This window comes from Winogradskyella schleiferi, assembly GCF_013394655.1.
Classification (GTDB): domain Bacteria; phylum Bacteroidota; class Bacteroidia; order Flavobacteriales; family Flavobacteriaceae; genus Winogradskyella; species Winogradskyella schleiferi.
The window spans coordinates 1326446-1441788 of the sequence record NZ_CP053351.1 but is presented as its reverse complement, the minus strand read 5'-3'; the positions used below and the strand labels follow the sequence as shown (position 1 = coordinate 1441788).

Annotated in this window: 109 protein-coding genes (1 of these 109 cut by a window edge); 52 read left to right on the top strand and 57 right to left on the bottom strand. The window is 34.2% G+C overall.

The genetic code is table 11. The features are described from left to right. Window positions 1-189 precede the first annotated feature (189 nt). Entirely contained in the window at window positions 190-2025 is a 1836-nt protein-coding gene (locus HM990_RS06260; protein WP_178988107.1) for a Xaa-Pro dipeptidyl-peptidase, read from the top strand. 61 nt (window positions 2026-2086) lie between these two features. Here HM990_RS06260 and HM990_RS06255 read toward each other — a convergent pair whose 3' ends face one another. Beyond that, the gene (locus HM990_RS06255; RefSeq protein ID WP_178988106.1) at window positions 2087-2728 is read right to left on the bottom strand and encodes a protein-L-isoaspartate(D-aspartate) O-methyltransferase; all 642 of its coding nucleotides are present in this window, start codon (window positions 2726-2728) and stop codon (window positions 2087-2089) included. Window positions 2729-3085: 357 nt separating this feature from the next. Here HM990_RS06255 and HM990_RS06250 point away from each other — a divergent pair, with 357 nt between their 5' ends. The 9 genes from HM990_RS06250 to miaA all read left to right on the top strand — a co-directional run bounded on the left by HM990_RS06250 (window position 3086) and on the right by miaA (window position 12839). Beyond that, entirely contained in the window at window positions 3086-4045 is a 960-nt protein-coding gene (locus tag HM990_RS06250; protein WP_178988105.1) for a Gfo/Idh/MocA family protein, read from the top strand. Between the two features lie 110 nt (window positions 4046-4155). Next, window positions 4156-5046, top strand: coding sequence for a 3-hydroxyacyl-CoA dehydrogenase family protein (locus HM990_RS06245; RefSeq protein WP_178988104.1), 891 nt, complete (start codon window positions 4156-4158; stop codon window positions 5044-5046). Window positions 5047-5112: 66 nt separating this feature from the next. After that, on the top strand, window positions 5113-5484 hold the full coding sequence (locus HM990_RS06240) for a four helix bundle protein (protein ID WP_178988103.1): 372 nt from the start codon (window positions 5113-5115) through the stop codon (window positions 5482-5484). A 64-nt stretch (window positions 5485-5548) separates the two neighbouring features. Then, window positions 5549-6787 carry a DUF1015 domain-containing protein gene (locus HM990_RS06235; protein WP_178988102.1) on the top strand — a complete coding sequence of 413 codons (1239 nt, stop codon included), beginning with the start codon at window positions 5549-5551 and terminating at the stop codon, window positions 6785-6787. A gap of 69 nt (window positions 6788-6856) precedes the next feature. Next, entirely contained in the window at window positions 6857-7510 is a 654-nt protein-coding gene (locus HM990_RS06230) for a YggS family pyridoxal phosphate-dependent enzyme (RefSeq protein WP_178988101.1), read from the top strand. Between the two features lie 210 nt (window positions 7511-7720). Continuing rightward, window positions 7721-9085, top strand: coding sequence for an exonuclease domain-containing protein (locus HM990_RS06225; protein ID WP_178991869.1), 1365 nt, complete (start codon window positions 7721-7723; stop codon window positions 9083-9085). A gap of 6 nt (window positions 9086-9091) precedes the next feature. Then, window positions 9092-11038, top strand: a complete 1947-nt coding sequence (locus tag HM990_RS06220) for a DUF3857 domain-containing protein (RefSeq protein ID WP_178988100.1) — start codon at window positions 9092-9094, stop codon at window positions 11036-11038. 24 nt (window positions 11039-11062) lie between these two features. Beyond that, the gene (locus tag HM990_RS06215; protein WP_178988099.1) at window positions 11063-11941 is read left to right on the top strand and encodes an ion transporter; all 879 of its coding nucleotides are present in this window, start codon (window positions 11063-11065) and stop codon (window positions 11939-11941) included. After that, window positions 11934-12839 (top strand): tRNA (adenosine(37)-N6)-dimethylallyltransferase MiaA, encoded by a 906-nt coding sequence (gene miaA / locus HM990_RS06210; RefSeq protein ID WP_178988098.1) that lies wholly within the window; start codon window positions 11934-11936, stop codon window positions 12837-12839. Before HM990_RS06215 ends, miaA begins: the two co-directional genes overlap by 8 nt. Before the next feature lies 1 nt (window position 12840). Here the strand turns inward: miaA and HM990_RS06205 are convergent, their stop codons facing one another. The 15 genes from HM990_RS06205 to HM990_RS06135 all read right to left on the bottom strand — a co-directional run bounded on the left by HM990_RS06205 (window position 12841) and on the right by HM990_RS06135 (window position 30844). Beyond that, window positions 12841-13248 carry a VanZ family protein gene (locus HM990_RS06205; protein ID WP_178988097.1) on the bottom strand — a complete coding sequence of 136 codons (408 nt, stop codon included), beginning with the start codon at window positions 13246-13248 and terminating at the stop codon, window positions 12841-12843. An 83-nt stretch (window positions 13249-13331) separates the two neighbouring features. After that, entirely contained in the window at window positions 13332-14042 is a 711-nt protein-coding gene (locus HM990_RS06200) for a response regulator transcription factor (RefSeq protein WP_178988096.1), read from the bottom strand. A gap of 10 nt (window positions 14043-14052) precedes the next feature. Further along, window positions 14053-15618 carry a sensor histidine kinase gene (locus HM990_RS06195; protein ID WP_229719395.1) on the bottom strand — a complete coding sequence of 522 codons (1566 nt, stop codon included), beginning with the start codon at window positions 15616-15618 and terminating at the stop codon, window positions 14053-14055. Window positions 15619-15687: 69 nt separating this feature from the next. Next, window positions 15688-16281, bottom strand: coding sequence for a dephospho-CoA kinase (gene coaE / locus HM990_RS06190; protein ID WP_178988095.1), 594 nt, complete (start codon window positions 16279-16281; stop codon window positions 15688-15690). A gap of 1 nt (window position 16282) precedes the next feature. Beyond that, window positions 16283-17245, bottom strand: coding sequence for a YbbR-like domain-containing protein (locus HM990_RS06185; protein ID WP_178988094.1), 963 nt, complete (start codon window positions 17243-17245; stop codon window positions 16283-16285). A 7-nt stretch (window positions 17246-17252) separates the two neighbouring features. After that, window positions 17253-18254 (bottom strand): glycosyltransferase, encoded by a 1002-nt coding sequence (locus HM990_RS06180; RefSeq protein ID WP_178988093.1) that lies wholly within the window; start codon window positions 18252-18254, stop codon window positions 17253-17255. 171 nt (window positions 18255-18425) lie between these two features. After that, complete coding sequence (locus tag HM990_RS06175) at window positions 18426-21896, bottom strand: T9SS-dependent choice-of-anchor J family protein (protein WP_178988092.1); 3471 nt, start codon at window positions 21894-21896, stop codon at window positions 18426-18428. Window positions 21897-22098: 202 nt separating this feature from the next. Then, window positions 22099-23823 carry an FG-GAP-like repeat-containing protein gene (locus HM990_RS06170; protein WP_178988091.1) on the bottom strand — a complete coding sequence of 575 codons (1725 nt, stop codon included), beginning with the start codon at window positions 23821-23823 and terminating at the stop codon, window positions 22099-22101. Window positions 23824-24078: 255 nt separating this feature from the next. Beyond that, window positions 24079-25731, bottom strand: a complete 1653-nt coding sequence (recN, locus tag HM990_RS06165) for a DNA repair protein RecN (RefSeq protein ID WP_178988090.1) — start codon at window positions 25729-25731, stop codon at window positions 24079-24081. 184 nt (window positions 25732-25915) lie between these two features. Further along, window positions 25916-26803, bottom strand: a complete 888-nt coding sequence (gene porD, locus HM990_RS06160) for a type IX secretion system protein PorD (RefSeq protein ID WP_178988089.1) — start codon at window positions 26801-26803, stop codon at window positions 25916-25918. After that, window positions 26796-28007: a bifunctional phosphopantothenoylcysteine decarboxylase/phosphopantothenate--cysteine ligase CoaBC gene (coaBC, locus tag HM990_RS06155; protein WP_178988088.1), complete on the bottom strand. Its 1212-nt coding sequence runs from the start codon at window positions 28005-28007 to the stop codon at window positions 26796-26798. Before coaBC ends, porD begins: the two co-directional genes overlap by 8 nt. 7 nt (window positions 28008-28014) lie before the next feature. Next, window positions 28015-28341, bottom strand: a complete 327-nt coding sequence (locus tag HM990_RS06150; protein ID WP_178991867.1) for a DNA-directed RNA polymerase subunit omega — start codon at window positions 28339-28341, stop codon at window positions 28015-28017. A 16-nt stretch (window positions 28342-28357) separates the two neighbouring features. Beyond that, complete coding sequence (locus HM990_RS06145; protein ID WP_229719394.1) at window positions 28358-29158, bottom strand: outer membrane protein assembly factor BamD; 801 nt, start codon at window positions 29156-29158, stop codon at window positions 28358-28360. Window positions 29159-29441: 283 nt separating this feature from the next. Beyond that, complete coding sequence (gene dapA / locus HM990_RS06140) at window positions 29442-30326, bottom strand: 4-hydroxy-tetrahydrodipicolinate synthase (protein WP_178988086.1); 885 nt, start codon at window positions 30324-30326, stop codon at window positions 29442-29444. Next, the gene (locus HM990_RS06135) at window positions 30326-30844 is read right to left on the bottom strand and encodes a DUF6913 domain-containing protein (protein WP_178988085.1); all 519 of its coding nucleotides are present in this window, start codon (window positions 30842-30844) and stop codon (window positions 30326-30328) included. The genes dapA and HM990_RS06135 overlap by 1 nt, the downstream gene beginning before the upstream one ends. Window positions 30845-30915: 71 nt before the next feature. On the opposite strand from HM990_RS06135, the gene HM990_RS06130 reads away from it, so the two are divergent. Then, entirely contained in the window at window positions 30916-31674 is a 759-nt protein-coding gene (locus HM990_RS06130; RefSeq protein WP_178988084.1) for a 5'-nucleotidase C-terminal domain-containing protein, read from the top strand. Window positions 31675-31718: 44 nt separating this feature from the next. Next, complete coding sequence (locus HM990_RS06125) at window positions 31719-32633, top strand: metallophosphatase (protein ID WP_178988083.1); 915 nt, start codon at window positions 31719-31721, stop codon at window positions 32631-32633. 49 nt (window positions 32634-32682) lie between these two features. Here the strand turns inward: HM990_RS06125 and HM990_RS06120 are convergent, their stop codons facing one another. From HM990_RS06120 to HM990_RS06105, 4 genes are all read right to left on the bottom strand, one after another. Next, window positions 32683-33420 (bottom strand): hypothetical protein, encoded by a 738-nt coding sequence (locus HM990_RS06120; RefSeq protein WP_178988082.1) that lies wholly within the window; start codon window positions 33418-33420, stop codon window positions 32683-32685. A gap of 103 nt (window positions 33421-33523) precedes the next feature. Continuing rightward, window positions 33524-35518 (bottom strand): NAD-dependent DNA ligase LigA, encoded by a 1995-nt coding sequence (gene ligA / locus HM990_RS06115; RefSeq protein ID WP_178988081.1) that lies wholly within the window; start codon window positions 35516-35518, stop codon window positions 33524-33526. A 67-nt stretch (window positions 35519-35585) separates the two neighbouring features. Further along, window positions 35586-36458 carry a peptide chain release factor N(5)-glutamine methyltransferase gene (prmC, locus tag HM990_RS06110; RefSeq protein WP_178988080.1) on the bottom strand — a complete coding sequence of 291 codons (873 nt, stop codon included), beginning with the start codon at window positions 36456-36458 and terminating at the stop codon, window positions 35586-35588. 2 nt (window positions 36459-36460) lie between these two features. Continuing rightward, window positions 36461-36952: a GNAT family N-acetyltransferase gene (locus tag HM990_RS06105; protein ID WP_178988079.1), complete on the bottom strand. Its 492-nt coding sequence runs from the start codon at window positions 36950-36952 to the stop codon at window positions 36461-36463. Between the two features lie 104 nt (window positions 36953-37056). Between HM990_RS06105 and HM990_RS06100 the strand changes: the two genes are divergently transcribed. The 5 genes from HM990_RS06100 to HM990_RS06080 are packed head-to-tail and all read left to right on the top strand — an operon-like array spanning window position 37057 to window position 40752. After that, window positions 37057-37515 (top strand): LEA type 2 family protein, encoded by a 459-nt coding sequence (locus tag HM990_RS06100; RefSeq protein WP_229719393.1) that lies wholly within the window; start codon window positions 37057-37059, stop codon window positions 37513-37515. Next, on the top strand, window positions 37516-38601 hold the full coding sequence (gene ribD, locus HM990_RS06095) for a bifunctional diaminohydroxyphosphoribosylaminopyrimidine deaminase/5-amino-6-(5-phosphoribosylamino)uracil reductase RibD (RefSeq protein ID WP_178988078.1): 1086 nt from the start codon (window positions 37516-37518) through the stop codon (window positions 38599-38601). A 56-nt stretch (window positions 38602-38657) separates the two neighbouring features. Beyond that, window positions 38658-39299, top strand: a complete 642-nt coding sequence (locus tag HM990_RS06090; RefSeq protein ID WP_229719392.1) for an HAD family hydrolase — start codon at window positions 38658-38660, stop codon at window positions 39297-39299. Further along, the gene (locus tag HM990_RS06085; protein WP_178988077.1) at window positions 39296-40147 is read left to right on the top strand and encodes an EamA family transporter; all 852 of its coding nucleotides are present in this window, start codon (window positions 39296-39298) and stop codon (window positions 40145-40147) included. Before HM990_RS06090 ends, HM990_RS06085 begins: the two co-directional genes overlap by 4 nt. Beyond that, complete coding sequence (locus HM990_RS06080) at window positions 40147-40752, top strand: IMPACT family protein (RefSeq protein WP_178988076.1); 606 nt, start codon at window positions 40147-40149, stop codon at window positions 40750-40752. Before HM990_RS06085 ends, HM990_RS06080 begins: the two co-directional genes overlap by 1 nt. Here the strand turns inward: HM990_RS06080 and HM990_RS06075 are convergent. Further along, a complete protein-coding gene (locus tag HM990_RS06075; protein ID WP_178988075.1) occupies window positions 40747-41154 on the bottom strand; it encodes an acyl-CoA thioesterase in 408 nt (135 codons plus the stop codon). The genes HM990_RS06080 and HM990_RS06075 overlap by 6 nt on opposite strands. Before the next feature lie 198 nt (window positions 41155-41352). Here HM990_RS06075 and dnaA point away from each other — a divergent pair, with 198 nt between their 5' ends. From dnaA to HM990_RS06055, 4 genes are all read left to right on the top strand, one after another. Continuing rightward, window positions 41353-42780, top strand: coding sequence for a chromosomal replication initiator protein DnaA (gene dnaA / locus HM990_RS06070; RefSeq protein ID WP_178988074.1), 1428 nt, complete (start codon window positions 41353-41355; stop codon window positions 42778-42780). A gap of 12 nt (window positions 42781-42792) precedes the next feature. Then, the gene (locus HM990_RS06065; RefSeq protein WP_178988073.1) at window positions 42793-43257 is read left to right on the top strand and encodes a low molecular weight protein-tyrosine-phosphatase; all 465 of its coding nucleotides are present in this window, start codon (window positions 42793-42795) and stop codon (window positions 43255-43257) included. Window positions 43258-43326: 69 nt separating this feature from the next. Beyond that, window positions 43327-44748, top strand: a complete 1422-nt coding sequence (locus HM990_RS06060) for a PQQ-dependent sugar dehydrogenase (protein WP_178988072.1) — start codon at window positions 43327-43329, stop codon at window positions 44746-44748. Beyond that, window positions 44748-45464: an SAM-dependent methyltransferase gene (locus HM990_RS06055; protein WP_178988071.1), complete on the top strand. Its 717-nt coding sequence runs from the start codon at window positions 44748-44750 to the stop codon at window positions 45462-45464. The genes HM990_RS06060 and HM990_RS06055 overlap by 1 nt, the downstream gene beginning before the upstream one ends. A gap of 60 nt (window positions 45465-45524) precedes the next feature. On the opposite strand, the gene HM990_RS06050 is transcribed toward HM990_RS06055, so the two are convergent. From HM990_RS06050 to dapF, 5 genes are all read right to left on the bottom strand, one after another. Next, window positions 45525-46181 carry a peptidoglycan-binding protein LysM gene (locus HM990_RS06050; protein WP_178988070.1) on the bottom strand — a complete coding sequence of 219 codons (657 nt, stop codon included), beginning with the start codon at window positions 46179-46181 and terminating at the stop codon, window positions 45525-45527. Between the two features lie 117 nt (window positions 46182-46298). Then, window positions 46299-47204: a DUF2279 domain-containing protein gene (locus tag HM990_RS06045; protein ID WP_178988069.1), complete on the bottom strand. Its 906-nt coding sequence runs from the start codon at window positions 47202-47204 to the stop codon at window positions 46299-46301. A 3-nt stretch (window positions 47205-47207) separates the two neighbouring features. Beyond that, entirely contained in the window at window positions 47208-48251 is a 1044-nt protein-coding gene (mltG, locus tag HM990_RS06040) for an endolytic transglycosylase MltG (RefSeq protein WP_178988068.1), read from the bottom strand. Between the two features lie 2 nt (window positions 48252-48253). Continuing rightward, on the bottom strand, window positions 48254-48778 hold the full coding sequence (locus HM990_RS06035) for a GNAT family N-acetyltransferase (protein WP_178988067.1): 525 nt from the start codon (window positions 48776-48778) through the stop codon (window positions 48254-48256). Then, entirely contained in the window at window positions 48772-49551 is a 780-nt protein-coding gene (dapF, locus tag HM990_RS06030) for a diaminopimelate epimerase (RefSeq protein ID WP_178988066.1), read from the bottom strand. The genes HM990_RS06035 and dapF overlap by 7 nt, the downstream gene beginning before the upstream one ends. Before the next feature lie 159 nt (window positions 49552-49710). Between dapF and HM990_RS06025 the strand changes: the two genes are divergently transcribed. The 5 genes from HM990_RS06025 (at window position 49711) to HM990_RS06005 (ending at window position 56154) form a co-directional block, all read left to right on the top strand. Continuing rightward, window positions 49711-51114, top strand: a complete 1404-nt coding sequence (locus HM990_RS06025; RefSeq protein ID WP_178988065.1) for a trypsin-like peptidase domain-containing protein — start codon at window positions 49711-49713, stop codon at window positions 51112-51114. Between the two features lie 138 nt (window positions 51115-51252). Continuing rightward, window positions 51253-52701 carry a glyceraldehyde-3-phosphate dehydrogenase gene (locus tag HM990_RS06020; protein WP_178988064.1) on the top strand — a complete coding sequence of 483 codons (1449 nt, stop codon included), beginning with the start codon at window positions 51253-51255 and terminating at the stop codon, window positions 52699-52701. Window positions 52702-53290: 589 nt separating this feature from the next. Further along, on the top strand, window positions 53291-53917 hold the full coding sequence (locus HM990_RS06015; RefSeq protein ID WP_178988063.1) for a tRNA (guanine-N1)-methyltransferase: 627 nt from the start codon (window positions 53291-53293) through the stop codon (window positions 53915-53917). A 360-nt stretch (window positions 53918-54277) separates the two neighbouring features. After that, window positions 54278-54880 (top strand): DUF6090 family protein, encoded by a 603-nt coding sequence (locus HM990_RS06010; RefSeq protein WP_229719391.1) that lies wholly within the window; start codon window positions 54278-54280, stop codon window positions 54878-54880. Window positions 54881-55056: 176 nt separating this feature from the next. Continuing rightward, window positions 55057-56154, top strand: coding sequence for a T9SS type A sorting domain-containing protein (locus HM990_RS06005; RefSeq protein ID WP_178988061.1), 1098 nt, complete (start codon window positions 55057-55059; stop codon window positions 56152-56154). A gap of 8 nt (window positions 56155-56162) precedes the next feature. Here HM990_RS06005 and holA read toward each other — a convergent pair whose 3' ends face one another. Continuing rightward, window positions 56163-57170 (bottom strand): DNA polymerase III subunit delta, encoded by a 1008-nt coding sequence (gene holA / locus HM990_RS06000; protein ID WP_178988060.1) that lies wholly within the window; start codon window positions 57168-57170, stop codon window positions 56163-56165. A gap of 126 nt (window positions 57171-57296) precedes the next feature. On the opposite strand from holA, the gene HM990_RS05995 reads away from it, so the two are divergent. The 3 genes from HM990_RS05995 (at window position 57297) to HM990_RS05985 (ending at window position 59704) form a co-directional block, all read left to right on the top strand. Then, window positions 57297-57749: a type I restriction enzyme HsdR N-terminal domain-containing protein gene (locus tag HM990_RS05995; RefSeq protein WP_178988059.1), complete on the top strand. Its 453-nt coding sequence runs from the start codon at window positions 57297-57299 to the stop codon at window positions 57747-57749. Next, the gene (locus HM990_RS05990; RefSeq protein ID WP_178988058.1) at window positions 57750-58742 is read left to right on the top strand and encodes a glycosyltransferase family 2 protein; all 993 of its coding nucleotides are present in this window, start codon (window positions 57750-57752) and stop codon (window positions 58740-58742) included. A gap of 104 nt (window positions 58743-58846) precedes the next feature. After that, window positions 58847-59704, top strand: coding sequence for an OmpA family protein (locus tag HM990_RS05985; RefSeq protein WP_178988057.1), 858 nt, complete (start codon window positions 58847-58849; stop codon window positions 59702-59704). An 81-nt stretch (window positions 59705-59785) separates the two neighbouring features. Here the strand turns inward: HM990_RS05985 and HM990_RS05980 are convergent, their stop codons facing one another. Together HM990_RS05980 and HM990_RS19825 are read right to left on the bottom strand one after the other, a co-directional pair. Then, window positions 59786-60115 carry a hypothetical protein gene (locus tag HM990_RS05980; RefSeq protein WP_178988056.1) on the bottom strand — a complete coding sequence of 110 codons (330 nt, stop codon included), beginning with the start codon at window positions 60113-60115 and terminating at the stop codon, window positions 59786-59788. 173 nt (window positions 60116-60288) lie between these two features. Then, window positions 60289-60474, bottom strand: a complete 186-nt coding sequence (locus HM990_RS19825; RefSeq protein ID WP_229719390.1) for a hypothetical protein — start codon at window positions 60472-60474, stop codon at window positions 60289-60291. Window positions 60475-60757: 283 nt separating this feature from the next. Between HM990_RS19825 and HM990_RS05970 the strand changes: the two genes are divergently transcribed. Continuing rightward, window positions 60758-60898, top strand: a complete 141-nt coding sequence (locus tag HM990_RS05970; protein ID WP_178988055.1) for a hypothetical protein — start codon at window positions 60758-60760, stop codon at window positions 60896-60898. 35 nt (window positions 60899-60933) lie between these two features. Here HM990_RS05970 and HM990_RS05965 read toward each other — a convergent pair whose 3' ends face one another. The 5 genes from HM990_RS05965 to HM990_RS05945 all read right to left on the bottom strand — a co-directional run bounded on the left by HM990_RS05965 (window position 60934) and on the right by HM990_RS05945 (window position 67428). Further along, a complete protein-coding gene (locus HM990_RS05965) occupies window positions 60934-61443 on the bottom strand; it encodes a lactoylglutathione lyase family protein (RefSeq protein WP_178988054.1) in 510 nt (169 codons plus the stop codon). 108 nt (window positions 61444-61551) lie between these two features. After that, window positions 61552-62643, bottom strand: a complete 1092-nt coding sequence (locus HM990_RS05960; RefSeq protein ID WP_178988053.1) for a T9SS type A sorting domain-containing protein — start codon at window positions 62641-62643, stop codon at window positions 61552-61554. 245 nt (window positions 62644-62888) lie between these two features. Beyond that, window positions 62889-64364: a serine hydrolase domain-containing protein gene (locus HM990_RS05955; protein ID WP_178988052.1), complete on the bottom strand. Its 1476-nt coding sequence runs from the start codon at window positions 64362-64364 to the stop codon at window positions 62889-62891. Between the two features lie 369 nt (window positions 64365-64733). Then, on the bottom strand, window positions 64734-65960 hold the full coding sequence (locus HM990_RS05950; RefSeq protein WP_229719389.1) for an adenylate/guanylate cyclase domain-containing protein: 1227 nt from the start codon (window positions 65958-65960) through the stop codon (window positions 64734-64736). A gap of 82 nt (window positions 65961-66042) precedes the next feature. Beyond that, a complete protein-coding gene (locus tag HM990_RS05945) occupies window positions 66043-67428 on the bottom strand; it encodes an agmatine deiminase family protein (RefSeq protein ID WP_229719388.1) in 1386 nt (461 codons plus the stop codon). Between the two features lie 329 nt (window positions 67429-67757). Between HM990_RS05945 and HM990_RS05940 the strand changes: the two genes are divergently transcribed. After that, window positions 67758-68729, top strand: coding sequence for an IS110 family RNA-guided transposase (locus HM990_RS05940; protein ID WP_178988051.1), 972 nt, complete (start codon window positions 67758-67760; stop codon window positions 68727-68729). 80 nt (window positions 68730-68809) lie between these two features. Here the strand turns inward: HM990_RS05940 and HM990_RS05935 are convergent, their stop codons facing one another. Genes HM990_RS05935 through HM990_RS05915 form a run of 5 tightly spaced genes read right to left on the bottom strand, consistent with a single transcriptional unit; the run spans window position 68810 to window position 75966 of the window. Beyond that, entirely contained in the window at window positions 68810-70426 is a 1617-nt protein-coding gene (locus tag HM990_RS05935; RefSeq protein ID WP_178988050.1) for a sulfatase family protein, read from the bottom strand. A 24-nt stretch (window positions 70427-70450) separates the two neighbouring features. Continuing rightward, window positions 70451-72298 (bottom strand): glycoside hydrolase family 13 protein, encoded by a 1848-nt coding sequence (locus HM990_RS05930; protein WP_178988049.1) that lies wholly within the window; start codon window positions 72296-72298, stop codon window positions 70451-70453. 11 nt (window positions 72299-72309) lie between these two features. Then, the gene (locus tag HM990_RS05925) at window positions 72310-74340 is read right to left on the bottom strand and encodes a beta-L-arabinofuranosidase domain-containing protein (RefSeq protein ID WP_178988048.1); all 2031 of its coding nucleotides are present in this window, start codon (window positions 74338-74340) and stop codon (window positions 72310-72312) included. Then, window positions 74337-75164, bottom strand: a complete 828-nt coding sequence (locus HM990_RS05920; protein ID WP_178988047.1) for a sugar phosphate isomerase/epimerase — start codon at window positions 75162-75164, stop codon at window positions 74337-74339. Before HM990_RS05920 ends, HM990_RS05925 begins: the two co-directional genes overlap by 4 nt. Continuing rightward, window positions 75154-75966 (bottom strand): phytanoyl-CoA dioxygenase family protein, encoded by an 813-nt coding sequence (locus tag HM990_RS05915; protein WP_178988046.1) that lies wholly within the window; start codon window positions 75964-75966, stop codon window positions 75154-75156. The genes HM990_RS05920 and HM990_RS05915 overlap by 11 nt, the downstream gene beginning before the upstream one ends. 130 nt (window positions 75967-76096) lie before the next feature. On the opposite strand from HM990_RS05915, the gene HM990_RS05910 reads away from it, so the two are divergent. Further along, window positions 76097-76942, top strand: coding sequence for an AraC family transcriptional regulator (locus HM990_RS05910; protein ID WP_178988045.1), 846 nt, complete (start codon window positions 76097-76099; stop codon window positions 76940-76942). 351 nt (window positions 76943-77293) lie between these two features. Next, window positions 77294-78265, top strand: a complete 972-nt coding sequence (locus tag HM990_RS05905) for an IS110 family RNA-guided transposase (RefSeq protein ID WP_178988044.1) — start codon at window positions 77294-77296, stop codon at window positions 78263-78265. A gap of 47 nt (window positions 78266-78312) precedes the next feature. Here HM990_RS05905 and HM990_RS05900 read toward each other — a convergent pair whose 3' ends face one another. From HM990_RS05900 to HM990_RS05865, 8 genes are all read right to left on the bottom strand, one after another. Next, window positions 78313-78786, bottom strand: coding sequence for a hypothetical protein (locus HM990_RS05900; protein ID WP_229719387.1), 474 nt, complete (start codon window positions 78784-78786; stop codon window positions 78313-78315). 7 nt (window positions 78787-78793) lie between these two features. After that, window positions 78794-79003: a YgaP family membrane protein gene (locus HM990_RS05895; protein WP_178988043.1), complete on the bottom strand. Its 210-nt coding sequence runs from the start codon at window positions 79001-79003 to the stop codon at window positions 78794-78796. A 75-nt stretch (window positions 79004-79078) separates the two neighbouring features. Beyond that, window positions 79079-79705 (bottom strand): Crp/Fnr family transcriptional regulator, encoded by a 627-nt coding sequence (locus HM990_RS05890; RefSeq protein WP_178988042.1) that lies wholly within the window; start codon window positions 79703-79705, stop codon window positions 79079-79081. Window positions 79706-79708: 3 nt separating this feature from the next. After that, complete coding sequence (locus tag HM990_RS05885; protein ID WP_178988041.1) at window positions 79709-80578, bottom strand: cation diffusion facilitator family transporter; 870 nt, start codon at window positions 80576-80578, stop codon at window positions 79709-79711. 162 nt (window positions 80579-80740) lie between these two features. Next, entirely contained in the window at window positions 80741-81130 is a 390-nt protein-coding gene (locus tag HM990_RS05880; RefSeq protein ID WP_178988040.1) for a hypothetical protein, read from the bottom strand. Between the two features lie 13 nt (window positions 81131-81143). After that, entirely contained in the window at window positions 81144-81494 is a 351-nt protein-coding gene (locus tag HM990_RS05875; RefSeq protein ID WP_178988039.1) for a hypothetical protein, read from the bottom strand. A gap of 295 nt (window positions 81495-81789) precedes the next feature. Continuing rightward, window positions 81790-82527: a hypothetical protein gene (locus tag HM990_RS05870; protein WP_178988038.1), complete on the bottom strand. Its 738-nt coding sequence runs from the start codon at window positions 82525-82527 to the stop codon at window positions 81790-81792. A 200-nt stretch (window positions 82528-82727) separates the two neighbouring features. Further along, window positions 82728-83084 carry a 4Fe-4S dicluster domain-containing protein gene (locus tag HM990_RS05865; protein WP_178988037.1) on the bottom strand — a complete coding sequence of 119 codons (357 nt, stop codon included), beginning with the start codon at window positions 83082-83084 and terminating at the stop codon, window positions 82728-82730. 193 nt (window positions 83085-83277) lie between these two features. On the opposite strand from HM990_RS05865, the gene HM990_RS05860 reads away from it, so the two are divergent. The 9 genes from HM990_RS05860 to HM990_RS05820 all read left to right on the top strand — a co-directional run bounded on the left by HM990_RS05860 (window position 83278) and on the right by HM990_RS05820 (window position 91569). Then, on the top strand, window positions 83278-84336 hold the full coding sequence (locus HM990_RS05860) for an acyl-CoA reductase (RefSeq protein ID WP_178988036.1): 1059 nt from the start codon (window positions 83278-83280) through the stop codon (window positions 84334-84336). A 116-nt stretch (window positions 84337-84452) separates the two neighbouring features. Beyond that, entirely contained in the window at window positions 84453-85514 is a 1062-nt protein-coding gene (gene serC / locus HM990_RS05855) for a 3-phosphoserine/phosphohydroxythreonine transaminase (protein ID WP_178988035.1), read from the top strand. A 135-nt stretch (window positions 85515-85649) separates the two neighbouring features. Further along, complete coding sequence (locus HM990_RS05850; protein WP_178988034.1) at window positions 85650-86600, top strand: D-2-hydroxyacid dehydrogenase; 951 nt, start codon at window positions 85650-85652, stop codon at window positions 86598-86600. Window positions 86601-86701: 101 nt separating this feature from the next. Next, entirely contained in the window at window positions 86702-87337 is a 636-nt protein-coding gene (locus HM990_RS05845; protein ID WP_178988033.1) for a DUF937 domain-containing protein, read from the top strand. A 196-nt stretch (window positions 87338-87533) separates the two neighbouring features. After that, entirely contained in the window at window positions 87534-87713 is a 180-nt protein-coding gene (locus HM990_RS05840) for a hypothetical protein (RefSeq protein WP_178988032.1), read from the top strand. Between the two features lie 180 nt (window positions 87714-87893). Beyond that, entirely contained in the window at window positions 87894-88397 is a 504-nt protein-coding gene (locus HM990_RS05835) for a DUF6146 family protein (protein ID WP_229719386.1), read from the top strand. 49 nt (window positions 88398-88446) lie between these two features. After that, complete coding sequence (locus HM990_RS05830; RefSeq protein ID WP_178988031.1) at window positions 88447-88941, top strand: DUF6787 family protein; 495 nt, start codon at window positions 88447-88449, stop codon at window positions 88939-88941. Further along, complete coding sequence (locus tag HM990_RS05825) at window positions 88938-89279, top strand: hypothetical protein (RefSeq protein ID WP_178988030.1); 342 nt, start codon at window positions 88938-88940, stop codon at window positions 89277-89279. The genes HM990_RS05830 and HM990_RS05825 overlap by 4 nt, the downstream gene beginning before the upstream one ends. 46 nt (window positions 89280-89325) lie before the next feature. Then, complete coding sequence (locus HM990_RS05820) at window positions 89326-91569, top strand: TonB-dependent receptor (protein ID WP_178988029.1); 2244 nt, start codon at window positions 89326-89328, stop codon at window positions 91567-91569. 97 nt (window positions 91570-91666) lie between these two features. Here the strand turns inward: HM990_RS05820 and HM990_RS05815 are convergent, their stop codons facing one another. Then, on the bottom strand, window positions 91667-91945 hold the full coding sequence (locus tag HM990_RS05815; RefSeq protein ID WP_178988028.1) for a hypothetical protein: 279 nt from the start codon (window positions 91943-91945) through the stop codon (window positions 91667-91669). Window positions 91946-92208: 263 nt separating this feature from the next. Between HM990_RS05815 and HM990_RS05810 the strand changes: the two genes are divergently transcribed. Together HM990_RS05810 and HM990_RS05805 are read left to right on the top strand one after the other, a co-directional pair. Continuing rightward, the gene (locus HM990_RS05810; protein ID WP_178988027.1) at window positions 92209-92883 is read left to right on the top strand and encodes an ABC transporter ATP-binding protein; all 675 of its coding nucleotides are present in this window, start codon (window positions 92209-92211) and stop codon (window positions 92881-92883) included. Window positions 92884-92900: 17 nt separating this feature from the next. Next, entirely contained in the window at window positions 92901-93530 is a 630-nt protein-coding gene (locus HM990_RS05805) for a hypothetical protein (RefSeq protein WP_178988026.1), read from the top strand. A 3-nt stretch (window positions 93531-93533) separates the two neighbouring features. Here the strand turns inward: HM990_RS05805 and HM990_RS05800 are convergent, their stop codons facing one another. Next, a complete protein-coding gene (locus HM990_RS05800) occupies window positions 93534-94763 on the bottom strand; it encodes a DUF3999 family protein (protein WP_178988025.1) in 1230 nt (409 codons plus the stop codon). Continuing rightward, window positions 94747-97143 (bottom strand): DUF2339 domain-containing protein, encoded by a 2397-nt coding sequence (locus tag HM990_RS05795; RefSeq protein ID WP_178988024.1) that lies wholly within the window; start codon window positions 97141-97143, stop codon window positions 94747-94749. Before HM990_RS05795 ends, HM990_RS05800 begins: the two co-directional genes overlap by 17 nt. Window positions 97144-97372: 229 nt before the next feature. On the opposite strand from HM990_RS05795, the gene HM990_RS05790 reads away from it, so the two are divergent. The 5 genes from HM990_RS05790 to HM990_RS05770 all read left to right on the top strand — a co-directional run bounded on the left by HM990_RS05790 (window position 97373) and on the right by HM990_RS05770 (window position 104216). Further along, window positions 97373-98140 (top strand): alpha/beta hydrolase, encoded by a 768-nt coding sequence (locus tag HM990_RS05790; protein ID WP_178988023.1) that lies wholly within the window; start codon window positions 97373-97375, stop codon window positions 98138-98140. Window positions 98141-98150: 10 nt separating this feature from the next. Beyond that, window positions 98151-99563, top strand: a complete 1413-nt coding sequence (locus HM990_RS05785) for a leucyl aminopeptidase family protein (protein WP_178988022.1) — start codon at window positions 98151-98153, stop codon at window positions 99561-99563. A 229-nt stretch (window positions 99564-99792) separates the two neighbouring features. Next, entirely contained in the window at window positions 99793-100992 is a 1200-nt protein-coding gene (locus HM990_RS05780; RefSeq protein WP_178988021.1) for an ATP-grasp domain-containing protein, read from the top strand. Window positions 100993-101174: 182 nt separating this feature from the next. After that, on the top strand, window positions 101175-103019 hold the full coding sequence (locus HM990_RS05775) for a CBS domain-containing protein (protein ID WP_178988020.1): 1845 nt from the start codon (window positions 101175-101177) through the stop codon (window positions 103017-103019). A gap of 6 nt (window positions 103020-103025) precedes the next feature. Further along, window positions 103026-104216, top strand: coding sequence for a succinylglutamate desuccinylase/aspartoacylase family protein (locus HM990_RS05770; RefSeq protein ID WP_178988019.1), 1191 nt, complete (start codon window positions 103026-103028; stop codon window positions 104214-104216). Between the two features lie 25 nt (window positions 104217-104241). Here the strand turns inward: HM990_RS05770 and HM990_RS05765 are convergent, their stop codons facing one another. The 6 genes from HM990_RS05765 to HM990_RS05740 form a co-directional block, all read right to left on the bottom strand. Next, window positions 104242-105444, bottom strand: a complete 1203-nt coding sequence (locus HM990_RS05765; protein WP_178988018.1) for a hypothetical protein — start codon at window positions 105442-105444, stop codon at window positions 104242-104244. A 6-nt stretch (window positions 105445-105450) separates the two neighbouring features. After that, window positions 105451-106269 carry a type 1 glutamine amidotransferase gene (locus HM990_RS05760; RefSeq protein WP_178988017.1) on the bottom strand — a complete coding sequence of 273 codons (819 nt, stop codon included), beginning with the start codon at window positions 106267-106269 and terminating at the stop codon, window positions 105451-105453. Window positions 106270-106380: 111 nt separating this feature from the next. Next, window positions 106381-107475 (bottom strand): carboxylate-amine ligase, encoded by a 1095-nt coding sequence (locus HM990_RS05755; protein ID WP_178988016.1) that lies wholly within the window; start codon window positions 107473-107475, stop codon window positions 106381-106383. Window positions 107476-107536: 61 nt separating this feature from the next. Continuing rightward, the gene (locus HM990_RS05750; RefSeq protein WP_229719385.1) at window positions 107537-108832 is read right to left on the bottom strand and encodes an ATP-grasp domain-containing protein; all 1296 of its coding nucleotides are present in this window, start codon (window positions 108830-108832) and stop codon (window positions 107537-107539) included. A 44-nt stretch (window positions 108833-108876) separates the two neighbouring features. Next, window positions 108877-109581 (bottom strand): esterase family protein, encoded by a 705-nt coding sequence (locus tag HM990_RS05745; RefSeq protein ID WP_178988015.1) that lies wholly within the window; start codon window positions 109579-109581, stop codon window positions 108877-108879. A 420-nt stretch (window positions 109582-110001) separates the two neighbouring features. Next, entirely contained in the window at window positions 110002-110376 is a 375-nt protein-coding gene (locus HM990_RS05740) for a nuclear transport factor 2 family protein (RefSeq protein ID WP_178988014.1), read from the bottom strand. Between the two features lie 236 nt (window positions 110377-110612). Here HM990_RS05740 and fumC point away from each other — a divergent pair, with 236 nt between their 5' ends. From fumC to hutI, 3 genes are all read left to right on the top strand, one after another. Beyond that, window positions 110613-112010, top strand: a complete 1398-nt coding sequence (gene fumC / locus HM990_RS05735; RefSeq protein ID WP_178991859.1) for a class II fumarate hydratase — start codon at window positions 110613-110615, stop codon at window positions 112008-112010. Window positions 112011-112091: 81 nt separating this feature from the next. Next, entirely contained in the window at window positions 112092-113486 is a 1395-nt protein-coding gene (locus tag HM990_RS05730; protein ID WP_178988013.1) for a T9SS type A sorting domain-containing protein, read from the top strand. 100 nt (window positions 113487-113586) lie between these two features. Continuing rightward, complete coding sequence (gene hutI, locus HM990_RS05725; protein ID WP_178988012.1) at window positions 113587-114825, top strand: imidazolonepropionase; 1239 nt, start codon at window positions 113587-113589, stop codon at window positions 114823-114825. Window positions 114826-115139: 314 nt separating this feature from the next. Here hutI and HM990_RS05720 read toward each other — a convergent pair whose 3' ends face one another. Further along, on the bottom strand, window positions 115140-115343 hold the 3' end of the coding sequence (locus tag HM990_RS05720; RefSeq protein WP_178988011.1) for a chromosome partitioning protein ParA. Its footprint extends 684 nt past the window's final position; only the last 204 of its 888 coding nucleotides appear in the window; its start codon lies beyond the right edge, outside the window; its stop codon occupies window positions 115140-115142.

Here is a 115343-nt window from a genome sequence, read left to right as displayed (position 1 = left end):
ATTTTAAATGAAACTTTCAGAATTGGCATCCAGAACGAAATGATCAATTACATAATTATGACGTCTATACCAATTTATCACCTCGCAACGATTCAAATTGAAAGAGCTAATTCATAATACAAAACAACTTCGTTGAGTTTTGATGAATTTAACTTACATTTATCCTATCGTTTTAAAATCAATCGTTATATGACATTTTCACTCAAATTAAGTCCAATTCTAAGTTTTGCTGTATTATTTTCTTTCATTGGATATTCACAAAATTCCACGGAGAAAGCAACACCGATTTTCAAGGATGGCGAAGCTCAGATAGTAGAAGCATTTAGTAATTCAGAAAAATGGATTAGACATGATTTATGGGTAGAAACAGAATTTGATACCGATGGCGATGGAGAACCAGATCGCATGCACGTTGCTGTAACACGACCGGAACAAACCGAAACTGAAGATTTAAAATTACCTGTAATCTATGTATCCAGTCCCTATTTTGCTGGCGTTGCAGCTGATGCTCCAGGCACTATGTGGGATGTCAATGTTGAATTAGGAGGAACTGCAAAAGAACGTTTTCATCCTGAAGTCACACGTCGCGGACAACGTCCAATTATTTCAAACTCGCATATAACAAAATGGGTACCAAGAGGCTATATCGTAGTACATTCCTCTTCGCCAGGCACAGGATTATCAGATGGCGCACCAACCATTGGTGGAAAAAACGAATCTCTAGCTCCAAAAGCAGTGATCGACTGGTTATGCGGACGTGCAAAAGGCTATACTGAAAGAGAGGGTAACGATGAAGTAATAGCTTATTGGTCAACAGGAAAAATTGGTATGACAGGTACGTCTTATAACGGGACATTACCTTTGGCAGCTGCAACTACAGGTGTTGAAGGTCTAGAAGCCATCATTCCTATTGCACCAAATACGTCTTACTATCATTACTATCGTTCCAATGGCTTAGTACGTTCTCCTGGAGGGTATTTAGGTGAAGATATTGATGTGCTTTATGACTTTGTGCATAGTGGCAAAGAAGAAAATCGCGCTTACAATAATAAAACTGTTAGAGATACCGAAATGAAAAATGGTATGGATAGAGAAACTGGCGATTATAATGAGTTTTGGTCAGGAAGAGATTATCTCAATCAGATGGATAAAATGAAAGCCGCCCTATTGATGTCTCACGGTTTCAATGATTGGAATGTAATGCCAGAACATAGTTACCGTATCTATAAAGCCGCCAAAGAAAAGGGATTGCCAACCCAAATTTACTATCATCAACTAGGACATGGTGGTCCTCCTCCAATGTCAATGATGAATCGTTGGTTCACTAAATATCTTCACGGCATTAATAATGGTGTAGAAAAAGAAGAAAACAAAGCTTACATTGTTAGAGAGCAAGATGATACCCAAGAACCAACGGCTTATAAAGATTATCCAAATCCTGATGCTTCTAATGTAACGCTTAATTTGACTGCAGGAGGCGTAATGTATGGTGGTCTAACGCTTAATTCCAGTTCAGTAAAATCTGAAACTTTATCTGATGATGCTACAATTTCTGGTAGAGAACTTGCTAAAGTGGCCTACTCCAAAAACAGATTGTTATACGTCACCCCTAAATTAAAAGATCACCTTCATATTTCGGGAGTACCAAAAGTGAGCATCACGTTATCTAGTAATCATGAAAGCGCAAATCTTTCGGTTTGGTTAGTATCTTTACCTTGGCAAGAAGGAGGAAAAATTACTGATAATATTATTACACGTGGTTGGGCAGATCCTAAAAATTACAAGTCTTTAACCAAAGAAGAAGATCTTGAACCAGGAAAATTCTATACCGTTAATTTTGATTTACAACCAGATGATCAAATTATTAAAGCCGGACAACAAATTGGATTTATGATTTTTTCAAGCGATAAAGAATTCACCTTACATCCAAAAGCTGGAACAAAACTAACCGTTCAATTAGATGAAACAACATTGACTTTACCTGTTGTTGGTGGAAAAGATGCTTTTATGAGAGCAACTAATTAAACTATATGCTTTTTTCTAAAAGGTAACTTACAATTTGAGAATACTCAGAGATGGGATTTTTCTAATTCTTATCCTCCAGCATAGGCACAAACCTAAAATCGCCAAACTCGTGTTTTTCGAAATCTTTTGGTCCTTTTCTAATAAATAAGGTCATAACTTGTATATCATCTCCTACTGGAATAACCAAACGTCCACCAATTGCCAATTGACTCAATAACGGATTTGGTACAAAAGGTGCACCAGCCGTGACAATAATACTCTGAAAAGGCGCTTCGTCTGGCAAGCCTTTATAGCCATCACCAAAAATGAGCTTTTTAGCCCTGTACCCTATTTTTGGTAAAAACTTAGAGGTTTTCTTAAAGAGTTCTTGCTGACGTTCAATACTATATACCCTCGCTCCAAGTTCTAAAAGTACGGCCGTTTGGTAACCACTTCCTGTTCCAATTTCCAATACTTTATCTCCTTGTTGTACTTGTAGTAATTCAGATTGAAAAGCAACTGTATAAGGTTGGGAAATCGTTTGATCCGCGGCAATTGGAAACGCCTTATCCACATAAGCATGATCTATAAAACCTGAATCCATAAACAAATGTCTCGGAATTTTGCCAACAGCCTTAAGGACTCCTTTATCTTTAATTCCTTTTTTAATTAGCGTTTCAACCAGTTGTTGGCGCATCCCTTGATGCTTAAATGTATCTTTCAAAGCGTAGTTTAGTTTCTGTAAAAATACTTTAAAAAAAATCAAACTTCAAATTCAAAAGTTCTCATTATTTTCTGGCAGAGCCGCAAAGGCGCAAAGCTATACGTTCTTACTTATGGCATAAAATTTTATATATTTTGTCGATTATCTAAACATCAAATCATTAAGCCAAGTTTCATTACTTTTTTCTTTGCGGATTCAGCTTTGCGCCTTTGCGGCTCTGCGTGAAACTTCAAACTTCCTGCTTCAATCTTCATGCTTCAAGCTTCCAGCTTCCCTCTTATCAATTCCTCATTATTTTACATTTTCTTTTTTCAATTTCTGAATGAAAACGACTATTTTTGTTAAAAACAGAAAAACATGCTAAAAGCTGGTGTTCTTGGTGCTGGTCACCTTGGGAAAATTCATTTAAGACTACTCAATCAATCCAATAAATACGACCTTGTCGGTTTTTACGATGCGGATACTGAAAATGCTAAACGTGTTGTAGAGGAGTTTGGCTATACTTATTTTGATTCTATTGACGATTTAATCGATGCTGTGGATGTAGTGGCTATTGTAACTCCTACGCTTTCGCATTACGATTGTGCCAAATTAGCCATTAATAAAGGTAAGCATATTTTTATAGAAAAACCCATTACCAATACCGTTGAAGAAGCGGAAACCATCAGAACTTTGGTTGCAGAACATGCCGTTAAAGGTCAAGTTGGGCATGTGGAACGTTTTAATCCTGCATTTATCGGCGTTAAGGATCAGATTGTCAATCCGATGTTTATAGAATGTCACAGATTAGCAGAATTTAATCCTCGTGGAACGGATGTTCCTGTGGTTTTAGATTTAATGATTCACGATATTGATATTATATTGAGTGTCGTTCAATCTCCTGTAAAGCATATTTCCGCAAGTGGCGTTTCTGTGGTTAGTGAAACTCCAGATATTGCGAATGCTCGAATTGAATTTAAAAATGGATGTGTGGCGAATTTAACAGCCAGTAGAATTTCCTTAAAGAACATGCGGAAAACGAGATTCTTTCAAAAAGATGCGTATATCTCAGTAGATTTCCTCGAAAAGAAATGCGAAGTTGTAAAGATGAAAGATGCACCAGAAGATCCAGGTGATTTCGATATGATTCTTCAAAATGCGGAAGGTATTAAAAAACAGATCTATTTTGACAATCCAGATATAACCAATAACAACGCTATTTTAGATGAGTTGGAAACCTTTGCTGATGCCATTAATAATAACACGAAGCCAATTGTAACGTTGCATGATGGCACGGAAGCATTAAGGGTTGCGAATATGATTATTAATCAGTTTTAGTCCCTTTTTGACTTTTTCCCTAAGGGAAAAACACTCAAACTCTAGAAAAAAACAATCGAATATATTAACATAACAGTTTCCTTTCCTTCGGAAAGGATTAAGGATAGGATATGAAAAACATAGCAGTAATAGGTGCAGGAACTATGGGAAATGGAATTGCCCATACCTTTGCACAATCAGGATTTAAAGTTCAATTAATTGATATTAGCGAAGCGTCTCTGAAACGAGGCATGGATACCATTTCCAGAAATTTAGATAGAATGGTTGCTAAAGAAAAAATTAGCGAAGCCGATAAATCGGATACTTTAGGCAACATCAAAACATTTACAAATACAGAAGAAGGTGTTAAAAATGCAGACTTAGTTGTGGAAGCAGCAACTGAAAATCTTGATTTAAAACTTAAAATTTTTAAGCAGTTAAATGAAGTTTGCAATGAAGACACCATTTTAGCAACCAATACATCTTCAATTTCAATAACTCAAATTGCAGCGGTAACATCACGACCGGAAAAAGTAATCGGAATGCACTTTATGAATCCTGTGCCGATAATGAAATTGGTGGAGATTATTCGTGGTTATAGTACAAGTGATGAAGTGACTTCTACCATCATGGAATTATCTAAAACTTTAGGTAAAACCCCAACAGAAGTGAATGATTATCCAGGTTTTGTTGCCAATAGAATCTTAATGCCAATGATTAACGAATCTATTGAAACACTTTACAATGGCGTTGCGGGTGTTGAAGAAATCGATACGGTTATGAAATTAGGCATGGCACATCCCATGGGTCCTTTACAACTAGCCGATTTTATTGGTTTAGATGTATGTTTATCCATTTTGAATGTGATGTACGATGGTTTTAAAAATCCGAAATATGCGCCATGTCCGTTGTTAGTGAATATGGTAATGGCAGGAAAATTAGGTGTGAAATCAGGAGAGGGTTTTTATGATTATTCTGAGAGTCGGAAAGCTGATAAAATTGCTAAGCAATTTTCTAAGTAAAAAGTGTGGAGTGTGGAGTGTGGAGTGTGGAGTGTGGAGTAAATACGCTTAATTAAAAAGAATTAGATGAAAGTACAGGATTTAATCGCATATAAAAAAAGTTTTAAATTGTCGATGGATATTTTTCATCTTTCAAAAGGATTTCCAAAAGAAAAAACATACTCACTTACTGATCAAATAAGACGATCATCACGAAGTGTTTGTGCTAATTTAGCAGAAGCTTATAGAAAACGCCGATATCCAAAACATTTTACGAGCAAATTAACCGATTGTGATGCAGAAAATGGCGAAACTCAAACTTGGCTAGAATTTGCACTTGCCTGTAATTATCTTTCAAAAGAGCAATACAATGAATTATATAAAGAATCAACTGAAATAGCAAATCTACTAAACTATATGATATTAAATCCTGAGAAATTTGGTTCAAAAAGCTCGTAGTTAAAACTGAAATATTTAACACTTTATACTTTACACTCGACACTTTTTACTTGAAACCAACAACATGCCAAAAATAATCCCATTCAAAGCTGTAAAACCAACCAGAGCTATCGTCGGTCTTGTGGCCTCACGTCCTTATCAGAGTTATACTTTAGACGAGCGCGAATCCAGAATGGCTTATAATCCCTACAGTTTTCTTCATATTGTGAATCCTGGTTATAAATACGATCAAGAAGTTAAAGGAGAAGAACGTTATCGGTTGGTAAAGAATCGGTATTTGGAATTTAAGGAAGACGGTATTTTTATTCAAGATGAAAAGCCTTCGTTCTATGTGTATAAAATTGTGAATCGACTGGGACAGAAATTTAACGGAATCATCGCTGCTACAAGTGCTGAGGATTACGAAAATGATATCATCAAAAAGCATGAAGATACTATTGCGAAACGCGAAGAAACCTTCAAAACCTATATACAAACGGTAGGTTTTAATGCAGAGCCTGTACTCCTAACCTATCCTGATAATGCAACGATTGCTGAAATTATTAGGGAAACGCAAAAAGGCTATGCCGAGTTTGAATTTACCATGACCTACAGAGACACACATTATTTATGGAAAATAGATAAAGATGAAACCATTGCGATTATTCAAGAGGAATTCAATAAAATGAATAAAGTTTATATTGCAGATGGTCATCACAGGTCAGCATCGTCTTATTTGTTATATAAAGATGAAAGGGCAAAAAACCCGAATCATACTGGCGTTGAATCTTACAACTTTTTTATGTCTTATTTAATTCCAGAATCCGATTTGGTCATTCATGAGTTCAACCGACTGATAAAAGACTTAAATGGTTTGACCAAAGAAGAATTTTTAATTAAGTTAGACGAATTTTATCGTATTGAAAATAGAGGCATGATACCTTACAATCCATCAAAACCACATCATTTTAGTATGTATTTAGATGGCGAGTTTTATTCCCTTTACCTACGAAAAACAGCGTACGAATTTAAAACCGCCTTAGACCAGCTTGATGCCCAAGTACTTTACAAAACCATCCTTCAACCGATTTTAGGTATTAACGATTTAAGAAAAGACAATCGAATTTCTTATGTTAACGGTCAACACGAAATGGTCACAATAAAAAGCAGCGTGGATAGTGGCGAATTTACGGTTGGCTTCGGAATGTGTCCTTCAAATGTGGAACAAATGAAACAGATTGCAGACGAAGGTTTACGAATGCCACCAAAAAGTACTTATATTTTACCTAAATTGAGGAGTGGAATTACGATTTATGAATATTAATAAATATTGATTCGTTTTTTGTTGAGTCGTAAAACTTAACAACAAACAACTTAACGACAAAGATCAAAGATGAACATAGAACAAAACTTAAAAGAAATAAAATCCACCATACCAGAAAGCGTCACATTAGTGGCAGTTTCTAAAACGAAACCTGTAAGCGATTTAATGGAAGCCTATAATACTGGTCAACGTATTTTTGGAGAGAATAAAATCCAAGAAATGGTTGAAAAGTATGAAGAAATGCCAAAAGACATTGAATGGCACATGATTGGCCATGTTCAGCGCAATAAAGTAAAATACATGGCAGAATTTGTCAACTTAATTCATGGTGTGGATAGTTTCAAGTTATTAAAGGAAATTAACAAGCAAGCTAAAAAACACGATAGAGTTATCAACTGTTTGCTTCAAATTAAAATTGCGGAAGAAGATAGTAAATTTGGTATGTCTGCTGATGATGCTACTTCCCTATTGCAATCTGAAAAAATCTCAGAATTAAAAAATATTAAGATCGTCGGTGTAATGGGAATGGCAACTTTTACGGACAATATGAATCAGGTTGAAAAAGAATTCAAATTCCTAAAACACACATTTACAGAACTTAAATCATTACAACCTGAACTCAAAACTATAAGTATGGGAATGAGTGGCGATTATCAATTGGCAATTGACTGCGGAAGTACAATGATTCGTTTAGGAAGTAGTATATTTGGAGCGAGAAATTAGTTTTCAGTCGCAGCCTGCCCATGCCGGAAAGGCACGTTCGGGCGGGTCGAAGTTTTCAGTTAGCTCTATTATGAATAAAAAAAATAGTTTCAGTTTGTGCCATCGACTTTAAAACTAAATTATGATTACATGCATTATTAAACATTCCTAATTTTCCCATTTGGGGAAATGTCCGCAGGACAATGGGGAAACAACTAAACAATAAACAGTATCTACGCAATACTAGACATAGAAACCACAGGTGGCAAGTTCAATGAAGAAGGTATCACGGAAATTGCAATCTATCAATTTGATGGTCATAAGGTAACCGATCAATTTATTTCCTTAGTAAATCCAGAACGCGAAATTCAACCTTTTGTAGTTAACCTTACAGGTATTAATTCCAGCATGCTGAAAAATGCACCAAAATTTTATGAGGTGGCAAAACGCATCGTGGAAATCACTGAAGATTGCATCATTGTGGCTCATAATTCGTCTTTTGATTACAGGATCCTAAAAACAGAATTCAAACGTTTAGGTTTTCCTTTTAAACGAAAATCACTTTGTACCGTTGAACTTTCCCAACAGTTGCTTCCAGATATGGAATCCTATAGTCTTGGAAAATTGACGCGTGCATTAGGTATTCCTATGGCTGATAGACACAGAGCTAATGGTGATGCCATGGCAACTGTGAAGTTATTCAAAATGTTGCTGAACAAAGATTTAGATAAGGTTATTGTAAAAGATGCCATTAAGATTGAGCAGAAATCTAAAATTGCGCCTAATCTCAATGCCATTATTGAAGCGTTACCTTCAGATACAGGCGTTTATTATATTCATAATATAGAAGGCGATATTATCTATATTGGTAAAAGTAAGAATATAAGAAAACGAATTATTCAACATTTTACTGGCACCAATTCTAAGTCTAAGAAGATTCAAAAATTAGTAAGTACAGTTACTTACGAGAAAACAGGAAGTGAATTGGCCGCACTATTAAAAGAAAGTGCAGAAATCAAAAAAAATACACCAATTTTCAACAGAGCTTTGCGACGACGTATTTTTACTCACGCTCTTTACCGCTTTACGGACAAGAATGGTTATATAAATCTTCATATCGATAAATCCGACCAAAAAGAAATTCCTATTACAACATTTAGTACTAGAGCCAGTGGTAAGCATTTCATGTTTAAAGTGGTTGATGAGTACAATTTATGCCAGAAACTCACAGGTTTAGAACCGACAAAAACTAGTTGTTTTAAGTATGGTGTTAAAGAATGTCAAGGTGCTTGTATTAATGAAGAGTCTGTAAATGATTATAATAAAAGAGTGCATTCGCTTATAGAAAAATACAGCTATGATAAAAAAGATATGCTGATTATAGACAAGGGTCGCTCAATTGAAGAAAAAAGTGTTTTTTTAATTGAGAATGGCATTTTTAAAGGTATGGGCTTTTTTGACTTAAACCACCAAATAAACAATAGGGCAATTTTGAAATCTCTCATTACGCCAATGGAAAATAACAGAGATACACAGCATATTATACAAAGTTATATGAGACGAAATAAAAGACTTAAAATTATAGATTTAAATTAAAAGTTAATGAAATTTAGATTATTAATTATTGCACTAATAATATCTTGTTTAGGTTTTTCCCAAGAATATAACGTAGCAATGCAAGTTTATAAAAGCGATTTAAAACACACCTCTTATCCTAAAGATTCTACTGCCAATGCATTAGTAATATATGATTATGGTAACAGTTTTATAGATGGTGAAACTTTTAAGTTAAGAGTTCAAGTCGAGCAAAAAATTAAAATTTTAAGAACTGAAGGTATTAAGAGAGGAGCTTATGAAGTAAAGCTTTATAAAGGAAAGTCTTCAGAAGAAAAAATCAAAAATATTAAAGGCACAACATATAATCTTGAAAATGATGAGATTGTAAAAACGGAATTAACAAAGGATGCAATTTTTGAAGAAGAGAATGAAAAATATACTTTAGTGAAATTTGTGTTACCAAATGTAAAGGTAGGTAGCGTTATTACAATAAGCTACGAAACACAATCTCGCTTTATCACTAAATTCCAACCTTGGTATTTTCAAAGTACGGATCCTGTTTTATATAGTGAATATAATACGAGTATTCCAGGCAACTATGAGTACCACATAAAACTTGTAGGTAGTATTCCCTTAGATACACATGATACAAGCCTTGAGAAACATTGTATTGAAGGTGGAAATGGCTCAAGTGCCGATTGTAGTATTTCTAAATATATAATGAAAGATATACCTGCATATAAACCAGAAGATTTTACCACGACTGCCCTAAACTATATGTCTCGAGTAGAATACGAATTGAGTGTTTTTAGAGGGTTTGATGGAAGAATTGACAAGTTGACCAAATCATGGGAGGACGTAGACAAAGAACTTAAGACAGACGCTGATTTTGGTAGACAAATAAGCAAAAAAGGTCTTGTAAAAAACATACTGCCAGAGTCTATTTCGTCAATGAATGCCGATTTAAATAAAGCTATTGCTATTTATCAATTTGTATTGGATAATTATAAATGGAATGGAAAATCGGAGCGTTATGATGTGTCTGTCAAAACTCTGGTTAAAGAAAAAGTCGGTAGCGTTTTTGAAATTAATTTATTATTACAAAATCTATTGACAATTGAAGGTTTTGAAGTATTTCCAGTCCTAGTTTCAACTAGAGCAAATGGACTTGCAACAAAAATTTTCCCTGTGCTTACTGATTTTAACTATGTGATTTTAAAAACTTCAATAGATGGTAAAGATTATTTTTTAGATGCAACAGAACCCTATTTGTCTTTTGGGGAAATTCCATTTAGAACACTAAATCAATACGGTCGATTAATAGGTTTTGAAGATGGCAGTTATTGGGAAGATATCAATGTTGACAATTTCTCAACAAGAGGGCATCGAGTTGCAATAACGTCATTCAATGATGATAAATTATCAGGCGCAGTAGAAAGTAGTTTCACAGGATATCATTCTCACAAACCGAAGCAACAGTATGATGAGAACTCTGAGGTGTATTTTGAGAAAAAAATTAATGCCCATTCAGATATAATTATTGATAATCATGAAGTTAAGGATTATGATAAATCAAAATCGTCTTTCAAAGAATCGATGGATATTGCAATTGAACCGGAATTCATTGGTAATAAAATTTATCTAAATCCTTTTATCATTAAATTCTTTGATGAAAATCCCTTTAGACTTCAAGAAAGATCCTACCCTATCGATTTTGGATACAAGGACATTTATATTTATACTATGAAAATAGACTTAGATGAAGACTTAAAAATTCTTGAAATCCCTTCAACCTTAAATTATTCTCTACCCAACGCGTCTGGAAACCTTATATTCAATGTTGAAAACGTTAATAACCAACTTATGATATATTTTAAAGTTAAGTTCAATTCAGCTATCTATTCATCAGAATTGTATCCTTATTTAAAAGAATTTATGAGTAAACTCGTAGAACTTCAAAATAATACTGTAATCGTTTTTGAAACACAATAGATTTACTTTTCGTACTTTTAAAACATGGAATCTTACGATAGACATAACTGGAAAACAAAGCTTCATGAAATCATTTATGAAGCGGATACGCCTGCAGGAAAATTATTCGATGTTGTTCTTCTTATAGCAATTGTTGCCAGCATTATTTTAGTAATGTTGGAAAGTGTTAAAAGCTTTGATCTCAGGTTTCATGCCTTTTTAAATATCTCGGAATGGATCATTACCATCTTATTTACTATTGAGTATATTTTGAGAATTATAACCGTAAAAAAACCCTTAAAATATATTATGAGTTTTTACGGCATCATCGATTTACTCTCCACAATCCCTAAATATTTATCACTTATATTTATAGGTACACATGCCTTGGTGGCTTTAAGGGCTCTACGTTTATTGAGAATTTTTAGAATTCTTAAATTAGTGCGTTTTATGGGTGCTTCTAATCAATTGGCAAGTGCTATTAGGGCCAGTAGAGCAAAAATTTCGGTCTTTTTGTTTGCTGTAATAATTGCAGCGACAATTTTTGGCACCATTATGTATTTGGTAGAAGGTGAAGAAAATGGATTTGATAATATCCCAAAAAGTGTTTATTGGTGTATAGTTACATTGACCACAGTTGGTTTTGGAGATATTGCACCTCAAACTGCATTAGGACAATTTATTGCCACACTAATCATGATATTAGGTTATGGTATTATAGCTGTACCAACTGGTATTGTGTCTGCTGAATATACGAAAGCTTCAGAAACTGATACTACTAAGAAAAAATTATCTGACGAAGAATATAAACATGTAAAGAATGTGACTTTAAATACTCAATCTTGCATGAATTGTTTGGCTACAAAGCACCAGGATGGTGCTGAATTCTGCCACAAATGTGGCTTTAAATTACACCATGACTAAAGTTCTTATTGCTATTGTTGGGCCAACTGCTATTGGTAAAACGGCTTTGAGTATTAAATTAGCTCAACATTATAATACTGAAATTATTTCTGCAGATTCGCGACAATTTTATAAAGAAATGTCAATCGGTACCGCTGTTCCATTTAAAGAAGAGCTGAATGCGGCACCACACCATTTTATTCAGAATAAATCCATTGAAGATGATTATAATGTTGGCGATTTTGAACGTGACGCCATTTCTAAAATAAGTATTTTGCATGAAAAAAATCCCATAGTTGTCATGGTTGGTGGCTCGGGTTTGTACGTAAAAGCGGTAACTAAAGGCTTGGATTATTTTCCTGAAGTTGCACCTCATATTAGAACACATCTCAATCTTCAGCTTAAAGAAAAAGGTCTAATCCATTTGCAAGAACAGCTAAAGTCATTGGATTCGGAAGCCTATGAAACTATTGCCATAGATAATCCGCAACGTGTTATTAGAGCGTTAGAAATTTGTATAGGCACAGAAAAACCCTATTCTTCTTTTCTCACCAACCCTGAAAAAAATCGAGATTTCAAAACAATTTCTATTGGATTAAATGCAGAACGTTCCACTATATATGATAGAATTAACCAACGCGTAGATGTAATGATTGAGAACGGGTTGATAGACGAAGTAAAATCACTTTCACCATATAAACACCTCAATGCTTTAAATACGGTTGGCTATAAAGAATTATTCCAATATCTTGAAGGCGATTGGACTTTAGACTTTGCTATTTCTGAAATTAAAAAGAATACCAGACGTTTTGCCAAAAGACAACTGACATGGTTTAGAAAAGACGATGCTATAAAATGGTTTGATTTTGAAACTGATGTTGAGGAGATTATTCAATATATAAATTCGGAAATAGAATAATTTATTTTGTTTTACTTGACTTTTTAAAGTTTAAAAACCCCTTCTTAAAAAGAAAATTTCCGCTTAATGTAAAACACAAAATTCCTAGAGCATCTGCAATAAGGTCTATTATATCCAAACTACGCCTAGGAAAAAATACCTGACTCAATTCTTCGACTATCACAAATATAGATACAAGAACGGTTCCAAGGGGCACGTTTTTACTCCAGAATACAGATCTGTTTTTAAACACTAGATTAGCTAGTAAAGTTAAAATTCCATAGATAAAAAAATGACCTATTTTATCACCATAATAAATAGAATTTGAAAATTCAATAAATATATTTGGTGCACCTTTATTAGCTTTATTTATTATCCAAAATATAAAAATGACTAACGCTATTGTAATCCCTTTTAATAACTTATTCATTAATTCATCAATTCATCAATTCAAACAAAAAATCCAGTTCATAAAAACTGGATTCTTTTATACATTTAAGATTATTCTTTATTTTATTTATCTCCATTAACAACTAACCTAAAGCCTTCTCCATGAATATTCAAAATTTCAACATTAGGATCTGGTTTTAAGTATTTACGCAATTTAGCAATATACACGTCCATACTACGAGAAGTAAAATAATTATCGTCTCTCCATATTTTCGTCAGTGCTAATTCTCTTGGCATTAAATCATTTTCATGCAGTGCCAGCAAGCGTAATAATTCATTCTCTTTTGGAGAAAGCTTTTCAGGATCACCACCATCAAATTTTAAAAAACGTAGTTTAGAATTGAGGTCAAAACGACCGATCTTAAATTCAAATTGCTTACTATCAGCAACAGTATCGGTTGCTTTTCGTTGCATTATAGCTTTGATTTTCATTAACAACACTTCGCTGTCAAATGGTTTATTAAGATAATCGTCCGCTCCTACTTTGTAACCTTTTAGCACATCTTCTTTCATCGCCTTTGCGGTTAAGAAAATGATTGGCACGTCTGTATTTTTTTCACGAATTTCCTTCGCTAAGGTAAAACCATCTTTATAAGGCATCATAACGTCTAAAATACAAAGGTCGTAATCATCCTTTTTGAACTTTTCAAAGCCTTCCATCCCATTTTTGGCATGAACCACATCATAATCGTTCATCATTAGATAATCTTTTAAAACGGTTCCAAAATTTGGATCATCCTCGACTAAAAGTATTTTTTTATTTTGTTCTTCCATAATTCGTTTTTTATGATATTAACGGCATCTTTACAATAAAAGTACTGCCTTTTCCTTTTTCACTTTCTACTGATATATGACCATGATGGTCATCTACTATTCTTTTTACGTAAGCCAGACCTAAACCATGTCCTTTTACATTATGGACATTTCCAGTATGCTCCCTATAGAATTTCTCGAACACACGTTTAGCAACTGCTTTGGACATCCCATTGCCTTGATCGGCAATTTTCAATATGATATTATTACCAACATTTTCGGTGTAAACATCTATTTTTGGTGCATCATCCGAATATTTTATGGCATTGTCCAAAATATTGACAATCACATTTGTAAAATGTGTCTCATTGGCTAAAACCGATGAATGCTCAGCATCTAAATGCGCTTTCACATAACCTTGTCGGTCTTCAACAATAAGTTCCACATGAGTAATTGCATCTTCAATTAAGTCGTGCAACTCATGTCTTTCCTTACTAATATTTAGTTCATTTTTATCTAACTTAGATATACGCAATACATTTTCCACTTGGGCATGCATACGCTTATTTTCTTCCTTGATCATTCCCAAATAACGTAATACCTTTTCTTGGTCACTGATTATTTTAGGATTCCTGATGGAGTCTAAAGCCAAATTAATAGTCGCAATTGGTGTTTTAAACTCATGGGTCATATTATTAATGAAATCTGTCTTAATCTGCGATATTTGACGTTGTTTTATCAACTGATAAATGGCACTGGTATAAGCAATAATTATAATACTTGTAAATATGATTGAAAGTACAATCATCCATAAAATTGAGGATAACAAATACTTTTTCCGATCTGGAAACTCTACTAAGAGTTTATAACTGCTTTCGTTATTATTGTCTAAAAAAACAGGAATTCCATAAGGGTCTTCATATTCAAAATTATTGGATTGAACTTTAGTTGCCAAATCATCATCATAAATGGCAAATTCGAAATCCAGATTTATACCTTCATCTTCTAATTCACGCTTTAATAAAGTTTCAACTTGTTGTTCTGAAATACGTTTATAAACCGGCTTGTCCTTTAAAAAAGATTTAAAAGTATCCTCATACATTTGCTTATCCAAAGCTCCCAGTGAGGAATATTCCCTTAAGCGCTTTTCTGGATCTATTCGTCTAACACCGTCAATAGTTGTCGTATTATAAGTTTCTGTAACACGCTCACTATACAATTTACTGATATTAAAACTATCTGCATCAATTTCAATGAACATCGAAGGCACTCTAAAACGCTCTTCTAAAACGGTATTACGATGTATAATGGTTTTGTCATTGATATCATCTTCATCCGTAATAAATAATTGTTTTATTATAGAAGTGTCCGCTTTATTATCGTTGTTCAAATAAGGTTGTAACCTCTCAAAATAATCTCTAAACTCATACTCTGCAATGGATTTAGACACATAACTCAACGAACGTTTAACACTCAGCGTAAAATTCTTATTCTCATTTTCTATACTATTATTTATAAAAAATGATTGAACAAAAATAATTCCTATGAGCGATAAACTCATTAAGACTATCAATAACACGAATAGCTTTTTGCCCATCAGTCAAATTTAACATTTTAACATTTAGTACAAATTAGGTTTAACCTAACGTTAACAAATGAATCGCTTTTATTGTTGGTTTATTTTTTTTAGGATGTCGTGATGAATCTCAAGTGCCTGAATTTTAGCCTCTTTTAAATCGTTATTATAAATAACATAATCAGATTTTTCAATCTTTATAGCATCTGATAGTTGATTTTTAATGATAGACTTCACGCGCTCTTTTGAAACAGTATCGCGTTTCATAACACGGTTAATTCTTAATTCTTCGTCGGCAACGACTGTAATGATATAATTGTATTGATGCTCTAAATTATTTTCAAAAATGATTGCTGCCTCTTTTATGACGTATTCAGTATGTTGTTTTTTCAGCCAGCGCTTAAAATGTGATGCTACTTTTGGGTGAACGATGGCATTCATTTTAGAAAGTAGCCCCTTATCGTTAAAAATTTTTGAAGATAAATATGGTCTATTCAATTGACCATCTTTGTACGCCTCTTTACCAAACAAGTCAATCAATTTTCTCTTAATGACTTTTGAACGGTTCATCAAAGCCTTAGCCTCAGCATCTGCGATGTAAATGGGTACTTCTAATGATTGAAAATAGTTAAGAATTGTTGTTTTCCCACTCCCTATGCCTCCTGTTAGTCCAACTACTACCATATTATAATTTTATAAAATCGATTCGTTTTTGTTTGATATTAACATGTTTTACAAAATCAGGTTTTTTAACCACCTTCGGTATTAAAAAGGTCTGTTCTGCTTCTAAGTCTGCATAATCACACTCAATTTTAAAATCTGAATTTTTAATTCCGTTGTAATTTTCTAAATCTACGTAATAGGAAACGTTGACGGTTTTGGGAAAATAATTGATGGTAATATTTTTAGGTTGATTTTTGATGGTGACAGGTACTTCAGCTGTACCTTCTGTAAACCGAAGAACCTTACCATGCACTGTTACTTCCTTTGGAAAAATTTCAATGTTTTCAAACTTTGAAATATCCAGTTTTATTTTTTTTTTAATAGCACTTTTTACCTCATTTTCAATTAATTCTTCCGTAAAAATTGAATCGATTTTATTAACCTCAGAAGCAGCGCCCACAATTTTCACACTGTCCACATTAAATTCAAAATCACCCTTTAAATCATAACCTACAGCATAACCAATATTTCTTTTAAGTCTCACTGGAACTAATTTTGAAGCACGTTTAGAATACGCTATCATGAGTGTATCTGGCATCAATGAAATCAGCTCAAAAGCATTGCCTAATTGATTTTCAATAAGATATTTGTGTTTTCGAACATTGAATTTAAAATGATTAGGTTGTAAACTCACCTCACTTTTGGAATCTACTATAAGTTCTTTTGCACTTTTGAACATTAATGGCAATAAAGAAAATCCCTTAGCTTCAACATAGGCATTGATATAATTGGCGGAATCATTTTTTATCAAAATTTCGTCATCAACATTAACCAAATTTACTTTTAGTTTTATGGTTTGTTTGTAATCGTTAGATAGTTTTGAAATAATTAAAAACACAAATGCAATGGCAAAGAAAAGGCTAAAACGCTTAACGCTTCTCTTCTTAAAATGGTCTCGTATATTTAGTTTTTTCTTAGAATTCATTGATAAATTAGAAAAACAGTTGCGGAAAAGATGTCTCAGGTTTTCGACCTAAAACCACCAAATAAAATGTGGATTTCAAAAATCCGTGACCATATCCAAAAAACTGGATAAGTATAGCCAATAACGCCTGAAATGCAATGATAATATTCTGATTTGAAAACAAAGCCAAAACAAAAGCTAGTGAAAAATAAAAGCCATATAAATATAATGGAAAATTAATATGAAACAACATCAAAAGGATTGAAGTGATAAAGCCTAAACTAAACACTGTAGGAAACCAATACACCATACTTTTGGAATGGGGATGCCATTGATTAAGAATCGGTCTTACCATTCCAAATTTATGGACTTGCTTATAAAATTTGGACCATGAAATACGACGCTTATGAAATACAATGGCAGTTTCAATAAGTGTTGTTTTAAATCCTAATTGGTACAAACGCAATGATAAATCTGGATCTTCACCTGGATGAATTTTTCCAAATCCACCAGAAGCCAAAAACGCTTTTTTTGATAAGCCCATATTAAAACTGCGTGGTTGAAAATCTTCTACCTTTTGCTTACCTCCTCTTATTCCACCTGTAGTTATAAAAGACGTCATAGCAAAGTTTATGGCCTTTTGAAGATTAGAAAATGAAGGATGTGCCGCGTCAGGTCCACCAAAACAATCGTAATAAGATTGAGACAGGAAGTCTTTCACTTCAGTTAAATAATTTGAAGGCAACAATACGTCAGAATCTAAAATAATAAAATAATTTCCCTTGGCTTTTTCCATACCATAATTCCTAGAATCCCCTGGACCTGAATTTGATTTGAAGTAATAAGAAATATCAAGTTCACTTTTAAATTGCTCAATCACATGCTCAGAGGTTTCAGTTGATCCATCTTCTACAATTACAATTTCATAGTTATGCTGACCTTCAAGATTCGAAAAACTTTCTAGAAGTTCCCCAATCTCATCAGGTCTGTTATAAACAGGAATAACAAAAGAAAAATCAATGGCTTTCATAGTGCACAAAGGTAATTAAACCAAATGCAATTTTTGATACTTACTTTAGCTTTAAATCAGTTGAATACTATTCAAAATTAAAATGAATTATTGGTCATTTAATCAATGGATTATAAAGCAAAAAAAAGCCGCTAAAATTAGCGGCTTTTTAAAATTTATAATTGGATTAGGCTATTGCTTAATCACTCTTATTGTTTCAGTAATATTTGCAATTGTTACTTTAACAAAATAAGTACCAGTTTGTAACTGAGACATGTCTAAATCACTATCTACTGAATTAGGCGTAGCTCTTAATACTTCTTGACCTAGCATATTATACATTGCTACTTGCTCTATGGTGTTTTGAGCATTTAATGTTAATGTATTTTTAACTGGGTTTGGATAGTATGTGAAAGCGGCTTCATTTTCAAATTCTCCAAAACTTAAGAGATCTTCAACTACGATTGGCGCTCCAGTTACATCTAAAGATGCGCATAAATTATTTGTACTTACAATACCTAAAACATCACCTCCAGTTGTAGTTCCAAATACAATAACACCTAAATCTAAATAGTTTGGATCTGTGTTATCTGTAGTCTCAGCTACTAAAGTATGAATAGTATAGTCTCCAGTAGTTGTAACATCAAAGCTAGGTGTAGCACCTGCTTGCTCTATTACTAAACTTGCTCCAGATGTTAATACATAGGTTACATCATAATCCGTTGGAACAACGATATCACCATTTGGAGTGGCACTGATAGTAGTTGAACCATCTAATTCAACTGGAGTTGCATCTGCTGTTAAAGTACCTGCATCTGCAGTACACTCTTCTACGCATGTTACAGTCAATTGAAAATTACCAACACTACCTACATTCCATCCGCCAACGGCCACATAATATGTTGTAGTACCATCAGATGTAAAAGATGTTTCTGCTGCATAATTTTCAGTAGAACCACCACATTCGTCATAACCATCATCGATTAATGTTAATGCGCCCGAAGTACCTGTATAAACAAATAATTCTGTATCAAAATCTGTATTGGCTGTACCACATGTAGACAAGGTTACAATTTCTGAGACGCCTGTACCTGTAAATGAATACCAAACCCAAGGGGAATCGTTATCTGCAGGTGTATCATCTTCAACTGTCGCATCCTCTGGCGCGTCTGATTCATCTTGAGTTGCACCAATGGTAGTTCCTGAAACTACATCTCCACAAGCGATGACTATGGCATCAGCAAATAGATCATTAGCAGGTGGACAAGTATAAGTAAAATCTCCTAAACTAAAATTACATGCTACGTCAGCGTGCTCTACAGTTAAAGTAACTGAAGAACCATCAGTATAAGGACCGACTTGTAATACACCTGTACCAGTAATAGCAAAAGTAGTGGTACCATCATTAATTTGTGTTGCATCACCCACCGTTGTTATATCTATATCAACATAAAACTGAGAATTACCACAATCATCAAATATATCTGATGAATCAACTACAGCAGATACACATGCTAATGGAGTTCTTACAATAAATTCGTCAATAAAGAAATCATAGTCTTCATCATCGTCAACAGTACCATCTGTGGCCCAAATAGCAAATTGAACTGTACCAGTATAAGCACTTAAATCAAAGGTCTCCACATCTCCAGTTTCTGAAGGGTAGCTAGATTGATTATAAGTCGTTAAATTATTCCAACTCGCACCGCCATCTGTTGTAATTAACATCTGTACCTCATCGTCAGATCCCATTCCATTCAATTCAGGAGGATTGGAATTTGCAAAATCAGTTAACGCAACCGTATAAACAAGCTCATAACTTCCACCTGATAAATCAAAAGACGGAGAAATTAACCAATCTTCTCTATTATTTGTATATAAATTAATTTGCGCCGAATTATTTGTTGAGCCAATATTTGCAAATTCATCATGATTCCATAGTCCTCCGCCTAAATCTGATGGTCCAGTTGTAGGATCTCCAGATCCAGCTTCAATCCAACAACTCGGTGCAACACCAGTATCGAAACTTTCAAGATAATCTGGCACAAAACTATTACATGGAGTTGTAAAAGAGAAAGGGCCTGCCCATACAGATGTAGATCCGCCACAGTCAGCAAGCACATAATATTCATATTCATTATTTGCGGCTAACCCCATTTGGGTATATGGATTAGAAACACCGGTAGCTGTTGCTGTACCAGTTGCAGTATCTCCAGCAGTAATATCTACTAATTCAATATCCCAAAGGATTTCTGAACCACCTGCTGTCCAACTTAATTCGGCAGAAGTTGTGGTGGCATTTGAAGCCATTAAAGCACTCGGCGCACCACAATTCACTTCTTGAATACAGAAATCGTCAGTTGATAATGTTTGGAAACTATCTTTCCAAATAGCCATTTTATAAACCGCTGCAGGCGTTAAACCACTAATCTCATTAGTAGCATCCATGGCTCCGCAAAGAATTTCAGTTCCACCACAAGCGTCTAAAATCACATATTCATTATTAGCACCTGAGTTGCTAATATTTACCGTACCTGATGCAGGTGCAGTAAATTCATACCAAAATCCTCTATTATCTCCACTTGCATCACATGTGCCAGTTCCACCAATATTTGGTGCTGTAGCAAAATCTATTGTAATTGGCGTTGCCGTTGAACAATCTGCCTCTACAGTTGCAACAAAAGGTAAGTCACATCCTTCTCCTGGCGGAAGTACTGGCGCTTCAACCGTTAACACACCTGAGATATTAGTTGTTCCATCCCAAGCACCTCCATTGCTGCCATCAGCTAAAATTCCTCCATAAGTAAAAGGCCCAGTATTTAAACTAAAACGGCTCGCGTAATAATAAGTTCCTTCTGCTAAACCAAGGTCTTGCATATCTACAAAATACTCATCGTTGTTGCCCGCTTCCGTGTTAAATGCAGCTACTTCCCACGTCCAACCTGTACCTGAAGGGTCTGTATCAGCGTCGCTATAACCAATCCATACCTCAATTCCTGCAGCAGGACCGCCTGTAGTAGTGTCTGTTAAACCAGCTTCATAAGCCTGCGCATAAACAAATTGATCAGTCATTTCATTCTCAGGAAACGCTAATGTTGCAGGGAATTGTAAATTGTAATAATCTAATGCATCTGTAACAATGGCGTCATTTACAACATTATCTACATAAAGTTCAAATTCATTGGTACCTGTTGCTCTAACCGCAACATATACTGATTGACCTACATAAGCTGATAAATCAAACTCTTGTTGCGTCCATGCTGCTGGTGCATCACTCTCTGCTTGAAGCACAACTGTAAAATCCACTGCAGCAGTAGTTCCAGTTGACAACAATACTTCATAAGATTCTAAAAACGTAGCACTTCTTGATTGTATATAAAAAGATAGCCTATCGTTCAGTCCAGCTGTAACGGCAATTTGAGGCGTAATTAAATAATCATCATGTGCAACAGCCGCATCATATACAATTCCTGCGACAGCAGTACCATCTTGGGCTCCTCCAGAACCAGATGGCGTATCATCCCATGTCCATGAATTAGAACTTGCTAGATCCAATACCGTCCATGTTGCAGGTATTTCTGTTTCAAAACTTTCGGTAAATTGTGCATTAGACTGCCAACATAACGCAACCAATGCAAATAACACTAATGTAATTTTTCTCATGTATTTTAATATTAAAGTTAGTAATTCTTTAAAAATATGTTAATTATTTAGAACATAATTAGCTTTAGCTTTCAAATCGTTCAAGAGTAGAAAACCTCGATAAAAGTCAAACATAATACATCGAAAAATTACCTGCTAATTTAGATAATGCTGGAAAAGTTTTGAGAAGAGCTAAAAGTTGACCTCAAATAATGAAATTATTTTAGCGTTTAATTAATTTTATAATCTTAATTCGATCGTTATCAAATTTCAAACTACAAAAATAGATACCTGCCTGAAGCGTGTAAAGATTTAATTCAAACTGTTTTTTCATAACAGGTTTTTCAAGAAGTAAAGCTCCTGTACTATTATACAAAGTTAAATTTTCAACTAAATGAGAAGTATCAATTTGCATAGTGTCATCAACAGGGTTCTTAAAATTTACTGAAATCCTATCACCAAAATTATTTATAGATAAGGAATTTCCTTCAATAATTGTTATAAACTGATTAGGAGTTACATTATATACAATATCTTCAATTCCACTAAGCCAAGTCACTTTAATATAATCTATATTGGTAACTTCATTAATGCCAATAGTTTGTACTAAAGAATTCTGGCTTAAATAACCTTCACCGCACATTATATAATGGTATTGCAGATTATCATTCGTATAAATTTCTATCTTAGAACCGATAGCATCGCGATTGGATTCTGTACCGATTAATTTTACTTTAATATAATTATTGATAGTAGATGTTTGGTTATTCCAAATAAAGGGAGCATGATTGTTATTATTAACAACGATATCTAATAAACCATCATTATTAGTGTCACCGATAGCAGACGAAAAACTACTTATAGAATTCTCAAATCCAGAATTAACTAAATTAGCGAAATTTTCCCCATCAATATTTTCATAAAAGCCATAAGACGGAAATCCGTTGCTACCGTCATAAGAACAACTTATATATAAGTCGAGATCACCATCATTCTCCGCATCGAGAAAGTTTGATCCCCAAGACCAGCTATTTAATTGTGTTCCTGAACTTTCAGAAATATTTGTGAACGTTTCATCTCCATTATTCTTAAGCAAAACAGTACTACCAACCGTGGTAGCCTCATTATTTGGGGTGTTCGTCATAAATATATCCAAAAAGCCATCAGAGTTGAAATCGTCAATAGTTACTGACATGGCATCTATAACTAAATCTGTACCTGAAGATTGACTAACATCTGTAAATGTGCCATCGCCATTGTTTTTGTATAAGTGGTTTTGTTTTACTTTATCATTGGCGATATATAAATCTTGCCAACCATCATTATTAAAATCAAAAAAACCTGAACAAAAAGTCAATGCTGGTATATTTGCTAAGCCTACTTCATTTGTGATCTCAGTAAATGTACCATCACAATTACTTTGATACAGGTAATTGGTTATTGTTGTGTTTTCCTTGTAGTTCGATAAGTATACATCTAAACAGCCATCATTATTGATATCTCCCCAAGACGCACCAAAAGTGTACATATTTTCTAAGACGAATCCGGCCGAAATAGTTATATCAATTAAAGAGTTATCGCTGAGTTTTTCAAAAAACCTATTTCCATCAGTTTGACTTGTTACAAATAAATCCTTATCACCATCATTGTCGAAATCCACCCAAATAATGGATTTATTTTGAAAATTCAAATCAATAGGCAACAGAGATTCTTGGACAAAAAAACCATCATAATTCTTATAGAATTGAATAGATTGTCCATTACCTGTTCCAAGTGATATGTCGTCCCATCCATCCTCATCATAATCCACAAAACTTACACCGCCACCCATGGAAACGACTCCTGTATTCTCCGAAACACCAACAATATTAGATTGGTCAGTAAAATATATTTGAGAATTTAAGGAGAAAACCGTAAAAAATATCACGATAATTACATAGCGTTTCATTCTTTAATTTTTGAACAAGATAAAAAAAAGCCCTTACAAAATTTATATAATGGCTCTTAATTACGTTTATATACGTTTATTGTTTTCCTATAAAGTGTCAATCACGGTATCACTAATTTCAAGAGTACTGAACTATCATAGTATAAATTCAGAAGTGTAAAAAGTTTTCTTAATCCACTAACAAGTAACTTTGTGCAATAAACTATTCGATTTGGGTGATAAGATAATTGAAAGCTGCGACTGAGAACTAACTTTTCAATTCAAAAGTTGTCTCGCATGCGCCAAAGCAGAATCTGTAATATCCAATCCACCAAGCATTTGCGCAATCTCTACAATACGTTCATCCTCATTTAGTTTTTTAAGCTGTGTATGCGTAACGTCCTTAATATCGGATTTAAAAACTTTGAAATGTGTATTGCCCTTTGCCGCTATTTGTGGTAAATGCGTAATTGTAAACACTTGCATTTTATTACTCATATTCTTCATAATTTCGCCCATTTTGTTTGAAATTTCTCCAGAAACTCCAGTATCAATTTCATCGAACATAATAGACGGTAACTGAATGTATTCTGCTAATATGGATTTTATGGCTAGCATAATACGAGACAATTCCCCTCCTGAAGCTGATTTTTTAAGCTCATTAAAACTTGAACCTTTATTCGCCATGAGCAAAAACTGCAAGTTGTCTTTACCGTTTTTCAGAAATTGGTCAGTCGCTTCTAATTGAATTTTAAATTTGGCATTTGGCATGCCCAATTCTGAAAGTATAGTTTCTAATTTTGAAACGAAAACTGGAATCACCTTTTTTCTTTTATCATGAATTTTTAAAGCAATTTCATTGAGCTTCTCTTTCTCTTTTAAAAGTTCTTGTTCTTTAAGAGCTATGGTTTCATCTAAACTTTCCGTATTATCAATTTTAGATTTCAGATCATTTTTAAGTGAAATCAATTCTTCAATTTCTGAAACCGAGTGTTTTTGGAATAAATTATTTACTATCTGAAGTTGGCTGTTAATCCGCTCTAATTCTTGAGGATCTGAGGATAAATTGTCTTCTAAATTATCCAATTCAATTAAAATATCATCGAGTTCAATACCAACACTAGCAATACGTTCTTTTAAGGCGTCATAAGACTTGCCAAAACTGGCTATTTTAGATAGTTCGTGCTTAGCCGAATTTAACTGATCAATCGCTCCAAGTTCTTCAACATTCAATATTGATTTTGTGCTACTTAGCTTTTCGCTTATAACTTCTACATTATTGAGTTCTTCGTATTGGGTTTCTAAATCCTCTAGGTTGATTTTTTCCAAATTGATTTCATTCAACTCGTTGGATAAAAACAGATTATAATCATATTCTTTTATTAATTCTGACTTTGAAAGTTTTAATTCCTCCAATGATTTTTGAAGTGATTTATAGTCTACTAATCCTTTTGAGAATGCTTCTAGATTCGATTTATTTTCCGCCAAAGCATCAATGACCTTAAACTGATAATCGTCTTGGGTTAATTGCTGTGTTTGGTGTTGCGAATGGATATCAATAAGGTAACTGCTCAAAGCTACTAGGCTTTCTAAGGTTACAGGAGTATCATTTATAAAAGCTCGGGATTTTCCGGATGGTAAGATTTCACGTCGTATAATGGTTTGTACGTCGTAATCCAGATCCAACGTTTTGAACAATCCCTTTAAATCATAATTGGCAATATCAAAAATAGCTTCAATTATGCATTTTTCGTCTGTATTTTTTACCTGACTTAAATCAGCACGTTTCCCCAAAACTAAAGATAAACCTCCCAATAAAATCGATTTTCCAGCACCTGTTTCGCCTGTAATAATAGTTAAACCATTATTAAAAGACACGTTCAACTCATCGATGAGTGCGTAATTTTTAATGTAAAGTGTTGTGAGCAAAAATCTAAAATTTAGTACTACAAATTTAAGTGATTATGGCTTTAAAAATGTTAATGAAGAAAAAAATTATACGAATGACATTTAATTTAGTAAAAAAGATAATGCCAACTAAAATTATTCTTTAGCACCAAAAAATAGGTTTCAAAAAAGAGAATTGTTAATTCTTTGTAGTCATTCAGAAAGCCTAATACTTAATATTTCGCCACTTCTGGGAATGCATTGGAGCAATTCTATTTAAAACATCTGTTGCCTCTGTAATATTAACGCTCGGTCCACCAGAAAGAATTTCCATGATTTCATCCGCTTTTGCATCAAAAAAAACGCGCATTACATAAGAATTTGGACGCACACGATGTACTTTTTGTAATTCATCCAATGCAGCAATTATTTTCATCTTTCCTTCTTTTGCACCTTCATTCATAATATCCATACCTTCAATATGATACTTGTACATGGTCGTTCTTAAACCTTTAAACGCTGGCGACATCAGATTATCAATCAATGCGAAACGCGATTGTAATCCATCTTCCAGTTTCCAACCTTGTCCATTGAGCTGTTGTGAATAACTAGCAATAGTCTGTGCTTGCTCAAAATATTCATCGCCTCCGTTGAGTTCAAAAGTATCTGCATCCATTCCTAAAATCATATAAACATGAAATGCTAAAACGGAGATAAGATTGGATTCAAATTGATTATCATTATAAACCAAATTCTGAAATTCCAAATATTGAAAATTAAAGTTACGGTCGTTGTAATTATACACAGGCGAACTATACGTAGAATTAAAAACTGGCCGAGACGACGATACTTGAAGCGAAGCCGAAAATGAATCATTATTATATTGATTGACATTAATTACCATATTACAATTAATGCGCTCTTGTGCTCCGAAATTCTTTCCTGTCCATTTTGTATTATTGATGAACTCATTCAATTGTTTTTCCAAGGTTTTAAAAACAACATTGTTTTCATTACCCGTTTGTTGCGCGATAACGGCTACCGTACAATTCAATTCTTGTGAAAACCCTACAGTTGTTAATAAAAGAGTAAATAAAAGAAATAGGTTACGCATGTGTTTGTTTTAGTATAAGTTGCATTAAATCCTTAGCGACTTCCGCCTTTGATTTTAATTCATTTTCAAAAATAGCGTTAGCAGACGTTATAAATGTAACTTTATTTGTTGATACTCCAAAACCAGCACCTTTATCTTGAAGTGAATTTAATACAATGAGGTCTAAATTCTTAGATTCTAGTTTACCTTTGGCGTGTTCTAATTCGTTATTAGTTTCTAATGCAAAACCGACTAAAAACTGATAGGTTTTAATCTCACCGAGGGATTTTAAGATATCTTTTGTCTTTTCTAACTCAATAGTAAACGTCGCATCTTTCTTCTTTATTTTCTGATCTGCCACATTCTTTGGTCTGTAATCTGCAACTGCTGCCGAAAGAATGGCAATATCAGATGATAAAAAATGTCTATGAACCTCATTGTACATCTCTTCGGCACTAATCACAGGTTTAACCGTAACGAAATTATTATCTATTTTTTCATGTGTTGGACCAGTAACCAAAATGACCTCAGCACCTAAATTTGAGGCCGCTTTAGCGATTTCAAAGCCCATTTTTCCACTAGAATGATTTCCTATAAAGCGCACAGGATCCAAAGCCTCATAAGTTGGACCAGCTGTTATCAATACGCGCTTTCCTTTTAATGGCAACTGCTCTAAAATATCGTTTTCAATAAAACTTACGATATCTTCTGGCTCTGCCATTCTACCCTCGCCTACTAAGCCACTAGCGAGTTCACCTGTTCCTGCTGGAATGAGTTGATTTCCATATGATATCAATTTTTCAAATGATGCTTTGGTGGATTCATGCTTATACATATCCAAGTCCATGGCAGGCGCAAAATAAACGGGACATTTCGCAGAAAGATAGGTGGCCAATAATATATTATCACAAACACCATTTGCCATCTTTGCCATGGTATTGGCCGTAGCTGGCGCTATAACAAAATAATCTGCCCAAAGGCCTAAATCAACATGGTTGTTCCAAACTTGGTTATCATCTTCTTCATCTACAAATGAGGAATAGACAGGGTTTTTAGAAAGGGTAGAAAGTGTGAGTGGTGTTATAAAATCCTTAGAAGCAGGAGTCATCACAACTTTGATGTTTGCGCCTGCTTTAATAAATAATCTTACTAAGTTAGCAGATTTATATGCGGCAATACCAGCAGTAATGCCTATTAAAATATTTTTATCCTTTAGAATAGACATCTAAGGTTTATGGCTGAGGATCATCCGTATTTCTATGATAAATTTTATCATCCAACCATTCTTTAACTGCTAAAGAGTGTGGTTTAGGTAATTTCTCGTAAAATTTGGACACTTCAATTTGTTCTTTGTTTTCGAAAATTTCCTCCAAACTATCGTTGTAGGTTGCAAACTCTTCAAGCTTGTCAATTAACTCACGTCTTATGTCTGTATTGATCTGCTCTGCACGTCTAGAAATTACAGAAATCGCTTCATAGATATTATCCGTTGGCGCATCAATTTCATTTCTGTTGTAAGTAATTGTACTTACTGGTGCATCTGTCTTTTTTAAATCCATCATAATAATATAATGTTTAACTTTTAGTAGTAAACGTATTTAATTCTTGTTGTAATTGTTCTTTTAACACTGTAGCTTCTTCCAAATGTTCAGAATTCGGATAGCCTTTTTTTAGAGCTTCATAATAACCTAAAGCCTCTTTTAATCTTTCTTCCTTTAGATAATTCACACTTAAAATGGCAAGATTGTAAGCCGCCTCAAATCTATAATAAAAGGCTTCTCCTCTTAAAGATGCGCCTGGAAATTCCAATAAAAAATTATTAAATGATTTTATTGACGCTTTATAATCTGAGATTAAACCGTATTGTTTTGCTATTTCAAATGATTTTTTCTCCAGTTTGAAATCTAATTCCTTTACCAACGTATTTGCTTCTGGCAAATATGGTGAATTAGGATACTCATTTATAAACAACTGTAATTTTTCAATGGCTTCGACCGTTTCCTTCTGCTCTTTAGAATATACAGGCGAATTAAAATAATAACCTTTAGCAGCTAAAAATGAAGCTTCTTCAGCTTTTTCACTCTGAGGATAAATGTCCGTAAATTTACCTAAGTGATAACTTGCAATGTAGTAATCTCCCAAATGGTAGGAACACATGGCGTGGATATAGGTCAATTTTTCGGCCTGTGGTTTCCCTCTGTATTGCTGAAGAATTTGATCCGCCAACCTAAACGATTTTTTGTACTTTCCTGCGTCGTATAATTCAGTTGCCATTTCAAACTTTGCAGCTGTATCATCAGATTTTAATGTTTTCTGAAATTCGCTACAAGAAACAAATAGAATACTGATAAATAGTATGTAAAGTCCTTTTTTCATAAATTTTAAACAGGATGCAAAAGTAAGCATTATTAACGGATTTTAAAAACAATTATTGTTGAACTCATCTGGACCTATTCTATTCCCTAAAAAATGCTTAAAATCCGCTCATATTTTAGCTATTTTATTACGCGTAGCGATGCGATGCCTTTCAAAAGTTGCCTCATTTGAGCACATTTTATATCTTCCGTAGCTTTCGGGATCGGCTGAATACAAAATGTCAGATGAAGTTCACCGCTAAATTAAGAGATGTTATGATGTGGAAAACCTATTTATATAAAGTTTAACTTTTACCTAAAGTTTTTAGCTCAGATTTGATCCTTTCTTTTAGTTGATTTGTAGCTTCAACCAATGGTAAACGCACATGTGATTTAGAAATTCCCAATGCCGACAACACAGCTTTGATACCAGAAGGATTATTTTCTGAAAATATCATTCCTGTAATTGGCATTAACTTAAAATGAATATCATAGGCTTCCTTCGCTTTACGTGCGATACCTAATCTTATCATTTCAGAAAATTCCTTTGGCAGTGCTTGCCCAATTACAGAAATCACACCAGAACCTCCAGCTAATGCTACACCTAAAGCTAAATCATCATCTCCAGATAAGATTAAAAAATCTTTGGGTTTGGTTCTCAATAATTCTAAATATTGGTGCACATTATTACCTGCTTCCTTTACAGCAACGATATTTTCGAAATCTTTTGCTAATCGCAACGTGGTTTCTGGCAACATATTAGATGATGTTCTACCAGGAACGTTATATAAAATAATCGGTTTTGGCGATACTTCCGCAATAGCTTTAAAATGTTGATAAATGCCTTCCTGTGTTGGTTTGCTGTAATATGGAGATACCGATAAAATTCCATCTATGGCTGAAAAGTCCGTGGCTTTAATTTCACTGACCACATTTGCTGTATTGTTACCTCCAATGCCCAAAACCAATGGCAATCGTCCTTTATTTACTTTAGCAATAAAGGTGATCAATTCCTTTTTTTCTTCAGGAGTAACCGTTACACTTTCGCCTGTAGTTCCACTTATCACTAAATAATCGGTTCCGTTTGCTATATTATATTCCACTAAACGCTCCAAAGCATCAAAATCTATACTTAAATCTGCGTTAAATGGAGTAATCAATGCTACGCCTGTTCCTATAAATTTGGTCATTATATTTTTTTTAGAATGTTTAAATATTTTTTCAATTCTTGTTTAAAAATATTGATATCCTTTAGTTCAACATCAATAATTAAATCGTAAAAGCGATCATGTTCTGCTGATATACCCACTTTTAAATTAGCTTTGGATGCGGCCGTTATGAGATCCAATTGTAAAACTGGATTTTTAAAAAAGCAAACCAACATATCATAAGGTTCATTTATAAACGCTTCTAGATCCAGGTTTTTTATTTTTCCGTTCCAACCGAAATCCTTTGGGCTAAAATGAGCGTTCCATTTATTATGTTCCAATTTATCGTCCATAGTAAACGCCACAATTTTGTGCTTTGGAGACGTTAAATTCAATGCTTTGAAATATACCCTAAACACTTCAAATTCATGAAATTCACTAGCATTAAGCAATACCGCAACCGTCTTAATTTTAGTGTTGTTTACAGAAGGTTGACGCTCAGCCAACAATTTGTTGACATATTTTCGATTTGATTTTTCCTTAAATGCTTTTAAAATCATTTATCTTTAGCCTTTGTGCAAATTTAACAAAAGCACCCATATTTTAATATAAACTCCTTATAAGTTATTCAATGACTATTAAACATGTATTGAAACTCTGTTTTTTACTGCTCATCTTTTCTTGTGCATCGACAGAAATATCGAAAATCGAAGCTAAAAGAATTGATATAGACGAAAACATAAATCCCGATCAAACGGTTGAAAATTTTATTAAACCTTATAGAGAGCACATCAATAAAAATATGGATAGCATCATTTCGTATGCTCCAGAAAGCTATTCTAAATCTGATGGCGACTACAACACAACCATCGGAAATTTTATGGCAGATGCCATTTTTGAAGAAGGAAATCCAATTTTCAATAAGCGCACAGGAAACACTATTGATTTTGTACTGTTTAATCATGGCGGTATTCGTTCCACGATATCAAAAGGAAACGTTACTATTAGAACGGCTTACCAAGTTATGCCGTTTGAAAACTCTACAGTTGTGGTAAGTTTAAAAGGAACTCAAGTCAATAAGATGATAGAATATCTATCAAAAGCAAAACGTGCGCATCCTGTTTCGCACCAATTTCAATTGATATTGGATAAAAATGACAATGTTAAATCTGCAACTGTCCATGGAGAACCAATTGACGAATCGAAAACCTATTATGTGGCCACAAATGATTATCTCTACAATGGTGGTGATGGCATGGACTTCTTTCATCCCAATGAAGGTTTAGATGTATTGAATTATAAAATAAGAGATGTTTTAATTGATAATTTCAGGAAGAAAGACACCTTAAACCCTAAACGTGATAACCGTTTTATTCAACTAAAAGACTAACAGAAAAAATTTCCCATTTGGTGAAAATGAAAATTAAATTCTAAATGAAAAGAAGACAATTTATACAAAAATCAACTGCAGCAACCGTTTTAGCCAGTGTTGGTGGACTGAGCTTACAATCTTTTAGCCCTTCTAAAACAAAGAAAATAACCATTCTACATACCAATGACGTGCACAGCCATATTGATCCATTTGGACCAGATGATAGCAGAAATGCCAACAAAGGTGGTGTCGCACGACGAGCTACTTTGGTAGAATCGATTAGACAAGAGAATCCGAATACCTTGTTATTGGATGCTGGAGATATTTTTCAAGGCACTCCTTATTTTAATTATTATGGCGGTGAATTAGAGTTTAAACTAATGAGTATGCTAAAATATGATTTAGCCACTATTGGTAATCACGATTTTGATAATGGTATTGACGGACTATATGCCCAAATGCCGCATGCTGATTTCGAATTTGTTTCTGCCAATTACGATTTCTCAAATACGTTAATGGATACGCATGTGAAGCCTTATAAAATTATCATTAAGGATGGTATTAAAATCGGGATTTTTGGTTTAGGCGTTAAACTTGAAGGCCTGGTAGATAAAAACCTGTATAAGGAAACCGTTTACCAGGACCCAATTGCAAAAGCACAAGATATGTCCCGACTTTTAAAAGAAGAGCAAGCTTGTGATTTGGTTATATGCTTGAGTCATATAGGTTATTACTACAAGAATATGCCAGATAGAGTAAGTGACATTAATTTAGCACGTGCCACAAAAGATATCGACTTAATCATTGGTGGCCACACACATACCTTTTTACCAAAACCAACCATAGAAAAAAATAGTATTGGCAAAAATGTATTGGTCAATCAAGTTGGTGCATATGGTTTATATCTTGGGAAAGTTGATTTCTATTTTGAACCTGGAAAAAAGGTGAAAGCTGATGGTGTTTCTATTATTGTTTAGACCGTTTTTTTGATTGCAAAAATAAGTTTGCTTGCTATATTAGTCTATTTTAAACCTCCAATGGCTCATCTGAATAAGCCTCAACAGGATCGGTAACCTTATGCTGTGATTGCATGTAGAAAAAGACAAATGCCACTACTAATAATATTGAATAAACAAAACCTAAACTATCATCAGGCAAAATATAGAAATAGGCGAGTTGAATGATTTCTGAAAATACCATAAAGATAGCCCCAATTAAAAACAGCATTGACTTGTTGTTATTTCGGTACATATAGTTAATTAATGCCAATGACAACAAGGTCATTATAACAGCGTTATACGTATATTCCAAACCGTATTGATAATAAGAGAACTTACCTTCTGTCGTATTTGAAATTAACGAAACACAAAACACATCCAATACAATCAGTACTATAATAGGTATGGTGAGTTCAGAGAATACCGTTTTTAAGTTTAATTGTTTTAACATCTTAAAAATAAGTACAGCATAAGAAATTATATATAGTATATTCGCTGCATAGTATAAATAATCAATTTGGCCTTCCTCAATTTCTGGCACAAACCATGCTATATAACTTAAAATTTGAGCCAAAGAGAAGGTAATTAAAAACAAAAGGAATAACTTGGATTTATGCTTAGTCCAGCCAATGTAAAGCCAAGTAAGCATAACCAACATCAATGCACTTAAAGCTGCGCCTTCAACTTCTAAAGCAAAACCTTGAAGTAAAATGTAAACAACTCCGAGTAGCAATAATACTACTTTTAAAATTTTATTTACTAACATTAATTAATCCCTTATTAACGGTAGCAAATATAATCATTTTTTCTACACTTTAACGTTAAAATTGTGTATTTCGTCGAATAAAGTTCTATTTTTATGTAGGAATTTATTTCAATTTTGCCAAAAACCCCATTTCAGTCAGTATTGGAATATTCAAATTTTCTGCCTTGGTTCGCTTACTTGGTCCCATATTATCACCAGCAACGACATAAGATGTTTTAGATGAGATAGACGAGGATACTTTTCCGCCATTATCTTCTATCAGTTTTTTAAGTTCGTTACGAGATATGGTTTCAAACACACCTGAAACGACGAAGGTTTGTCCTTTTAACTTATCGGTTTGGTTGGCTAATTTTTCTGCTGAAATTTCCAGCTGAACACCAAATGATTTTAAGCGCGCTATTATTTGCTTGTTTTCTTCTGAACTAAAAAATTCCACTACACTTTCTGCTATCCGCTCTCCTATTTCATCAACGGTAACCAAATCCAACGTTGACGCAAACATTAAAGCATCAATGGATTTGTAGTGTTTTGCCAGTTTTTTGGCAACCGTTTCGCCAACATACCGAATTCCCAATGCAAATAACACACGCTCAAACGGAATTTGTTTTGACGCTTCAATACCATTAATTAAGTTCTCGGCACTTTTTTCTGCCATTCGCTCTAACGGAATGACTTGTTCAACGGTCAATTCATATAAATCTGAATAATTAGTAATCAAACCTTCCTTAACTAATAAAGCTACGGTTTCGCCACCCAAACCATCAATATCCATCGCCTTTCTGGATATGTAATGTTGAATCCTACCAACTACCTGTGGTGGGCAGCCATTATAATTAGGACAATAATGTTTCGCTTCACCCTCTAGCCTAACGAGCTGTGTTTCACATTCTGGACAATGGGTAATATATTGTGTGGGTTGAGAATGTTCGGGACGTTTAGCTAAATCTACCGCAATGATCTTCGGAATTATTTCTCCTCCTTTTTCAACAAATACCTCATCGCCTTCCCTAATATCCAACTTTTCAATTTGGTCTGCATTATGAAGTGAGGCTCGTTTTACAATAGTACCAGCCAATTGCACAGGTTCTAAATTGGCTACTGGTGTTATCGCTCCTGTTCTCCCAACCTGATAGGTTATTTCGTTTAATCGTGTGGAAACTTGTTCGGCCTTAAACTTATAGGCCATTGCCCAACGAGGTGCTTTTGAGGTAAAACCCAATTCATCTTGTTGGTATAGATTATTGACCTTAACCACTACGCCATCAATTTCGTAAGGTAGATTGTGTCTATGCTCATCCCAATAATTTATGTATTCTAAAACCGCATCAATCGATTTTACCAATTTAGCTTCAGGGGGCACCTTAAATCCCCAGGCTCTTGCTTTTTCAAGTCCTTCATATTGGGATTCAATAGTTAAGTTATTCCCTTTTATACTATACATTAAAAACTCCAACGGTCTTCTGGCCACCTCAGCGCTATCTTGCAATTTTAAACTTCCCGATGCTGTATTTCTCGGATTTCGGTAAGGTTCCTCATCATTGGCAATACGATCTTCGTTCATTTTTAAAAAGCCTTCAATGGGCAGAATAACCTCTCCTCTTATATCAAACCGTTCGGGATATTCGCCTTTTAACTGTAATGGAACGGTATTTATGGTTTTTATATTTGCTGTAACTTCATCACCTTGCACACCATCGCCTCGCGTGACTGCTCTTAATAATTTTCCATTCTCGTAAGTAATATTCATGGAAGCGCCATCGTATTTCAGCTCGCAAGTATAATTGACCTCACCATCGACCATTTTTTTAATTCTAGTTTCCCAATCCAACAAATCTTCTTTGGAATAGGAATTGTCCAAGGAATACATTCTAAAATCGTGAACCGTTGTTTTAAAATTCTTGGTAATGGCACCACCTACGCGTTGTGTTGGCGAATTGGCATCGAAAAACTCAGGATGCTGCTCTTCTAAGGTTTGAAGTTCTTTTAATTTAATATCGAAATCGTAATCGCTAATCGTCGGCTCATCTAAAATATAGTAATTGTAGTTGTGCTGGCGTAGTTCTTCTCTTAGGATTTCTATTCTTTGTTCTATCGTCATATTCAGTATAAATAAATATTGCTTTTCATATTCGATTCTTTATCAAAAAAAAAATCTCTTAATTGCTTTAGAAGCGTTTACCTTTCAAAATTCTATAATTTCCATTCAAATCCTTAATTAAATCAACATCTCGAAAATCAGCATCAATTAATAATTCTCTAGTTTCCTCTCCAAGATATTGATTAATTTCAAAATATAACCGGCCATTTTCTTTTAGATTTTTTAAAGCAAAGTTGGTAATCGCTTTATAAAACACTAATGGATTATTATCTTCTACAAACAAAGCCAAATGCGGTTCGTTATCTAAAACGTTAGGTTTTATCTCTTGTTTTTCAAGTTCTCTAACATAAGGCGGATTGGATACAATAATATCATAAGTGGATTGCGCATCAAGTGCGGAATGACAAATTTCATTTAATATGTTCGCTTCGATGAATCTGATATTTACATTATTTAGTTTTGCATTTTCTTTTGCCACACTTAAAGCCTCTTTGCTTATATCTAAAGCATATACATCAGCATTTGGCAAATTTTTAGCCAAAGAAATGGCAATACAACCAGAGCCAGTTCCAATATCCAAGATCTTAATTTGAGATTTTTCGCTTCGCTCTGAATGACATTTAATAATTAAATCGACCAATTCTTCCGTTTCAGGTCTTGGAATCAGCACGTGCTCATTCACTTTAAAAGGCAATCCGTAGAATTCCGTTTCCCTTAATATATATTGTATCGGTTTTTGCTGTTTTAATTCTTCCAAAACCGTAAAAAACGTATCGGTTTCAGGTTTTGTGATTGTAAATTCTGGTTCTAAGGTCATTTGAATTCTGGGTACATTTAGATAATGTTCCGTACACAAATAGAAAAAACTATTTACTTCGTCCTTGCCATAAATAGCATCTAATTCTTTATGATATATATTTTGAAGGTCTAATAATTTCACAACTATAAATCTTTTAACATCCAAACCGTACAAGAATAATGACCTGTATTTCCCATGGGCTTCTCTATACTTTTAAAACCTACTTTACTATATAATTTACGCGCATCGTTCATATAAGGCAAGGTTTCTAAATAACATTGACCAAAACCAGCTTGCTTTGCAAAATCAAGACATTTTTCCATCATTTCAGTTCCCAAACCTTTTCCCCTAGCTTCTGGCATAAAATACATTTTCTGTAATTCGCAAACATTACCATCGTAATTATCTAAAGGCGCAATTCCTGCACCTCCAATAATGTCATCATTTTTTTCCACTACAAAATAAACCATATTAGTTTCGCCATAAGTTTCCGTCATGCGATCTAAAGCGACATCTTCATAAGCCGTTCCAACTTTTGGCGCTCCCATTTCTACTAAAACGGAACGAATGGCCTTGGCAATTTTAGGGTTGTCCTTGGCTTCAATTTCTCGAATAACAATAGTATCTTTACGCACCGATTTAATTTTAAAATTTTTTGGTCGCTTCGACTACGCTCAGCGACCACAACTAAAAAATGACATCTTCCTTCAATTCCAAAAATACATATAAAAACAAATTAATGGTTATAAGATTCTTAATGTTTTTCCTAACTTTTACAGTACTTTTCAACTGTTCGGTAACCGAAAAACCCGAATTTGTTAAACTCGATAATATTCAAGTCGTTGACTCTAACTCTAAAAATATAACGCTCAAAGCGGATGCTTTTTTCCTTAATAAAAATGATGTTGGTGGTACCTTAAAAACTGATGACTTAAAAGTTTACATTAATGAGCTGGAAGTCGCTTCTGTGATGTCTGATGAATTTGATGTACCAAAAAGAGAAAATTTCACAATTCCACTCACTGTAAACGTACCAACCGATAGCATTATCTCTGATAAAAACCTTGGAAGTTTATTAGGCAGTTTACTTTCCCAAAGTCTAAAAGTGCACTATAAAGGCGAAATAAAATATAGAATTATGGGTTATTCCTCAACATATACGGTTGATGAAATCCAGGATGTAAAACTAAAACTCTAATTGACAATACACGAAACCTACATAAAACGCTGTTTGCAAATTGCCAATAACGGATTGGGCAGCACAAGACCAAATCCTATGGTTGGTGCTGTGATTATTTATCAGGATTCAATTATTGGCGAAGGATTTACCAGTGCATATGGTGGCTATCATGCCGAAGTGAATGCCATAAATTCAGTGAAGGACAAAACGCTTTTAGCAAAAAGCACACTTTACGTCACATTGGAACCCTGTAGTCATTTTGGAAAAACACCACCTTGTAGCGATTTAATTTTAGCACATAAAATTCCGAATGTAGTTATTGGCTGTGTGGATGATAATCCTGAAGTTTCCGGAAAAGGTATTGCTAAGCTCAAAGCTTCAGGATGCCATGTAATTGTAGGTGTTTTGAAAGAAGCATGTAAAAATCACCACAAACGTTTTTTTACCTATCACAATAAAAAGCGTCCTTATATTATATTGAAATGGGCTGAAACTGCCAATGGATTTATGGCACCTATTCATAAGGACGAAAAAAAGCCGGTTTGGATTACCAACAAATATTCGCGTCAGCTAGTCCATAAGTGGCGCGCAGAAGAACAAGCGATTTTAGTGGGCACTAATACAGTTATTGAGGACAATCCGAGTTTAACGGTTCGGGATTGGACTGGCAATAACCCGACTAGAGTAGTTTTAGATAAGGATTTGAAGCTGGACAAAGATTACTCTGTGTTTAGCGATGAAGCCGAAACGATTGTTTTAAGCTCGAAGTTGGAAGCACGAAGCATGAAGAATATTGAAGGAAGACAGATGCCCGAAGTCGGAAGATGGAATAATTGTAATTTGGAATTTATCGATTGGAATTTGAAGAATTCAATTGCAAAACAAATTGTTACCACTTTATACAAGAGGAATATTAACTCTGTAATTATTGAAGGTGGCGCAAAAACGCTTCAAACTTTTATTGATGAACATCTTTGGGATGAAGCAAGGATTTTTAAAGGTCATGCTGAATTTGATGAAGGTGTAAAAGCACCAAAATTAAATGGGCGATTGATTTCTGAAATAAGGATTTTAGATGATAAACTAAAGATTCTCAGACCATGACCGAGCTGGTTTAAAAAGCCCAGCAGGTTTCTAAAGCTTATATAACTAACTAAAAAATGAGATTCCCAATTTCTTGGGAAATGAATATGATAAAAACACTAATTTTCGATTTTGGCGATGTATTTATCAACTTGGACAAACAAGGTGCGATGAAAAACGCTTTGGAATTGTTTCAACTTGAAACTTTCGAAGCGGATATGATAAAAACCAATGAACTCTATGAGGTTGGAAAGATTTCAACTTCAAAATTTATTCAGTTTTATAGCAGTAAATTTTCAGATCTGAATGAAACTGAAATTATTGAGGCTTGGAATTATATCCTTAAAGATTTTCCAGAACACAGGTTAGAATTCATTAAAAATTTAGCACAACAAAAAGAATACAAACTCATATTATTGAGTAATACCAATGATATGCACATTGATTTCATAAAGCAGAATATTTCATTTTTTGATGAGTTTCAAGACTGTTTTGACGCCTTTTATTTGTCACAAGAAATTAACCTAAGAAAACCAAATAAGGATATTTTTGAATTCGTGTTAAAAGAAAATGACCTTATCGCCAATGAATGCCTTTTTATTGATGACACCAAAGACAATACCGATACTGCTGATGCCATGGGTTTCCACACCTGGAATATCGATGAAACCACAGAAGATGTAGTCACACTATTTGAAACAAAAAACGAGTTCTTTTGATTTATCTACTTATCAGTATTTTATCGTCTACAGCTATTTTTGTAGTATTTAAGTTGTTGAAAAAAAATAACATCAACACCTTACATGCTATTGTTGTTAACTATTTTACAGCTTGCTTTTGTGGCTACCTACTTTATAAAGGAGCAATTGTTCCATCAGAAATCATACAATCAAATTGGTTTGTAGCAGCTATAATGCTCGGCTTTTTGTTTATTGCCATATTTAATGTGATGGCTTTGACAGCTCAAAAAAACGGCTTATCAGTCGCTTCCGTTGCCAGTAAAATGAGCGTCATTATCCCTATCGTATTTGGTATTTTAGTGTTTAATGAAAGTGTTGGTTTTCAAAAAATCACTGGGATTATCATTGCCTTAGTTGCTGTTTATCTAACCTCCGTAAAACAAAAAGGAAATGTTGTAATTACACAATCTATCTACTTACCTATTATTCTGTTTTTGGGTTCAGGAATTATAGATACGTCTATAAATTATTTTGCGCCAAACGATAACATTCCCCTATTCTCAGCTACTATTTTTGCTATGGCTGCAATAATTGGTGTAATTCTTTCAATAGGAAAAGGGATTGAATCTAAAAGTCCCTATAAACTCAATGTAATTCCGTTCGGAATCGTTTTAGGTATTGTAAACTATGGTTCGATTCATTTTTTGCTGATGGCACTACGCGTTGAAAACACAGAAAGCTCAACCTTATTTACCATTAATCATATTGGGATTTTGGCACTTTCTACATTAATTGGATTGGTGCTGTTTAAAGAAAAAATCTCTAAAATGAACTGGATCGGAATTATCTTGGCGCTAATTTCAATTCTATTAGTCACATTATCATAATGGAAAACGATATTTACAAAACAATTACAAAACCAGCGCAAGGCGAATTGTTTAAGGACAAAAACAGCAAATTCTTTGGTTTTGCATTTCCTGTAAGCAACGAAGAGCAAATTAAACAACACCTAGAAGATTTAAAAAAAGAACATTATGCTGCTAGACATTGGTGTTACGCCTACCAAATAGGAACCGAATCAATTCAATACAGAGCAAATGATGACGGCGAGCCGAATAATTCTGCAGGCATGCCAATTTACGGACAGATTCAATCTTTTGAAGTGACCAACATCTTAATTGTTGTGATTCGTTATTATGGCGGCGTAAAATTAGGCGTCGGAGGACTAATAAATGCTTATCGAACTGCAGCACAATTGGCAATGGAAGCTTCAAAAATTGTTGAACGAACAATCAACAAAGACTATCAGCTCAAATTTGAATATAAAAACATGAGCAAAGTAATGCGATTATTGAAAGAAAACGACGTTGAAATCATAGATCAAACCTTAGAATTAAATTGCCTGTTAGAAATATCTGTCAGAAAAAACCACAGTTCTAAACTATTTGATTTGTTCGAACAATTTTTCGGTGTTGACATCAAAGAATTATAACGAATATTTTTGCAGTTGGTCTAAAAGATATTTTGGACATCGCGTAGGTCTATTCTTCTTTACGTCAATAAATGCTAAAATTGTGCTTCCAGTTGCCAATAAATCATCAGATTGATTATGTAATTCGTACTCAAATTCTATAGAAGCAGTTGGCATCTTTTTGAGTGTGGTTTTTACTTTAAGCACATCGTCATAACGTGCTGAATTTTTGTAGTTTATCGCGAGTGAAATTACAGGCAGCATTATACCATTGGCTTCCATCCCACTGTAACTCAGTCCAAACTCACGTAACCACTCAGTTCTACCTACCTCGAAATACACCGCGTAATTGGCGTGATACACAACTCCCATCTGGTCTGTCTCGCCATAGCGAACTCTTATTTTTGTTTCATTAAATTTCATTTATATACGTTTGTTTAGATATAATTTTGTAATTTTCAGATGTTTTAAACATGAGGAAAAAAATCTAAAGATTCTATGAAATAAGATTTTTTTTTTAAGAATTTTGTTCACATATTTGTCCTGTTGAAAACTACAAGAGAATCCCTTTTCTCTTTTTTTTTGCTAATCGAACTAACAACAAAAAATTTAACTTAACGAATGGAGATCACAGCGCAATCTGTATGGAGTAATTGTCTCGCTTTTATAAAAGATAATATACAACCACAAGCCTATAAAACTTGGTTTGAACCTATAGACGCAGTGAAGCTCTCTGGTAATGCTTTAAGTATTCAAGTGCCTAGTAAATTTTTCTATGAGTGGTTAGAAGAGCATTATGTTAAAATCTTGAAGGTTTCACTGACTAAAGAGTTAGGGGAAGATGCTAAATTGGTGTACGTTATTAAAATGGAAAACACTTATGGCAACAAACAACCTTTTACAGAGAAAATACCCAGTTCAAATCGTTCTGCCGTAAAATCGCAAGATGTTGATGTACCCTTCAACAATAAAAGTCCTGAATTAAAAAATCCTTTTATTATTCCTGGAATCAGAAATGTTAAGATTGAATCTCAACTTAACCCAAGTTACAGTTTTGAGAACTTCCTTGAGGGAGACTCTAACCGACTAGCCAGAAACGCAGGAATCGCTGTCGCTAATAAACCTGGAGGAACGTCTTTTAATCCCTTATTAATTTTTGGAGGTGTTGGTTTAGGAAAAACGCATTTGGCGCATGCAATTGGTGTTGACATAAAAGATAAATATCCTGAAAAGACTGTCTTATATATTTCTGCAGAGAAATTCACACAACAATATATTGATTCCGTTAAAAAGAACAATAGAAATGATTTTATACACTTCTATCAAATTATAGATGTACTTATTATTGATGATGTACAGTTCTTATCGGGTAAAACAGGAACACAAGATGTGTTCTTCCATATTTTCAACCATTTGCACCAAAATGGAAAGCAGGTTATTTTAACGAGTGACAAAGCGCCTGTTGACATGCAAGATATAGAGCAACGCTTGTTATCACGTTTTAAATGGGGACTTTCTGCCGAACTGCAAACGCCCGATTTTGAAACCAGAGTTTCAATCTTAAAGAATAAACTTTACCGAGATGGTGTGGAAATGCCTGAAGACATTATAGAATATGTGGCAAAGCATATCAAAACCAATGTAAGGGAACTGGAAGGTGCCATTATTTCATTAATTGCTCAATCGTCTTTCAATAAAAAAGAAATCACTATTAATCTAGCCAAAGACATTGTAGAGAAGTTTGTTAAGAACACCAAACGTGAAGTATCTATAGACTACATTCAGAAAGTGGTTTCAGATTATTTTCAAATGGATGTGAATACCCTTCAATCTAAAACTCGAAAACGTCATATTGTACAGGCAAGACAATTAGCCATGTTTTTTGCTAAAAAATACACCAAAGCTTCTTTGGCCAGTATTGGTTCTCAAATTGGACAACGCGATCATGCGACCGTATTACACGCTTGTAAAACCGTTGACAATTTATCTTCAACAGATAAGCAATTTAGAAAATATGTTGAAGACCTATCCAAAAAGTTAGCACTATAATTACCGTTTATTATGACACGTATCTTAATGGTATGTTTAGGGAATATTTGCCGTTCGCCTTTAGCTCACGGTATTATGCAATCTAAACTTCCCGAAGCGCATTTTTATGTCGATTCTGCAGGCACAGGAGCTTACCATATAGGAAACACTCCTGATAAACGCTCTATTTCAGTTGCTAAAAAGTACGGCTTGGATATCAGCACACAATCTGCAAGACAATTTAAAGTATCAGATTTTGATACTTTCGATTATATCTATGCTATGGATCAATCTAATTATACCGATATTATCAGTTTAGCTAGAAATAATAATGATATCGGAAAAGTAAAATTATTCCTTGAAGCCAATGCTTCTATCCAGAATAAAAATATGCCAGATCCTTATTATGGCGACCAAAGTGATTTTGAATACGTTTACAAGCTTGTAGATGAGACTTGCTCCATATTAGCAAAAAAATTAAACGGCCTCAAAAACTAAAGCAAGAGATATCTCGCTGTGTAAAGGTCTTTTTTTGTAAATTAGTACCTAATCCTTTATTGATTTGCAATGAAAACTTCAATTCCGTTAGTCCTAACTTTATTACTATACATTCCATTTTGTTACGCACAAGATTTAGATCTAGAGCTCTATGCCACTGGTTTCAATCGACCAGTAAGCATTAAGCATGCAGGTGATAATAAGCTATATGTAGTAGAACAAGATGGTTTAATAAAGATAATAAATGCGGATGGCACGGTTGAAAGTACGCCATTCTTGGACATTGACAATCTTGTTATAAATACCGGAAATGAGAGAGGCCTTTTAGGTTTGGCTTTTCATCCCAATTATGATACTAACGGTTACTTTTTTGTAAACTACATTAATAACTCTGGAGATACTGAAATTTCAAGATTTACAAGAGATGCTACTAACCCTTTAATTGCAGACCCTAATTCAGAATTGCCTATCCTATCCTATAATCAACCGTATAGTAATCACAATGGTGGTGACTTAGCCTTTGGTTCTGATGGCTTTCTATATATTTCTTCGGGCGATGGTGGTTCTGGTGGAGATCCGGATGACAATGGACAAAATACGTTAAATTTATTAGGTAAAATTCTGAGAATAGATATTGATGCGACTACAGCCACGGAAGATTACAGTATTCCATCAAGTAATCCTTTTGTTGGCGATCCCGATGTAAGTCCAGAGATTTTTGCCTACGGTTTAAGAAATCCATGGAAATTCTCTTTCGATCGGCTCACTAACGACATGTGGATTGCAGATGTTGGTCAAAATGCTTATGAAGAAATTAACATGGTTTCTGTAACCGAAGCGGCTACTGGACTCAATTACGGCTGGAGATGTTATGAGGGCAATGGTCCGTACAACTTAGATGACTGCACTGACCCAAGTGCCTATAAATATCCGATTAGTGGTTATGCCCATTTTGGTGATGGGGAACCAAAATGTTCAATTACTGGAGGTTATCGCTATAGAGGAACTACATATCCCAATTTTAATGGTTGGTACTTCTTTGCTGATCTTTGTAGTCAAGAAATTGGCTATTTAGTCTATGACGACGTCAATATGGTTTGGAATAGAAACTTAGAGTCATTTTCCGGTCAATGGACTGCATTTGGTGAAGACATCAATGGGGAAATTTATGTAGCAGATTTGTCTTCAGGCAATATTTATCAACTTACGGATACCACTTTAAGTATTGAAGATGATTTATTATCCTCCATATCGATTTATCCAAATCCGACAAAAGAGATCTTGAATATTAATTTTGGTTCAAGTAATAGCACTAACAGTTCAACCAAAATAACAATCTGCGACATACAAGGTAAGACTATAAAAATGATTCAACGCACTGGCGAAATCATTCAAAGAGTAAATACCTCTCAACTCTCTAATGGTATTTATGTTTTAAAAATAAATACTGAAAACGGATCACAAAGTACCCATAAACTGGTTATAAATTAATGAGCAGCCCAAAAGGAAAATTATATCTCATACCAACACGATTAGGTGATAGTCCACCTCTTGAAGTTTTACCGATTTCAATAAAGAAAATCGTAGAGGATCTCGATTATTACATCGTTGAAAATGAAAAAACAGCACGTCGTTTTATAAAACGAATATCATCTGGTAAATCGCAACCATCTTTAAAGCTTCAGGTACTAAATAAATATACTACAGAAGCCGAGCGCAACACCTATTTAAATGCATGTTTAGAAGGTATCTCAATTGGTTTGCTCTCAGAAGCTGGCTGTCCTGCCATTGCGGATCCTGGTGCGGACATTGTGAGTTTAGCCCATCAAATGGATATTCAAGTGGTGCCGATGGTTGGCCCTTCTTCCATTCTACTCGCCTTAATGGGTTCTGGGATGAATGGTCAAAGTTTTACATTTAATGGGTATCTGCCGATTGATAAAAGTGAAAGAAAATCGAAATTAAAAAGTTTGGAACGTTTATCTTCTGAACACAATCAAGCTCAAATTTTTATTGAAACACCATACAGAAACATGAAGATGCTTGAAGATTTAGTAAACACACTTCATCCAAACACTAGAATTTGTGTGGCTTGCGATTTGACTTTGCCAACTGAATTCATTAAAACCAAAACTGCAAGCGACTGGAAACATAATAAAGAAGACCTGCACAAGCGACCTGCTATTTTTATTATTCAGAAAGACTGATAGATGTTATAAAAGCATAACAACCAACATTTACGGAATAGTTAATTTGAATTTTGGAATTTATAAAGTAACCCTTGCTTTCTTATCAGGAGTAATCATAGAGGTATCATATCCCGAAAACTTTTTCATATAAAACTTAACTGAAGACCCATAGGCATCAGAAAGATTATTGCCGCCATAACTGCGTAAAAACTTTTTTACATTTCCTGGACCTGCCAAGTGTGCAGCTGCTAAAATACCAGACTCAGTTACTTTTACGCCACCAATCTGTTTGCCTTCAAAGCGCTTAATATCTTTTCTAAGGACCCATTTATTTCGCTTCGCATTGGCAACAAACGCTTTTTCTTGCAATTCTGGATTATATAAAAACTGATTCGGCGTATAAATCCCAATTAATTTTAAGGTCTCAGCACCAAACTGGTATTTACCTAAATAACCTAAAGTATTAACTGTAAAATAATCACCTCTAGACTCCTTAAAAGCCAAAGCTTCTTTAAAACCTTCAAAAGATTTTCCTAAATGTGGCGTAAATAAACTCTGCTTAAAAGTATGGTCTTGACTAACCATAGCTAATTCTTCAGAAATGTTGTAATTGAGTTCTAATCCTTCTGTAGAATACGTCTCAGGATCAAGAGACGGATTTGGATACAAAGCTAATGCAGCAAGCAAACAAATTGTGAATGGTATGATAAAATTCTTAACGCTATTTATAGTCATAACAGCTAAATTTTTACTGTAAAACGTTTCCCCAAACGATCTTACAAAATTCGCGTGCAAATATACGACATTTTTATAATAATTGAAAATCAGTCGGTTAAGTGTTCAAAAACCTCTTTAAAAGTAGATATAATGCCATTTTACATGACCTTTATCATTCAGTTCCAAAGCAGGAAATGGGATCTTTATCATGTTAAAAACATCGAAAATTGTTTTTAAAACGTTAGAATTTGTTTTAATCCGCGTTAAATCGACATCTAAACTTAAGTAAAATTGACGTCTTCTATTCTGGTTTAAAAATAGAGGGTCATTTGCTTCTCCTGTTAACATGCCCTCTGCGCCATAACCGAAAGCGATATTCAACCAATTGGGAATTGTGTCTGTTTTTAAAAATGAATTGATATTGGCACTCAACCAATAGGTTTGCCCATTGTAATCTTTAAGAAATTCCTCAGAAAACCCATTGCCTAATTTATTGGGACGCTGTTTTGCATATTGAGTCCTATGAAATGAATATTTCAACACCATACGTTGTTCATTCCATAGTAATTCTTGACCAACATATAATCCTGTTCCTGATGCATTGGCAGCCATATCTGTCCATGAAAAACCCCATTCTTCAGAAAAACCGTCCATAATTTCAACGATTGTCAGAAATCCAAATCCTAAGGTAGCACCATAAAGCAACTGGTCTTTTTCACCTACTCCTGCCCAATTTAAGTTGTTCGCTCCCAACCTTCCTAATTGATAGGACGAAAACACATGACCCATTTTATCCATTTGCAACCACTCGCCACTATCGTTCAAGGTTTTAAAATTGGAACGCGGATAATCGGCATACCATAATTGATTGAGCCCAATCAATGTTGCTGAAGCCAAAGCCGTTTGTGAAATGACAACCGTATTTCTGCGTGATATATTTAATGAATCACTAGGCTTTAAAACTGAATTGAATTTAGATTGTGAAAATACCGAGCTACTTGTCAATAAGAACAATACGATATGGCATAAAACCCGCTTCAAATCTTATTTATTAATCCCTTGAGAAGACAAATACCTTTGATATTCCCTTGCGTTATTATTATGCTGACCTAATGTTTTGGCAAATTTGTGATAACCCAAACGTTTGGCATCAGCAGCAAAATAAAGGTAGCTGTGTTTTTCAGGATTTAACACAGCTTTAATTGCCGATAAATCTGGCATCGCAATTAGTCCTGGAGGTAATCCTGCATTTTTATAGGTATTGTATGGAGAATCAATACTTTTATGTACATTTAAAACACGTCTTATAATGGTATTTTTATATAAAGGCAATTGATAAGCTGCAAACTTCAATGTTGGGTCGGCTTGTAACGGCATACCGATTCGCAATCTATTGAGATACACGCCAGCAACTCTCGGTTGCTCATCGGCTTGCTTGGATTCCTCGTGTACAATTGATGCTAAGGTTATGACTTCATTAGGTGTTAAATTGAGTTTTTTGGCTTTAGCTTTTCTGGAAACTGTCCAGAATCGGTTGTACTCTGTTAACATTCTATCCCTAAAGGTTTCCGCAGAGGTATTCCAGAAAAACTCATAACTATTTGGCAAATACATACCCAAAGCTGTTACTTTGTTGAAACCGTTTTTAGATAAAAACGTTTCATTTGTCATTGCCGTTATTAATTGCAAACTATCGGCTTCAATCTGTGTGCTTATTCTTCCAGCTAAATCTGCTAAACTATGCTGATTGTTGAATGCAATTTTCAACGGAAGATTTTTACTTCTTATGGAATTGATGATGTCATTATTGTTCATGCCTTTAGAAATGGCAAAACGTCCCGCTTTTATATTGTTTGTATATTTTTTCTGATTGGCCAAAGCGTCAAACGCATCAATATCTTCTAATAGTGGTTCTAATTGTGAACGGACTTCTGCATAATCCGCATTAGTTGGCACATAAATGTAGGCAACTTCATTATTAAAATTTGTGTTTGGGGCAAACATAGCGTTATATATGTAATAAGCAAACACGCCACAAATCACCAAACCAATGAGAGCAACTGCCCATAGAATTTTTTTAATGTACATAGTTAATCGTTAATTCGTTGTAATAGATATTCATTAGTGAAGTTCTTTCCATTGAAACGCCACTCTTTTTTTAATCCTATTTTTTTGAAACCATTAGCTTCGAACAAATTTAAACTGGCTAAATTATCTTCTGAAATATTAGCATAAACTTGATGTAAATGCAACGTTTGAAAACAATAATTTATTAATAAATTCAAGGCTTCTTTACCAAAACCCAGATTTCGATTGCCTGCATCTTGAATCAGGATTCCAATACCAGCATGTTTATTTTTAATATCGAAATCAAAAACATCAATCAAACCTATAATATCATTTTTTGAATTACAAATTGCCAAACGTAATTGTTTCGCTTCAAAAATATCTTGCTGTGCATTTTCGAGATATTGTTTAATTACAAATCTGGAATATGGTGTCTGCGTATCGCTTAAGTGCCAAAGTGATGTGTCATTCTCAATGCTATAAACAAACTCTAAATCCTCAGGTTCCAAAGCTCTTAAATGAATATGTTTTCCTTTTAGGCTTACCATTCTATGACGCCTTTAAAAACTTGTACTGCTGGTCCAATCAACCAGATATTGTGGTAACCTTTATCATTACTATCAAAGCTAACTTTAAGTTGACCTCCTGGTGTTTTCAAACTTACAGAAGTGCTCTCAGTTTTGCCAGCTTTATGCATAGCTATAGCCACTGCTGTAACTCCTGTTCCGCAAGAAAACGTTTCATCTTCCACGCCTCTTTCATAAGTTCTCACTGCAAAATTATCTTTTGCTAGTTGTTCTACAAAATTCACATTACTTCCAACGTCATTATAAGGTCGTCCGTATCTAATTTCTGAACCTTTAGCTTTCACATTATAATCCGCTATACCTGAAACCATTTGCACATGATGCGGCGAACCTGTATCTAAAAAATGATGCTTTTCAAAGGTCTGTATTTCTAAAACATCTTGCATTTGCAAATGAACGGTTTCGTTTTCAATCTTTGCTTTATGCAATCCGTCAATAGCCATGAATTCGGCTTCATTCTCAATTATTCCTAAGAATTTAGCAAAAGCAACAATACAACGTCCTCCATTACCACACATGCTGCTTTGATTACCATCCGCATTATAATAGACCATTTTAAAATCTGTACGCTCATCATTTTCCAACAGAATAAAACCATCTGCTCCTATGCCAAATCGTCGGTCGCATAACTGCTCAATACGCTTGGTATCATTTTTGTTTATAGTCTGTAAACGGTTATCTACGATGATAAAATCGTTACCTGTTCCTTGATATTTATAAAATGTCATTTTCATAGTTGAAGGCAAATATAAGAATATTAGGTGGTAAAACGACTTGTTAAACGGTCGTTAAAGTTGACGTTAAAAAGTCGTTAAATATAAAATTGAAATCAATAAATTTCTAATTTTAATCGTTAGTAAAAATGAATAGTAATACTTAAATCGAATAAAAAAATGAAGAAGATTCTAACTTTAATGTTTATTTCAGTTCTAGGTGGTTTATTGACATTGGGAGGTTACAAACTTTTTTTTGAAAATGAATCACAACCATTAGCTGTTGAACAGTCGTCTGACTTTCCTGTTTTTGTTCCTACAAATAATACCATTACCAGCACTTCCGTAATGGCACCAAATTTTGTAGAAGCTGCAGAGAAATCCTTGGATGCTGTAGTGCATGTAAAAAATACGGCTATTTTAACTGGACCAACGTCAATGCGCGACTTGTTTTATGGTCGTAGCTCACAACGTGCACAAGTTGGTACCGGAAGTGGCGTCATAATTTCGCCAACAGGTTATATTGTGACCAATAACCACGTGATAAAAAATGCCAATGAAATTAGCATCACTCTAAATGATAATAAATCTTATAGTGCTGAGCTGATTGGTACAGACGAAACTACTGATATTGCTTTATTGAAAATAGAAACTGACGACGACTTACCATTTATGGCTTTTGGCGATTCGGATAATGCGAAAATCGGAGAATGGGTGTTGGCTGTTGGAAATCCGTTTAATTTAAATTCTACGGTTACTGCAGGTATTATCAGTGCAAAATCTAGAGATTTGTCTGGTAACCATTCCCAATCATTTATACAAACAGATGCTGCTGTAAATCCCGGAAATTCTGGTGGTGCATTGGTAAATACCAATGGCGATTTAATAGGAATTAATACGGCCATTTCGTCTCAAACTGGTTCTTATATTGGGTATTCATTTGCCGTTCCAAGTAATATCGCTCGAAAAATTGTTAACGATATAATGGAATACGGTAATGTGCAAAATGGAATTCTTGGTGTTGTTGGTGGTGCTCTAAATAGTAAAGCAGCAGAAGAATTAGGAACAGAAACAACAGAAGGATTTTATGTCAGTGAAGTGCAAGAGGATACTGGAGCAGAAGAAGCAGGCATTCAATCTGGAGATATTATTAAGAAAGTTGATAATGTGAATATCAATAAGTTTTCTGATTTAACAGGATATTTAAAAACTAAAAGTCCTGATGATATAGTGAATGTCACTTTACTAAGAGATGGTGACGAAGAAGTTGTATCGGTTACCTTATTAAAACCGTCAACCTATATGATGCCAACGATAGGTCTAATTAAAAATGCCGCAGACAAGGACTTAAAACGTTTTAATGCTGACTATGGTGTAAAAATTTCGAAATTGGATAATGCCAACAAGCTATCTTGGAACAAAAATGGCGTTGAAGAAGGAAGCATTATCACTAAAATCAATGGTAAGAAATTATATTCCATTGACGATGCTCAAACTGCTGTTAAAACAAGACAATATAATGAACCACTTCAAATTGAAGTAATAAATACAGATGGTGAAAAAGTGGTCTTTAACTTTAGATAAAAACAAACCTTTTATAGACCATACTAACCCTTCAAAGTAATATTCTTTGAAGGGTTTTTATTTTCGACAAAATGTGCTACGAAAACGTTTGAAATATAGTATTTTCGCAAAATCTAACCACTATAAATTAAATAACATATGGGTTTTAATGACACTTACGAAAAAGAGTTAGCGTTTCAGGCAGACCGTCGAAGGGCAACGGTAGAATTTATTAAAATTGTGAGCGACTTATGGTATGATAAGTCAATCGAACTGGTCTTATTCAGAAATCAACTCATCGACAGAAATGTGAGTGAAATTTTGAATTTACATGAATATGCTGGCGAATTTGTCCAAAAACCAATTTCTATTTTTGATTCGGTTGAAATTGCACAAGCCATTAGCGCGCTAACCTTACCTCCTGCTAAGCTGGATATTGGAAAACTAACCTATGAATTTCATTTAGAAGATCAGAAATACGGCAATGCAACTGCTTTTGTTGCCGCCAAATTAGGCAATGCGAAAAACAATAAAACCATTGAACCTAAAGATGTTATTCTATATGGTTTTGGCAGAATTGGTCGTTTGGTAGCACGTGAGTTAATGACACGTACCGGAAAAGGAACACAATTGCGATTAAGAGCCATAGTTACCAGAGGAGATATTGATGAAACGGTTTTAGAAAAACGCGCCTCATTATTGAGAAATGATTCTGTACATGGTGATTTTTCTGGTATGGTCAGTACCGATTTAAAAAACTCAGCTTTAATCATCAACGGCACAACGGTAAATGTCATTTCGGCTAATGCACCAGAAGATATTGATTATACAAAATATGGCATTAGTAACGCGTTAGTTATTGATAATACTGGAGCGTTTAGAGATAAAGAAGCTTTAAGCAGACACTTGAAATCTAAAGGTGTTGATAAAGTTTTACTCACAGCTCCAGGCAAAGGTGTTCCAAATATTGTTCATGGCGTTAACCAAAATGAATACGATCCTGATAAGGTTCAAATATTCTCAGCAGCATCTTGCACCACAAATGCCATTACTCCAATATTGAAGGCCGTTGAGGATTCTTTTGGCATAAAAATTGGGCATTTAGAAACCATTCATGCCTACACCAATGACCAAAATTTAGTGGATAATTTTCATAAAAAATACAGACGTGGCCGAGCAGCAGGACTTAACATGGTCATTACAGAAACAGGTGCAGGTCAGGCCGTAAGTAAAGCATTGCCTTCGCTGGAAGGCAAATTAACATCAAATGCTATTCGAGTTCCAGTACCAAACGGTTCGTTGGCGATTCTCAGTTTAGAATTAGAAAATGAAACTTCTGTTGAAAGCATGAATACCATAATGAAAAAGTATGCACTCGAAGGCGATTTGGTGGAACAGATCAAATACGAAATGAGTGACGAACTCGTATCAAGCGATATTGTTGGCAGTTCGGCACCTTCCATTTATGATAGTAAAGCTACTATTGTTAGAAAAGACGGAAAAAACGTTATACTATATATATGGTATGATAATGAATATGGTTACAGCCACCAAGTGATTCGTTTGGCAAAGTATATTTCTAAGGTTAGACGCTATGCCTATTATTAGAAATTTTTGAAAAAGGAAAATAAAAATCTTGTCTAACGGCAAGATTTTTTTTGTTGTACACGCAACCATTTCCTTATTTCTGCATCTCTTGGATAGATAATACCTATTTCACCTTTCATTTGAAGAACCGTTTATCCTTCTTTTTATAATATTTAGAAATTTATAATATTACACAGGTTACCAACCCTGTATTGGTTTCATGAAGAAATTTAATAGAACAATAGGATTAGGACTTAACAATAACTATTTGTTTGTTTGCGACAATAAAATAAAGATCTTTGATGTCTCTAACCCCAATGAATTCCCAATTAGTAAATTCTATCGATGTGAACAGCTTTGATGTCATTATTAATAATGGAATTTTAATATGAATTGGCCAAAACGATTTGTATCAATATACTTTAGACACGGACGATATTACAAATATTTCACATTTAAGCACCATCAACATCTAAAATTGAATTTCTATCGTATATAAAATGCCTCATAATTTTATGAGGCTATTTGTTTGGTAATTATCTATGAAATACTCATAAAATTATTATCTTGGCAACCAATTAATCTCATACAACCAAAAATTACCTCTAGGATGAAATTCTTAACCAAAGTTATTGTAATTCTTTTAGTTACATTTAGTTTCCATTCCGTAAACGCGCAGTCAAACAACGACGATGAAGAAGATAAGTTATCATTAAATAGTGGTACCATTGACAGCCAATTTGAGTATATATTCAGAAAATCAGGTAACTTTAAAGGCACTAATGGACAGAAATATGAAGCTGTTAAGTATTCTTGGCTTCTAACTTTAAAATCACACGTGCTTGATTCATTGAAAACAACCTATGAAAAGTTAGAAAATTCTGAAAAAGTAGTTGGGAATCAAGTCAAGGAAATTGAAGATTTAAAAACCAAACTTGCAAATACGCAGACTAACTTAGAGCAAACAGACTCTGAAAAAAATAACATGGCACTTTTAGGGATGCAAACCAGTAAGACCAATTACAATGTTATTATGTGGTCTATTATTGCAGCGCTATTAGCATTTTTATTATTCTTTATCTATAAGTTTAAAGGCAGTAATTCTTCAACACGTGAAGCAAAGCTTAAGCTCGAAGAAGTAGAAACCGAATTTGAAGAGCACCGAAGAAACGCTTTAGAGCGCGAGCAAAAAGTGAGACGTCAATTACAAGACGAATTGAATAAGCAGAAGTCTTAAATAAAGATAGTTAGACCGCTTCGCTTTAAGAATCAAGAACCAAGACTTATTATGACTAACTGATAATAAATAGAGCAAAGCTTCAACTAAAAAAATAAAAAAATTAAACCTCACAAAATATAAATCCGTAATTAAAATTACGGATTTTTTTATGAAAATAATCAAAGAAAATTTCTCAGTCAACTGATAGATAGAAACGTTATAATACAACATTGTAGTGTCTTTACATTTTAGACCTTTTCCATCATTCCGACCAATCTTTAAAAAATGATAAAATTCTTTAGAAAAATTCGGTAACGATTATTAACTGAAAATAAATTTAGAAAATATCTCATATATGCTATTGGAGAGATTATTCTTGTGGTAATTGGCATACTGATTGCTCTTCAGATAAATAATTGGAATCAGGATAACAAGAATGACGAACTAAAGGTTTTTTATATGAAATCGTTAATGAACGATCTAACGAAAGATACGCTTGATATAAATGTGGTAATCCATAAACAAATTGCAGATAACGAAATCACGTCCAACTATCTAAATAGAATTTATCATCCTTCCAGCACTATTGATACGATTATAAAAATAGCTAGGACTGAATTCGATTTTTCTTTTCGTGTTAAAAGAGATTATTCCAACAATACTTTTAACACTATTATCTCATCAGGTAATATTGAATTACTAAATAAGACATTAACGGAAAAATTAATGGATTTAAATAGTTTGCAATTAGACCAACTAAAACGGTTTGAAAGCAATCTAGGTTCCTACCTCAATGTGATGTCCAATTACTCAAAAAGTTTCCCCTTGCTAAATGCAAATAAACCAGAGGGGAATATAGTTGACAGAATATTATGGAATAATATAGACGAAAAAGAATTTGTTGGTAATTTTACAACCGCTTTGGAATTGAGACAATTTACTTTTGAAAATACTATTAGTGGACATTTAAAAGTAAAATAAAAGTCGAAAGAAATACTTGAGTTAATTGATAAATTGTTGAAATGATTTAAACGAATAATGTTTAAGCGCATAAAGGCATAAAAATCTTCACTTTAACCCAAATTAGTACATTCCATACCCCTTTTAACGTCTTAATCTTCTGAAATAATTACATTTAGAGTCTCTTAAGTACTTTAATGATGAAACGTTTTAATTTAAATTATATCTTTTTACTCGGTGCAATTACTGTTTCAGCACAACAACTAACCTTAGAAACAAGTCTCAATTCAGCATTAAGTGAAACTTCAGGGCTACTCTATTTGAATAACACACTAATTACACATAACGATTCTGAAGCTTCCAATCAATTACATGAAATTGATATAACAACAGGAGAAATTAGCAGAACTGTAACTATAACCAATGCTACAAACACTGATTGGGAAGATCTAACTCATGATGATACTTATATTTACATTGGAGATTTTGGAAACTATCGCGGTGACCGAACAGATTTGAAGGTTTACCGCGTTGTTAAAACAGATTATTTTGCAAATACTTCAGTAACTGCTGAGATCATCAACTTTAGTTATGCTAACCAAACCGATTTTACGACAAGTCCTACAGCTACCAATTTTGATGCGGAAGGATTAATTCACTTCGACAATAAATTATACATTTTTAGTAAGAATTGGCTCAACGGACAAACAAATATTTACGAACTTCCTAAAACCATAGGCACACATAGTATATCGATGATAGACACCATTAACAGTCAAGGTTTAATATCTGGCGCTACTCTTAACAGTTTGAGCGACACCATTCTACTATGCGGTTACGATTTCAATGGTGCTTTTTTGATTCAGTTAAATGGATTTCATTCTGGTCTCTTTTCTAATGGTACAATCGTAAAAACATCAGTGGAAGTACCTGCAAATTATTCGATCCAAATTGAAGGAATTATTCCAATAAATATGACCGAATATTTTGTTTCCGCTGAGGAAAGTGATTCGAATTCTCAAGCCTTATATCGCTTTGATACTCCAACTCTAACTATTGAAAATTATCAGGATAATCCTATTTCCATCTATCCGAATCCAGCTCAAAATTATTTTAGCATTAATACTGAAAATTGTTGGACAAAAATTTATTCCATTACCGGACAGTTGGTAAAAACTTCGAGTAAATCCGACATTGATATTTCAGAACTATCAAAAGGAATTTATATTGTTCAAATTGAAAATCTACAAAACAACAGTTATAATATAAAACGATTGATTGTTGAACAATATTGAAATGCTATCTAACCTAGAATTTTAACCAGTAACTCTTTAAGTAAATCGCCTTGAGAAACGGCATTCGCACCAACACCTTTGCTTTTTACATCAAAGTCGCGCAATACACCAATTACGTAACTCACTTTTTTCATTGGATAATTTCTTGCAGCATCAATATATTCGTTAACAAAATAAGGGTTTACTTTTAAAGCCGATGCTACACTTCTTGGATTTTTGTCAGACATACCGTGAAGGTGCAATAATTGTGAAAAGAAATTAAATAACAAAGCAACAGTAACCACCATAGGATTATCCTTAGGATTATCAGCAAAATATTTAGCAATTTGGTGCGCTTTTACCACATTACGCTGACCAACAGCTTTTCGTAATTCAAAATTATTGTAGTCTTTGCTGATGCCAATATTTTCTTCAATATGATCTGGTGTAATTTGAGTGCCTTCAGGTAAAACGATTTTCAGTTTGTTGAGTTCATTGTCAATTTTACTGAGATTTGTCCCTAAGAATTCCACTAACATCTGGGCGGCTTTTGGGGAAATATTATAATTCTGTCCAGCTAAAACACGTCTAATCCAATCGGAAACCTGATTCTCGTACATTTTTTTACTTTCAAAAACCACGCCTCCCGATTTTTTGATCGCTTTATACAACGCCTTTCGTTTATCAATCTTTTTGTACTTATAATTTAGAACCAAAACCGTTGACGGTTGCGGATTAGCCGCGTATTGCGCCAATTTCTCTATACTTCTGCTTAAATCTTGAGCTTCCTTTACAATGACGACTTGCCGTTCTGCCATCATTGGGTAACGCTTGGCATTGCTAACGATATCGTCAATAGAGACATCACGACCATAAAGTACCATTTGGTTAAACCCTTTTTCAGCCTCATCGAGCACATGATCCTCAATGAAATCGGAAATCTTATCAATATAGTACGACTCCTCACCCATTAAAAAATAAATAGGTTTAAGGTCGCCCTTTTTTATAGCAGAAACTAATTGTTTTACGTCGTCCAAAGTTTATATAAATTCCAAGTTCAAAATTTCAAATTCCTAAAATAAAATGCATGATTTTGGAATTTGGAATTTGTGCTTTGGATATTGTGTCTATGTCCTTAAATTTGAATAAAATTAACGATTTAAGTGTTACAAGAACTCAACTTTCCAAAGTTTGAATACCGTTTCAAAAGTACAGAAAATAAAGTTTCTATATTTGATGTCATTCGGAAAAAATTCATCATCCTCCAACCAGAAGAATGGGTAAGACAACATTGCGTTCACTATTTAATCAATGACAAAAAATACCCGAAATCATTGATAAATGTTGAAAAAGAATTGACTATAAATGGTTTAAAGAAACGATATGATATTGTAATTTTTAATTCGGATGGTAGTATTCATTTGATTGTGGAATGTAAATCGCACAACATTAAAATTGAACAAACTACTTTTGACCAGATTGCGCGTTATAATTTAGTCTTAAATGCCACTTATTTAATGGTAACTAATGGTTTAAATCATTATTATTGTGAGATGGATATGGAAAATGAACGCTATTCGTTTTTAAAAACGATTCCAGAATATAAAACCAACTAAATGCTTCAAACCAAAGATCTTGCTGTTGTTATATTAAACTGGAATGGAAAATCGCTACTCGAAAAATTTCTACCTTCAGTTTTAAAATATTCTAAAGATGCGGGCATTTATTTAGCAGATAATGCTTCAAGTGATGATTCTATTGCTTTTGTATCTAAGCATTTTCCAATGGTAAAAATCATTCAGAATACTGAAAACGGTGGTTATGCCAAAGGCTACAATGATGCTTTGAAACACGTTGAAGAGCCACTACTCTGCTTGCTTAATAGCGATGTTGAAGTGACCGAAAATTGGCTTCACCCTATAATTTCAGAATTTAATGCCAATAAAAATACAGCAATCATTCAGCCTAAAATATTAGATTATAATAATAAATCGCATTTTGAATACGCTGGTGCAGCTGGTGGTTTTATAGATAAATTTGGCTATCCGTATTGCAGAGGTCGCATTTTTAATACCATTGAAAAAGACCTTGGTCAATACAACGACATCAAAACTATTTTTTGGGCTTCAGGTGCTTGTCTATTTATTAGAAATGCTGTTTTTAAGGATTTAAATGGTTTCGACGAGTCCTATTTTGCACACATGGAGGAGATCGATTTGTGTTGGCGAGCGTTCAACAAAAATTATAAAACTAAATATGTTGGCACTTCGACCATATACCATTTCGGTGGCGCAACATTGAGTAATACCAATCCAAAAAAAACATATCTTAATTTTAGAAATAGTTTGTTTACGTTATTTAAGAATACAGATTCAAATGTGATTTTTAAAATTTTAGCTAGGATGTTGCTCGATGGTATTGCTGCCGTTCGATTTTTATTGCAACTGAAACCAGCATTTCTTTTTGTTATTCTTAAAGCACATGGCTCTTTTTACTTTAATCTACCGCGTCTTTTAAAACAACGTGAAGACTTAGCTAAACTTCCAGGTTACTATGAAATGGACTCCATTGTATGGTCCTATTTCATAAAAAATAAAAAAACATTTTAATTGTTTATAAAACTGTTAAAATTTTTGTTAATCGTTGTTTAGTGCTCTATTCTTTTACATAATTTTGCTATGTTAAGACTAACAATTAAAACTAAAGTTCAATTATGAAAAAATTAATGTTATTAAGTGTATTTTCATTGGTGTTTTTAGCATCATGTGTATCCAAGAAAGAGCACGCTGCACTTCAAACTAAATATCAAGAAACTCAAGATTTATTAAATAGTGCAACTGTTAAATTAAATAGCTGTTTGTCTGATAAGGCGGCTTCCTTAGCACGTGTTGAAACTATGAAAGAGCAGTTAGCTGATTTGCGAAGAAGTAATGAAGCTTTGATAAAAAACTCTCAAGATATGACCGAGCTTACTAGTCAAGGCGCAAAAAACATAGAGGCCTCTTTAGAGAGTCTTAAGGAAAGTAACTTGAAAATATCGCGATTACAAGATGCATTAACACGTAAAGATAGTGTAACCTTAGCTATCGTTACAAGCCTTAAGAAAGCAGTAGGTATTAACGATCCAGATATTGATATCAATGTTGAAAAAGGCGTGGTGTTTATTTCTATTGCAGATAAATTATTATTTGAGAGTGGAAACTACAATGTAACGAATAGAGCGAAAGAGGTGTTGGGCAAAGTGGCGAAAGTAATCAATAGCAAACCGGATTTTGAAGCTATGGTAGAGTCTCATACGGATAACGTACCTTATAACAAACCACCTTTAATTGATAACTGGGATTTAAGTGTAAAACGTGCTACATCTGTAGTTAGGGTTTTAGAAAGCTTAGAAGTAAACCCACAACAGTTAATCGCTGCTGGTCGTAGTTATTATGTGCCATTAGTGGAAAACGATACCGCTGAAAATAGAGCAAAAAACAGACGAACACGTATAATTGTAATGCCGAAAATTGACCAGTTCTACCAAATGGTTGAAGATGAAATGAAAAATCTGTCTGAAGGCAATTAAGCCTTATAGATTGTTATCATAAGAAAACCCAATGCATTTGCATTGGGTTTTTTAGTTTATAAAAATTCTTAGTTTATAATTTCACTCGCGTTCTAATAGCTTTTTAGAAACCTTATATGTAGCTGCATAAGCCAAACCTTCTTGGCGCTTTTTGAAATCCGAAAATGCTTTGTTATACCATTTGGGATCCGTGGCTTTCTTTTTATAATCTTCATGTCCCAGAACATCAAATAATTTACCATTTAACCAAGGCTCAATGCCGTAAATCCCAATTCCAAAATGTTCTACGCGTTGCAATACGATTTCAAAATCGGTTTCTGAAAAATACTGAATGGATTCTGAGTCGAATCCATCATTGAGATTTTTTAAATCAGTAAATATTTTTTTCTTTAAAAATTCAGTTTGCTCCATATTGTGATAACTATTCTTTTATAATTCTGGTTAATATATAAAATTTAAGATATTGCGCGAAGTTAGTATTAATGTGCATTACATGAATATTTAGAACCACTTATATTTAAAAAATAAAAAATCCAAAGTCAAAGACTCAGGATTAATTAAACTATTTTTTTATACGGCTTGGTTTATTGGAGAATGATGTTCATGAACAATTTTCCAACCACTTTTAGTTTTGAGACATAACAAGGATTCTCCTCTCTTCCATTCCTAACTTCTCCATTCTTGAATTCTGTAAATTTTGGACCATAAGCACGAAAAGAAATTAGTTTGTTTAAATCTCCTTCTCTTGCACGTTGTGCAATACTATCCATGGTAAGTTTAACCACACGTTGTGCATCTGAAAATGGATCATTTAATAAATCAACTTCAACTTCTTTGATTTCATTTTTTTCTTCCTTTTATTTACAACCCATTGTTATAAGTCCAAAGACCATAGTAAGCACAACTAAGAATTTTACTTTTATAATTTATAAATATTTGATTAATAGCCTCTTGCGAGGTTGTAAAATAATATTTAAACTTTATTCTTTAGAAAAAATCAATGCGAATGAGTTAGAATTTAATTGTAAAAACCGCAGAGAAAACCAATGAGAAATGACGGTTATATCATCAAATAAGAAAGATTGGTTTTTTAGATGGTATATCACATTTTCAGATTATGCCACCATTATTGAGCCTGAACGTTTCAAGCTAAGAATTATGGATATTTTAAAACAGGCGGTGGATAAACTGTAAGTTTAGAGTTTATAATCTATTTTAACGTCTACTTTTTATGTCGCATAAGCACCAGAAGAATAAGTTAATTCATAACTGTGCGTATAAATTTCGAATACAATTCCAAATGGATCCTGAACATAGACCATTTTATATGGTTTATCGTTTGGGTAATACTCCCTTATCGGCATCCTTTGTTTTCCACCTGCTTCAACTATTTTTTTGGTTAGATTTTCGATATCTGGATCTTGAACACAAAAGTGAAATAGTCCTGTGTTAAATGGATTAAATTCAGGTGCTTCCTTAGTGCCGTGAGGGAAAGAAAAAAGCTCAATTCCAATGCCGTCAGAAGTTGACATATGGGCAATTTCAAATTCTTCCCAATCATCTCCAAATACATCAATGCACATTTGTCCGATTGCAGTATCACGTTCTTTTCTAACAGGTGATGGTTTCATAATTACATACCATCCCATAATTTCTTCATAGAATTTTACAGCTTTATGAATATCAGGTACAGTAATTCCAATATGTGAAAATGATTTTGGATATTTTATTTCTTTCATAAGATTGTGTTTTTAATAAGATTGTGTTAAATTATGTAGCCTTTATTCGGGACGGGGCAGCATTACGTAGAACGGTCTCACCTACTTATGGTCATTGTTGGCATTTCGTTATTTTACAAATTTAAAAGTTTGTACATTATTGATATTCAATAAATATATTCCGTTTGTTAGGTTGCTTATATTAATCGAATTATTATTATTTGAATTAGACATTCTTTCTAAAACCTTTGAGCCAGTTAAATTAAAAATTTTAACACTATATTTTTCATTAGTTAAACCGTTAATTTGCAACTCATTTTGATTATTGTAAATTGATAAATTTGAGAACTGATTGTTAAAGTCATTTACAGATAGGGTCAAATCTTCTTTTGTTACAATTTTTCCGCTATCTTCTTGAGGCATGTACAAATTTGTGCCTGAAATCACAACGTCTCTTAAAAATTCAGGATTTGCATCATTATCAAAAGCCTCGGTTGTTATATTAGATGGATTTAAAAAAGGTGCTTTTTTAATCAAGCCACCGTCAGAAAAATATAAGAAGTCATTATAAACATAAACACCTCTAACGTTTGCATTTGTTATAAATGAATTTAGCACTGGCATAGATAATGTAATATCAATAGAATAAATAATTCCAATTCCACCGCCAGCGTCTCTATCTCCAATATATAAAACATCTCCATTAAATTCCATGTCTTGTGGATTTGTAAGACCAGTTACAACTGTATCAACAGGTGGATTTGTCATTGTGACATCTATTTTTTTAAGTGCTATTCCACCACCGGATAAATCTTCATCTGTAAAATAAAGCTCATCATTAAACTTAGCAATTGTTGCTATGTAACCAAAACCTGAAGATATTAGCGTTAAGGAACTCGGCGTATTTACGTTAAAACTAATCAAAGAACTTTCACCTGTATTTTCATCATATCTAGATATGTAAATAATGTCGCCTTCTTTGAATATACCACCAATTCCAAATCCATTTGCTGTTGTAAAAGTCACGTTACTACTTGGGTTCGAATCTGTTAAATCAATTTCTAATATCTCTGTTGGTGTAGCAACACCTATCACATAAATAATATTGTTATCAATAATTAGCCTACTAGGTTCATTGGTAAGACCAGTAACAAAGTCAGATACTTGGGCTTGTAAATAAAAAGACGTAATTAATAATGTAAAAAGTAATCTTGTTTTCATAATTTAATTTTTAAGTTCAATATTAATGGTTTATAAAATTTATTTCAATACCTAATGTTTAAATTTATATAGCCTTTATTCAGGACGGGTCAACATTACGTACAACGGTTGTGTATGGTTAGTTTCGTGTTTAAGCAACTAATTTAGTAAACAAAAACGAACGCGAGAAAATTCTAGAGGATTTTTCCAAGTAGGTACTTGCCAAAGCAATCAATTATACACGGTGCTGGCAACAGTTTTTTTGTCTATTCTTTTTTCAACAATTCATTCAATACTTTCCTTGAACTTTCATTACCTAACTCTACTGCTTTTGTATAGCTTTTGATGGCTTTATCGTTCATATTATATTTTAAGTAAGCTTCACCAAGTGAATCCCATAAATTGCCATCTTCAGGGAATAATTTCGCATTAAGCTTAAATAGTTCCAACGCCCAAGCAGGTTTTTCCTCTTTTTTCAATCTGCTATATCCTAGTTGATTTAGTATTGCATGGTCGTTAAATTCATTATTAAGTTCTTTCTTTAAAAAATCTGGTAATTTTTCTGCATTTACAGATGGATTCGTTTTCATAAATTCATGAATTAATTCATAAATGTTCTTGGAAATTGGTGTTGTGGTATAATTTGAATCAAAAATCATTTTACCTATTTCTCGGGCAACGTTTTCTGATTCACCACCTAAAAATGCATTTGTTATGTATATAACAACTACATCATCATCCAAAAATCTAACAAAATCTGCAAAATACAATCCATTACTACCATTATGAGCAACGATTTTCGTGTCTCTATTACTTTGAGATATTGCCCAACCATAACCATAGTACGAAGTCATTTTATCATTTTCGGCTACATACGGTGTTTCTTGGATTTCTTTAGTTTTTGATGTTAAAACAACCTTGTTTTTTAAAGCTAAATGCCATTTATATAAATCTTCAATGGTGGAATGAATGTCTCCCTTACCTATACTATACCAATGTTTGTCATTGAAAGGAAGGTGCTGTTGGGTTGTGCCCCAATCTTCCCATTGCTCATCATTTCTATTATAGTAGTAGCCATGTGCTAGTCGTTCTGTACTAAAGTTGATGCTTTTATATCCTGTGCTTTTCATTTGAGAAGGTTCAAACAAATAGTCATTTAGAAAAGAACTATACGTTTGCCCTGAAACGGACTCCAATATAACCGTTAACATAATGTAGTTGGCATTTGCATATTGGTACTTTTCGCCTGGTTTAGATTGTAATTCTGATTCAAAGAATTCTTTTAGAAACTGTTGTTTACTTGCCTCATTATATCTAAAACCACCAGTTCTATTAGAAATACCTGATGTGTGAGTTAATAATTGATGAATAGTTATATCCCTTTTATCAATAGGTGTCTGGGTAATATATGAACTTATTTTATCTGATGTTTTAATTTTTCCTTGTTCTACAAGTTTTAAAATAGCCGATGCTGTAAATTGTTTAGTTACAGAACCAATATTAAAAACTGTTGATGGTGAGTTGGGAATTTTATTTTCCCTATCTGCCCATCCATATCCTTTGGATAAAATAATTTCACCTTTTTTAGAGACTAAAACAACTCCAGAAAAGCCATTTGTTACGCTCGATTCCAAATAAGTGTCAATTTTATTGAAGAGCGCTTTATGTGTGTTTTGTGAGAAAGAGCTTAATGTTAAAAAGGTTAAGAAAACGAAAATTAGTTCTTTAATAGATGAATTCATTTTTTGATTTTTTTGATTGATTGATTGACTGATTGACTGATTGACTGATTGACTGATTGACTGTTTGATTAATTGATGAATAAGTCTGTCAGTTTTCTATTATGTTACAGCTTTTATTCAAATTGCTGCCAACGTGTTCCTTTAGTTTGTAATAATATATTTATAAAGAAAAAGAGGAGAACTATCACGTGTTTTAGATTAGCGATCCCTTACACGTACGAGTCCTCTCTTTCTATAAAGTTGCGTGTTATGGCTAGTTGTGTTGGCTAGCACTAAGTTAGTAAATAGAAAACGAACCAGAGGAACATCCGTAGGATTTTCTGAGTAATCTATCACTAGCAATTAGTTATACATTTTATTAGCTAAAATTTAATTCACAAAATACATTTCCAATTCTCCTTTTCCCTTTGCATGGATCTTTCCTCGAGAAAAGCATGCAAATTCATTTTTAATCAGTTTATAGGTAGATGAAGATATATTGATTTTACCTACTTCACCAGCGGATTCTATTCTGCTGGCGGTATTTATAGTGTCACCAAAAAGGTCGTATGCAAACTTCTTTTTGCCTACAACACCTGCTACTACAGTTCCTGAATGTATTCCAATCCTCATTCTCCATTTTATGTCATAGCTTTTATTTCGCTCCTCAAGGTAGGATTGCATCATTTGTGCTGCTCTAATGCAATTAGCAGCATGATTTGTCATTTCTTTTTCAAGGCCACATGCTGCCATATATGCATCACCAATCGTTTCAATCTTTTCAACTTCCGTTTCTTCCATTATTTCATCGAATCGACCAAAAATGTCATTGAGTTCATTGACCAAAGTGATTGCTGATATAGATGCCACAAGCCCTGTAAATCCTTCAAAATCAGTGAATAAAATAGTGACATTCTTATGCCTTTCAGGAATTGTCTTACCGCTTTCTTTTAAGTCCCTGACTATCTTTGCTGGTAGAATATTGTGCAGAAGATCATCTGATTTTTTCTGTTCAACCATTAAAGATTCTTCTGATTTATCAATTAGAATAGACATACTTGCTATGAGTATGAGGCAAATAAATCCAGTAATGCTGATATTAACTATTTGTGATATGTAGGGATCTAATCCGCTAAAATGAGCTTTTATATTTGATTGAAATATTACAGTAACAATCAAAGTCAGGCAAGCTAGAATACTAAAGACATGGGCTATGTTCCTTGCCTTTCTGGGAAAAGTCATGTATGGTAGGATAATAATTAGGAAACAAACAACTGCAACCCCTGAAGAATAGCCCAACAAATAAAGAAACAAGAGAACAGACATATAAGATGCTAGAATAAGCCATACGGAAGCCAAGACTCGCCACCCTTTCCTGTTGAATATTAACGCTATTAGAAACATCAATCCCAAGAAAGTATTGCTCCCGTAAATCACTAATGCGTCTGTGAGAAACAATGCAACTAACATCCAAGCTACATTATAAATTACTCCTAAAACGGATGCAATATTCGTTACACGAAAATATCTGATTTCAGTGATTGAAGCGTCATAGTAAGCGCCAATTTCAACCATTCTTTGAAAGAATCTAGATTTGTTTTTATCATAAGTTGACATAAGTGCTTCTCAATTTCTAATGTTTACTAACTTCTTTTCTATTGTAGCCAACGGCCTAAATAAACGTCCATTTTAATGGCGTTTATTTTTTGTTAGCATCAGTTTTTGGCTGTTGTTGCGTTGAGCAATGTATTCCACCTCCGTCCCAATTCTGAGGCATGAAGTCAAGAAATACGATTTTTCTATCAGGGAATTGCTTTTTAAATATCTGCTCGACTTCTTTCTCTCTTTTTTTAGAAGTGCCCATTTTAGTATAAGTTGGTAGAATTACCAAGCCATTAGTGACCAGATAGTTCATATAACTTGCTGCAGGTATTCTCAATAATGTGTCTCCCTCTTGCGGTCTTTCAGACGGAATAAACCACCTAGGAGATAAGTCAAGTGAATTCTCAGAAAAGTCTATATCTTCTGTAGCTATAATTTTCTTAGTAATAAGTTCTGGTAATGGAATCTTTACAATGGTAAATGGCTTGCCATCCTGATCGGTAGAACGTTCAAGAATCCTAAGATTCTCACTCATTCTTTCATAGTTTATTTTATTTATAGGGTTCAAATCCTTTTCATCCTCGTCAACCCAAGCCAATAAAATCGTGTTCGGATCCGAAAATCGTACGAATTCGTCTGAATGTTGCACACCTCCACCGACATAATTGTCAGCAATTCTTCTATAAAACCCATTTGGATCATCTGCCAAGCTTTGTTTGAGCCAAATGATGTTAGAGACTCCAAGAACCCTTTCAAACTCTTTTTCAATTTCTTCTTTAGTACGATTGGGATTTCTATTAATTACAGCACTTTCACATATAATGAGTGTTCCTTTCCCATTCACTTCGATATTGCCTCCTTCATGTACAATACTCGTTTTTTTTATAACAGCATTTTCAACTTTTGCCATTAGACTGCCAACCTTAGCTGTTTCAGGGTTAATCCAAAGTTCTGAGTATTTACGAATGCTATCGACATTACCCTTATGCATTAATCGTAAAAATTCGGGAAGGCCATATTGATCAAAGCCAAAATCTGCAACGCCTAATTCACCTTTTTTATTGACTAAAAATGCCGCACCATAGTCACGAATCCAATATTGATCGCCTGGTATGACATAAAATTCTATTCTGGTACTGTCTGCCTTTTGATGACTCAGGTATTTCTTTGCTACCTGTAACAGGCTATCTGATGATACAGCAACTTTGACTTTTACTGTAGGTGTAAGCGTCTTTATTAACTCAGCTATTCCCTGATGAAATTGTGTTTTTTTTCTTTCTCTCCAGCCTAGCCAAATAGCATCGTGAGTTTCCCATTCAGCTGGCATATAAAACGCTGCGTCATCAATGTCTTGTTCACCATTTTTTTGATTGCAACTAAAAATGCTAAGTAGAATAAATATGGTTAAAATATAATATTTCATTGTTGATGATTTTATTGATGCTAACGTGCTTGTGAATGATTTCGTTGCGTGTTTAAGCACTAAAGTTAGCAAATAAATCACAGATAGAAAGTCCGTGAGTCCCGATAACTATCGGGATTCGTAAGTAAGCTATTAGCCATTAATTTTATACGGCTTAAGTTTACAATTCATTAAATTAGAGCATAAATCAGAAAAGACAAAAGAGAGGAATAAGGTTAATATATACGCAGAGACTTTAGATCTCGTCAACATTGAAAATCCCCTCTCTTTTCTACACAGATTTCGTACAGTTCCCCGCCTGAACGGACGGGCAGGTATAAGGCTTTTAGACCTCGATTTTAAGTCGTTGAAACTCGCGTAGATCGTCCTTTCAAAAAAAACATTTTCTTATGAATAAAGATATTAAATATTTTGGAATTGACATTAGTCATTTAGTTTTCGATGTCACCGATTCTGATGGTAATTATTATCAGTTTAAAAACAATGAATTTGGCTTTAAAAAGTTTACGAAACTTTTAAATAATAAGAGTCATTGCGTCATGGAAGCCACAGGTTATTACCATTATCAGTTGGCTTATCATTTACTGGAATCTGGTATAAAAGTATCGGTGGAAAATCCATTGTCAGTGAAACGTTTCATACAAATGGGACTATCAAAAGTAAAGACCGATAAGAGCGATTCCAAACTTATATGTGCTTATGCTGAGCAAGTAGAATTAAAGCTATGGATAGGTAATTCTAAGGAAGAAATAGAATGCCTCCAAATCGTCAGAACCCTTTCTGTGTATACAAAACAAAGTACTATGCTAAAAAACAAAATACACGGTGAAGCTGTTTTGGGCAATCCAAGTAAGATTGTTGTAACGTCTTTAAAACGTAGCTTAAGGCAACTGACAAAAGAGATAAAAACCTTAGAGGAAATGCTTTTGGTTTTAGTAAAACAATCGCATCAGGATCTGTTTACACGTTTAAAGACCATTCCAGGTATTGGTCCAAAAACAGCTATTATGTTGGTGGTTTTAACAGGAGGTTTTGATCGTTTTACAAGCGCAAGTGAGCTGTGCAGTTACGCAGGTCTGACTCCAGTAATTAGGCAAAGCGGAAGTAGTGTAAAAGGCCGACCGAGAATAAGTAAAATAGGAAACCAGAAACTGAGAAATTTATTGTTTATGTGCAGTTTTAATGCATGTAAATACAACAAGGCTTGCCGAGATCTTTACGAGCGAATTGTGGCCAAAGGAAAGAGCAAAAAACTAGCGTTAATTGCCGTTTGTAATAAGCTGCTAAAACAGGCCTTTGCAATCGCTAAATCAGGATTAATATATGATGGAAATTATAAAAGTACTTTAGTGAAAAATTAATGAGTTTTTACTTGTTTTTTGCCACAGTACTTTGTTGTGCTTTCGTTTTTTATTTATAAATGGTAATTGTACTCTAACAATTAATACCAGCCTAACGCTTTTAACCTTTTAATATCACTGTCAATATATGCTTGATTTAGGCTGTCTGAATTGTCTAAATACTTTATACGTAATTCTTTTAGCTTTTTATGCAGTTTAGTTTGAACCTCTAAATAATTGGGATTGTTATATAAATTATTCAATTCTTGTGGATCTTCTTTGAGATCATATAACTCCCATTCATCTATATCATAATAGAAATGAATTAGTTTATAGCGATTGGTACGAATTCCGAAATGCCGTTTGACCATGTGAATGCCTGGATACTCATAGTAATGATAGTACAGTGCATCACGCCAGTATTTATTGTTATAATTAAAAAGTGGTTTTAAACTTAAGCCTTGCATGTCTTCAGGAATATCAATTCCTGCAACATCTAAAACCGTTGATGCAAAATCTATATTCTGAACCAAATCTGTGTTCACGCTTCCTGCTTTTATGTGCTTAGGATAACGAATTAATAATGGTGTTCTAAATGATTCTTCATACATAAAACGCTTGTCAAACCAACCATGTTCTCCTAAATAAAAACCTTGGTCGGATGTGTAAACAACCATAGTGTTTTCGGTTAAATTATTTTCATCTAAATAATCTAGTAAACGACCAACATTTCTATCAACGCTTTTAATTACACCCAGATAATCTTCCATGTAACGTTGGTATTTCCAAAGTGTTAAGGCTTGACCTTTCGGTGCGTTCTTTAAAAAATCTTCATTAATTGGTCCATACACTTTTTGCCATTGCTCTTGTTCAGTTTCAGTAAGTCGATTAAAGCGTTCAATATAAGCCCCTTTGTACCAGTCTAAAAATTCGTCATAATTGAGTCGTTCTAAAATTTCGGGTGCTATTTTATTATCGGCACTTAAAGCCATGTGATCTGAAATACGCATTTCCGCATCTTTAGAAGCTTTGCTTTTAGTTTTGTATTCGTCAAAAAGGGTCTCTGGGATAGGGATTTTCTTGTATTTGAAATCTTCCAAATCATGCATAGATGGCCACCTTTGACGATGTGGTGCTTTATGATTATACATGAGCATAAAGGGCTTGCTAGAATCACGTTGCTTCTCAAGATAGTTGATCACCTTATCCGTAATGACATTAGTCACATAGCCTTTTTCTTTGATTTCGCCTTTCATGGTTAAAAATTCAGGGTGATAATAATGACCTTGATCAGGTAATACCTCCCAATAATCAAATCCTTTTGGTTCTGATTTTAAATGCCATTTGCCGTAAATAGCTGTTTCATAACCTGCCTTTTGAAGCAACTTAGGAAAGGTGATTTGTATGGTATCAAACACATCGAGGTTATCTCTCACAGAATTTAAATGACTAAACTTTCCCGTTAATGCTACAGCGCGACTCGGTGAACAGATGGAATTTGTCACGTAAGCTTTGTTGAAAATCATTCCTTCATCTGCAATCCTATCGATATTAGGAGTGGAGATTAGGTGGTCGTCATAAGCACTTAGAGCCTGGTATGCATGATCATCGGTAATGATAAACACAATATTAGGTTGATCAGTAACTTCTGCTTTCTCAGCTTCTTTACAGGTTGTGAAGGCCACTAAAACCGTCAATAAATAAATTATTTTTCTCATTTTTTCTTTTTTGATTACTGGCAATTAGTTTTGAATTTCAATAATATATGCCGTTTTTGGAGTCACTTCAAAATTTTCAGAAAAGTTTATGTTTTGACCTGAAATAATATCAGTTCCAGTGGAATCCAAGTTTAAAACTTCAGCATATTTGTTGAACGACAGGCTAAATGGCTTTTTAGTTTTACTCAATAAAACCAAGATTTGCTTGTCTTCAAAAGTTCTCACATAAGAGTAAACTCCATTTTCAGGTGCAAATTGAATCAGGTTTCCTTGGTGCACTACCTTAGCATTTTTTCTCCAGTTGAATATTTTTGAAGTGAAGTTCAGGATGTCTTTTTGTTGAGTAGATAGTTCTTCACCAGTAAATGCATTTACAGCATCACCTTCCCATCCACCTGGAAAATCAGTTCTAATAATTCCATGGTCTCTTGGAGCTCCAGTATTGCTCATTGCAATTTCAGTTCCGTAATACAATTGTGGAATTCCACGCATAGTTGCCGTATAAACCAATCCCATCTTGTACAAATCAACATCTTCATTTACCTGAGTAAAGAAACGGTCCATATCGTGGTTGTCAGGGAAAATGACTAAGTCTTCTGGGTGACTGTATAAGAAGTCGTTTGCCAACATTTCATATAATTTGATAAATCCTGAATTCCAGCTTTCGTTTTCATCATTTAGTGATTCTGCTAATGCATGTTGTATCGGGAAATCCATTAAGCTAGGCAGACAAGAAGTATAACCATCATGATTTACTTTATCGGCTTGCCAGTAAGAAACTATGGCTGGGTTCACAGTCCATTCTTCACCAACAATTGAGAAGTTTGGATATTCAGTCATAACAGCGCAAGTCCAATCGCTCATAAAATCTTTGTCAGGGTAAGGATACGTATCCATTCTAATTCCTGCAATTCCAGAGTACTCAATCCACCACAATGTGTTTTGAATTAAATAGTCAGCCATCAATGGATTCTTTTGGTTTAAATCAGGCATCGTCTTTACAAACCATCCATCGGAGAAGGCTTTTTTATCGTATTCTGAAGCGTAAATGTCTTGAACTGTTTGTCTCTTATGACTCGTTTTTACAAAGTTGTCCTGATTGTTAATCCAGTCTTCCATCGGTGGATCCAATACAAACCAGTGTTCAGAACCAGAGTGATTCAAGATCATGTCCATAATCACAATCATGTCTTTTTCCTTAGCCTTTGTAATGAAATCAACATATTCTTCATTGGTTCCATATCTTCGATCTACTTTGTAAAAGTCTGTAGCAGCATAACCGTGGTATGAAAACGTTTCCATATCGTTTTCAATTATTGGGTTGATCCAAATGGCTGTACTTCCAATACTTGAAATATAATCCAAACTGTTTAGCATACCAGCAATATCACCACCATGACGTCCCATTTTGTCATTGCGATTTAGCTTATCAGGCATATCTTCAAACTCATCGTTTGCAGTATCTCCATTGGCAAAACGATCTGGTGTGATTAAGTAAATCATATCCTCAGGACTAAACCCTTCTACCAGTGCAGCATCTTCAGCTCTTTCTTTCAGCTCGAAGTTGTATGTTTCAACTACTCGTTTTCCTTTTTTAAACTCAATAGGAACTATTCCAGCATAGGCATTTTCAGGAATGCTAACATAAATGAAAATGTAATTCGGGTTTATGGTTTTAATGGTCTTGTTTAGAATGAGGTTCTCGTTGTCGATATTGACATCAAGAGAAGCGATGTTGTCACCGTAAATTAATAGTTGTAATTCGGACCATTGCATGTCGGTCCACCAGTTTGCTGGTTCAACTTTTTCAATCTTTTGAGCGCTCATTTGAATGCTGCAAAAAGTGATTAATAGGAGGATAATTCTTTTCATTTTATTCATAATTAATTGTTCTTTATTTGGAAGGTTGTTTTTCTTAAAATAGTTTTACCAAATGGTACTAACTCGACATCTAATTCTTTGTTATTAGTCGAGTCGTATAGTTTTCCAGATACTTTCCCGTTAGATTCAGATACGGTTCCGGGTATGATTTCGTAGTTCCTTGCATCCTCGTTTTTAGGTAAAGCATGGTAATCTCTGAAATTAGTTCCTTCGTAAGTTTTGATTGTTTTCTCAGTGTGAGGAATAGCGTAAGCATAAACAACAGGTCCTTGCTGCACGTAAACTTCATCCTCAACATTGTTTAATTCTAAAGGGTTGTCGAACGTTACGGTGAAAGTTTCTTCGCCATTCCAAGTTTTAGTTACTGCATAAAAATCATTCTCAAGCTGCGCTTCACTTCCAGCGAATTCCACTCTTTTTGACCATTGAGGTTTTCTGAATTTCAAACTCAACTCAACCGGTTCAGAAGTCTGTACTCTAAATGTAACCTGATTGTTCCAAGGGTAGTTAGTTTCCTGCTCAATTGAAATGTTTACTCCATTGATTTCAGTTGTCAATTCAGATGGACCATACATTAAAATCATGATGGCGTCATCTGATTTCATATACATCTGGTGTAAGAAATAAGGCAAGTTTCTTCCATAGTTAGGTACACAACAAACTGCTGGTTCAGAATGCGTAGGAGAGTACTTGTATCGTGGCTCGTCTTTCACTTCTCCGTGTTTATGATGTTTTCCATCGATGGTATAACTGTTGTCAAATTTCGAATAAGTGATTGCTGTTCCGTCCTGATTTCTCGCTCCTAACATAGCGTTGTAAGTCAGTTTTTCAGCGGCATCAGCAAAGGCAATATCTCCAGTTTTTTCTAACAGACTTCCATAAGAATTACGTAATTCTAACATGGCACAATATTCAGCAGCAGTTTCTGTTGGATCTGCTTTCAATTTTAATAACCATTCATCTGCATGACCAGCACCACTTGGTAAAATCACAGGCTCTAACTTTGCTAACATATTGTCGTATGCCTTAGCTAATTCTGGATATCCTGTATTGTAGTAGGCATTTACCATAGATCGAATGTGCTCATACGTGTGCACGCCGTGTCCTTCAAAGAGTGAATCACGTTCACTAAGAAATGGATATCGTAAGTCGTTAAATGAGCGATTTATTGAATAGGTTGAAAATGCTTTATACAAATACGTGGCATAATCTTGATAATTTTGATTTTTTGTGATTCTGAATAAGGTTTCGCAAACATCCGTCAGCATCAATCCATGGGTAACACCACCAAAAGCATTCTTCAGATAAAAGGGGTTTTTACCTGATTCTCCATAGTTTTTCATGGTGAGTTTCATGGCTTTTTCAACAGCGTCTAAAACTCGTTTGTCTTGTGTAAATTCATAGTAGGCAAGCATGGTTCTAAATGCGGTTGTCTGCGCCCAAAGCTCACCGTTAGAACCTTCGTGTTGGTAACGCAAATTAGGCTTGTAAATCCCTATGTAACCATCCGCATCCTGAGAGTTCAAAAGGTTTTCGATAATTTTATGAGATTGCTGTATGGCTTCCTGATGATTAGTCATAAAAGCATGTCTGATAAATCCATCCCACCAGTTTCCAATGGTTTCCGCATTCCACCACATGATGGATTTTTCCCATTCTGCACCAGTAAGTACCAGGTCACCCATTTCTGGGATATCTTCCATGCCGCCTCTTCGTGCCGTGTAATATAGATCATCTGATTTAATTCCTGGATACAACTCGCCTAAGGCACCTACAATGCCTTGTTCTAAATCGCTTTTCATCATGTTAAGAATCCAACCTTTAGGCTGTACACTTCCTGATGGTAATTGTTCAAATTTGGGTTGTATGGGTTGCTTTGGAGTATTGAAAAACGCTAACTGTTCAGAATCATCAATAATAGTATTGGCGACTTTATTTACGTTATTACTGAAATTCTCGCCTTGAGAATTTTGATTTTCCTCCTTACAAGACAATAAAGCGAATACAACCATCATAATTACTGACTTTTTCATAATAGCTGAGATTTTAGGTAATCCTTCATTTTTATATTGAGTTCTCTCTGATCTGAAAGCGGTTCTTGTATAAATGGAGCTTGTGGCATATACGGAAATGGTCCAAATTCAGGGGTAATGGTTAATTGCTTTCCTCTCTTCTTTTGATAATCTAAGGTGTCTTTCCAAATGGTTGTAAATCGCTCTAAATGCTGAGACCACTCAGGTGCAAAAGGATTATTCACTTGTGAAGCTTGTTCGGTTCCTACTCTTGCATGCAAATGGGCGATGTGCGGAATTATCCTTTCAATAGCTTCTTCTTGGTCGTAAAGCAGGCATTCTGAAACGACACACCAATGCGAAAAGTCACCCACAAATTTCAGGCGAGGAAAAACATCTAAATAACGTAATGTGGTTTGAGAATGAAAGGTGAAGCGCCCTCGGTGAATTTCGTGATACACCGGAATACCAGATTTCATTGAAAATTCCTCAATGGCATCAATAATTTTACAATTATCACTAAATGAATAATAATCTTTGCCAGTGTGAGAATTGATGAAATCGGGCTGATAGTGCACCATTTCAGACAACCTTTTTAGAACTTTATCAAGATACTCTTGTGGTGTTTCTTTTTTGATGCCAAAAACTTGTTGTACACCGCAAATAAATTCTGGACGCTCTCTTCTTATTCCATTTAATACATTGTAGAAATTAGTTTCAAACACATCATCCTTAGGAATATTAATTTCAACACCATCATATTCTTCATTTTTTACATAATCAATAAACGATTTAGGTTGATGATCTTCGCTTCCCCAATACGGACAGAGGTATTTAATTTCCATACAAAACAGGATTTAAAGGCGTGTTGATCACTTCTCCAATTTTAGCTCCCGGACACCAAGTTTCCCAATCGTTTTGTTGACCATCATTAGAAGGTTCTTTCAATCTCATATTTTTATCCATATAAATAATGGTCATGACTTTGCGTATATGATTAGTCGTATTTGTGCCAGCACGATGGAATACCCATCCAGAATGAAAGCTGATCTCACCAGCATCAAATGGTTCAATAACATGCTTGTAATCTGTGACTTTTAATCGTTTTTCTATTTGGGCTTCACTATCATCACTAATCGATAAATCTCTTCCATGTAAAATTTGATGACTTCCTGCGCTAAATTCTAATGGTCCCATTTCTAAAGGCGTTTTCTGTAAAGGTATCCATGCAGTAATTGTTTTATCTGTCGCCAAAGGCCAATAATGCTGGTCTGCATGCCAAGGGGTAATTCCACCACCAGCTTCTTTGAAAAGTGCTTGATCGTGATATAGACGAACGCCTTCGACGTCCATTAGATCTGCAGCTATTTTTGCAATACGTTTACTGAATATTAATTCTTTTATAATTTCATCTTGCTGCCATAAATTAAACAGTTGCAAAAATGCTTTCCCATAGGTGTTTCGATCTTCAAGAGGTGTTTCAACATCATTCAATTCATCAACCTTATTACTGATAATGACATTATAATAGTTAAGGGTCTCTTCATCCAATACATCCTTAAGTTTGATGTAACGATATTGATTATAAAAATCAATTTGTTCTTGAGAAAGAGAGTAATGTTGATTCAAGATATCTGTTGCTACCATTATTTTCTGATTTTTGGATATTCAAAATTAATAGCAGATTTCAATTTTGTATTTTCGGTTATTAACCAAAACTATGCATATCTAAACATATTTTGACTTTATTTTATTATTTTGTGCTAAATTAAGATTAATGAAACCAATTTTAGAGCAAATAAATTTTAAGGAATCTCAGCAGTCCTTTAAATTCTTTAAACGAGTAACCAAAGAATTTATGCCCTATTGGCATTTTCATCCAGAATTGGAATTGACCTTAATATACCGTGGCCAGGGTACCCGTTTTATCGGTGATTCCATATTGCCGTTCAGTGATTTGGATTTGGTTTTGGTTGGAAAAAACTTACCTCATCATTGGGTTAGTCAAGCAAATGACAATGACCAGATAGCCTATATTTTACAGTTTTCACATGAACTTTTTACAACTTTTAGAGAGTGCGATCGTTTAAAATTCATATTTGAAAAAGCTAAAAGAGGTGTTCTATTTAAAAATCCAAACAGTCAACTAATAAGTTGTATTAAAGAATTTGAAGAACTCAATGAACTAGAAAGGATTAGTGCTCTAATAAAATTACTAGGAACTCTAGAGGCTCATCAGGATTATAGTCTATTAACATCTGAACAGTATAAAGTAAGACTAGAAAAAGTTTCGGGACAACTAAAATTTTCCCGCATTAACAACTACATACTAGAACATCTCGACAAAAGGCTTACAGTAAATGAAGTTTCTGAAGTTGCGCATATGGTTCCACAGTCTTTCTGTCGTTGGTTTAAGAAACACTCTGGGCATTCATTTATCAGCTTTGTAAATATAACAAGAATAGAGAATGCCTGTCAGCTTATGCTTTCAAAAGATTTGTCTATACAAGCCATAGCCTTTTCGGCTGGATTTGAAAGTATCAGTCACTTTAATCGAACATTTAAAAAAATAAAAGGATTAAGTCCGAGTGAATACAAAAAATCAAATTTGAAAATACTATAGTGTTAAAATGAAGCACAACGTTGTTGTATATGGTTTGTTGCGTGTTTTAAGCACCTGCTTTAGTAAATAATTACCAACCAAGAAAGTCCTCGCGGACTTTCGTAAGTAGACTAGAACTAGCAATAAATTATATACGGCTTAAGTTTACAATTCATTAAATTAGAGCATAAATCAGAAAAGACAAAAGAGAGGAATAAGGTTAATATATACGCAGAAGCTTAAGACTTCGTCAACATTGTAAATCCCCTCTCTTTTCTACACAGATTTCGTACAGTTCTGTGAGGCTTTTAGACCTCGATTTTAAGTCGTTGAAACTCGCGTAGATCGTCCTTTCAAAAAAAACATTTTCTTATGAATAAAGATATTAAATATTTTGGAATTGACATTAGTCATTTAGTTTTCGATGTCACCGATTCTGATGGTAATTATTATCAGTTTAAAAACAATGAATTTGGCTTTAAAAAGTTTACGAAACTTTTAAATAATAAGAGTCATTGCGTCATGGAAGCCACAGGTTATTACCATTATCAGTTGGCTTATCATTTACTGGAATCTGGTATAAAAGTATCGGTGGAAAATCCATTGTCAGTGAAACGTTTCATACAAATGGGACTATCAAAAGTAAAGACCGATAAGAGCGATTCCAAACTTATATGTGCTTATGCTGAGCAGGTAGAATTAAAGCTATGGATAGGTAATTCTAAGGAAGAAATAGAATGCCTCCAAATCGTCAGAACCCTTTCTGTGTATACAAAACAAAGTACTATGCTAAAAAACAAAATACACGGTGAAGCTGTTTTGGGCAATCCAAGTAAGATTGTTGTAACGTCTTTAAAACGTAGCTTAAGGCAACTGACAAAAGAGATAAAAACCTTAGAGGAAATGCTTTTGGTTTTAGTAAAACAATCGCATCAGGATCTGTTTACACGTTTAAAGACCATTCCAGGTATTGGTCCAAAAACAGCTATTATGTTGGTGGTTTTAACAGGTGGTATTGATCGTTTCAATAGCGCATGTGAGCTGTGCAGTTACGCAAGTCTGACTCCAGTAATTAGGCAAAGCGGAAGTAGTGTAAAAGGCCGACCGAGGATAAGTAAAATAGGAAACCAGAAACTGAGAAATTTATTAATTATATGCAGTTTTAATGCATGTAAATACAACAAAGCTTGCCGAGATCTTTACGAGCGAATAGTAGCCAAGGGAAAGAGTAAAAAATTGGCATTAATTGCCGTGTGTAATAAACTACTAAAACAGGCCTTTGCAATCGCAAAATCAGGCTTGATATATGATGCAGAATATAAAAGTACGTTAGTGAAAAATTAAATGGATTTTACTTGTTTTTTACCACAGTACTTTGTTGTGTGCTGCCTTTAATTTTTCTCAAATGTAAGATAATCAGTACCACCATGTCCTCCACTAACATCTATTAGTCCAATTTTTGTAGAGGATTGAGAGATAAAATCCCAATCATCATTCAAATCTTCAAAATCATTAGTCAAATTGAAATTGATATTAAAGTCCAAATCGTCTTGACTATCATCATTACTATTACTATCTGTAATACTCCAAGTTCCGTCATAATTATTAGTTCCATTATTTGCGTTTAAAACGCCTGTACTATTAAATGTGAAGTTGTAACCTTGGAAATGATTAGTTTCATCTGTTCCCGAGTCAATAAATTTAGTTATTCTCCAAATTCCACTTTGAACATTACTTTGTACCGTAGTTTGGGTATTATTAGTTGGATTATCATCAGTTGGGTTATCATCATCCTTACTACAAGACACAACAAATAGCAAGCTAAATATTCCTACTATTATTGATGTTAATTTTATCATTTTCATAGTCTAATTATTTATCTTTTGCAGGACATGTTTTGATTCCAAACGGTGCATAAAGTGGACAAAAGCTAATCACACTTGTTAAAACGAAAACTCCTGCAAGCACCAATAAAACAATACCTAATGTACCTGATATTGTTCCTGTAAAATAAAGAATACCAACTATTGCAGCGATTATAACTCTTATAATTCTGTCTGCTGAACCCATATTTTTTGTCATAATTGAAAATTTTAAATTATTGAAATATTACCTTACAAAGGTAAATAGTCTTCTAGAGATATGCAGTGACTGTAGTCACCACTCGTCAATAATTCTTATTTTACCTGACTTTTGTTCAACTTTCCCATCTGTTTCAAGCTTTTTTAAAACTCTAGTAACTACTTCACGAGCAGTTCCTAATTCATTCGCTATTTGGGAATGACTCATATTGACAGAATTGTTATGACTTAATTTAGTTTTCTTCTTTAAATGTTCGTAGAGTCTTTTATCCATCTTATCTAATAACAAACTACCTATTGTGTCTAATAGCTCCGTATATCTCAGATTAAACTGATTGTAGAAAAGTTCATTGAAGTCTGGGTATTCTTTTAACCAAGTTGGTAATAAATGAACGGGTAACAAAAGAACTGTTGAATCTTCTTCTGTTTGTGCAAATACTTTACTCGGTGTATTTTTTAAAGCCGCATAAAAAGACATTACGCAGCTTTGGGCAGATTCGATATAGTAGAGTAGCAATTCTTTCTCATCAAATCTTGAATATACTTTTATCAGGCCATTAACAACAATCGGTAAAACTTTGACATACTGTTGTTCCCTTAAAATTTCACTTCCTTTTGGAAATTCCTTAATGCTAGATTCTTGCAGTATTTTTTCAACCAAATCAGGTTTAAGAAAGGATAATATTTTTCTGTCAAGTTCCATTCTTTATTTATCTGGTTCAATATGTATTAAAACGTGTCCTAAATTTGGTATTTCATTGCGTAAATGGTCCTTTAAATAATGTGCAATATCGTGGCCATCCTTAACAGAAATTTCTCCATTAACAATTGCGTGTAAATCAACGTGGTATTTCATTCCTGCTTTTCGAATAAAACATTTTTCTGTTCCAACTACACCTTTGACTTTTAAAGATTCTTCTCGAATTTCTTCCAATAGGTCATCATATAAATGCTCATCCATAATTTCTCCTAAAGCAGGTCTAAAAATCAAATAGCTATTGTATAAAATAAAAGCAGAAGCTAATAAAGCTGCCCAATCGTCAGCCGTTTCATATCCTTTTCCGAAAATTAAAGCGATAGAAATTCCTATGAATGCCATAATTGAAGTAATTGCATCACTTCTATGGTGCCAAGCATCTGCCTTGAGTGAAGTGCTATTTGTCTCCTTACTTTTTTTTATTACTATTCTAAAGGACACTTCTTTCCATATGATAATTACACCAAGTACAATCAAAGTCCAAGATTTTGGAACCTTATGAGGCGTCTGAATATTTTGAATGCTTTCGTAGGCAATAATAGTTGCTGATGTTACAAGAAAAGCTACTACTAAGAATGTTATTAGCGGTTCAATTTTTCCGTGTCCGTATGGATGATTTTTGTCTGCTGGTCGTTTGGCATATTTTAAACCAAATAATACAAGTAGAGAAGAGAAAATATCGGTTGTTGATTCTATTGCATCAGCAATGAGCGCATATGAATTACCAAAGAATCCTGCAAGTCCTTTAATCAAAGCTAAACTGGTGTTTCCAATTATGCTAAAATATGTAGTTCGTATTGCAGTTTGTTCGTTATTCATTCAGTTTTTCAGGTTGCACACAACGGTTTCGTGTATGGTTCAGTTGCGTTGGCTAGGACTAAGTTAGTAAACAAAAACGAACCAGAGGAAAATCCGCGAGGATTTTCGTAAATAGGCGAGTACTAGCAATGAATTATACAAGGTGTTGTGCATAGTTTTTTCTTAACCCGCAACTCCGATAAATATTAAATACTCAATTTCTGCATTATAGATTTCCTGTAATTCCTTTTTTGTCAGGCCAACTTTTTCCTCATTCAGAGCATATTCTACCATTTGATTTATATACAATTCGACATTAGAGTCAGTTTCGTTTTCAGGGTTCGGATTGTCAGAGTTAAGTCCGATTTTATCCATAAAGTTTATTTCAGCAACCAGAGCTTCACGAATCAAATTCAAGTCAGATTTTTTCTTATTTAGCTTTAATGCAATGAAACAAGTCGCCTCGTCCAAATCATAAATTTCTTTTCCAGCGTTATTTTCGTTCACAGTACAAATTGGGTTGTTTTTACAACCGAAAAATGAGAGTAAAGTCAAGATGAATATTTTTTTCATTTATTGTAGTTTTTTATTCAATTCTGTATTGTCGTCTTGATTCAGCATAATAGTCAGATTCCTTATTTAGTAAGCTTTCTTCAAACTTGTATTTCAGATATTTCATATCCAATTCGGTCAGAGAAACAGTCTTTTTTCCGTTCATAAAGTTTTCTATTGCTTTTTTGTGATAAGCGCAAAAAATTGCCCAAACCATCAACTTTATAAAATCAGATTCATTTTTAGTTTTTATTTCGGCGTCATCCCAAGAGTCCGATAAAGTTTTAAAATTCCTACTATCTTTCTCAACCATTATTCCGTCCGAAATATCAATCTCAGATGGATAATATTTAATTGTCAGATTATAAATTTCCTTAAATGTCAATTTTTATAGTGTTTTGGTAAATTATGCACAACACTCGTATAACGTTACTCAAGCTATAAAAATAACGTTATTTCGATTAAGTCTGCACGTTTTGGGTCTATTGATATGCGAAGTTCGACTTTTTAAAAAAGAAAGTCAATACGTAGCTTTACGTATTTTTTATATAAACGTATGTTTCTGTTTTTACAGCAGATTAAAATTGCTAATCGTTTAGCATATCTCAATAAGGCTATAGGCCGCAGGTAAAAAGCGTTTGTCACGCTTCCGTAGGGCTTTTTCTAAGGGCATATCCATGTTAATTAAATAAGCTAATTCCAAAACCATCACCACCAGGTAATAAATACTTTTCACCATTAACCTCCTGATAAAACGCCACACGCGCCACAGCTATCAAAGCCCCATCACCCGAAGGCAATCCGTTTACGCTAAGGTCAAAATCTGTAACATCAAAATCGCGCCCAATCAAAATAGGTTCTGCCATGGTTTGGCTATAAGCATAGGTTTCAAAATCGAAACGTACTACCCCAACCACTATTTCCATAACATCAGCCCCTTTCGGAAATTTAGCCGCAGCAACACTAAACTGACTTACGTAAAACACCAAGTTATCCCAATCAAAATCATAAACACAGTCAAACAATTTAGGGCGGGCAGTACATATTACAAAAGCTTTAAGCAAACCCTTACCCAGGTCATTAGTATATCCAACACTTACCTTACGTTTACCGCGCTCAGACGTCAAATCCAAATCTTTTATACCAAGAAACAAACGCATCAACCTACTATGCAAAGTCCCATCCTTATAACCAGTAGTAAATGGCACAATGGCACGTTTAAAATGCTTATTCACTCCCGAGCAACCAGCAAATTCACTATTGCTTTCGCGCACACGCGCCATACTTGGACTCGTCTTTATCGCCTTAGCAGTAAAGCCACTACCAGCACGCCGTGCAGTAGGCACGCCCTTGCGATAATAAAAATTAATACCACCCAAAGTACCTTCAAAAAATACAATTCCAGCCTGTTTTGCCATAACGCACACATTTTCAAGATACTAAAGATATAAAAAAGAATAAATAAACAACCTATAGACAAATTATATATCGACTATATGCCGACTATACACCGATTATATATCGTATAATCAGTATTAAACAAACCGTTTATAATACAAAAAATCCCAAGCCAAAGACCCAGGATTCAATTATTCATTTTTAATTTTATAACTATTAATTATCCTTCTTCAGGATGCATAAACTTCTGCTTAGCCAATAACACCTCTTCCGATTCTACATGATCTTCATCTGGCACACAGCAATCCACTGGACATACTGCCGCACATTGCGGTTCCTCATGAAAGCCCATGCATTCCGTGCACTTATCTGGAGCTATATAATAAACTTCATCATCAATAGGTTCTTGTGTTTCGTCTGCATCTACTTCTTTACCACTTGGCAAAACGACTTTACCAGATAAACTTGTACCATCAGAATAGCGCCAATCATCTGCACCTTCGTAAATAGCAGTATTTGGACATTCTGGCTCACATGCGCCACAATTTATACATTCGTCAGTGATTATTATTGCCATAGTATTTTTATGTTTTTCTTTTTTTAATCTGTTCGTTATAATTCTCTAAAGGTCAGATTGAATTCGCAAATTTTAATCCTTTTAATGAATTAAACCTTTTTGTTGCTCATTTCGTTTGCTTAATTTTGCAATCGCCTTGTCAGCTAAAACGAACACAAAAATAAAGCCAAAACATCGCATAACCAAACCATATATGGATTTACAACAAAGAATTAACGCTTTTGTAAAATTAGGCCGCTTTTTAAATCAATTTCAGAACGAAGAAGGCATTAAAGATCACAATGTTGAATCCAATGACCTATTTTTTGATGGCTTTAAACATCAAATGAAATTAGCTCAAGAATCCAATGGTTGGTTTACAAAAAGTAATATTTATTTCACATTAGAAAATTGGTCTAATGCACTGACTGAAAGCAACATTAATAATTGGTTAGAAAAGTATCAGTTTAACATTGAAAACCCTCAAACTGTTGCCATAATTATGGCCGGAAATATTCCGTTAGTTGGATTTCATGATTTTTTAAGCGTACTAATTTCAGGGCACAAGGTATTGGTAAAACAATCCTCTAACGACAAACACCTACTTCCGTATTTAGCTAAATATTTAGAAGTGGTAGAACCAGAATTCAAAGGGAAAATTCAATTTACGGAAGAAAAATTAGAGAATTTTGATGCTGTTATCGCCACAGGAAGCGATAATACTGCGCGTTATTTTGAATATTATTTTAAAAACAAACCTTCAATCATAAGAAAGAACAGAAATTCTGTTGCTGTACTTACAGGAAATGAAACTAAAGAACAATTAGAAGCACTGTCTGATGATATCTTTAGATATTATGGTTTAGGCTGTAGAAATGTGTCTAAATTATTTGTGCCAAAAGACTACGATTTCCAAGCGCTTTTTAAAGCCGTCTATAAATGGAACGCTATCATTCACCAAACAAAGTACGCCAACAACTACGATTACAATAAAGCAGTGTATTTAATGAGTGAGTTCAATATGTTGGAAAATGGATTCCTTATGATTAAAGAAGATGAGAGTTATGCCTCGCCTATCGCCACACTTTTTTACGAATATTATAGTACAACTGAAGACCTCAAACAAAAATTAGAAACAGAGAAGGATAAGGTTCAATGCGTTGTTGCCAATGGATTCCATAATAACGAAATCGAATTTGGCCATACCCAAAACCCAGCGCTATGGGATTACGCAGATAATGTAGATACTATTGAATTCTTGTTAACAATATAGCCGAAAAATTATCAATTTCATAACATAATTTAAGCAATTAATTAGCACCTTTGTAGCTGTTTAAAATAAAAAAACAGGGGCGATTTTGACGGATCCTGAAATAAATTCAGAATAAAATGAAAAAACATAATTTTAGCGCAGGACCATGTGTGTTACCAAAATCGGTAATGGAACAAGCAGCGGCAGCAGTTTTAGACTTCGACGAAGGCTTATCACTTTTAGAAATATCGCATCGTAGCAAACCATTTGTAGATGTAATGGAAAACGCTAGGTCTTTAGCTTTAGAATTATTAGGATTGCAAGGCAAAGGTTACAAAGCCTTGTTTTTGCAAGGTGGAGCTAGCACTCAGTTTCTTATGGTAGCCCTTAATTTATTGGAAAAAAGAGCTGGTTATTTAAATACAGGTACTTGGGCAGATAAGGCCATTAAGGAGGCTAAAATTTACGATGACATTTACGAAGTGGGTTCATCAAAATCAGCAAATTATAATTATATACCAAAAGGTTACGACATTCCTGAGGATTACGATTATTTCCACTGTACATCCAACAATACCATTTTTGGAACGCAAATGAAAAGCTTTCCAAAATCGCCAATACCAATGGTATGTGATATGAGTAGTGATATTTTTTCGCGTCAATTGGATTTCTCTCAATTTGATTTAATTTATGCTGGCGCACAAAAAAATATGGGTCCAGCAGGAACAACGCTGGTAGTCGTTAAGGAAGACATTTTAGGCAAAGTATCTCGAAAAATCCCATCTATGATGGATTATAAAGTACACATCAGCAAAGGAAGTATGTTCAATACACCTCCTGTATTTGCGGTATATGTATCAATGTTAACTTTACAATGGCTAAAGGATTTTGGTGGCATTAAAGCGATTGAAGCGGAAAATGATAAGAAAGCAAGTCTGATCTATTCAGAAATTGATTTAAATCCATTATTTAAAGGCTATTCTGTTAAAGAAGATCGTTCCAATATGAACGCCACCTTCACTTTAGAGAATGAAAACTTAAAGGAAACCTTTGAAGCGATGGTAAAGGAAGCTGGCATCAATGGTTTAAATGGTCATAGAAGTGTTGGTGGCTACAGAGCTTCGATGTACAATGCTTTATCATTGGATAGCGTAAAAGCATTGGTTGAAGTAATGAGTGAATTGGAGAGTAAGGCTTAAAAATCCCATCCTCAGTCCTTCCCAAAAGGAAGCAAGATGAGACGGAAAAATACGAGTCAGACAAAAAATAAATTAAATATTAATTAAAATTACCCAAACAGTTCCCTTTCCTATGGAAAGGGTTAGGGATAGGACATGAAAGTATTAGCAAACGACGGCGTTTCTCAAAGTGGTATCAATGCATTGGAAGCTGCTGGGTACGAAGTTATCACCACAACAGTTGCACAAGAGCAATTACAAAACTACATCAACGAAAACCATATTGATGTGCTTTTAGTGAGAAGCGCAACAACCGTAAGAAAAGATTTAATAGACAACTGCCCTAGCCTAAAAGTCATAGGTCGTGGTGGTGTGGGCATGGACAATATCGATGTGGACTATGCGCGTAGCAAAGGACTAAAAGTAATTAACACACCAGCTGCATCATCACATTCGGTTGCTGAATTGGTTTTTGGACACTTTTATGGATTGGCTCGTTTCTTACATAACTCCAATCGTGATATGCCTTTAGAAGGCGATGCCAACTTTAAAGGTTTAAAGAAAGCTTACGCAAAAGGAACAGAACTTAAAGGAAAAACTTTAGGTGTTCTTGGTTTTGGCCGTATTGGTCAGGCCACCGCAAAAGTAGCCTTAGGCGCAGGAATGAAAGTGGTTGCTTTCGATCCCTTTTTGGAAAAGGCAGACTTACAATTGGATTTCTTTGACGGACAAAAAGTGAATTTTGAAATTAAAACAATTTCCAAAGAAGAGGTTTTAAAACAATCCGACTTTTTAACCTTACATGTACCAGCACAAAAAGATTATGTGATTGACGAAGCAGAATTCAAACAGATGAAAGATGGTGTAATCATAGCTAACGCTGCACGTGGTGGCGTTGTCAACGAAGTGGCACTCGTAAAAGCTTTAGAAAATGGAAAAGTAGCTAGAGCAGCTTTAGACGTGTATGAAAAAGAACCTAAACCAGAAGTTCAATTGTTAATGAATCCTGCGTTATCATTAACGCCTCATACAGGTGCAGCAACCAACGAAGCACAAGATAGAATTGGAACTGAATTGGCCGAACAGATTATTGCTATTCTTGGTTAACAAAAAAATGTGACCTTAACAAATAAAATGAGTCCTACTACTGTGGGACTTTTTTTGTACCTTGAAAACATTGAGATTATTAACCTTAATTATATATAAAAATGGCAGGAATATTAGATTTATTAAACAGCGATTTAGGAAGCACTATTATTAGTGGCGTTTCTGGTTCTACAGGTACAGACAAAGACAAAACCAGTAGTGTTTTAACTATGGCGTTACCAGTACTTATGAAAGCAATGGAGCGCAACGCTTCCACTCCAGAAGGAGCACAAGGCCTTATGGGAGCTTTAAACAGCAAGCATGATGGAAGTATCTTGGATAATCTTAGCGGATTATTTGGTGGTGGTGTTGATGACAACGTAAAAAATGATGGAGACAAAATTCTTAATCATGTGCTTGGATCAAAAAAACAAGGCGTGGAGCAAATCCTCGGTCAGAAAGCTGGTTTAGATTCTGGATCTGTCGCCAATATACTTAAAGTAGCGGCACCAATTTTAATGGGTGTTATAGGCAAACAAGCCAAACAAAATAATGTGAGCTCCCAGAGTGATGTTAGTGGACTTTTAGGTGGTTTACTTGGAGGTAGCGATACGGCAAACGAACAAAGTTTCTTGGAAAAAATATTAGATGCAGATGGAGATGGCAGTGTGGTTGATGATGTCGCTGGTATGATTTTAGGAGGTGGAAACAAAAAAAGTGGTCTTGGCGGTCTTCTAGGAGGTTTATTCGGGAAATAATATTCCTTTCTTTAATAATTTGCAGAAAGCAGTTCTTTTATTTGAGCTGCTTTTTTTTTGTTTTCAAAAAACAATATGTTCCATCAAAGTTTAAGGTTTACAACCTATAATTTCGGATTGGGTTATCATATTTTGCAAAAACATCAATGTAAATGGAAAATTTTATACTTATTGATAGTATCAAAAACAACTCATTATGAATTCAGATAAAGAAAAACAAAACGACAAAAACAGGGAAAATCCAAAAACCGAGCATGAAAAAATTCTTCACCCGAATGCAACAGTCGAAAAAGGAGCTCAGAAAAAAGACCATTACAATCAATATGGTAAACAGGAGCACGGACATAAAGAACGCGGAGCCAAAAAACCAAAATAGATTTTTAACTGTTTTATCTATCTAATTTTCTGATTCCAATTAAAATAGAGCCATTGACTCAATGGCAACATCATTTCACTCATTTTGTATTGGCAAATGCTTCATTGTGGCTTTTATTTGTAGTGTTAAATAGATTATAACTCCAATAGACACTAACAAATTTTTAATATCTTTAAGATTATGAAATACCCACTTTTAAAATCTAACCCGCTCTCTGATAAATCCAGTAAGGTGTTCAGTCGATCCCTTAAAACGATAATCCCATTTGTAATAATTCTTATATTAATCGCAAGTTGTAAATCTTACAACACCAACCAAACAATCGATAACGGCAATGAAAGTGGACTTGTGGAAAATGATACGGTATCCATTAGTAGCGACGAAAGTGATTACGAAATTATTATTATCGAACCTGGATTTAACGCTTGGCTAATTGGCACAGCGAGACCAGAGGGTTATTATTCACAACAATTTTTAGAGTCCAGAAATGCTATTTTGGTACAGGCTTGGAATCAAAGAAATATGCAACCCATGACATACGATCCTAATCTCTACGAACTTCGTATCGATTATGATACACGAACCGATTATGGTTATGAGGTAAATTATAAATTGTACAATTATTTTATCTATTTTCAACTGAAATACAAACAGCGTTTATCTTCTTTTATGCCCAGAATTTAGTCTGTAAATACAAGTTAATTTCTTAGTTTTGCAGCACGATTGTCGGACTATGGAAAAATTTAAAAAACATTGGGAAATTCAGCATAATTGGCAGTTGTTATTTCCCTTTTTTGGTATCGTTGTATTAGGCTATTCAGCCTTCAAAATGTCGAATGCTATTTTAAAAGATTATAATTTAGTTTTTAATATCATTTCATCTTTAGTTATCTTTTTTCTTCTTTTGAAATTGACGCTATTCATATTCAAAAAACTGGAAAAAAAATGGATTCTCGACTACAAATGGGAAATGATCCGTGTGTTCATGGTATTCGCTGTTACAGGTTCATCTTCATTATATGTGGGCCGACCAATTATAAAACTCCTAGGAATTACTAAAGAAAACTTAAATCCTATACTCTACTGGATTTTATTCATTATCATTGGTCTAATTTTCTACCAGATTCTATTGGTATTCTTTGGATGGCTTTTTGGTCAGTTCAAATTTTTCTGGGAGTTTGAAAAGAAAATGTTGAGCAGATTTGGATTTAAACGCTTTTTAGATTGAATTTAAAAACAGTTATTTCATTATTATTTAAGACTTGCGCTTTAACGTTAGTCTTAGTTGTTCTCTTTCCATCTATAGTAAAATTAAATCACGTATTTACACACGACAACCATCACGTTTGTGAAGACGATAATTCTTCAGACACGCATTTTCACGAATCTGATATTGATTGTGATTTTCACAAATTCAAACTCACTAATCAGTTTTACTTTCAAATTGAAATAGATACGCTTACTCCAACTGAAGGGAACTTCAAAATAACAGATTCCCAATACGAATTTGTTAGTGATTATCAAAAGCTTCAAACAGCACTTCGAGGACCACCTCAATTGATTTAATAATCAGAATTTTATTTTTTATTAATTATTATTAAATCATTTATTTATGAATCGATTTCTATTCATAGTATTAGGTATTTTATGCACTAATATTTATGCTCAAAACACAATTGACGGTAAGGTCTTAGAGCAATCAACTCAAACAGCAATACCTTACGCAACCATTTATTTACCAGAACAGGAAACGGGAACCATAACTGACGTTAATGGTGAATTTTCCCTTCAACTTTCAAAGGGCACCTATAAAATCGTAGTTTCTTTTATTGGATTTCAAACACAATCCCTTACAGTTTCCGTTCCTACTGAAGATCATTTAACCATTGAGCTATCCAAATCTGCCATGGAAATGGAAGAAGTGATTGTCTCTACTCCTTTTCACAAATTACAAAGTGAAAACGTGATGAAAGTAGAACAAAAAAAGATAAGGGACTTAAAAGCTTCGGGCGCACTCACACTTGCAGAAGGTATAACCACAATTGCTGGTGTAGAAAGCGTGAGTACAGGAAACAGCATCGGTAAACCCGTCATTAGAGGACTTAGTTCAAATCGTGTGTTGGTATATACACAAGGGGTTCGTTTAGAGAATCAACAATTTGGAGACGAACACGGACTTGGTATCAATGATGCCGGAATTGAGAGTGTCGAAGTAATCAAAGGACCTGCTTCCCTACTCTATGGTAGCGACGCTTTAGGTGGTGTTTTGTATCTTAATCCCGAGCGTTTTGCTAATAGGGACGAATCTTCCGCAGATGCTTCGGTTAACTATTTTAGTAACACCAAAGGTTATTCCACAAATGCTGGTTATAAAGCGTCTAGTAAAGGATTCAAATTTTTATTTAGGGGAAGTTTAACAGAACATTCCGATTACGACACCAAGCAGTACAGAGTGACAAACACAAGATATAGGGAACAGGATTTTAAAGCGGGATTAGGGTATCTATCTTCAAATTTCAAAACCGAATTGCGTTACAATTTAAATAATGCCAAATTAGGTTTACCTGAAGGGATCGGAATCCAATCCACAGCTAAAACACCGATGTTGCCTTTTCAAAATATTGACAATCATATTTTTAGTTCAAAATCAACATTATTTTTTGAAAATTCCAGTTTAGATGTCACTTTGGGATATCTCTATAATAACAGGAAAGAATTTGAAGAAGAACATCATCATGATGAAGACGAGGAAGAACATGAAGAAGGCCATGATGAGGAACACGAGGAAGACCACAATGAACATGAAGAACTAGAAGCGGCTTTAAACATGAAGTTAAAAACGTTTAACTACGATGTAAAATACAATCTTCCAGCTTTAGGACGATTTGAAACGATTGTCGGCGTCCAAGGTATGAGTCAAATGAATTCAAATTACGGCGAAGAAATTTTGATTCCTGATGCAACAACTAATGATTTCGGTGTTTTGGCAACCTCACATATTCATTTTGAAACCATAGATGTACAATTAGGGGCACGCTATGATTTAAGGGCAATAGCTATAGAAAATAGTTTTGACAAATCTTTTAATTCTTTTAATGGCGCCTTAGGATTTAAAACCCATCTTTTCGAAAAAATAACGGCCAGATTGAATTTAGCAACGGGATTTAGAGCTCCAAATCTTGCGGAACTAGCCTCTGATGGCACACATGAAGGCACAAATCGTTATGAAATAGGAAATGAAAACCTAGCCAACGAACAAAACTTTCAAGTCGATTTAGCTTTAGAATATAAAAATGAGCATATTGAATTGTTTGCTAATGCCTTTTACAATAAAGTGAATGATTATATTTTCTTAAATCCAAATGGGGAATTCATTGATGAAGACCCAGTGTTTTTATATGAACAGCAGAATGCCACTTTGTATGGAGGGGAATTCGGACTGCATTTACATCCGCATCCTATCCATTGGCTGCACTTAGAAAGTAGTTTTGAATCTGTAACAGGCCAATTGGATAATGATGACTATTTGCCATTAATTCCTGCAAATTCATTAACCAATACACTACGTGCAGAGTTTAATTCCAAGTCCATGAAAAATATCAATGTCTTTATAAAACTACGTTCTACATTTGCCCAAAACAAAGTGAATACTTTTGAAACGACTTCAGATGCTTACAACCTATTTAGTATAGGTGCTGGTAGTACTTTCAAAATTTTTAAAAATGATATGAATGTTTCTATCTCTGCAACCAACTTATTTGATACAGCATACGTTCACCATTTATCACGCTTAAAACCCGATGGCATTTTAAACATGGGACGTAATGTAACCGTTGGAGTTACATATGCGTTGTAACCGTATTTGATTATATAAGAAATCTCAAATTGAGCACATTCAAAACACTTTAGCTTTAAAACATATAATGTTTTGACTGTGCTCAAATTGACTTATATTAAACCTTTTCTACTGATTTATCAGTTTTAAAAACATAAGTATAAAACCACATCAAAGTGAATGTTGGTATGACGTCAAAGCCAGGCAAAGCTTCCTCGACGAAAGCGATAACTCCTGCTATTTTTCCAGCTTTTCCAGTATATAATTTGGTCATTAACCAACCCGAAATTGGTGCCCAAATAATATCGGAGAATTCACCAACTCCTGGAATTATAAAGGAGACAAAGCCTAAAGCGTCCAGTAACAGACCTACTCCTAATTTTTTGTATTTATTCATAGTTTACATAAATCAATAATTATTCCAAACAAATCGTAGCTGTCAGTTTCACATTAATAGCCATTATTTTTAGAACGCACTTAGCATTCTAGAAGTTTATGTATTTAATATGCTGCACTCATAATGAATTACTCAATTTTAAAGTACTTATAACATTTGAAACAAAAAGTGTAATTCGTATTAAACAAACATTCAACTTATTTGCCATAATATCTACATCATAAAATTGTAGATTATGACATTAAGTATTATTTTCACAACGTATGAATAAAACTGTTATTTCCTCAAAGCAAATTAAAAAAGCCTATAAAGAACTTCAAGTTTTAAAAGGAGTTGATTTAACCATTTTAGAAGGCGAAGTCATTTCTATTGTCGGCGCATCTGGTGCAGGTAAAACGACATTGCTTCAAATTTTGGGTACTTTAGATAAACCCGATTACGCATCAGATACGGAACTGATTATAAACGACCAATCCATAAAAACGCTGAATGATAAGGCTTTGGCGAAATTCAGAAATAAGAATATTGGTTTTATTTTTCAATTTCATCAATTATTACCAGAGTTTACGGCTTTAGAAAATGTTTGTATTCCAGCGTTTATAAATAACACTCCAAAAACAGATGCCGAAAAACGTGCTAAAGAACTATTGGATTATTTAGGTTTAAGCGAGCGCATTCATCATAAACCCAACAGTATGTCTGGTGGTGAACAGCAACGTGTGGCTGTGGCAAGAGCTTTGATTAACAATCCTAATATTATTTTTGCTGATGAACCTTCTGGAAATTTGGATAGTGAATCTGCAGATCAGTTGCATAATTTGTTTTTTAAATTAAGAAATGAGTTTAATCAGACCTTTGTAATTGTCACACATAACCAAGAATTGGCCGCTATGGCAGACCGAAAGCTGACAATGGTTGATGGGAAGATTGTTACTTAATAATTTTAATTACACTCATGAAAAAGATAGTTCAAATATTTATTTTCGGAATTTTAGTTTGTTCCTGTTCTTCAACAAAAGTTGAGCAAAAAAAGCTCAAATATTATAACGAAAATGGTATAGAAATAAGTAGACCAGAGTTCAATGAAATTCTTTCAACTAATAATTTTTTAGAAATCCCAGGAGATTCAGTAAATGAAAAAAGACTAATTTATAGAGAGAACCGTGGAATCATTGCGGATAGATCAATATTAGAATCCTTACTTGAAACAGAGATTGGAAAAGAAATAGACTCAAATAAACCAATTGTGATTATTTATTATCCAGGAAAAGACCGTTGTAACAGTAGAAGTTCTTCAGATAGAAATTGGATTAAAAATTGGCATAACGAACTAAAAAACGGTTTAAATCAGATAGCTAAAGTTGACCCCATTTTTATTTATAAAGATAATAATGGACTTGATAAATATTCAGGAATAGTTAATTGGAAAAAAGATCCAGAGGGAATTATTGAGAACCATTTTTTTAAACATCATTATCCATGTTTAAGTTTTGTGGTTATCTCTAAAGAAGGTAAATATATAAGTTTTTTCGGTGAATTTTCAAAAGAACATGTTTGGGAAACAACTCAACTTATTTATGAATAAACACTAACCCTTCCGCAACATCCTTAGCGTAAAACCTCCCAACACTATAATTACCACACCAATAATTGCCCAAAGCCAATACCCATTCTCAAAAAGTGGTGTTACCTTTTGCTGCCCTCGTTTTAAGATGACTTCCTCTGCTCCTACTTTTAAAGGCTTTAAATCCTTAGGTATTTTAGATTTAAACTTATTGATATCGTAATTAGGCTGTCTTGCTGATGGATTTCCATAAACCAGCGTATAATCTGCTGGTTCTGTAAATCGACCAATCAGCCTATATTCATAACCTTTGGCTGTAAAATCTGAAATCGTCAAGGGTTGGTTATCGCTATTGTAAATCGTGATTTTTAGGTATTTGGCAATCGTATTTCCAAATTTAAACCGATTGGCTTCCATAGAATTCAATGTGCCACTTGTTATTGTTCTGTAATGGTATTTCCATCCTTTTTCAGTTTTTGTGCTATCACTGCGATATTCAATTTTTAGAGGCCTATAATAATCAAAACTGTTGCTCACATCAATATCTATTTGGCTCAGCGCTATTGGCAACTCTAATTCTGCATTTATTGTAGTCGTTTTTAACTGTTTATCCTCTTTCGTTTTAAGTGATTCAATAAGGTATTTCACGGAATTTCCCTTTGTGATTTCGTGCTTGGAAAGTTGAGCAGATTCTAATTCCGGTTGTACCGTATGTTTGATTATTAGTCTATAAAAACGATATTTCGTTTCAGGAAACTCAAGGGTTGTAAATTTAAAATTGGTCGCTTCATTTTTAATGGCCAAGATTCTATAATCTTCAAGTATCGTAAACCATTCTTTTTGGTTTTGGCTGCCTTCTAAACCCACTTTCCAATCAAAATTAGTGTCATTGAAATTTAAGTTTATTTGGTTAATAGTATTTTCAGAATCTAACTGAAATGTAAAATAATAGTTATTGTCACTTTTCGTTTTATTGATGATTTTAAAAGGAATGGATTTATGTACTATTTTATCTGACAGTACTTCAAGAAAGTAAGGGGCTTCAATCGTATCATTTTCAGTAGTGCCATAAATTCTAAGGTCGCTCAAATCCGAATTCAACTTTCCAAATACAGCAATGGGCAAAGTGAATTGATGCCATTCATCATTCACATTCGTCAATGTTCTTTTGTAATTATAGGTTTCCATTTGCGCCGAACAAATAAACGTAAATCCAATAAGAAAACTTGTGAGTAGCTTAGTCGTTAACGTCATCTGTAATCTGGTTTTTGTATTTGTTATATAAAAATGAAATGATTAAAAGCAGCACACCAAGTGATACAAACACGATGGTTTTTGAAATGGTATTGAGATGTACAATATCGTAAAAGAACAGCTTTATCAAGGTAATCCCAAAGAAAATCATACCTCCTATGCGCAGATAAGCTTTATCTCTCCAGATCCCAAAAGCGATTAAAAGAAAGGCATACACTCCCCAAAGTATGCTCAATCCTAATTTGTAGGATTGTGCAGAATCAAATAGATCCATCCAATGAATCAGTTCGCTACTTAACACCCAAATAATGGAAAGGTGCAATAAAATATCGTACGTAATCTTGAAACCTCTCGTTATGCCTTCACGCTTAATAAACTTATAACAGGTAAATAATGCCAAAGCTAAAAAGATGAACGATATATAACGAATCCATAAATAAAAGCTGGTCTGGTCAAAATATTCAGAAGGATTTAAATAGCTTTCCCGTAACTCGCTTATAGCATAAAGTCCCTGCGCTAAAAACATAACTATTGTAGCCACCGTAAGACCTATTGTTATTACTTCTAGAGTTTTGTTTTTGATGAATTTAAAACTCACATAAGCCAAGGCTGCCATAAATAATAAGGAATAAATAAGAATCCAAATCGTTTTAAAATCTCTTAAATCATAATTCCTAATGGCGTTATTGTAGTTGTCTTCTGAAGTTATTTCAATTTTGGAAGTGTAAAATAATTGATCCCAATACAATTCAATTTCAAGCCGAAACGCATAATAAGCACTAAATATCAATATGGAAGGAATTATAAAAGACCATAATTTGTTCCAATTAGAATCGGGTTTAAATGCCGAAACATAGTTTTTCTTTCTAGAAAGCCACACAATAAAACCAAATGCAGCAACAAATAATAAGGAGGTTAAAAAATGAATATTAAAAATAGAGGTGATTGTATTTTCAGTATTCAAACCATAATATGAACTATAGGCATACGACCAATCCTGATACATACTGAGAAAAGCCAATAGCATCAAAGGATAGGATAGTTTTTCGTAAACAGAAATGCCTTTTGTCCGGCCTAACCAGAATAATAAAGCGCCTTCACCAACCCATAGTAAGGTGACCCAATTACCATTTAATTGCACAGGAATTGTTATTGTAATAAACACCAAAACCATGGCAGACGCTAAATAAAACAACTTTTTATCGCCTAGTTTCATCTTATAAAACAACACACTGACTATAAAATGAATAACCGCATTGCCCAATGTAAACAGACCTAATAATTGTGAACCTGTTTCGTAATCATTTAAAACCGCATAACCCAATCCATAAAACACGAAGGAATTTAGCAATAACACAACCACATCTCCAGAATTGAAGGCTTCTTTTTTTAGGAGTTTGTAAGCTATAAATGTGATATAAAATATGAGGAAAAATAAGGTTAGAAAGGATAAAGCCAGTCCGAAATGTTCTTCTGGTTTATAGTCGAAAAAATACCAAGACATAAAAATAAGCCATGTAAATATAAAAGCCGAATAGTAAAGTGATTTCCAATATTTTTTGAACGAAATAATTAAAATTCCAATGTTAATAATCGCCATATAACCAAATAATATGTCTGCGCGACCAGTATCGTTGCTCAATAAAAAAGGTACAGCATAAGCACCCACCAAACCAATATGTGCAATGACCTGTCGGTTATAACTTATAGCTGCAACCACTGTAAATGCCGTAAAAACTACCATAAGAGCGAAGGTGACCGATTGCGGAATTAGCCCGTAAAAACTATGGGCAAAAAACGTGATAAAGTATAAAATTACGATAGCGCCACTCACTAAAACAGCACTGTAAGATTCGTATTTTTCTTTGAGTTTAATGCCAAAACCAAGTAAACCAATAGCGGTTAAATACCCAAGGATAATTCGGGTCAACGGACTTATTAAATCGTTTTCTATGGAATATTTTGTACCAATTGCAACACCTATAATCGTAATGATGATGCCGATTTTATTCAGAATGTTTTCGCCTATAAATTTCTCTAAACTCGATTTCGATTTTGCTGTCTTGGTTTCAGAATTTGACTTTAATTCTTCAATAAACTTATTACGCTTCTGAACATCCGAAATAGATTCAGGTTCTTGTTGAATTCTTTCTTCTATGTCAATTGTATTCTCAACATTAGGATTCACCGCTTCATTTTTAGTAAACTCTTCTAAGGGTTCTTCTTTAATTGCTTCTGGCTTCGCTTGACTTACATCAGATTGTAATCGGTACAATTCCTCTTTAAGACTATTAATTTCAGCAGAAAACTTAGCTTGTTGTTTAAAAAGCAATTCTAATTTCTCAATTAATTTATCTATAAGCTCATGATTTGAAGCCATATAACAGTGATTTGGTTACCTTGTAAGTTGAAAAAGACAAGGCTAAAATAGCTTATAAAATTTTAATCTTCAATTTACAGGTTAAAGCGATATTTTTAAATTCCATTCAATGACTTCAATATTTAGCATATAAATTAATCCATCCTTATTACATTGTTAACATCTGTTTAATTTTTTTAGGTATCTAATATCATAAAATAGTATTTTCGCTACACCTAAATTAAAATAAATGACAGTGACGGAGTTCGAACCTATTATTGAAGTGCTGGAAGAAGCCTACGAAATTCCACATCTTAATGCTACCCGAAAAATTTCGGCATTATTACCACACGATTATTACGAAACCGAAAAGCGCTATCCTGTACTCTATTTGCAGGATGGCCAAAATTTATTTAACCCAATGGCGCCTTTTGGAGATTGGGCCATTGATAAATCCATGGCAAAATTGGCCGAAGAAGGATTTGGAGATCTCATTATTATTGCCGTAGATCATGGAAACGAAGAACGCATCAATGAATATTTACCATATTATCATCCAAGGTTTGGCGAAGGAAAAGGTAATTTTTATATTCAATTTATGATTGAAAAATTAATTCCATACATCAATAGCCATTACCGAACCTTGACCGATTTTGATAATACTGGCATTGGAGGCAGTTCTATGGGAGGACTTATCAGTTTGCACGCAGGACTAAAAAACCCGAAGATTTTTGGTAAAATGATGATTTTTTCGCCGAGTTTATGGATTTCCAAAACGATTTTTAACAATACAAAAACCTTTCAACCGCTTGAAGAATCGAAGATTTATCTCTATTCTGGCGGAAAGGAAAGTATTGAGCATTTACCTAATGCTCAAAAACTAGGCGCAATTATCAAAGAACGCATGGTAAAAGGGTATCATATTGATTTTCACTTTTCAATTAATGAAGATGGCAGCCATGCCGAAGAACATTGGCGCGAAGAATTCCCGAAAGCCGTAAAATGGCTCTATTTTTAATTCAATAGTTATGACATACAAACACACCAAAACTTTAAATACTTCAAAAGATTTTATTCTACCCTGTAGAAAGGATAATCTACAAGCGATAAAATATTTTTTACCCATAGCAAAGCCTGATTTCGATGGCAGTTTCTCTACGCATCAATTACTTTATGGTAGTGAAGGTAACAGAATATACCTCATAGGATTAGGCGAAGAAAAACACAGTGCTCAATTAGAAAATACCTTTCAAAAATTGGCCTTTGACACCCAAAAATATTGGGATAAATCCATTCAGGTGTATGCTGAGAATTTAACCGAAGATGAAGTGAGAAAAGCCGTGATTGGGCTAGAAATGGCACAATATGAAATTGGCGAATTCAAATCGAAAAAGGAGAAGCAAAATAAAATAACCGTATCATTTTCTTCTACCAAAAGCGTTAAGAAAATTTTAGACGAAGGAAAATACACTGGAGAAACCATCAACAGAATAAAGGGGTTGGTTGATGCGCCACCGAATATCAAAACCCCTGAATTTTTAGGGGATTGGGCGGAAAAATCATCTAAAAATGCTAACTATGAATGTACAGTTCTCAAACATAAAGAACTTAAAAAGCAAGGTTTTGAAGCCGTTTTATCGGTTGGAAAAGGCAGCGTAAACAAACCTGTAGTTATCATTAACGAATACAATGGTAAATCCAGTAAAAAAGTGGATATCGCTTTAGTTGGTAAAGGAATTACATTCGACTCTGGTGGATTGTCCATCAAACCCTCTACCAATTTACACTATATGAAAAGTGATATGGGAGGAGCCGCAGTCGTTTTAGGGGTTGTGGAATTGATTGCCAAACTAAAACTGAAAATAAACATTGTTGGTATTGTCTGCTCTGCCGAAAATGCAGTAGATGCAGAAAGTTACCGACCAGGAGACGTTATTGATTCCTACTCTGGCAAAACCATAGAAATAATAGACACTGATGCCGAAGGCCGTTTGGTTTTAGCAGACGGTTTAAGTTATGCGGTGAAAAATTTAAAACCTGACTATCTAATTGATTTAGCAACTTTAACAGGAAGCGTCGTAAGAACCTTAGGTTATGAAGCAGCAGGAATGTTTACTCATAATAAAGCTATGGCAAAAACCATGTCTGACATCGGCTATAAAGTACACGAACGCGTTTGGCAATTACCGATGTTCGAAGAATACAAAAGCGACTTACATAGCGATATCGCAGATTTAAGGAATTTTAGTGGCAAACCTTTAACGGGAGCCACAAATGCAGCCCAATTTTTGGAATCTTTTACTGAAGATCATAAAAATTGGATGCATTTGGATATCGCAGGCGTATCTTTTGGAAGTTCGCCTTATGCGAAGATGAAAAGTGCTTCTGGTTATGGCATTCAATTGATTACTGAATTTATTAAGGAAAAAGCTTTGAAGTAATTCAGAGTTTTGTAAATTGAAACTACATAAGAAATGCTCATTTATTCGAGTGAATTTTTTTCATTTTTTTGAAAAAAATTAGTGTTGAGAATCTTTTTTAAACTTAAATCTGTTCTCGATACGATTCGGCTAAAAAACCGGAATCACTCGAACAGATACTATAATAATCAAACAAGTCTTGATTCTTGGCTTTGTAAGCAAAGCGATCTTGATTCTAATCAAAAAAACCATGGCCGATAAACCACTAAATTTCCTCTGTATTTCAACCTATTTTAAAGGTGAAGATTTTCTAAAAAGTGTAAAAGCTGAAGGTAACAATGTGTATCTACTAACCAAAAAGAAACTCGACCAAGAACCTTGGCCTTGGGAATTTATTGACGATACATTTTACATTGAAGAATGGAATCAAAATGATATCGTAAAAGGCATTGCTTACAAATTCAGAACCATCAAATTTGATCGTTTTGTTGCCCTCGATGATTTTGATGTCGAAAAAGTTGCATTACTACGTGAACATTTTAGAATGCCAGGCATGGGAAGAACCACAGCGCACTATTTTAGGGATAAACTAGCCATGCGTGTAAAAGCCAAAGAAGAAGGGGTCAATGTTCCTGAGTTCACAGACTTGTTCAATAATTACACCATAAACGCTTATGCTGATAACGTGAGTCCGCCTTGGTTAATAAAACCAAGAATGGAAGCCTCTGCAACAGGTATAAAAAAGATTCACAGCAAAGATGAGTTATGGCAAATTATCAATGATTTAGGGGATGAACGCGATAATTATTTAGTCGAGAAATTTGCACCAGGCGATGTGTATCATGTTGATGGCTTAAATGACAATGGAAAAGTTAAATTCGCTAGAGTCAGCAAGTACTTAGACACGCCTTTTGAAGTCGCTCATGGTGGCGGAATTTTTAGATCTGCAAGTTCAGAAATTGGTTCTAAAGTAGAAAAAGGTTTACAAAAAATGAATGCACAAGTGATGAAAGCCTTTGGAATGCAGTTTGGAGCGTCACATACTGAATTCATTCAATCTAAAGCCACAGGTGAATTGTTCTTTTTAGAGACCTCTTCTCGTGTTGGAGGCGCCAATTTAGCCGAAATGGTAGAAGCAGCCTCTGGAATAAACCTTTGGGTAGAATGGGCAAGAATTGAAGGTGCCAATCTTAGAAAAACAGGCTACAAACTTCCAAAAATAAATAATCAATACGCAGGAATTGTAGTGTCTTTAAGTCGATATGAACATCCTGATACTTCCAGTTTTACAGATGAAGAAATTGTTTGGAGAATGAACAAGGCTTGGCATATTGGATTAATTGTTGCTTCCGACTCTAGTGACCGGGTTTTGGAGTTATTAGACCAATATACTCATCGCATTGGAGAAGAGTTTCATGCTAGTTTGCCTGCGCCTGATAAGTCGTTGTAATTTAAACTGCCCTATAATGCCATAAGTAAACATTTTTAGGAACAATAAAAATGATCGAAAACTTGTTAATTTTTATACTATTGGACAATCTTATATCATTGTATAGCCATTATGATAAAAGTCATTCTTTAATTCTTTCACAAAGTGTACCTTACAACTTATAACCATAACCTAAGGTCATTATGGGTCGTTTGGACGTTAAACAGCTTAAAAGTTCTAAAGATAAGGCATTATATGTGCATCATCTGGTCAAAGATCTTGAGGCTTTGGATCTCATGCTCAATAACGGTTTAATTGAAGAAGAGCCCATAAGAATTGGTGCTGAACAAGAGTTTTGTGTCACACATAAAGATTTTTTTCCAAACAATAATAGTATTGAGATTTTAGAGGCCATAAATGATAGTCATTTTACAACGGAAATTGGTAAATATAATCTTGAAATTAACTCAGACCCTTTAGAATTAGGTAGTGATTGTTTTTCAAAATTACATCTTCAAATTAAAGTGCTATTAAATAAAGCTAAAAAAACGGCTAAAACAAAAAATTCTAAAATTGTACTCACTGGTATCTTACCAACTTTAAGATCAATGCATATAAAGGATGATTATATGACCGAAAAACCAAGATATTTTGTGCTTAATAAAGCCTTAAAATCCTCTCGGTTAGAACCATTTCATATTCACATAAAAGGTGTTGATGAGTTAAACCTCATTCACGATAGCGTAATGCTCGAAGCTTGTAACACAAGTTTTCAAACACATCTGCAAATTAAACCAAACGAATTTGTAGAAAAGTACAATTGGGCACAGGCCATTGCAGGTCCTGTTTTAAGTAGTTGCGCTAATTCTCCAATTTTGTTTGGAAGGGAATTATGGGCAGAAACAAGAATAGCCCTTTTTACCCAAAGTATTGATACACGTACAAATTCCTTTATTCATAACGAAAAAGAATCACGTGTTAGTTTTGGTTCCGATTGGGAAAAAGGTACTGTAACGGATATTTTTAAAAACCATATTTCACATTTTAGAAGTCTTCTCACATCAAATGAACATGATGACAGTATCGAAGTTCTGAAAAATGGAGACATTCCAAAGCTTAAAGCATTACAATTGCATAATGGAACCGTTTATAAATGGAACCGCGTATGTTATGGTGTTGGAGGCGGCAAACCACATTTAAGAATAGAATGTCGTTATATTCCGTCTGGACCAACATTAACCGACGAAATTGCCAATATGGCTTTTTGGGTTGGTCTGATGTTAGGCCAACCTGAGGCATATAAGGGAATTCACAATAAAATGGACTTTAAAGATATAAAAAGCAACTTTTTTAAAGCCGCCAGAACGGGAATGGAAACCCAATTTGTATGGAACAATGAGCTCATAACAGCGAAAGATTTAATTCTTGAAGAATTCATACCAATGGCGAAAAAAGGACTTGAAAAAGCCAATATTAATGCTACTGACATTACAAAATATCTATCGATTATAGAAGATCGTGCAAAGTCCAAAAACGGATCACAGTGGATAGTGGACAACTTTAGAAACCTTCAAAAAAACAAGACTAATTTTGAAGCGTTACAGAATATCACTGCTTATATGTACAAGCATCAATTCAAGGATAAAACAGTAGATCAATGGGAGTTATTTAATCCAGATGAGAATCTAAAAATAGATGTCAGTCGTATTGTAAAACACAATATGAACTCCAAAATGATTTTGGTAGAACAAAAAGATAGCTTAGAGTTAGTTCTCAATATTATGAAATGGAAAAACATACACCATTTGCCCGTTATAAACAGCAAAAAAGAGTTGAAAGGTCTATTAACCTGGACGGATTTGATTAAATTAGGTGATCTCGATTTGAAATCACAAGTTAAGGACGTCATGACGACAGATTTAATTACCATATCACAGGAAGCGCCTTTGGAAGACGCGAAATCACTTATGAAAAAACATAAAATTAACTGTTTACCTGTAGTTAGAAATAAGGAATTGCTAGGCATTTTAACAACAAAAGATTTATAAAATAGCATGCAAATCAGCTCTGAAATAGATAGTAAAAAAGCAACAACTACTGACAGGATTTTTCATCATATTAAGAGTGATACTGAAGGCTCTACAATAGTCTTTTTTGCAGGTATTCATGGTAATGAAGCTGCTGGTGTCCATGCTTTAAATAATGTACTTAAAACAATTAGAGAAAAAGATATAATTGGTGAGGTATACGGTGTCTACGGAAATATAAAAGCACTTCAAGAAAATAAACGCTTTTTACATTCTGATTTAAACAGAATGTGGACAAAAAAACAACTAAAAGCATTAAAGTTAAAAGAAAACTTAACTGATGAAGAGGAAGAACAAAGTGCATTGTTCCAATTTATCAACCAGCTTTTTGCAACAACTAAAAGTCCAATTTATTTTATTGATTTACATACAACTTCTAGTAAATCGTTACCCTTTATTACTATTAATGATGCTTTAATCAACCGTAAATTTTCGAGTTGTTTTCCAGTGCCTGTAGTTTTGGGTATCGAAGAATATTTAGAAGGCCCTTTACTAAGCTACTTAAACACCTTGGGTTATGTTTCTGTGGGTTTTGAATCTGGACAGCACACAGATCCTGAAGCCATAAAAAACTGCGAGGCCTTTATATATTTAGCACTTCAACATTCAGGAATTTTAAGAATTAACGAGGTAGGAAAAATTAAGAAAAACGAAAAAACCTTAAAAGAATCATCGAATAACATCGCTTCTATTTTCGAAATAATTTACAAATACCACATTCAACCAAAGGAACTGTTCGCAATGCATGCTGGATTTGAGAGTTTTCAATATATAAAAAAAGGAACCGCATTGGCAACTTCAAACGAAAAGCTTATTTGTTCAGATTATAATGCTATGTTATTTATGCCATTGTACCAAAACTCTGGTGATGATGGATTCTTTATTATACAAGCAATACCGCGATTTTTCCTCAAACTATCTGAAATTCTTAGAAAAATCCAAGCAGACAATTTACTAACGGTACTTCCGGGAATTACATGGCATGATAAACGCTGTGGAGTTTTACGAGCCAACTTAAAGGTCACACGCTTTATGGCAAAATCTATTTTTCATTTGTTTGGCTATAGAAATAAACAATTAGACGAAACACATGTGCTTTTGTATAACCGAGAGCGGGTTTCAAAAAAGGAAATGTACCGTAAAGAACAATGGTACTAATCACCTAAGCAAAAGTTTTAAATAATTATGGTTCAAAAAACCCAGTACTGCCGCCAACCCAAGTCTTATCCTTATTGTACTTCACACCTACCATTTCACCTTTACTTAAGCGCATAAGGTTACTTATTATTTCAGTTTTATTGGTTTTTGAGTTGTACATCATCATCATTCTTATTTCGCATTTTGCGGGCACATCCATGGTATCAATAACTGGTGCATAAGCTACTTTCTCTTGCAATAAGTAATTCCATTTGTTTGAAATACTCTCAATAATCTCTTCGGTAACATGTATATGAACTCCAGCTCCTGCAAACGAATACAAAGGTTTTAGAACGTAATTTTCCAAATCTGAAGGTATCGCTTCCAATTTATCTAAGTGGTAAGACTTTGGAATGTACTTCCCTTCTAAGAAAGGCATGAGGTATTTACTAATTCGGAAAAACCAATTAGGATGTCCAATCCATTCGACATCGACTTCATCTTGAAATTTAAACTGACCAGTTAAATCTTGCCTTTGGTGAAGTTCATCAAAAATGATACGGTTATAAATTTTTAAAATACGTACCTCGTTACCGTTTTCATCTTTATAAAATAATTGCTTCCCCTTTTTAATCAATTCTGTGATACAAATAATTTTAAGACCAAGCGTCGCTTCAGTAATATAAAAATCAATAGCTGTGGCTTGTTTATGTGGTTCTACTTCTAATAAAATAACCTGTTTAGGGTCAGTATCACCAATCATTTCTTGCGTAAGAAGTTCTATATATTCTTTAGAAGACATGCCTGTTAAATGCTGCGAATAATGCTTCGGAATGACATCTGAAAAATGTTTACGATACTTATTACCTACAAAATCCTGAAAGAAAAATAAAGAAGGAAAACCTTGAAGCTCAATCAATTTGGGCGTAAGTTCGCCGTTTTCATTTTTACAGATACCAAAATCTAACTGAATAAATTTAGGACGTTCATCTTCATTAGGCACTATTGTATTAGCGTCAAAAAAGGCATCTTTAGTTAAATCCTTAAAATCCGGACGATCGATTACGGCCATAATCTCCTCGCAGGCTTCTTTTAACTTAGCCTTTAATGCTTTGGATATAAAAACGGGAGTTTCAGCAATCTTAAAAGGTACTTTATAATTAAATGAACTATTGATATCTTCCAGAAATGCTTGATATTTTTCTTCAGAAAAATTGGCATTGTATGAATTTCGGTTGTCTTTTATCATTATAAGTTACGACATTACAGGTTGTTTAACTTTATCAATCGCGTTCTGAATAAAACTCGGTAAAATGGTATTATAAGTTAATTCTATCTTTTCTGGATCATCGATGCGATTCATCATTTCGTTATATTTTTTCTCTCCAAAACTATCAATAACTACCTTTTTATTTTCTTCTAATGAAAAATATGATTCCATACTCACAGGTTCTGCTTCTGGATGGAATTGGGTGCCTACAAATTCTTCTGAAAAACGAACGGCCATAATGGCGCGTTCTAATTCTACATGCGTCCTAATTTTTTCTAAGCTTAGAATCGTAGCACCATGCCTTTTGAACACAGTCAGTTTAGGTTGAATCAATTGCCAATCTCTTGAGTCAACCGCATAAAACGGGTCATTTAAACCTTTAAAAATAAGATCGTTGTGACCTTTTTTGGTTTGGTGAACCTTTAAAATTCCAAACGACGTATTTCGTCTTGGTTTTATTTCTCCAAGTTCAAAATAATTGCAAATCACTTGAAAAGAATAACAAATAAAAAATACATGCTTTTTTTGCTCTGTATCGGCTTTATTAATATCCCAAAGGTTTTGCATTAGTTGTAAATACGGTTGTCGCCATTCACCTTCATCCAATGGACTTCCTGGGCCACCACTCGAAATATAGATATCATAAGATGCATCTGGTATTTCTCCTTTGGCTCTCACATTAAATATGCGATAGGCCACTTCTTCATGAAATGTTTCAACAATCTCTTTGATACAACGAAGGCCTTGGTTAGGGACATCATTGTTCATGTCTAAAATTGCTAATTTTAATTTTTCTTTCTTCATATTCATTTTTCGCCTTTCGAATTACGTTGTAATTTATCTTTGTGAGAAATATAGTTCTTACTCAATAATGTTCAAGATAAACTTCAGCGATCATCTAATAAGTAGGTTATTTTATAATCCTAAAATCGTTTGTTCAGTAACGTAATCCACGACTTTGGTAAGGTCGTTTGTTTGTTTAAATATTTCTAATTGACGGTCTGCTCCTGTGCCGTTTTTAAGCATTTCATGAATGTATTCAATTTCTTTACGAGAGCCTAAATCATCCACAACATCATCAATAAAATCCAATAACTCTAACATAAGGAGTCTTGTTTCTACTTCAGATTCCTTTCCAAAATCAATCATTTTTCCATCAATACCATAACGGCTTGCTCGCCATTTATTTTCGTTGATCAATGCACGATGATAATTCATGAAGTTCAGATTATGTCGTCTCAAGTCATATAACTTAGCCACCAATGCTTGAATTATTGCCGTAATACATACGGTTTCATTCACGGTTAATGGTATGTCACAAATCCTAACTTCTAAAGTTGGAAAAAAAGGATGCACTCTAATATCCCACCAAATTTTCTTTGGGTTATCAATACACTTAGTCTTAACTAAAAGGTTAACGTAATTCTCGTAATGTGCATAGTTTTCAAAAATTCCTGGAATACCTGTTCTTGGAAATTTGTCGAACACCTTAGATCTAAAGGATTTAAAACCTGTATTTCTTCCTTCCCAAAACGGAGAATTGGTTGACAACGCATACAAGTGCGGCAAAAAATAACGCATGGCATTTACTAAATGTATCGCCATTTCTTTGTCTGCCATACCAACATGCACATGTAATCCAAAAATTAAATTTGAACGTGCCGTATCTTGAAGCTCAGTGATAATTTCATCATATCTTGGGTTTGGTGTAATCAGTTGGTGTTCCCATTTAGAAAATGGATGCGTACCTGCGGCACCAATTTTAAAACCTAAGTCGTTTGCAATACCAGATACTGATTTTCTCAAATTAGAGATTTGTTCTCGAGCATCCGTAATATCCTCACAGATATTGGTACCTACTTCCACAACGGCCTGATGCATTTCTGCCTTGCATTGGTCGCCCATAACTTTTGACGCTTCTGTTACAATTTGCTGGTCGTGTGAAATTAATTCGCGAGTAACAGGATCAATAATTTGATACTCTTCTTCAATACCTAAAGTAAACTTCATATTTAGCGGTTGGTTAGATTAAACCTGACTATGATTAATAGTCAGGTTTTTTTTAAATTATCTATTTTTTAGCTGCTTTCTTTTTAGGCGTAGCCTTTTTTGCTGTCGTCTTTTTAGCCACAGTTTTTGCTTTGGTCGCAGTAGTTTTAGTAGCAGCTGATTTTGTAGCTGCTTTTTTTACTGGTGCCTTCTTTGGAGCCGCTTTGGTTGCTGTTGTTTTTTTCGCTACTACCGTTTTAGCAGGCGCCTTTTTAACAGCTGCCTTCTCGGCAACTTTCTTTTTTACAGGTGCTTTAGCTGGCGTTTTCTTTACCGCAGCCTTCGCTTTAGTCGCTGTAACTTCAGCAGAGGCTGACTTCGCTCGTGTTTTCTTTGCCGTTGGCTTTTTTGTAGCTGTCTTTGGAGCTTCCATCTGGTCTTTTACAAAAGTTCCCCAGGTAAGGTTCATATTACCTTTTTTGTATTGTTTTGCTTTATCAATGGCCATATTAGCTGCATTCTCAACAATCCAGTCAAAATTATCTTGACCTACAGAATGTATATCTGCATCTGGCGCAGGATTACAAAAATCGATAGCATAAGGTACACCATCCCTTATGGCAAACTCAACTGTATTGAAATCATATCCTAAAGCTTTGTTTAATTTGATACAGTATTTTTCAACTAAATCCAATATCTTTTTATCTACTGGTTCACCATCCAGAACATAACGTAAATGATGCGGGTTTCTTGGTTCATATTTCATAATATGCACTTTATCAGTTCCTAATACATAACATCTAAAGTATTCCGTGAAGTTAATTTCCTCTTGCAGCATCATCACCAAATTCTCAGTTTCCCTATGCTTTTCCCATAAATCATCAGGATTTTCTACACGGTAAACGCTTTTCCATCCGCCACCATCATGTGGTTTCATATACGCTGGAAAACCAATCGTGCTAAACATTTTTTCCCAATCAAATGGGAATTTCATATTTCTAAAAGAATTTTCATCCGTACCTTCTGGACGATGGGATGATGGTAAAATAAAAGTCTTTGGTACAGGAATACCAATTTTTTCTGCTAGTGCGTTGTTGAAAAACTTTTCGTCTGCACTCCACCAAAATGGATTGTTTATAACAGCCGTTCCTGTAATGGCAGCATTTTTCAAATAGGCTCTATAAAACGGAACATCTTGAGATATTCTATCTATAATTACTGCGTATTCATCAGATTTTGCTTGTTCTACGGTATCAATTGATACGGCTTCTGCAACCATATCCTTAATGCCTTGTGACTTAATTTTTTCGTTAACTCTGTCTATAAATGCCCAAGGAAAGGTATCTTCTTGACCGAATAAAATGCCTATTTTTTTCATATTTAAAATGGATTAGTTAGTTCGTTAATAATTTGTACGTTAGTCTATAATTTTGATAAATAATGTGGAAACATTCTGTTCCATAAAGGCCAATCGTGTTCAGCCCATTTATGTTCATCGTACCAGAAAGGTATGTTTTTTTCTGTTAATATCCCAGCCAATCGCTTATTGGCATCTAAACAAATATCCCATTCCCCTACGCCTAATACAATTTTCATGTTCCATAAATCCGGATGATCCGCTCCTGGTAAAAAATCTACTGGGTTATTAAAAAACACATTGTCATCGTAATGGCCATCTACAAAAGATTTAATATCGAAAGAACCACTCATACTGAACATATGACTTACACGGTCTGGATGTCTAAACGCAAAATTAGCTGCTTGGTATCCACCAAAACTTGGTCCAGCCACAGCCACTTTATGCATTTTCTTTTCTTCGCAAATTTTATTAACGACTTCATTCATGATAAATTCGTCGTACCAAGCGTGATTTTTTGCACGATCTGCAGGATGAATATTTTTATTATACCAGCTTAATTCATTGATACTATCTGGACAATAAATTTGCACCAAACCTTGCTCCGCAAACCAACGCACAGATTCCACGAGTCCCATATCCCGACACTCATTATGTTTTCCCATGGTTGTAGGAAACAAAATTACGGGATAACCAGCATGGCCGAAAACCAGCATTTCTATATCCCTACTTAAAGTTGGTGAGTACCATTTAAAATGTTCTTCCTTCAATTGTTTAGTTTTAAATTGGTTAACTTAAATTTTAAGCGCGCAAAATTAGTCTATTTGTTTTAGATTTTTTAAAAAATTTTATTTAAATGAAGAATAATTTAACCAAAAATGTTGAGTATATGGTATTTGCAATAGCAAAATATTGATGAAAAAGCTCAAGAATCTGATAATCAATGCTATTTAGGTAAACTAATTAATGGTTAGAAGTTGTTGTATAATGGCCGAATCTATACTAAAGTTACCCTAAAAAAACAGAACTAAATATTTAGATGCTCGGAGCAATATTAAATTTTTCTTATTAATTTAATTTCCGAAACCGAGATAACCAAATTTAAAATTTTCGCGAACTCAAAAAGGCGCTTTAAACTTTATTCTTGCAAATTTTCGTGTAATTTATTTCAGTTCCTTTGTTTAATTCAACTAGTACATTTTATTTTTATTAGCAGATTTTTTTGGTATCTGTTGGATGGCGTCCCAATGCTCAACAATTTTTCCATTGCTATCGAATCTAAAAAAATCCATAGTAACGTATTCATCATTATCTGGCCAAATTTGATGCGTATGTAAAGCAACCATGTCATGTTCAGATATCACGCGTACAAATTCGATTGATTTGTTTGGATATTCAGAGTGCATGCGCTCAAAATAGTCGATAAAACCCTCGATTCCGTTTTCTACATCAGGATTGTGTTGCTTATATTCAGCTCCAACATATAATTCCGTCGCTTTTCTTGGATTTCCTTCGTACGCTAATTTATAGAAATTAACAGCACTTTTTTTCATATGGTCATTCATTCCGAATTTATTTTCAGTTTTCGTAAAATTTAGTGGTATGAGGCCATTTTAGCGCTACATATTGGAGCATGAAATTAAAGTTAATTCTAAATCAAAAAACAGCAGCACTTTCCAACTCAGAACTATCAATAACTTATTAACGTTGATACTTCAAAACTATTAAAATAAAAGCCAATTTTCAATTCTTAAAGACTAACAAAATGAGTAATTTTGTAGTGCTTAAAAATTTATATACAATGACTTACAGAATAGAAAAAGACACGATGGGCGAGGTAAAAGTACCAGCCGACAAACTTTGGGGCGCACAAACCGAACGCTCTCGTAATAACTTTAAAATTGGTGCACCAGCATCTATGCCTTTAGAGATCGTATATGGCTTCGCTTATCTCAAAAAAGCAGCGGCTTACGCCAACTGTGAATTGGAGGTTTTATCTCAAGAAAAACGTGATTTAATCGCAAAGGTATGCGATGAGATTTTAGAAGGACAGCATAATGACCAATTTCCTTTGGTCATTTGGCAAACAGGTTCAGGTACGCAAAGCAATATGAATGTGAATGAAGTAGTTGCCAATAGAGCACATCAAATTTCTGGAAAAACTATTGGAGAAGGCGAAAAAACCATTCAGCCTAATGATGATGTCAATAAATCTCAATCGTCTAACGACACCTTTCCTACTGGAATGCATATTGCAGCCTACAAAAAAGTGGTCCAAACGACTATTCCTGGTGTTATTCAATTACGAAATACGTTGCATAAAAAATCTCTGGAATTTAAAGAAGTTGTAAAAATCGGTAGAACCCATTTAATGGATGCCACACCTTTGACTTTAGGTCAGGAATTTTCAGGTTACGTATCGCAATTGGATCATGGGTTAAAAGCATTGGAACATACATTAGCACATTTAAGTGAATTGGCTTTAGGAGGCACTGCTGTTGGTACTGGACTGAACACTCCAGAAGGATACGATGTTCTAGTTGCTAAATATATTGCTGAATTTACGGATTTACCGTTTATAACAGCTGAAAATAAATTTGAAGCCTTGGCCGCACATGATGCTATCGTAGAAACCCATGGTGCCTTAAAACAATTAGCTGTTTCCTTAAACAAAATCGCTAATGATATTAGAATGATGGCTTCTGGACCACGTTCAGGCATTGGAGAAATTATCATTCCTGCCAACGAACCAGGAAGCTCAATTATGCCAGGAAAAGTGAATCCAACACAATGTGAAGCCTTAACCATGGTTTGTGCACAGGTTATGGGTAACGATGTGGCTATTTCAGTTGGTGGAACTCAGGGTCATTACGAGCTTAATGTTTTTAAACCAATGATGGCCGCGAACATTTTACAATCCGCACAGTTAATTGGTGATGCTTGTGTAAGTTTTGAGGAGCATTGTGCTAGTGGTATCGAACCTAACCACCAAGTTATTAAGGAATTATTGAACAATTCTTTAATGTTGGTAACTGCTTTAAATACTAAAATCGGTTATTATAAAGCTGCGGAAATCGCAAATACTGCTCATAAGAATGGTACAACCCTAAAAGAAGAAGCTGTAAATTTAGGCTACGTTTCTGCTGAAGATTACGATGAATGGGTAAAACCTGAAAATATGGTAGGAAGCCTTAAATAACGATAAAACGCATTATAAGTTCGATGAAGTGCATTTTTTAGCGATAAATTACTATATTAGCATTGATAAATTTAAATAAATATGAAACATAAATTACTTTTTGGATTTGCAATGCTTAGTTGTTTTGCTTTTACTCAAACCACTTTTTTACCAAAAGTTAGTATTAATACTAATACCGGAGATGCTCCATACACCATCGCATCTGGTTTAATTGATGGAGATGCCCTACCAGATATTATTATCGGAACCAATTTAGGTAACACGCTTGAGTGGTATAAAAATAATGGGGACAACACATTTACAATTCAACCCTTAATATCTAATACTTTGGATGGCATTGGAGGTTTAGCCCTTGTAGATTTAAACAACGATGGTTTTTTGGATCTTTTAACCACAGCATACAATAATGATTCCGTTGCATGGTATCCAAATGATGGCACAGGAAATTTTGCGACCGAGACGATTATATCCAATAGTATTTTAGGTGCTTCAGGACTTGCTTTAGGAGATATCAATAACGATACTTTTCTTGATATAGCCGTAACTGCTTATGACGGAGACGAAGTGGTTTGGTTCTCTGGAAATGGAACGGGAAGCTTTACGCTAGAAGCAAATAAGATTGACGATACTTTAAATGCTCCTGGAGTGGTAAATATGAGTGATATTGATGGAGACGGAGATTTAGACGCCTTAGTTGCTACTGCTGTTTATTCAGGTGATGTCATCGAAATCTTTAGAAACGATTTAATTCCTGGTGGAACGGTGTCTTTTATAAAAGATGCAACTTCTGTAACTACTGGAAAAGTTGGAATGTTTAATGCCACTTTCGAGGATTTAGATGGTGATGCGAATCTCGATATTTTGGCAACAGAAGTTTCATATGGTGGTGGACCAACAGGTAATTTGTATTGGTTCGAGGATAATGGTTCTGGATTTACTGAAACTGTATTCACAACATCAATATCTAATCCTTCTGTCGCACAATTTAGAGATTTAGATAATGATGGGTTAAACGATATTGTTTTGAGTAGCGGAAGGAGTGGAACTGGTGCTGATATTGTTTGGTTTAAAAATAATGGTGCTGGTAGTTTTGACAGCGAACAGGTTATTGATGCCACACAAAGCCAAACCTTTGTATACGCAATTACCGATTTTGATATGGATGGCGATTTAGATATTGCGAGTTGTGCCTACAACGATGATGATTTGAATTATTTTGAAAACCAGAAAATTGTACTTAGTACACCAAATTCTGAACTTCAGGCAATTTCAATACATCCAAATCCCACTAAAGATGTTTTAAATTTTGAAGGCTTAAATGAAAGCATTAAAGTTTCGGTTTTTGATGTTTTAGGAAAACAAGTTTTAGAACAAACATTACATTTTGGTGAATCACTCAATGTTTCGGAATTAGCAAATGGGATATACACTATTCAATTGAATAATAAAATGACTTCAAAATTCATAAAAGATTAATAGAATTAAGTTTTTAAAGTTCTAAAAACGCTAGTAAATTTCTACTAGCGTTTTTTTTTGTTCAAAAAAATAGCAATCTTTACAAAAACACCAATCAATTATGTCTATTCTTATTACCAATATCAAACAGCTATTACAAGTCCACGATACTAATGTCACTATTTTAAAAGGAAAGGACATGAAAGCATTGTCCATTTTAGAAAATGCCTATGTTTATATTGAGCACGACACTATTATAGAATTTGGTGAAATGGAAGAATATAGCCCTATTGAAGCTGAAACAATTATTGATGCTACTGGGAAAATAGTTTTACCGTCTTGGTGCGATTCGCACACACACATTGTTTACGCAGGCGATAGAACTTCAGAGTTTGTCGATCGAATCAACGGCTTATCGTATGCGGAAATAGCCAGTAAAGGCGGCGGCATTTTGAATTCGGCAAAAGAGCTTCAAGACACTTCCGAAGATGAATTATATAGGCAATCCATAAAAAGATTAAACGAACTTATTGCCATGGGCACTGGTGCCATAGAGATAAAAACAGGTTATGGATTAACTTTGGAAGCCGAATTGAAAATACTTCGCGTTATCAAACGTATCAAGCAAGAGAGTTTGGCCAAAATTACACCAACTTTATTAGCTGCTCATGCTATTCCTGCAGAATTTCAATCTAAAAAACAGGATTATATAACATATATCACAGAAAAATTAATCCCGAAGGCTGCTGAGTTGCGCATTACTAATTACATTGATGTCTTTTGCGAGGAAGGCTATTTTGACATTAAAGATACCGAAGCCATTTTAGAAGCTGGAAAAAAATACAATCTAAGACCAAAAATACATGTAAACCAGTTTAATATCCTTGGAGGTGTAGCGCTTGGTGTCAAATACAATGCGCTTTCTGTAGATCATTTAGAGGAATTAAGTGATAAAGATATTGAAGCTTTAAAAGAAAGTGAGACCATTCCTGTTGCGCTACCAGGTTGTTCTTATTTTTTAAGTATTCCTTACACGCCTGCAAGAAAACTCATTGATGCCGGTTTACCAATAGCCATTGCCACAGATTATAATCCAGGTTCTGCACCTAGTGGAAACATGAATTTCATAGTTGCTGCGGCCTGTATAAAATTAAAAATGACACCTGAAGAAGCCATCAATGCAGCAACCGTTAACGGCGCTTATGCCATGGGAGTTAGTAATATGTACGGTAGTATTACTAGAGGTAAAAAAGCGAATCTCATTATTACAAAACCCATGAATCATTATAGTGAAATTCCTTATGCGTTTGCCCATAATCCCATTGAACAAGTAATTATTAATGGTCAACTTTTGGAATAAAAATCAATGTTGTGCGATAATAGACAAAAGACCGCTGCGCTTTTAGAATCAAGAACATAGTCAAGCTCTAAGTAACTGAGAAACAGAATTAAATAATTTTAGCATTTTTTTATAGTTCATTATCTTTAAAATATAAAGGTGTCTTAATTTTAATACGCTTAAAACCCTATTAAGTCTGTCAAGCAATAAACCTCAACTTTAACTGGACATTTATTAAAATAGTAAATCCAAAGGTTTACTCATTTAGAATTTAACCAAAAAAATCCAGAAGCGAACTTCCGGATTTTTATCCTATCAATCTGATATGCTTTTTTTTACTTCAATTCAAATTCTGAAGAAGAAACTAATGCTTTATCATTAAATACATTTATTTTGTAACGCCCTTTTTCGAATTTAGAATCTTCTAATTCACTAATGTATTCGCAAATGTTTAAGTTTCTATTTTCGTAATTAAAACGGCTAATTAAGCTGTAGTTTAATACTTGATCTTCAAATTCTATTTGGTCATTTGCACCTAG

Excerpts from the sequence above, each read along its gene's own strand:
- HM990_RS06260 (WP_178988107.1), top strand. The coding sequence starts at position 190 with ATGACATTTTCACTCAAATTAAGTCCAATTCTAAGTTTTGCTGTATTA.
- HM990_RS06250 (WP_178988105.1), top strand. The coding sequence starts at position 3,086 with ATGCTAAAAGCTGGTGTTCTTGGTGCTGGTCACCTTGGGAAAATTCAT.
- HM990_RS06245 (WP_178988104.1), top strand. The coding sequence starts at position 4,156 with ATGAAAAACATAGCAGTAATAGGTGCAGGAACTATGGGAAATGGAATT.
- HM990_RS06240 (WP_178988103.1), top strand. The coding sequence starts at position 5,113 with ATGAAAGTACAGGATTTAATCGCATATAAAAAAAGTTTTAAATTGTCG.
- HM990_RS06235 (WP_178988102.1), top strand. The coding sequence starts at position 5,549 with ATGCCAAAAATAATCCCATTCAAAGCTGTAAAACCAACCAGAGCTATC.
- HM990_RS06230 (WP_178988101.1), top strand. The coding sequence starts at position 6,857 with ATGAACATAGAACAAAACTTAAAAGAAATAAAATCCACCATACCAGAA.
- HM990_RS06220 (WP_178988100.1), top strand. The coding sequence starts at position 9,092 with ATGAAATTTAGATTATTAATTATTGCACTAATAATATCTTGTTTAGGT.
- HM990_RS06215 (WP_178988099.1), top strand. The coding sequence starts at position 11,063 with ATGGAATCTTACGATAGACATAACTGGAAAACAAAGCTTCATGAAATC.
- miaA (WP_178988098.1), top strand. The coding sequence starts at position 11,934 with ATGACTAAAGTTCTTATTGCTATTGTTGGGCCAACTGCTATTGGTAAA.
- HM990_RS06205 (WP_178988097.1), bottom strand. The coding sequence starts at position 13,248 with ATGAATAAGTTATTAAAAGGGATTACAATAGCGTTAGTCATTTTTATA.
- HM990_RS06200 (WP_178988096.1), bottom strand. The coding sequence starts at position 14,042 with ATGGAAGAACAAAATAAAAAAATACTTTTAGTCGAGGATGATCCAAAT.
- HM990_RS06195 (WP_229719395.1), bottom strand. The coding sequence starts at position 15,618 with ATGGGCAAAAAGCTATTCGTGTTATTGATAGTCTTAATGAGTTTATCG.
- coaE (WP_178988095.1), bottom strand. The coding sequence starts at position 16,281 with ATGGTAGTAGTTGGACTAACAGGAGGCATAGGGAGTGGGAAAACAACA.
- HM990_RS06185 (WP_178988094.1), bottom strand. The coding sequence starts at position 17,245 with ATGAATTCTAAGAAAAAACTAAATATACGAGACCATTTTAAGAAGAGA.
- HM990_RS06180 (WP_178988093.1), bottom strand. The coding sequence starts at position 18,254 with ATGAAAGCCATTGATTTTTCTTTTGTTATTCCTGTTTATAACAGACCT.
- HM990_RS06175 (WP_178988092.1), bottom strand. The coding sequence starts at position 21,896 with ATGAGAAAAATTACATTAGTGTTATTTGCATTGGTTGCGTTATGTTGG.
- HM990_RS06170 (WP_178988091.1), bottom strand. The coding sequence starts at position 23,823 with ATGAAACGCTATGTAATTATCGTGATATTTTTTACGGTTTTCTCCTTA.
- porD (WP_178988089.1), bottom strand. The coding sequence starts at position 26,803 with ATGCGTAACCTATTTCTTTTATTTACTCTTTTATTAACAACTGTAGGG.
- coaBC (WP_178988088.1), bottom strand. The coding sequence starts at position 28,007 with ATGTCTATTCTAAAGGATAAAAATATTTTAATAGGCATTACTGCTGGT.
- HM990_RS06150 (WP_178991867.1), bottom strand. The coding sequence starts at position 28,341 with ATGGATTTAAAAAAGACAGATGCACCAGTAAGTACAATTACTTACAAC.
- HM990_RS06145 (WP_229719394.1), bottom strand. The coding sequence starts at position 29,158 with ATGAAAAAAGGACTTTACATACTATTTATCAGTATTCTATTTGTTTCT.
- dapA (WP_178988086.1), bottom strand. The coding sequence starts at position 30,326 with ATGACCAAATTTATAGGAACAGGCGTAGCATTGATTACTCCATTTAAC.
- HM990_RS06135 (WP_178988085.1), bottom strand. The coding sequence starts at position 30,844 with ATGATTTTAAAAGCATTTAAGGAAAAATCAAATCGAAAATATGTCAAC.
- HM990_RS06130 (WP_178988084.1), top strand. The coding sequence starts at position 30,916 with ATGACTATTAAACATGTATTGAAACTCTGTTTTTTACTGCTCATCTTT.
- HM990_RS06125 (WP_178988083.1), top strand. The coding sequence starts at position 31,719 with ATGAAAAGAAGACAATTTATACAAAAATCAACTGCAGCAACCGTTTTA.
- HM990_RS06120 (WP_178988082.1), bottom strand. The coding sequence starts at position 33,420 with ATGTTAGTAAATAAAATTTTAAAAGTAGTATTATTGCTACTCGGAGTT.
- ligA (WP_178988081.1), bottom strand. The coding sequence starts at position 35,518 with ATGACGATAGAACAAAGAATAGAAATCCTAAGAGAAGAACTACGCCAG.
- HM990_RS06100 (WP_229719393.1), top strand. The coding sequence starts at position 37,057 with ATGGTTATAAGATTCTTAATGTTTTTCCTAACTTTTACAGTACTTTTC.
- HM990_RS06090 (WP_229719392.1), top strand. The coding sequence starts at position 38,658 with ATGAGATTCCCAATTTCTTGGGAAATGAATATGATAAAAACACTAATT.
- HM990_RS06080 (WP_178988076.1), top strand. The coding sequence starts at position 40,147 with ATGGAAAACGATATTTACAAAACAATTACAAAACCAGCGCAAGGCGAA.
- HM990_RS06075 (WP_178988075.1), bottom strand. The coding sequence starts at position 41,154 with ATGAAATTTAATGAAACAAAAATAAGAGTTCGCTATGGCGAGACAGAC.
- dnaA (WP_178988074.1), top strand. The coding sequence starts at position 41,353 with ATGGAGATCACAGCGCAATCTGTATGGAGTAATTGTCTCGCTTTTATA.
- HM990_RS06065 (WP_178988073.1), top strand. The coding sequence starts at position 42,793 with ATGACACGTATCTTAATGGTATGTTTAGGGAATATTTGCCGTTCGCCT.
- HM990_RS06060 (WP_178988072.1), top strand. The coding sequence starts at position 43,327 with ATGAAAACTTCAATTCCGTTAGTCCTAACTTTATTACTATACATTCCA.
- HM990_RS06055 (WP_178988071.1), top strand. The coding sequence starts at position 44,748 with ATGAGCAGCCCAAAAGGAAAATTATATCTCATACCAACACGATTAGGT.
- HM990_RS06050 (WP_178988070.1), bottom strand. The coding sequence starts at position 46,181 with ATGACTATAAATAGCGTTAAGAATTTTATCATACCATTCACAATTTGT.
- mltG (WP_178988068.1), bottom strand. The coding sequence starts at position 48,251 with ATGTACATTAAAAAAATTCTATGGGCAGTTGCTCTCATTGGTTTGGTG.
- HM990_RS06035 (WP_178988067.1), bottom strand. The coding sequence starts at position 48,778 with ATGGTAAGCCTAAAAGGAAAACATATTCATTTAAGAGCTTTGGAACCT.
- dapF (WP_178988066.1), bottom strand. The coding sequence starts at position 49,551 with ATGAAAATGACATTTTATAAATATCAAGGAACAGGTAACGATTTTATC.
- HM990_RS06025 (WP_178988065.1), top strand. The coding sequence starts at position 49,711 with ATGAAGAAGATTCTAACTTTAATGTTTATTTCAGTTCTAGGTGGTTTA.
- HM990_RS06020 (WP_178988064.1), top strand. The coding sequence starts at position 51,253 with ATGGGTTTTAATGACACTTACGAAAAAGAGTTAGCGTTTCAGGCAGAC.
- HM990_RS06015 (WP_178988063.1), top strand. The coding sequence starts at position 53,291 with ATGAAATTCTTAACCAAAGTTATTGTAATTCTTTTAGTTACATTTAGT.
- HM990_RS06005 (WP_178988061.1), top strand. The coding sequence starts at position 55,057 with ATGATGAAACGTTTTAATTTAAATTATATCTTTTTACTCGGTGCAATT.
- HM990_RS05990 (WP_178988058.1), top strand. The coding sequence starts at position 57,750 with ATGCTTCAAACCAAAGATCTTGCTGTTGTTATATTAAACTGGAATGGA.
- HM990_RS05985 (WP_178988057.1), top strand. The coding sequence starts at position 58,847 with ATGAAAAAATTAATGTTATTAAGTGTATTTTCATTGGTGTTTTTAGCA.
- HM990_RS05980 (WP_178988056.1), bottom strand. The coding sequence starts at position 60,115 with ATGGAGCAAACTGAATTTTTAAAGAAAAAAATATTTACTGATTTAAAA.
- HM990_RS19825 (WP_229719390.1), bottom strand. The coding sequence starts at position 60,474 with ATGGATAGTATTGCACAACGTGCAAGAGAAGGAGATTTAAACAAACTA.
- HM990_RS05970 (WP_178988055.1), top strand. The coding sequence starts at position 60,758 with ATGACGGTTATATCATCAAATAAGAAAGATTGGTTTTTTAGATGGTAT.
- HM990_RS05965 (WP_178988054.1), bottom strand. The coding sequence starts at position 61,443 with ATGAAAGAAATAAAATATCCAAAATCATTTTCACATATTGGAATTACT.
- HM990_RS05960 (WP_178988053.1), bottom strand. The coding sequence starts at position 62,643 with ATGAAAACAAGATTACTTTTTACATTATTAATTACGTCTTTTTATTTA.
- HM990_RS05955 (WP_178988052.1), bottom strand. The coding sequence starts at position 64,364 with ATGAATTCATCTATTAAAGAACTAATTTTCGTTTTCTTAACCTTTTTA.
- HM990_RS05950 (WP_229719389.1), bottom strand. The coding sequence starts at position 65,960 with ATGTCAACTTATGATAAAAACAAATCTAGATTCTTTCAAAGAATGGTT.
- HM990_RS05940 (WP_178988051.1), top strand. The coding sequence starts at position 67,758 with ATGAATAAAGATATTAAATATTTTGGAATTGACATTAGTCATTTAGTT.
- HM990_RS05935 (WP_178988050.1), bottom strand. The coding sequence starts at position 70,426 with ATGAGAAAAATAATTTATTTATTGACGGTTTTAGTGGCCTTCACAACC.
- HM990_RS05930 (WP_178988049.1), bottom strand. The coding sequence starts at position 72,298 with ATGAAAAGAATTATCCTCCTATTAATCACTTTTTGCAGCATTCAAATG.
- HM990_RS05925 (WP_178988048.1), bottom strand. The coding sequence starts at position 74,340 with ATGAAAAAGTCAGTAATTATGATGGTTGTATTCGCTTTATTGTCTTGT.
- HM990_RS05920 (WP_178988047.1), bottom strand. The coding sequence starts at position 75,164 with ATGGAAATTAAATACCTCTGTCCGTATTGGGGAAGCGAAGATCATCAA.
- HM990_RS05915 (WP_178988046.1), bottom strand. The coding sequence starts at position 75,966 with ATGGTAGCAACAGATATCTTGAATCAACATTACTCTCTTTCTCAAGAA.
- HM990_RS05910 (WP_178988045.1), top strand. The coding sequence starts at position 76,097 with ATGAAACCAATTTTAGAGCAAATAAATTTTAAGGAATCTCAGCAGTCC.
- HM990_RS05905 (WP_178988044.1), top strand. The coding sequence starts at position 77,294 with ATGAATAAAGATATTAAATATTTTGGAATTGACATTAGTCATTTAGTT.
- HM990_RS05900 (WP_229719387.1), bottom strand. The coding sequence starts at position 78,786 with ATGAAAATGATAAAATTAACATCAATAATAGTAGGAATATTTAGCTTG.
- HM990_RS05895 (WP_178988043.1), bottom strand. The coding sequence starts at position 79,003 with ATGACAAAAAATATGGGTTCAGCAGACAGAATTATAAGAGTTATAATC.
- HM990_RS05890 (WP_178988042.1), bottom strand. The coding sequence starts at position 79,705 with ATGGAACTTGACAGAAAAATATTATCCTTTCTTAAACCTGATTTGGTT.
- HM990_RS05885 (WP_178988041.1), bottom strand. The coding sequence starts at position 80,578 with ATGAATAACGAACAAACTGCAATACGAACTACATATTTTAGCATAATT.
- HM990_RS05880 (WP_178988040.1), bottom strand. The coding sequence starts at position 81,130 with ATGAAAAAAATATTCATCTTGACTTTACTCTCATTTTTCGGTTGTAAA.
- HM990_RS05870 (WP_178988038.1), bottom strand. The coding sequence starts at position 82,527 with ATGGCAAAACAGGCTGGAATTGTATTTTTTGAAGGTACTTTGGGTGGT.
- HM990_RS05865 (WP_178988037.1), bottom strand. The coding sequence starts at position 83,084 with ATGGCAATAATAATCACTGACGAATGTATAAATTGTGGCGCATGTGAG.
- HM990_RS05860 (WP_178988036.1), top strand. The coding sequence starts at position 83,278 with ATGGATTTACAACAAAGAATTAACGCTTTTGTAAAATTAGGCCGCTTT.
- serC (WP_178988035.1), top strand. The coding sequence starts at position 84,453 with ATGAAAAAACATAATTTTAGCGCAGGACCATGTGTGTTACCAAAATCG.
- HM990_RS05850 (WP_178988034.1), top strand. The coding sequence starts at position 85,650 with ATGAAAGTATTAGCAAACGACGGCGTTTCTCAAAGTGGTATCAATGCA.
- HM990_RS05845 (WP_178988033.1), top strand. The coding sequence starts at position 86,702 with ATGGCAGGAATATTAGATTTATTAAACAGCGATTTAGGAAGCACTATT.
- HM990_RS05840 (WP_178988032.1), top strand. The coding sequence starts at position 87,534 with ATGAATTCAGATAAAGAAAAACAAAACGACAAAAACAGGGAAAATCCA.
- HM990_RS05835 (WP_229719386.1), top strand. The coding sequence starts at position 87,894 with ATGAAATACCCACTTTTAAAATCTAACCCGCTCTCTGATAAATCCAGT.
- HM990_RS05830 (WP_178988031.1), top strand. The coding sequence starts at position 88,447 with ATGGAAAAATTTAAAAAACATTGGGAAATTCAGCATAATTGGCAGTTG.
- HM990_RS05820 (WP_178988029.1), top strand. The coding sequence starts at position 89,326 with ATGAATCGATTTCTATTCATAGTATTAGGTATTTTATGCACTAATATT.
- HM990_RS05815 (WP_178988028.1), bottom strand. The coding sequence starts at position 91,945 with ATGAATAAATACAAAAAATTAGGAGTAGGTCTGTTACTGGACGCTTTA.
- HM990_RS05810 (WP_178988027.1), top strand. The coding sequence starts at position 92,209 with ATGAATAAAACTGTTATTTCCTCAAAGCAAATTAAAAAAGCCTATAAA.
- HM990_RS05805 (WP_178988026.1), top strand. The coding sequence starts at position 92,901 with ATGAAAAAGATAGTTCAAATATTTATTTTCGGAATTTTAGTTTGTTCC.
- HM990_RS05800 (WP_178988025.1), bottom strand. The coding sequence starts at position 94,763 with ATGACGTTAACGACTAAGCTACTCACAAGTTTTCTTATTGGATTTACG.
- HM990_RS05795 (WP_178988024.1), bottom strand. The coding sequence starts at position 97,143 with ATGGCTTCAAATCATGAGCTTATAGATAAATTAATTGAGAAATTAGAA.
- HM990_RS05790 (WP_178988023.1), top strand. The coding sequence starts at position 97,373 with ATGACAGTGACGGAGTTCGAACCTATTATTGAAGTGCTGGAAGAAGCC.
- HM990_RS05785 (WP_178988022.1), top strand. The coding sequence starts at position 98,151 with ATGACATACAAACACACCAAAACTTTAAATACTTCAAAAGATTTTATT.
- HM990_RS05780 (WP_178988021.1), top strand. The coding sequence starts at position 99,793 with ATGGCCGATAAACCACTAAATTTCCTCTGTATTTCAACCTATTTTAAA.
- HM990_RS05775 (WP_178988020.1), top strand. The coding sequence starts at position 101,175 with ATGGGTCGTTTGGACGTTAAACAGCTTAAAAGTTCTAAAGATAAGGCA.
- HM990_RS05770 (WP_178988019.1), top strand. The coding sequence starts at position 103,026 with ATGCAAATCAGCTCTGAAATAGATAGTAAAAAAGCAACAACTACTGAC.
- HM990_RS05765 (WP_178988018.1), bottom strand. The coding sequence starts at position 105,444 with ATGATAAAAGACAACCGAAATTCATACAATGCCAATTTTTCTGAAGAA.
- HM990_RS05760 (WP_178988017.1), bottom strand. The coding sequence starts at position 106,269 with ATGAAGAAAGAAAAATTAAAATTAGCAATTTTAGACATGAACAATGAT.
- HM990_RS05755 (WP_178988016.1), bottom strand. The coding sequence starts at position 107,475 with ATGAAGTTTACTTTAGGTATTGAAGAAGAGTATCAAATTATTGATCCT.
- HM990_RS05750 (WP_229719385.1), bottom strand. The coding sequence starts at position 108,832 with ATGAAAAAAATAGGCATTTTATTCGGTCAAGAAGATACCTTTCCTTGG.
- HM990_RS05740 (WP_178988014.1), bottom strand. The coding sequence starts at position 110,376 with ATGAATGACCATATGAAAAAAAGTGCTGTTAATTTCTATAAATTAGCG.
- fumC (WP_178991859.1), top strand. The coding sequence starts at position 110,613 with ATGACTTACAGAATAGAAAAAGACACGATGGGCGAGGTAAAAGTACCA.
- HM990_RS05730 (WP_178988013.1), top strand. The coding sequence starts at position 112,092 with ATGAAACATAAATTACTTTTTGGATTTGCAATGCTTAGTTGTTTTGCT.
- hutI (WP_178988012.1), top strand. The coding sequence starts at position 113,587 with ATGTCTATTCTTATTACCAATATCAAACAGCTATTACAAGTCCACGAT.